Below are 112671 nucleotides of genomic sequence, written 5' to 3'. Positions count from 1 at the left end.
CTGCGGGGATAGCCGGTGCCGTCCATGTGCTCATGGTGGCCGCCGGCATATTCGGGCACGTGGGTGAGCGCGCCCGGCAGCGGCAGCGCCTCCAGCATGAGGATGGTGCGGGTGATGTGGCGGTTGATCTCGTAGCGCTCCTCGGCGGTCAGCGTGCCGCGCCCGATGGAGAGGTTGTAGATCTCGCCGAGATTGAGCCGGTTCGCCGGCCGCTCCAGCGTGAAGCCCGCACCCGCTTCCATCGTGTCGAGGTCGTTGCGGAAATGCGGGATGATGTGATGCGGCGCGTCCGCGAGCACCGGCTCCTGCGCCGGCAGCGGCGTTGCGGGTTCGACGGCGCGGCGCTGGCGCTCGGCCGCCGAGATGCCCAGCCGGTCGTCCAGCGTACGGGTCCAGGTCTGGCGGGCGATGCGCGCGAGGCGGGCGAGCCGGCCCGGCTCCATCGCCTCGCCGCCGAGATTGCATTCGGCCACGAAGGCGAAGTCGTCGTCGATCCGTTCCCACGCGGCATCGCGGGCGGCGCGCAGCGCGGCCTCGTCGCCCCCCTCCGCGATGCCCTTCCAGTAGGCCGTCTCCGCATTGGCCTTCATCACCTCGAAGCGCATGCGCACCTCGTGGATGCGGTCGGTGATGGTCTCCAGCTTGGTCGACTTGTCGATGACGTATTCGGCCGTGGTCAGCTTGCCGCAATCGTGCAGCCAGCTCGCCACGTCGACCGCCTCCCACTCCTCCGGCGAGAGGTCGAAGGAGGCGAACGGCCCCTCGCGGGCCGCGCAGGCGGCGCGGGCGAGCGCCTGGGTGAGCACCGGCACGCGCTGGCAATGGCCATTGGTGTAGGGCGACTTGGCGTCGATCGCCTGCGCGATCATGCGGATGACCGCATCCAGCAGCGCCTTGCGGGCCTGCAGCGCCAGCGTGGTCTCGATCGCCACCGCCGCATTGCCGGACAGCGCGCGGGCCAGGTCGAGATGGTCTTCGGAGATCGTGTCCTCGTGCCGGGCGCGGCTGATCAGCACCAGCGCCCCGATCACCGTCTCGCCACGGTCGAGCAGCGGGATGACGGCGTGGCGCAGCACCTGGTCGGGCGCCAGCGTCAGATCGCCGAGAAGTTTTTTCCCCACCTCGTCCCCGCTAAGATCGACAATGTCGAAATGGGTGATCACCTTGCGTGCCAGCGCATGATTGATGCGCTCGGCGATGCCGCCGCCACGGGCGTCGATCCGCATCGGCGGCGAGGCTTCCCCCGCGCCCGCCCGGCGCAGGACCACCGTGAAGCTGTCGCTGGCCGCCTCCCGCAGCAGGATGAGGCCCGCCTCCGCGCCGGTGATGTTGATGGTCTCGCTCAGCAGCCGGTCGACCAGCCGGTCGGGATCGCGCTCGGCCGCGAGGGTCTCGCCGATCTCGATGAAGCGCTGGATGGTGAGGCGCGCATTTCGGATGGCGCGAGAGAGCGTGTCGATCTCCTCCACCGAGGAGTGGATGCCTTCCGGTTCCTGCCGGAAGTTGAAGGACTGGATGGTCGCCGCCTCGCGGGCGATCGACATCAGCGGCCGGCTCACCGCCCGCGCAGCGAGGCGGATGGCGGCGACGACGAACACGATCAGCGCCAGGCTGATCCAGCCCAGCGTCGCCACCAGGCTGCGCACGCCCGCCATGATCTCGTCATGCGGCATGGCGACCGCCATGGCGAAGGACCATGGCCCGGACTTCAGCGGCTCGACATGCATCAGCCAGCTGCGACCGCTTTCGGTGACGACATCCGATTCGCTGGCCGCCGGCGTGGCGCGGATCGCCCGCAGCAGCATCGGCACGATCGCGGGCACGGTCCGCCGGGCGGCCTCGCCATGATCGGGCCGGTTGCGGGCGGAACCGGGCAGCGCCGCCAGCGGGTCGCTGGCGGCGATGACGGTGCCGTCGCTGCTGGCGATCAGGATCTCGGTGGACGGCGTGCTGCGCATCCGCCACAACTCGTTCGACAGGTCGGCGAGGCTGAGGTCGATGCCGATGACGCCGCGCCCGCTGTCCAGCCGGTGCGCGATGGTCACGCCGATCTCGGAGGTCACGAAGAAGCGGTAGGGCGCGGTGAGCACCGTGCCCGGATCGTTCATGGCGTCGTTGTACCATCCACGCTGGCGCGGATCGTAGGTGAAGTCCGGCCGGTCCAGCGTGCCGACAAGGCGCAGCGCGCCATCGAGGAAGTTCAGCGAGACTTCCGGGCCGTTCGGCCCCTGGCGGATCATCTGCGCGAAATAGGCGGCGTCCTCGCCCGCCTCCAGCGTGCGCCGCGCCTCCGCCGAGGTGAGGTGGCGCAACAGGAGGAAGTCACCATTGTCGTAGCCGACATAGATGGCCGAGGTGTAGGGCATCGTGTCCATCACGATGCTCAGCCGGCGCAGCAGGGCCTTCCCGTCGACGATCTCGGGCGTGGCGAGTTCCGGCTCGGCGGCGAAGACCCGCGTCAGCATGTCGAGCGTGTTGAAGCTCTTGTCGATATGCGAGCGGCTTTCGCCCGCCATGCGGGAGAACAGGATCCCCGTGGCGTTCTGGAGGATCAGCGCGGCGCGATTGTTGACGAAGAGGATGATTCCGACGAGCGCAATGGTGACGGTGATGCCGAACACCAGTGCCAGATGGGTGTCGAGACGCCTCTTGACCATACGCACCAGACTCCCGGAGACGTTGACCGACGGCCGCCCGCCTGCGCTGCGTTTCGAATTAAGAAGGGATTTCGTACCGACACAAGCGGATTTGCCAGAGACGGGCCGATGGCGCGAATGCACGGCCGGAGTCGTGACGCGAACCCGTCGCTGCACGGCCCGCGCATCCGCCCTCGACGACCCGTTCCAATTGTCGCATGCCCGGCATAGGCTTGGCGTAGACATTCGCGTTGAATGCAACGGACGCCGGCAGGGACGCACCCGTCCCCGCACCGCCGGCGCGGGTTCGGGAGAGAACTGATGCAGCTCGGAATCATCGGCCTTGGCCGCATGGGGGGAAACATCGCGCGCCGGCTCACCAAGGCCGGCCATGAGTGCGTGGTGTGGGACCGCAACGAGGCCGCGGTGAAGGAACTCGGCGCCGAGGGCAATCTGCCCGCCAGCGATCTCGCCGACCTGATCGGCAAGCTCGACGCGCCGCGCGCGGTCTGGGTGATGCTGCCCGCCGGCGGCCCGACCGAGACGACCATCGCCACGCTCGCCGGGATGATGTCGCCGGGCGACATCATCATCGATGGCGGCAACACCTTCTACAAGGACGACATCCGCCGCGCCGCCGAGCTGGAGCCGACCGGCATCCACTATGTCGACGTCGGCACCTCCGGCGGCGTCTGGGGGCTGGAGCGCGGCTACTGCATGATGGTCGGCGGCACCAAGGGAGCGGTGGACCACATCGACCCGATCCTCGCCGCGCTGGCGCCCGGGATCGGCGAGATTCCCCGCACCCCCGGCCGCGAGGGCCGCGACACGCGCGTCGAGCAGGGCTACATGCATTGCGGGCCGGCCGGCTCCGGCCATTTCGTCAAGATGGTCCATAACGGCATCGAGTACGGCCTGATGCAGGCCTATGCCGAGGGCTTCGAGATCCTGAAGAAGAAGAACTCCGAGGCCCTGCCCGAGAATGAGCGCTTCACGCTCGACATGGCGGACGTCGCCGAGGTCTGGCGGCGCGGCAGCGTGGTCTCCTCCTGGCTGCTCGACCTCTCCGCCATCGCGCTCACCAAGGATGAGAGCCTCAGCGACTTCCCCGGCGAAGTCGCCGATTCGGGCGAGGGCCGCTGGACGGTGATGGCGGCGATCGAGGAGGCGGTCTCGGCCGAGGTGCTCTCGGCCGCGCTCTACACCCGCTTCCGCTCGCGCCAGGACCACACCTTCGGCGAGAAGCTGCTGTCGGCCATGCGCTTCCAGTTCGGCGGCCATACCGAATTCAAGAATAAGTGACGGGCGGGCAAGCGTTCCATGGGAAGCGAGACTGTCGTCCTCGGCCAGAAGGTTCTGGCGCCCGACACGGCGCCGGCACCGGCCTCCACCTTCTTCATCTTCGGCGCGTCGGGAGACCTGACCAAGCGCCTGCTGCTGCCCTCGCTCTACAACCTCGCCCATGAGGGCGTGCTGGACGACGCCTTCTCCATCATCGGCGTCGATCATATCGAGCAGAGCGAGGAGGACTACCGCGCCTATCTGACCGACGAGGTGGCCAAGCTCCCCGGCTCGCTCGACACCTCGGGCGACACCTGGCGCTGGCTGATGGAGCGCATCGGCTACGTCTCCGGCGATTTCGAGGACCCTGCCACCTATGGGCGCATCCGCGAGCGGCTGGACCAGCGCAAGGCGCAGACCGCCAACGCGGTGTTCTACCTCGCCGTGGCGCCGCGCTTCTTCGCCACCATCTCCGAGCAGCTCGGCGCCGCCGGCCTGCTGAAGGAGGAGGCGCCGGCCTTCCGCCATGTGGTGGTGGAGAAGCCCTTCGGTGCGGACATGCCCTCCGCCAAGGCGCTCAACCGCCGCCTGCTGGCGGTGGCCGACGAGCGCCAGATCTACCGGATCGACCATTTCCTCGGCAAGGAAACGGTGCAGAACATGATGGCGCTGCGCTTCGGCAACGGCATCTTCGAGCCGATCTGGAGCAAGGAATATATCGACCATGTGCAGATCACCGCCGCCGAAACGGTGGGGGTGGAGCAGCGCGGGCGTTTCTACGACGCCACCGGGGCGCTGCGCGACATGGTGCCGAACCACATGTTCCAGCTCCTCGCCATGACGGCGATGGAGCCGCCGAACTCCTTCGATGCCGACGCGGTGCGTACCGAGAAGACCAAGGTGATCGAGGCCATCCGCCACATGAAGCCTTCCGACGCCATCGGCGCGGCGGTGCGCGGGCAGTACCGCGCCGGCTTCGTCAATGGCGAGGCGGTGAAGAACTACCGCGACGAAAAGGACGTCGCCCCCGACAGCCGGACCGAGACCTATGTGGCGCTGAAGTGCTTCGTCGATTCCTGGCGCTGGAACGGCGTGCCCTTCTATGTCCGCACCGGCAAGGCGCTGGCCGTGCGCCGCACCGAGATCGCCATCCAGTTCAAGCGGGCGCCGGGGGTGCTGTTCCGCCACCTGCCGACCGCGCTGAAGCCGAACCTGATGGTGATCCACGTGCAGCCGGACGAAGGCGTCTCGCTGCGTTTCGCCGCCAAGGTGCCGGGCCGCAAGGTGCGGCTGTCGGATGTCGAGATGGACTTCAAATATGCCGACTACTTCAAGGCGGCCCCGAGCACCGGCTACGAGACGCTGATCTATGACTGCCTGTGCGGCGACCCCACCCTGTTCCAGCGGGCCGACACGATCGAGGCCGGATGGGAGGCGGTGGAGCCGATCATCGAGGCGGTCTCCGGCGGCGAGGACGAGGTGCAGTTCTACTCGGCCGGCTCCAGCGGACCGGCCATGGCCGACGTGATGCTGGCGCAGGACGGCTTCCAGTGGCTTCCGCTTGAAAGGGACCGCCCGCGATGAGCGAGACCGCTCCCCAACCCACATCCCCGACGAAAACGGCACCCTCCTCGCGCATCCGCCTGATGGTGTCGGATGTCGACGGCACGCTGGTGAACCGCGAGAAGGCGGTCGCCCCCGCGACGGTGGAGGCGGTGCGCCGCCTGCGCGCCGCCGGCGTCGCCTTCGCCGCCGTCTCGGCCCGCCCGCCGCGCGGCATGAAGCTGCTCGTCGACGCGTTGAACCTCGACCTGTTCGGCGGCTTCAACGGCGGCTCGATCCTGCGCGGCGACTTCAGCGTGCTGGAAGAGCACCTCATCGCCGCCGGGGCGGTGCGCGAGGGCATCGCCATGATGGCCCCGCGCGGCGCCTATGTCTGGGTGTTCGCCGACAATGAGTGGTACATCGCCGACCCTGAAAATCCCTATGTCGCCGGGGAGACCCGCACCGTCGCCTTCCCGCCGACCGTGGTGAGCGACTTCGGCGACCACGTGACCCGCGCCGGCAAGATCGTGTTCTCCTCCACCGACTTCGACATGCTGGCGGCGAGCGAGCCGGAGCTGCAGGCCCTGGTCGGGGAGGGCGCCACGGCGCGGCGCTCGCAGGCCAAATATCTCGACCTCACCCCGCCCGGCACCGACAAGGGCTATGCGGTGCGCGCCTTCGCCCGGCTCTATGGCGTGGCGCTGGACGAGGTGGCGGTGATCGGCGACATGGCCAACGACCTGCCCATGTTCGAGGTCGGCGGGCTTTCCATCGCCATGGGCAATGCCGCTGACGAGGTGAAGGCGCGCGCCCATTTCGAGACGCTGAGCAATGCCGAGGACGGCGTGGCGGCGGCAATCGAACGGTTCGTGCTGCCGCGCGCCGCCGGCGCCTGACGACGACGGGCGCCGCTCAGGACGAGAATTCGGTCTCGTGCTTGAGCGCGTCCTCCGCCTCCGGGTTGAGCGGGCGCGCCATGCGCCCGGGCACGATGAGCGGCTCCGGCTCGAGGGGCAGCGGACCGCGATCCTCGCCCTCGGCCATCTGGCGCATCAGGCGCTCCAGGTCGCGCTGGCGCACATCCTCGATGGTGGCCTGCGCCGTGGCGGCGTCGAAACCGTTGGCGCGCAGGGTCGCCTCTCCGAAGGCGAGGGCCGATTCGAAGGTCTCGCGGATCTCGTAGTCGACATTGCGCGTGCGCAGCGCCACCGCGTGGTTGCGGTCAAAGGCCCGCACATGCAGGCGCACGTCGGGCATGTTGGCGCGGATGATGTCGACGATGCGGTCGGCCGTCTCGCGCCGGTCGACGCAGACCGCGACCACCCGCGCCCGCTCGGCCCCGGCCGCGCGCAGCACGTCGAGCCGGGTGCCGTCGCCGTAATAGATGCGGAATCCGAAGCGGCCGGCGCTCTGGATCATCTCCACGTCATTGTCGATGATGGTGACGTCGAGCCCCTGCGCCAGCATGCATTGCGAGGCGATCTGGCCGAAGCGGCCGAAGCCGACCACCAGGACGGAACCCTTGGCATCGCCGAAATCGTCCATCGGCAGGCTGGCCGGCCGGCGGTCCAGCCGGCGGGCGAGGCGCTCGCCGACCAGCGCGATCGGCGGACCGAGCAGCATGGTCATCGCTGCGCAGGCGGCCAGCATGTCCGACTGGCGGTCGTCGATGAAGCCGAGGCTGAGCGCCAGCGGAAACAGCACGAAGGAGAATTCACCCGCCGGGGTCAGCACCGAGGCGGAACGGACCGCGTCCGCCCGGGTACTGTCGGAGAAGCGGAACACCGCCCAGACCGACACCGCCTTCACCAGCGTGACGAGCAGCGTGCCGGCGATGAGCAATGGCGCGTTGGCGAGGACGACGTCGAGATTCATCGACATGCCGACGCCCATGAAGAACAGCGCGATCAGCAGGCCGCGAAAGGCGTCGATATTGGCTTCCAGCTCGTGGCGGAAATTCGATTCGGACAGCAGCACGCCGGCCAGGAAGGCGCCGAGCGCCATCGACATGCCCGCCGCCGCCATCAGTGCGCCGGCGCCCAGCACCACCAGCAGTGCGGCCGCCGTCATCACCTCGCGCGCGCCGGAATGGGCGAGAATGCGGAAGAACGGGGTGAGCAGGTAGCGGCCAATGGCGATGATGAGGACGAGCGCGCCGATCACCAGCGCGACATGGCTCACCGATTCGGAAAAGCTGCTGGCCTCGTGCCCGCTCGGCGCGAGCAGCGGCAGCAGGGCCAGCAGCGGCACGATCGCCATGTCCTGGAACAGCAGCACGCCGAAGGCGCGCTGGCCGTAGGGCTGGGTGAGGCCGCTCTTTTCCTCCAGCAATTGCAGCGCGATGGAGGTCGCCGACAGAGCGAGGGCAAGGCCCGCCACCAGCGAGGCGCGCCAGTCGAATCCGCTGCCGGCATAATGGGTCAGCACCGCGATGGCGGCGCCGCTGAAGGCGAGCTGCGCCGTGCCGAGCCCAAAGATGGCCCGCCGCAGGGCCAGCAGGCGGGAGAACTGCAGCTCCAGGCCGATGATGAACAGCAGCAGCACGACGCCGATCTCGGCGACGGTGATGATCCGCTCGGGATCCTTGAACACGCCGACGCCCGAAGGGCCGATGGCGACGCCGGCGAGGATGTAGCCGACAATGGGCGACAGGCCGAGCCGGCGCGCGATGGGAACCGCGACAACGGCAGTGGCGAGAAACACCAGGGCCCCGAGCAGCAATCCGTGTCCGTCGTCGTGCATCGACCGGCCGTCTCCCGCCCCCGCGATCAAGTCCCGCGCTTCGGGACCATGCTACAGGATCGGATGCCGCCGCCGCATGGCGGAAGCGTGGTCGGGATGGAAAGTTTTGCGCTTCGGTCGGGCGTTTCGGCGATTTTTTCGGCCGGAAAACCCACGACGCCTCATGCCGCTAGGGAAGCGTGCCTTCCAAACGGCGGCGGGGACGGCACGCCGCGCGCACCGTCCCCGCCAATCAGGCCAGCCGGTCCCGGCTGCTCAGTGGTGATGCGTCGCCGTCGGGCCGGGCGGGTCGAGCGTGGGGCGCGGGGCGGGAATGGTGTCGCGCTTGACCGGCGGGAGCGTCTTCAGCGCCTCGAGCACGATGGGCAGCAGGCCGGCGCCGCCGCCGAGGATGTGATCCTCCATCCGCGCGCGCATGCGCGGATCCCAGAAATCCTTGATGTGCTTGGCGATGCCGGGAACGGCCTTGTCGTGCTTCTGCGACGAGAAGAAGGTGCCGATCTGGTTCGCCATGTAGACGAGCCGGTCCATCGTATTAGCCGACATGGGCGACTAGCTCCTGTTCTGCCCCGCCAAGCTCGATGCGATGGGGGTGGGTAAACACTTCGAATCCGTCGTCGCGGGCGATCGCCGCGAGGGTCAGGCCCGCCTTGTCGGCGGTGCGCACAGCAAGCGCGGTGGGCGCGGACACCGCCACCAGCACGCCGGCGCCGAGCATGGCGGTCTTCTGCACCATCTCGATGGACACCCGGCTTGTCAGCAGCACGATGCCCTGGCTGGCGTCGCGCCCGCTGCGCACGAGATGGCCGACCAGCTTGTCGAGCGCGTTGTGACGCCCGACATCCTCGCGCAGCGCGACCAGTTCGCCGTCGGGCCCGGCCGCCGGGTCCCAGAAGGCAGCGGCGTGCACCGCGCGCGTCTCATGGTTGAGACGCTGGGCCGGGGGCAGCGAGGCCACCGCACGGGAAATCTCCGCCGCCGTGAATCGCCGGCCCGCAGGGACCGACTTCGCCGGCTTGACGGCCAGTTCCAGGCTTTCGACGCCGCACAAGCCGCAGCCGGTGGGACCGGCGATCTGCCGGCGGCGGGCGACCTGCGCGCCGGCGCGCTCGTCCGTCAGCCAGAGCCTGATCTCGACGCCGACGGCGCCCGACTCCTCGTCGAATTCCAGCGTCTCGATCTGCTCGACGTCGGAAAGGGCGCCGATGACGCCCTCGGTCAGGCTGAAGCCGTAGCCGAAATCCTCGAGATCGGCCGGCGTCGCCATCATCACGGCATAGGTCGAGCCGTTATGAACGATGGCGACCGGCGTCTCCTCGGGGATGGCCCGTTCGCCCGCCGTCGCCCCGGAAGGGGTGACGGCAAGGCGTTCGACACGGACGACCGGCGGGATCATCTCGCCCCCCGATCACTCCGCCGCGACGGCGATGCGGCGGCTCTGGCGGGTGAACTCGTCATAGTCCTCCTGCCACTCGGACGGGCCGTTCGAACGCGCGATCTGCACGGCCGTGACCTTGAACTCGGGGCAGTTGGTCGCCCAGTCCGAGAAGTCCGTGGTCACGACGTTGGCCTGCGTCGTCGGGTGGTGGAAGGTGGTGTAGACGACGCCCGGCGCCACGCGGTCGGTGATCTCCGCGCGCAGCGTGGTCGAGCCGGCGCGGCTGTCGATGCGCACCCAGTCGCCGTCGCGCACGCCGCGCTGTTCGGCATCGTGCGGGTGGATCTCCAGCACGTCCTCCGGGTGCCACGCCACGTTCTCCGTGCGGCGGGTCTGCGCGCCGACATTGTAGTGGCTGAGGATGCGGCCGGTGGTGAGCAGCAGCGGGAAGCGGGCGCCGGTGCGCTCGTCGGTCGGCACATATTCGGTGACGACGAACTTGCCCTTGCCGCGCGCGAACCCGTTGATGTGCATGATCGGCATGCCCTCGGGATTGGCGTCGTTGCAGGGCCACTGCACCGAACCAAGCTCGTCGAGCCGCTGGAACGAGACGCCGGCGAAGGTCGGGGTCAGCGCCGCGATCTCGTCCATGATCTGCGAGGGGTGGGTGTAGTTCCAGTCGAGGCCGATGGCGCGGGCGAGGAGCTGGGTGACCTCCCAGTCGCCATAGCCGTTCTTCGGCGCCATCACCTTGCGCACGAGCTGGATGCGGCGCTCGGCATTGGTGAAGGTGCCGTCCTTCTCGAGGAAGGTGCAGCCCGGCAGGAAGACGTGGGCGTAGGCGGCCGTCTCGTTCAGGAACAGGTCCTGCACGATGACGAGTTCCATCGCCGCGAGGCCCGAGGCGACGTGGTGGGTGTCCGGGTCGGACTGGAGGATGTCCTCGCCCTGGATGTAGATCGCCTTGAAGGTGCCGTCGACGGCGGCGTCCAGCATGTTCGGGATGCGCAGGCCGGGCTCGGCATCGAGCGGGCGGCCCCACATCGCCTCGAAGGTGGCGCGGGTGGCGTCGTCGGAGATGTGGCGGTAGCCCGGCAGCTCATGCGGGAACGAGCCCATGTCGCACGAGCCCTGCACGTTGTTCTGGCCGCGCAGCGGGTTCACGCCGACGCCGCGGCGGCCGATATTGCCGGTCGCCATGGCGAGGTTGGCGATGGCCATGACGGTCGTCGAGCCCTGCGAGTGCTCGGTGACGCCGAGGCCGTAATAGATCGCCGCATTGCCGCCGGTGGCATAGAGGCGGGCGGCGCCGCGGATCATCTCGGCCGGCACGCCGGAGAGCTTCTCGACTTCCTCGGGCGAATGACGCGGATCGGCGACGAACTCGGCCCAGTCCTGGAACTCGTCCCAGTCGCAGAACTGGCGCACATAGGCTTCGTTCACCAGACCCTCGGTGACGACGACATGGGCCAGCGCGGTGACGATGGCGACGTTGGTGCCCGGCTGCAGCGGCAGGTGGAAATCGGCCTTGATGTGCGGCGAGCGCACGAGGTCGATGCGGCGCGGATCGACGACGATCAGCTTGGCGCCCTGGCGCAGCCGCTTCTTCATGCGCGAGCCGAACACCGGGTGGCCGTCGGTCGGGTTGGCGCCGATGACGAGGATGACGTCGGAATCCTCGACCGAATCGAAGTCCTGCGTGCCCGCCGAGGTGCCGAAGGCCTGATTCAGGCCATAGCCGGTCGGCGAGTGGCAGACGCGCGCGCAGGTGTCGACATTGTTGGTGCCGAAGCCGGCGCGGATGATCTTCTGGACGAGATAGGCTTCCTCATTGGTGCAGCGCGAGGAGGTGATGCCGCCCACGGACTTGCGGCCATAGGTGTCCTGGATGCGCTTGAGCTCGGTGGCCGTGTAGGAGATCGCCTCCTCCCACGACACTTCCCGCCACGGGTCGGTGACCTTGGCGCGGATCATCGGCTTGAGGATGCGGTCCTGATGGGTGGCGTAGCCCCAGGCGAAGCGGCCCTTGACGCAGCTATGGCCGCGATTGGCCTTGCCGTCCTTCCACGGCACCATGCGCACCACTTCCTGGCCGCGCATTTCCGCCTTGAAGGTACAGCCGACGCCGCAATAGGCGCAGGTCGTCACCACCGAATGCTCGGGCGTGCCGATGTCGATGAGGCGCTTCTCGGAGAGGGTGGCGGTCGGGCAGGCCTGCACGCAGGCGCCGCAGGACACGCACTCGGAGGTCAGGAAGGGCTCGGACTGGCCGGGCGAGACGCGCGAATCGAAGCCGCGGCCGGAAATGGTCAGCGCGAAGGTGCCCTGAACTTCCTCGCAGGCGCGCACGCAGCGATTGCAGACGATGCACTTGGCCGGGTCATAGGTGAAGTACGGGTTGGACTCGTCCTTCGGCATGAGCAACTCGGAGGAGGGAGCGAAATGGTTCGCGCCTTCCATGCCGTAGCGCACTTCGCGCAGGCCGACCGCGCCGGCCATGTCCTGAAGCTCGCAGTCGCCATTGGCGGCGCAGGTCAGGCAGTCCAGCGGGTGATCGGAGATGTAGAGCTCCATCACGCCCTTGCGCAGCTGCGCCAGGCGCGGGGTCTGGGTATGCACCTTGATGCCCGGCGCCACCGGCGTCGTGCACGAGGCCGGGGTGCCGTTGCGGCCCTCGATCTCGATCAGGCAGAGGCGGCAGGAGCCGAAGGCCTCCAGCGTATCGGTGGCGCAGAGCTTGGGGATCTGGGTCCCCATCTCCATCGCCGCGCGCATGATGGAGGTACCTTCCGGCACGGTGACCTCCATGCCGTCGATGGTCAGCGTGACCATCTTGTCGGTCCTGGGGGCCGGCGTTCCGTAGTCGATCTCGTGGACGAGGGACATGGGTGGCGTCCTCCTCATTCGGCGGCTTCGAGCCGGCGCGGCGGCGCACCGAACTCTTCGGGGAAATGGTTCATCGCGCTCAGCACCGGATAGGGTGTGAACCCGCCAAGGGCGCAGAGCGATCCAAGCTTCATCGTCTGGCAGAGATCGGTGAGCGTCGCCAGATTGGCCTCGACGCGCTCGCCGGCAATGATGCGGTCCATCAGCTCGACGCCGCGCGTCGAACCGATGCGGCACGGCGTGCACTTGCCGCAGCTCTCGACCGAGCAGAACTCCATCGCGAAACGGGCCATCTTCGCCAGATTGGCGTCTTCGTCGAACACGACGATACCGCCATGGCCGATCAGCGCGTCCTTGGCCGCGAAGGCCTCGTAGTCGAAGGGCAGGTCGAACTGCCAGGTCGGCACATAGGCGCCGAGCGGGCCGCCGACCTGGGCCGCCTTGACCGGCTTGCCGGTGAAGGTGCCGCCGCCGATGTCGTTCACCAGTTCGCCGAGCGTGATGCCGAAGGCGGTCTCGAACAGGCCGCCGAAGCGGATATTGCCGGCGATCTGGATCGGCATCGTGCCGCGCGAGCGGCCCATGCCGAAATTGGCGTAGAACTCGCCGCCATCGGCCAGGATATGCGGCACGGCGGTGAGCGAGAGCACGTTGTTGATGACGGTCGGCTTCTGGAACAGGCCCTTATGCGCCGGCAACGGCGGCTTGGCGCGCACCGTGCCGCGCTTGCCCTCGAGGCTGTCGAGCAGCGCCGTCTCCTCGCCGCACACATAGGCGCCGGCGCCCATGCGCACTTCGAGATCGAAGCTGTAGGGCGAGCCGGAGATGTTCATGCCCAGCATGCCGTGCGCGCGGGCCACCTCGATCGCCTTCTCCATCGCCCAGATGGCGTGCGGATATTCCGAGCGGGTGTAGACATAGCCCTTGGTGGCGCCCACTGCGATGCCGGCGATGGTCATGCCCTCGATCAGCTCGAAGGGGTCGCCTTCCATGATCATGCGGTCGGCGAAGGTGCCCGAATCGCCCTCGTCGGCGTTGCAAACGATGTATTTGCGGTCGCCCTTGGCGTCGGCCACGGTCTTCCACTTGATGGCGGTCGGGAAGCCGGCGCCGCCGCGCCCGCGCAGGCCCGACTTCTTCACTTCCTCGATGATCGCCTCGGGGCCGAGCTGCAGCGCCCGCTCGAGGCCGCGATAGCCGCCATGGGCGCGGTAATCGGCAAGGGAGGCCGGATCGACGATGCCGCAGCGCGCGAAGGTGAGGCGCGTCTGCTTCGCCATGAAGGGATGCTCTTCCGGCTTGCCGATGCGCAGCGCATGGGCGGCGCCGGTGAGGAAGCCGGCCTCGAACAGGCCCTCGACGTCCTCTTCCGACACCGGGCCGTAGCCGATGCGGCCTTCCGCCGTCACCACCTCGACGAGGGGCTCCAGCCAGAGCATGCCGCGCGAGCCGTTGCGCACGATCTCGACCGGCTGGCGGCGGCTGAGCGCGGCGGCCTCGATGGCGGCGACCACCTCGTCGGCGCCGCAGGCAATGGCACAGGCGTCCTTGGGAACGTAGATGCGAATGGTGCTCACGACTGGGCCTCCGCGATCAGCGCGTCGAGGCGACGCTCGGTGAGGCGGGCGACGATGCGCCCGTCCAGCATGGCGGAAGGCGCGGTGGCGCACAGGCCGAGGCAATAGATCGGCTCGACGGTGACGCGCCCGTCCGCCGTGGTCTCGCCGAGCTTGCAGCCCAGCTTGTGCTCGGCATGGTCGGCAAGCGCGTCGCCGCCCGCCGCCTGGCAGGCCTCGGCGCGGCAGAGCTTCAGCACGTGGCGGCCGGCGGGCTCGTGGCGGAAATCGTGATAGAACGTCACCACGCCGTGGACTTCCGCCCGCGACACGTTCAGCAGATCGGCGAGCATCGGCACGACCGCATCCGGCACATGGCCGAAGGTCTCCTGCACCGCGTGGAGCATCGGCATCAGCGGGCCTTCGAGGTGAGAGAACTCCTCGATCACCGCGCGGGCGCGCTCCTCGCTCCAGGGCTCGTAATGCGGCATTTCTCCCGAACCTTCTTTTAGACTTTTCCAAAGAGAAGGATCGTATGCGCCGCAAACGAAATCAATTCCGGTGTTCCGTGCCTTGATAGAATTTTTCTATCATCAGATTCGGGCGGGCGCCCACCCTCCCCTTACGGCAGGAACGGGACATATGTTCCCTAAATGTTCTTGACGGCGCGTGCCAACGCCGTAATCTGATGCCGTCGCGCCGGCTGACGCGACGCGCAGCGTTATCGGCGGAACGGATCGTCGGGGGGCGGCATGGTCCAGCGCGTGGCAACGGTCGCGTTCGAAGGCGTGGAAGCGCGCCCGGTGGACGTTCAAGTTCAGGTGAGCCCGGGCCTGCCGGCCTTCAATCTGGTCGGCCTCGCCGACAAGGCGGTCACCGAGGCCAAGGAGCGCGTGCGCGCCGCGCTGATCGCCTCCGGGCTCGCGCTGCCGGCGCGCCGGATCACCGTCAACCTCGCCCCCGCCGACCTGCCCAAGGAGGGCAGTCATTACGATTTGCCGATCGCGCTCGGGCTGATGGCGGCGATCGGGGCGCTGCCCGCCGACGCGCTTGAGGGCTTCACCGTGGTAGGCGAGCTGGCGCTCGATGGGCGCATCGCGCCGGTGGCCGGGGTGCTGCCGGCGGCCATCGGCGCCAATGCGCGCGGCCATGGGCTGATCTGCCCGGCCGCCTGCGGGCCGGAAGCCGCCTGGGCAAGCCCGGACATGGCGGTGCTGGCGCCGCTCTCGCTGATCCAGCTGGTCAATCATTTCGCCGGCCGGCAGGCGCTCGGGCGTCCCGAGCCGAAGCTGGAGAGCGGCGGCGGCGCCCTACCGGACCTTGCCGACGTGAAGGGCCAGGAGACCGCCAAGCGGGCGCTGGAGATCGCCGCCGCCGGCCGGCACAACCTGCTGCTGAGCGGGCCGCCCGGCGCCGGCAAATCGATGCTGGCCCAGCGCCTGCCCTCCATCCTGCCCGCGCTGACCCCGGCCGAACTGCTGGAGGTCTCGATGATCGCCTCGGTGGCCGGCACGCTGCAAGGCGGCGCCCTCACCAGCCGCCGGCCGTTCCGCGCGCCGCACCACTCCGCCAGCATGGCGGCGATGGTGGGCGGAGGAATGCGGGCGCGCCCGGGCGAGGTCTCGCTCGCCCATAATGGCGTGCTGTTCCTCGACGAGCTTCCCGAATTCGCCCCCGCCGTGCTGGATTCGCTGCGCCAGCCGCTGGAGACCGGGGAAGCGGTGATCGCCCGTGCCAATCACCGCATCTCCTATCCCGCCCGCTTCCAGCTGGTGGCGGCGATGAACCCGTGCCGCTGCGGGCGGGCGGGCGAGCCCGGCCACAGCTGCCGGCGCGGGCCGCGCTGCGCCGCCGAATACCAGGCCCGGCTCTCCGGCCCGTTCCTCGACCGGGTCGACCTCCATCTCGACGTGCCGGCGGTGGCGGCGGTCGATCTGGTGCGGCCCGGCCCTTCCGAGCCGAGCGCCATGGTGGCCGCGCGTGTGGCGCAGGCCCGCCAGCTCCAGCGCGAGCGCTTCCTCGCGCTCGGCCGGCCGGACCTCTACACCAATGCCGAGGCGGGCGGGCCGATCCTCGAGGACATCGCCGCGCCCGACGCCGCCGGGGCGGCGCTGCTGGCGGATGCGGCGCGGCTGATGCGGCTCTCGGCGCGCGGCTATCACCGCGTGCTCCGGGTGGCGCGCACGCTGGCCGATCTCGCCGGAGCCGAATCGGTCGGGCGCGCGCATCTGGCCGAAGCCCTCGCCTACCGCGCCGCCGCCGACCGCGCGGCGGCTGCCGCCTGAGCCGGGTCGTTCGGCCGTGCCCCTTTGACGCCCCGTGCCGTGCGGGCGTCGCGAATCCCCCGGCGGCAGGCAGCTGAGCGGCGTGCAGCTGAGAGACGGGCGCCTGGGAGGCAGGCGCCCTCGCGGCGGGTCGGATGCCGCTCGGGAAACGTCGCCCGCCGCGCCATGGCCTATCCGAGGTCGATCCCACGGCGACCCACGGCCAACCCTTGGCCGATGCTTGGTCCAAGCTTGGTCGATGCTCGACCGGACCCGCGCCGGGCCCTGTGGCCGAGCCCGCCGCGAGGCCGCCGCGTCGCCCCAGGTTTCACGCTGTCACATGGGCGTCCGAGAAATGTGATTCTTGTCACAAAAGCCTGTAATGTGACGAGGTGAGGGGCCGATCATGACGCAGATGCTCGCCGACGGAACTGTCGAAGCGCCTCCAGCCGCCAGCGTTTCCGTGCTGCGCGACTTCTTCCGCCCCCTGCTTTCTATGCCCTTCGTCCCGCGCCCCGCTCCGGCGGCGCCGCTCCGGCTGGTGCCAGCCGCCTTCGCCCCCTCCCGCTTCATGCCGGCGCTGCGCTCCTATTCGGGACTGCGCCATCGCGAGAGTCGGGGCGAGCCCGGTCCGGTCACCCTCGGGCGCATCGGCGCGCTGGAAGTGCGGCTCGCCGTCACCGCCGCCGACGTGCGCCGCGCCCAGCGCCTGCGCTACGAGGTGTTCTACGAGGAGATGTCGGCCGCCCCCGCCGCCGCCATGCGCCTCGCCCGCCGCGACTTCGACGCCTTTGACGGCTTCTGCGACCACCTGCTGGTGCTCGACCATGACTGCGTGACCACCGTGCGCGGGCGCCGGGTGCCCCGCGTGGTCGGCACCTACCGCCTGCTGCGGCAGGAGATCGCCGCCCGGCATGGGGGCTTCTACACGGCGGGCGAGTTCGACATCGCCCCGCTGCTGGCGCGCCACCCGCACCGGCGCTTCCTCGAACTGGGCCGTTCCTGCGTGCTCGCCTCCTACCGCAACAAGCGCACGGTGGAGCTGCTCTGGCACGGCATCTGGGCCTATGTGCGCCGCCACGGCATCGACGTGATGTTCGGCTGCGCCAGCATCGAGGGCACCGATCCGGCCCGCCTCGCCCGCCCGCTCGCCTTTCTCCACCATTTCGCGCCGACCGATCCTGAATGGTCGGCGAGCGCGCTGCCGCGCCACGCCGCCGCGATGGATCTGATGGCGGCCGACGCGGTCGACGCCAAGGCGGCGCTGGTCGAGCTGCCGCCGCTCATCAAGGGCTATCTGCGGCTCGGCGCCCAGATCGGCCGCGGCGCCGTGGTGGACCACCAGTTCGGCACCACCGACGTGCTGATCGTGCTGCCGATCGAAAAGATCAGCCCGCGCTATCTCGACCATTTCGGCGTCAACGGCGAGCGCCACGCCGCCTGAACGGGGCCGCCGGCGCGCGCCGGCATGCCTTCATCGACCCCGCCCGGCCCGCTGAGCAACGGCCCCGCCTTCGGCGCGGGGCCCGTCTTGCGCTGCCCCGCGCGCTTGCCCATATGCTCCCTCAACGGGATGCCTTGACCGGGTCCCAATCACGCAAAGTCGCTTCTGGACGAGGACTTTGGGAGCATGTCGCGTATTCCCTCGCTGTCGAGCCCCTTCCTGCTCGGCTTTGACGAGGTCGAGCGGGCGCTCGACCGCGTCATGAAAGGCTCGGACGGCTATCCGCCCTACAATGTGGAGCGGGTGACGCCGGCGGGCCAGCCGGAGCGCCTGCGCATCACCCTGGCGGTTGCGGGTTTCACCCGCGAGCAGCTGGAGGTGACGGTGGAGGAGAAGGAGCTCGTCATCCGGGGCCGCCAGGCCGAGGAGCCCGAGCGGGTCTATCTTCACCGTGGCATCGCCGCACGCCAGTTCCAGCGCACCTTCGTGCTGGCCGACGGCATGCGGGTTCTGGGCGCGGATCTGAAGAACGGCCTTCTGTCGGTCGATCTGGTCCGGCCGGAACCGGAACGCATCGTTCGGCGTATCGCCATAGCGACCGAGGAATGAGGGAACCCGAAGCCGGTCTCGACGGCTGCAACGAGGAGTCGAGCACCATGACCAACGAATTCCACATCGACACCGGCCCTGTCGGTTCCGCTCTGGCGGATAGCCTGACGCCGGAAGCCTTCGCCAGCCTCGGCGGCGGCCACATCGCCTATGTGCGGGCGATCCGCTCCGAGGAGGCGGCCGAGCTGTTTCCGCAGGCGCGCCTCGCTCCGGGGCTGAAGCTGTTCACCCTGCATGCCGCCGACGGCACGCCGATGATGCTGACCGACAGCCGCGAGGCGGCCATCGCCAGCGCGCAGCAGAACGAACTCGTCACGCTCAGCGTGCACTGAGCCGGGCCGCACATACCTGTCGTGCGGTTCCCGATCCGATCTCGTCATCCCGGACATCGCCTCGGGCGATGATCCGGGATCGCTTTTTCGTGGCGACGAGATGTTTGCGCGATCCCGGATCGGCCTCCGGCCGTCCGCGATGACGCGGGTGGGGCTCTCCGCGCCGCCTGTTCAGCCCCGCCGCTTGGCCTCGATCACGTCCCACACCGTCGCCGCGATGTCCGGGCCGCCGAGCCGGCGGATCGCCCGGATGCCGGTCGGCGCCGTCACGTTGATCTCGGTGAGGTTGCCGTCGATCACGTCGATGCCGGTCAGCAGCAGGCCGCGTTCGCGCAGCGCCGGGCCGAGCCGCTCGCAGATTTCGCGCTCGCGCGGCGTCAGGTCGGTCTCCTTGGCCGCCCCGCCACGCACCATGTTGGAGCGCAGGTCGCCCTCGCTCGGCACGCGGTTGACCGCGCCGGCGAACTGGCCGTCGACCAGGATGATGCGCTTGTCGCCGTGCCTCACCTCGGGGATGAAGCGCTGCACCACCCAGGGCTCGCGCAGCGTGGTGGCGAACAGGTCGTAGAGCGAGCCGAAATTCAGATCGTCGCGGGTGAGGCGGAACACCGAGGCGCCGCCATGGCCGTAGAGCGGCTTCACCACGATGTCGCCGAACTCCTCGCGGAAAGCCTTGATCTCCTCGAGGTCGCGGGTGATCACAGTCGGCGGCATCAGGTCGGGGAAGTGGGTGACGAAGATCTTTTCCGGCGCGTTGCGCACATGGGCGGGGTCGTTCACCACCAGCGTCTTCGGGTGGATGCGCTCCAGCAGGTGCGTGGCGGTGATGTAGTTGAGGTCGAAGGGCGGATCCTGCCGCATCAGGATCACGTCGAAGCTGTCGAGCCGCACGCGGCGGGGCTCTCCCAGCGTGTAGTGATCGCCCTTCACGTCGCGCACTTCCAGCGGCTGGACGGTGGCGAACACCTCGCCGTCGCGCATGGCGAGGCGGTCGGTGGTGTAGTAGGAGATCGCGTGACCGCGCGCCTGCGCTTCGAGCAGCAGGGCGAAGCCGGAATCGCCCGCAATGTTGATGCGGTCGATCGGGTCCATCTGGACGGCGATGTTGAGGCTCATGGATTCCGTCTCAGGCAAGAGGGTGCCGTTTGGGGTGCCGCGTGGCGGCGTTCGGTCTTCTCTTTAATCCCTCGCGCCGATGCGCGCCATGTCACGCTGCGTCCGCCGCTACCGCCGAGGCACGGCTCACTCGGCCTCGAACGCGCCCGGCAGGTGCACGGGCGGCCCGTCCGGCGCCACCAGCACCACGTCGAGCCGCATGTCGAGGCTGGCGCATTCGGGATGGTCGGCGAGGAAAATTTCCGCCGCCCCGGCAATGCGCTTTCGCTGGCGCGGAAGGATCGATTCGGCTGCGGAACGAAATGAGGTGCGCGCCTTCACCTCGATGAAGACCAGCAATTCGCCGCGCCGGGCCACGAGGTCGATCTCGCCGCGCGGGGTGCGCACGCGCCGGGCCAGGATGACGAAACCCTGCGCCTCGAACAGAGCGGCGGCGGCGTTCTCGGCGTCGAGGCCGCGCGCGAAGGCGGCCCGCCGGGCGCGCTGCCCCTCGGCCGGCGGCGCCCTATCCATCGCCCGCCTGCAGCGCGAGCGCCCGCGCATAGACGGCGCGACGCGGCAGGCCGGTCGCGGTGGCCACCGCCGCCGCCGCGTCCTTGACCGACAGGCTGGCGAGCGCCGTGCGCAGCGCCGCGTCGAGATCGGCCGCGCTCGCCTCCTCAGGGACAGGCGGGCCGATCACCAGCACGATCTCGCCCCTCGGCGGACCGTTTTCCGCGTAATGGGCCGCCAGCACGTCGAGCGGGGCCCGGCGCACCTCCTCGAAGGTCTTAGTCAGTTCGCGGCATACCGCCGCCGGACGCGGGCCGAGGCCGCTGGCAAGGTCGGCGAGGCTCTCCGGCAGGCGCGGCCCGCTTTCATAAACGACCAGCGTCGAGGGCAGCGTCTTGAGTTCGGCGATGCGGGTGCGCCGCGCGCCGCTCTTGGGCGGAAGAAAACCCTCGAAAAAGAAGCGGTCGGTCGGCAGGCCCGCCGCCACCAGCGCCGCGAGGCTCGCCGAGGCACCGGGCAGCGGCACCACGCGATGGCCGGCGGATATCGCCGCTTCCACCAGCTTGAAGCCGGGATCGGAGACCAGCGGCGTGCCGGCATCCGATACCTGCGCCACCACCGCGCCCTCGGCCAGCCGGGCGAGGAGGCGCGGCCTTGTGTGCTCGGCATTGTGGTCGTGATAGACGACGAGCGGCGTTTCGATTCCGTAACGATCCAGCAGGCGCCGCGTGATGCGGGTGTCCTCGCAGGCGATCACGTCCGCTGCGGCAAGGGTTTCCAGCGCGCGGAGGGTGACGTCGCCGAGATGGCCGATGGGCGTGGCGACGATGTAGAGCCCCCCCTCCGGCCGGGCGGCGGGCAGCGCATGGGCGCCGATGCGGAAGCTGCGCGGACGGGCGGGATCGGGGGAAGACTTGGCAGGAGCGTTCATGCGTCCAGTGTAGAGCCCGCGGGCGGCGCCGTCATGCGCCGCATGAAGGGGGATCCGTGGCGCGGCGCCTCTCCCCTGCGGGCTAACGCGTGGATATGTGAGGCTTTCGCCGCTTCCGCCGGCAGCGTGAGGTGACAGCGCGAGGCCGCCCGTCCTAAAAAGGGAACGACGGCGGCCGGGGTGGCCGGCGCAGCCTTCGGGCCGAAGCCAGAGCGCGATGAGCGACAAGGACAATCCTTCGCCGACCGACACGCGCCGGCCGTTCCGCGCCACGCGGCGCGGCTTTCTCGCGCTGGCCGGCTCGGCGACGCTGGCGGCCTGCTCGGGCGGGCCGGATCTGGGGCAGCCGCAGGCGGGCCTGCCGGCACCGCAGATGCCGCCGGAGGGCGCCCCTGTCGCCGGCACGGGCACGCCCGTCGCGCTGATCCTGCCGCTCGGCGCCAGCGGCAACGCCGCCGCCGTGGCGCTGGCGCTGCGCAACTCCGCCGAGATGGCGCTCACCGAGTTCTCCGGCGCCCGCATCCGCCTGATCGTGAAGGATGACGGCGGCACCGGGCCGGGCGCGCAGGCGGCGGCGAGCCAGGCGCTGGACGAGGGCGCGCGCGCCATCATCGGCCCGCTCTTCGCCCATTCGGTCGCCGCCGCCGGGCAGGTCGCCCGCCAGCGCAGCGTGCCGCTGGTCGGCTTTTCCACCGACACCAATGTCGCGACGCAGGGCGTCTACCTGCTCAGCTTCCTGCCGCAGACCGATGTCGAGCGCGCCGTGCGCTACGCGATCTCGACCGGGCGCCGCTCCTTTGTCGGGCTGGTGCCGGACAATGCCTATGGCTCGGTGGTGGAAGCCTCCTTCCGCGAGACGGTGCCGGCCGCCGGCGGGCGCGTCGTCGGGCTGGAACGCTACGCGGCCGGCCAGTATGCCGAGGCCGCGCGCCGTCTCGCCGGCTCGCTGGTGCAGGCGGACGCCGTGTTCCTGCCGGACGCGGCCGACGCCGTGCCGCAGGTGCTGCAGGCGTTCACCGCCGCTGGAGTGAACCTCAACGGCAAGCAGCTCATCGGCACCGGCCTGTGGGATTCGCCGGCGCTGTTCGCCAATCCGGCGGTGAATGGCGGCATCTTCGCCGCGCCCGACCCGGCCGGCTTCCGCGCCTTCGCCGCCCGCTACCGCGCCCGCTTCGGCCGCGAGCCGGTGCGCACGGCCACGCTCTCGCACGACGCGGTGTCGCTGATGGCGGCGCTGGTGAACTCCTATGGCGAGAACGGCATCACCGACGCGGCGATCCAGAACCCCTCGGGCTTTTCCGGCGTCGACGGCATTTTCCGCTTCCGTGCCGACGGCACCAACCAGCGCGGCCTCGCCGTGATGCAGATCTCCGGTGGCGCGGCCAGCATCATCAGCCCCGCCCCCCGCAGCTTCGCGCAGGGGTGAGGGACGGAAGATAGGCGGCTCCGAACCGTTGGAGCGCCTACGCCGCCAGATCGGCAACGATGGCGTCGAGTACGGGCAGGCCGGCGGAGGTCGCCCGCAGCCGGTCGCCCGGCAGCGTCTCCACCATTCCCTCGTCCAGCAGCGAGGCGAGGCGCGCGGCGTCGAAGTCGCGCCCGGCGAGACGGGTGAATCGCGCGCGGTCGATGCCTTCGATGAGGCGCAGCCCCATCAGCAGATACTCATCCGCCTGCTCGGCGCGCGAGAGCGGCTCGTCGACGATGACCCCGTGCCCGTCCGCCTCGACGCGCGCCACCCATTCCTCCGGGCCGCGCTCGGTGGAGGTGGCCAGGCGCCCCTCCGGTGTGTCGAGCCGGCCATGGGCGCCGGGGCCAATGCCGGCATATTCGCCGTAGCGCCAGTAGAGCAGGTTGTGGCGGCTCTCCGCGCCGGGCCGGGCGTGGTTGGAAATCTCGTAGGCCGGCAGGCCGGCCGCGTGCGTGGTCTCCTGCGTCACGTCCCACAGCGCGCGGGCGACCTCGCTATCCGGCACGATCAGCCGGCCGGCGCGGTGCAGGGCGGCGAAGGGCGTGCCCTCCTCGATGGTGAGCTGGTAGAGCGAGAGGTGCTCGCAGCCCTCGGCGATGGCGCGGCGCAGCTCGGCGGCCCAGTCCTCCGGCCTCTGGTCGGGGCGGGCATAGATGAGATCGAAGGAGACGCGCTCGAAGGCGGCGCGGGCGACCGCCACCGCGCCGAGTGCTTCATCCGCCGTGTGCATCCGCCCCAGCGCCTTCAGCGCGGAATCGTCCAACGCCTGAACACCCAGCGAGACGCGGTTGACGCCCGCCATCCGGTAGCCGCGAAAACGCCCGGCCTCGACGCTGGTCGGGTTGGCCTCCAGCGTCACCTCGGCCGTCGCGTCGAGCGGCCAGGCGGCGTCGATGGCCTCCAGAATGGCGCCAACTGTGCCGGGCTCCATCAGCGAGGGCGTGCCGCCGCCGAAGAACACGCTATGGGTCCGCCGCTGGCCGATGCGCTCGCGCGTATGGGCGATCTCGGCCCGGAAGGCAGCAAGGAAACGCGCCTGATCGGGCGGGGAATGGCGGACATGCGAGTTGAAGTCGCAATAGGGGCACTTGGCCTTGCAGAACGGCCAGTGGACATAGACGCCGAAACCGGGATCGGCCGGCGGGGGAGCCGCGAGGGCGGTCCGCCCGGCCGGGCTATGGGCGCCGTCAGTCAAACGTCGCCCCGAGGCAGGCCTGCGCCAGCGCCATGAAGGCGCGGGCGCGGTGCGAGAGGCCGTCGCCGAGCGGCGGCAGGCCGTGCTTCTCGGCGCCGGTCATCTCGCCGAAGGTGCGCGGATTGTCCTCCGGCTGACCGTCCGGCTGGAACATCGGGTCGTAGCCGAAGCCGGCCGGCCCGCGCGGCGGCCACACCAGCGTGCCGTTCACCACGCCCTCGAAATCCTCGACATGGCCGTCCGGCCAGGCGAGGCAGAGCGCGGAAATGAAGAAGGCGCGGCGCAAATCCGGCAGCTCGGCGCCGGCCTCGCGCAGCTCTTCCTCGACGCGGGTCATCGCCGCCATGAAGTCCTTTTCCGGCCCCGCCCAGCGGGCGGTGTAAAGCCCCGGCGCGCCGCCGAGCGCCTCGACGCACAGGCCGGAATCGTCGGCGAAAGCGGGAAGGCCGGATGCCGTCGCCGCCGACAGCGCCTTGATGCGGGCGTTCTCGCCGAAGGTCAGGCCGGTCTCGTCGGGCTCGGGCAGGCCGAGATCGCCGGCCGAAACCGCGTCCACGCCATAGGGCGCCAGCAGGCCGCGCATCTCCTCCAGCTTGCCGGGATTGTGCGTGGCGATGACGATGCGGCCTTCCAGCCGGCGGGGCGCGGGCGCACTCATGACACGGCGAGCTTCTGCAGGTCGACCAGCTTGCCGATGCCCTTGCGGGCTAGGCCGAGCATGGCGTTGAACTCGTCCTCGGAGAAAGGCGTCTTCTCGGCGGTGCCCTGCACCTCGACGAAGCCGCCGGAGCCGGTCATCACGAAGTTCACATCCGTATGCGCCTCCGAGTCCTCGGCATAGTCGAGGTCGAGGCGCGGCTCGCCGTCGATGATGCCGCAGGAGACGGCGGCCAGATGGTCGCGCAGCGGCACGGTGGGGATCATGCCACGCGACTTCATCCAGCTCAGGCAGTCGTGCAGCGCGATCCAGGCGCCGGTGACGGAGGCGGTGCGGGTGCCGCCATCGGCCTGGATCACGTCGCAATCGACGGTGATCTGGCGCTCGCCGAGCTTTTCGAGGTCGACCACCGCGCGCAGCGAGCGCCCGATCAGGCGCTGGATTTCCTGCGTGCGGCCGGACGGCTTGCCGGAGGTGACCTCGCGGCGGGTGCGCTCATGGGTGGCGCGCGGCAGCATGCCGTACTCGGCCGTGACCCAGCCGCGCCCCTGCCCCTTGAGCCAGGGCGGCAGACGCTCTTCCAGCGTCGCGGCGACCAGCACATGGGTCTCGCCGAACTTGACCAGGCACGAGCCTTCCGCATGGCGCAGCACGCCGCGCTCGAAACTGACGGCACGCATCTCGTCGGGCTGGCGGCGGGAAGGGCGCATGCGGCATCTCCTGAAATTCTTGGCCGGAACGAGCCCGGCGGCGCCGTCTTGTAAGGGCCGGACGGCCCGGGTGCAATCGCAGGGACCGCAGCTCGCTTGAACATGCCGCCCGATTACCGAGATAATGGGGCTGCCGCCACCGGCTCAGACGACGACAAGCGACAGGCACCCGATGCCCCTTGATCCACTGCTCGCTTCCAGCGCTCCCTCGCTCGCCCGGCTCGACGAACGCTCGCGCGAAATCTTCCGCCAGATCGTCGAGACCTATCTGGCGACCGGCGAGCCGGCGGGGTCGCGCAACATCTCCCGCCTCATTCCGATGACGCTGTCGCCGGCCTCGGTGCGCAACGTGATGGCGGACCTCGAGGCGGCAGGGCTGATCTTCGCGCCCCATACCAGCGCCGGCCGCCTGCCGACCGAGCGGGGCCTGCGCTTCTTCGTCGACGCGCTGCTGGAAATCGGCGACGTCTCCGAGGACGAGCGCAATTCGATCGAGACCCAGGTGCGCGCCGCCGCCCGCGCCCAGACGGTCGACGGTGTACTGGCGGAAGCCTCGAACCTGCTCTCCGGCCTGTCGCGCGGCGCCGGCGTCGTCACAGCCGGCAAGACCGATGTGCGGCTCAAGCACATCGAGTTCGTGCCGCTCGACGCCAGCCGCGCCCTGCTCATCCTCGTCTCCGAGGATGGCGAGGTGGAGAACCGGCTGGTGCCGCTGCCCAAGGGCCTGCCGGCCTCGGTGCTGGTGGAGGCGACCAATTTCCTCAGCTCGCTGACGCGCGGGCGCACCATCGCCGAGCTGCGCAGCGAGGTGGAGCGCACGCTCAGCGCACGCCGCGCCGAGCTCGACGAAGTGACGGCCCGCGTGGTCGAGACCGGGCTGGCGAGCTGGTCCGGCGGCGAGAAGGCCGACCGGCGGCTCATCGTGCGCGGCCAGACGCGGCTGCTGCACGATCTGCGCGCCATCGAGGACCTGGAGCGGGTGCGGCTGCTGTTCGACGACCTCGAAGCCAAGCAGGAGGTGGTCGACCTGCTCGGACGCGCCGAGGAGGCGCAGGGCCTGCGCATCTTCATCGGCTCGGAGAACAAGCTGTTCTCGCTGTCGGGCTCCTCCACAATCGTCGCCCCCTATCGCGACGGTCAGGGCCGGGTGGTCGGCGTGCTGGGTGTGATCGGCCCGACCCGGCTGAACTATGCCCGCATCGTGCCCATGGTCGACTTCACCGCCCGCGTGGTGAGCCGCGTGCTGGCCGGGTCGGGGACTGACGCGGCTTGATTTTTCCGGTGTTCGACCCGATATGGCGGGCGTCCGTGTGTCAGGCACGCACGGGCAAATCCCATTTCCCGACGAGGTATCCATGAGCGACGAGAACCGCACCCCGGCTGATCCGACCGATGTGGCGGCGGAGACGACCGCCGCAGCCGGCGAAGCGCCCGCGGCGACGGAAGACCTCGCCGCCCAGTTCGCTGCCGAAAAGGAGCAGCTGGAGGCCGAGATCGCCACCCTGAAGGACAAGTTCCTGCGCGCCTTCGCCGAGGCCGACAATGTGCGCCGCCGCGCCGAGCGCGAGGTCGCCGATGCCAAGGTCTACGGCATCACCGGCTTCGCCCGCGACATACTCAACGTCGCCGACGATTTCGAGCGGGCGCTCGGTGCCATCGACGACGAGGCGCGCGCCAAGGCCGAGGGCGTGCTGAAGACGGTGCTGGACGGCATCGACATCACCTCCCGCGCGCTGACGCAGACGCTCTCCAAGCACGGCGTGGCGCGCATCGAGGCGGAAGGCTCGAAGTTCGACCCGAACCTGCATCAGGCGATGTTCGAGGTGCCGAATGCCGAGCTTCCCTCCGGCACGGTCGTGCAGGTGATCCAGCCCGGCTACAAGATCGGCGAGCGCGTTCTGCGCCCGGCGCTGGTCGGCGTGTCGAAGGGCGGCCCCAAGGCGGCCCCGGCCGAGACCCCCGCCGCCGAGGGCTGAGGGCCGCGACGGCCACCTTTCGACGTCATGCCTTGAACAGGCATCGGCGGAAGACGTGGATCCCCGGGTCACGCCCGGGGATGACGAGGATTCCGGGCCGGAAGCGTCCCGGGCCCGGGGCGTCAGCGCAGCTCGATGCCGTCGCGCAGGCCGCGCATCGAGCCGAACTCGGCCTCGAAGCTGTCCGTCGGCGCGACGCCGACCATGCGCAGATAGCCCGTGCGCCCGAAGCGCAGCCACTGCACGACCTTCACCGGCTTGTCGGATTTGGCGTCCAGCGCGTTGCCGATCAGCTCGAACCCGGCCTGGCCGCCGATGCGCAGCGGGCCACCGCGCTCGACGCGCAGTTCCTTGATGCCCGGCACGGAGGCGATGGCCCGCTTGGCGACGCTCTCGCGGTCGTCCTCGCGGATTTCGCCCTGACCGACCGCGACGATGAAGAACGGGTCGTCGCCGAGTTCCGGCTTACCGGCATCGGCACGCGTCAGCAGCACGGCGCTGTTGCCGAGCACCTTGAGCACGCGATAGCCCTCCATCTGGTCGATGGTGAAGGGCAGGCGGGCCAGCAGTTCCTGCGGCGAAGGCGGCGCGCGGAAGACGACGGTGCGCAGGGCGTTCTCGATGGTCGCATCCGGGTAGCGCGCGGAGACCGCCTCCGGGAACTGCACCGTCACCATGCCGGTCTGCTCCTTGCCGCCGGCGAGCAGGATCCACTTCTTGAGCGCCGCGCTGCCGACGGTCTGGTAGCCCTTGAGCAGCACCGCCTTGATGCCGTCGGCAAGCTCAATGTCGCGGCGCTCCTCGACGGTCACGCCCTGGCTCTGCAACTCCTGCGGCGCGAAGCTGGCGGTGATCTCCTGGAAGGCGGGCTTGGGCATCTCCAGCACGAGGATCGACGCCTTGGTGGCACGGTCCTGGAAGCCGGGTACGCCCGGAATCTCGACCATGCCTTCCGGCGGGACGAGCCCGATCGTGCCCTGATTGGGGAAAACCGCCTGAGCGGCGGCGGGAAAGCTCAACGCCACCAGCGAAAAGGCGGCAAGGGCGGCACGGACGAAACGACGCATTCGCAATCCTTCGGGTTTCACAACCGCAACTTCGCCTTTTCTGCGGGTCCATCAAGGCAGAATTTCGCTGGAGGCGCCCGGCCGCACCCGCCGTAACGTCAGATTGATGCGGCCGGGCTGGCGCAGCAGGGTCGAACTGTCGGGCAGAATGCGGTCAATGCCATGGAAGGCAAGCCGCGCCGGGCCGGACAGCACCAGCACATCGCCCGAGGCGAGGCGGACCGAGCGGGTGGGCGCGCGGCGTGTGGTGCCGCCGATGCGGAACACCGCGCTGTCTCCCAGCGAGAGCGAGAGCACGGGCGCCGAGAACTCCTCCTCGTCGCGGTCCTGGTGCAGCCCCATGCGCGCGCCGGGCGCGTACCAGTTGATCAGGCATGCCTCCGGCCGCAGCGCCGTGCCGGCCAGCGCGTCCCAGGCCACCAGCAGCCGCGCCGGCATGGCGGGCCAGGGCTCGCCGGTCTCGGGATGGGTCGGCTGGTAGCGGTAGCCGGTCGTGTCCGAGACCCAGCCGAGCGGGCCGCAATTCGACATCCGCACCGAGAAGGGCTGGCCGGTCTTCGGCATGCGCGGCGTGAACAGCGGCGCGCGCGCCAGCACCTCGCGCAACTCCTCCGCCAGCGCCTCCTGCCCCGCCCGGTCCAGCCAGCCGGGCCAGTAGAGGCAGCCGGGCACGATCTCCACCGGTGCGCTCATCTCAATTTCCGTCATCCCGGCCGAAGGGTAGCGCAGAGCCGGGATCGTTGGACATTCCGGATCGTCACGCGGTCCCGGATGCGGCCTGCGGCCGCTCCGGGACGACGACGACCACTCTCACAGTTTCCTCAGCGCCACCGCCTCGACCTCGTGATCGCCGCCCTTGCGCAGGATGAGGTCGGCGCGCTGGCGGGTGGGCAGGATGTTCTCGGTGAGGTTCACGAGATTGATCGAGCGCCAGATGGCCCGCGCGGTGGCATCCGCCTCGGAATCGGAGAAGCTGGAATAGCGATGGAAATAGGCCTTCGGGTCGCGGAAGGCGGTCTCGCGCAGGCGCATGAAGCGCTCGACATACCAGCGTTCCAGGATCGCCTCGTCGGCGTCGATGTAGATCTTGAAGTCGAAGAAGTCGGAAACGAAGGGAATGCCCTTGCCGTCCTTGGGCGGTCGGCTGGTCTGCAGTACGTTCAGCCCCTCGACGATAAGGATGTCCGGCTGGTCGACCTCGACCTGGGCGTTCGGCATCACGTCGTAGTTGAAATGGCTGTAGACCGGCGCGCGCACCGGCCGGCGGCCGGCCTTGATGTCGGTGAGGAAGTGCAGCAGCGCCGGCAGGTCGTAGCTTTCGGGGAAGCCCTTGCGCCCCATCAGCCCTTCCTGCTCCAGCACCGCGTTGGGCAGCAGGAAGCCGTCCGTGGTGACGAGCGCGACCTTCGGGGTGTTGGGCCAGCGCCCGAGCAGGGCCTGCAGCACGCGCGAGGTGGTGGACTTGCCGACCGCGACCGAGCCGGCGACGCCGATGATGTAGGGCATCTTGCCGTCCTGCTCGGGGCCGAGGAATTTCTCCATCGACCGGAACAGCTTCTGCGTCGCGCCGACATAGATCGACAGAAGGCGCGACAGAGGCAGGTAGATTTCCTCGATCTCGGGCAGCGACAGGCGGTCGTTGAGACCCTGCAGGCGCTGGATCTCCTCCGGCTGAAGCGGCTGGGGCGTGTCGGCGCGCAGCGCGGCCCATTCGGCACGGCTGAAATTACGGAAGGGCGACAGCCCAACCTGGTCGAGCTTCAATTCCATGGCTGCGTTTCCCGGCTCGCCTGGACATTCTCGGCGCCAGGCGTTGGTCGACCGTATACCACTTTTCGGCGGTCGATGATACCGCCCGGCCGGGCCGGCATCCGCTCCGGAATCCGATGGCCGGCGACCGCCTCAGCCCTTGGGGCGGGACGCCTTTTCCTCGAGGCCGGAACGGCTCGTCCGGCGACCCAGTTCCGCATAGACGTCTTCCAACGACACGCCACGCGCCTGAAGCAGCACGAGGAGATGGTAGAGAAGATCGGCGCTCTCCGATACGACCGCTTTGGTATCGGGTCCGACCGCCGCCAGCGCCGTCTCGACCGCCTCCTCGCCCAGCTTCTGGGCGCATTTGGCGACGCCCTTGGCGATCAGCGCGCGTGTGTAGGACGCCTCGCTGTCGCTGGCGGCGCGGCGGGCGACGATGGCGGCCAGATCGTCGAGATCGATGCGGGTTGCGTCCTTCGCCATCGCGGCCTCCCTAGAAATCGCCGCCATTGAGGCGGACCGGCAGACCGGCGTCGGCCAGGCGCTGCTTCGCCTCGCCGATGGTGAAGGTGCCGAAATGGAAGATCGAGGCCGCCAGAACGGCCGAGGCGCCGCCCTTGGCTATGCCGTCGACCAGATGGTCGAGTGTGCCGACACCGCCCGAGGCGATCACCGGCACCACGACCGCATCCGAGATGGCGCGGGTGAGCGCGAGGTCGAAGCCCTCGCCGGTGCCGTCGCGGTCCATCGAGGTCAGCAGGATCTCGCCGGCCCCCAGCGCCACCACCTCGCGGGCGTATTCCACCGCGTCGAGGCCGGTGCGGTTGCGCCCGCCATGGGTGAAGATCTCCCAGCGGTCCGGCTCGCTCATCCCCGACACTTTCTTGGCGTCGATGGCGACGACGATGCACTGCTCGCCGAATTTCGCGGCCGCCTCGCGCACGAACTCCCGCCGGTTCACGGCGGCGGTGTTGATCGACACCTTGTCGGCGCCGGCGTTGAGCAGGGCGCGAATGTCCTCCACCGTGCGCACGCCCCCGCCGACGGTGAGCGGCATGAAGCACTGCTCGGCGGTGCGGCTCACCACGTCGATCAGCGTCGAGCGGGCCTCGACGCTGGCGGTGATGTCGAGGAAGCACAATTCGTCCGCGCCGGCGGCATCATAGGCCTTGGCCGCCTCGACGGGATCGCCGGCGTCGCGCAGGTCGACGAATTTGACGCCTTTGACGACGCGCCCGTCCTTCACGTCGAGGCAGGGGATGACGCGGACCTTGAGCATGGAATCCCCGCTTGATGTCGCGCCCGCCGCGCTCATGCCGGCAGCCCCGCCACCAGCGCCAGCGCGGCACGGGGGTCGAGGCGGCCATCATAGAGCGCGCGGCCGGTGATGGCGCCTTCGAGCTTGGCGGCGCGGGGCTCCAGCAGCGCCTTCACGTCGTCGAGCGAGGCGAGCCCGCCCGAGGCGATGACCGGAATCGACACGGCGTCCGCCAGCGCGATGGTGGCGTCGAGGTTGAGGCCCTTGAGCAGACCGTCGCGGGCGATGTCGGTGTAGATGATGGCGGCGACGCCGGCATCCTCGAAGCGGCGGGCGAGCTCGGTCGCCTCCAGATCCGAGGTCTCTGCCCAGCCTTCCACCGCCACGCGGCCGTCGCGCGCGTCGATGCCCACCGCGACGCGGCCGGGGAATCGGCGCGCCGCCTCCTTCACAAAGGCCGGGTCGCGCACCGCGGCGGTGCCGAGGATGACGCGGGTGATGCCCTTCTCCAGCCATGCCGCGACGCCGGCGAGGTCGCGAATGCCGCCGCCGAGCTGCACCGGCATGCCGACGGCCTCGAGGATCCGCTCCACCGCATGGGCGTTCACCGGCTTGCCGGCGAAGGCGCCGTCGAGATCGACGATGTGCAGATAGCGGAAGCCCTGGCTCTCGAACTGTGCCGCCTGCTGGGCGGGATCGTGGTTGAAGACGGTGGCGCGCGCCATGTCGCCCTGCTGCAGGCGCACGCACTTGCCGTCCTTGAGGTCGATGGCGGGAAAGAGGATCACGGCGTCCATTTCAGGAAATTGGCGAGCAGAGCGAGGCCGAGGCGCTGGCTCTTCTCGGGATGGAACTGGGTGCCGGCGATGTTGTCGCGGCCGACCATCGCGGTGATCTTGCCGCCATAGTCGCTGGTCGCAATCACCTCGCCCGGATGCGCGGCCTTGAGATGGTAGGAGTGGACGAAATAGGCGTCGAGGCCCGAGGGCCCCGTCGGTATGCCGTCGAGGATCGGGTGGGGGCGCGCCACGTCGAGCGAGTTCCAGCCCATATGCGGGATCTTGAGCGCCGGGTCGGAGGGCTCGATCTTGACCACGTCGCCCGCGATCCAGCCGAGGCCGGCGGTCTCGCCATGCTCCAGGCCGCGCGTGGCCATGAGCTGGAGCCCGACGCAGATGCCCAGGAACGGCCGGCCGCGCGCGATCACCGCCTCGGTCAGCGCCTCCACCATGCCGGGAACGGCATCGAGGCCGCGCCGGCAGTCGGCATAGGCGCCCACCCCCGGCAGCACGATGCGGTCGGCGCGGCGCACCACCTCGGGATCGGCCGTCACCAGCACGGACTTGCCGGTAGCGCTCTCGCGGGCCGCGCGCTCCAGTGCCTTGCCCGCCGAGTGCAGGTTGCCGGAACCGTAGTCGATGAGGGCGACGGGCACGGGCGCGGTCATCGGCTGGCCTCCGGGAACAGGCCGAGCACGGCGGGCTCGGACCGGCGGACCGGCGAGGGCACGGGTGACCGCGACCACAGGGCGACCGGAAGGAACGAGGCGCCGCCGCCGGTTCCGGCGAGACGGGCGTCGAAATAGCGCTGCTCGGCCGCCTCCAGCCGGGCCGCGACGACGCTGCCGGCCTCCTCATAGCCGCGCGCGGCGAGCGAGGCGTGGCGCAGGCCCGAAAGCTGCACCGCCACCGCCACATTGGCGACGAGGAGAAGCGCCAGCGCTTCGAAATCGAGGTCGAGCGCGAGCACGCCCGCCACCACCGCGCCCTGCACGAACAGATACAGGACCAGCGCCAGCCACAGGCCATGGCGCAGCAACACCAGCGGCGCGAGCAGAAGCGCGCTCCACGCCGTGCGCTCGGGCACGAAGACGAAGCCCTCGGCCCAGCGAAGGGTGGTGTCCGCCTCGTCCGCCCCGTGGGGCTCGAAGACTGTCCAGACCGCCATGATGTTCCCGTCCGCTCTCAGCCGCCGAAATCAGCCACCAAGGCTGCCCTTGGTGGAAGGGATTTCGCCCGCCGCCGCCGGATCGATCGCCACCGCCGCGCGCAGCGCCCGGGCGAGGCCCTTGAAGCAGCTCTCCGCAATATGGTGCGCGTTGACGCCGTACAGCGTCTCGACATGCAGCGTCAGCCCTGCATTGACGGCGAAGGCCTGGAAGAACTCGCGCACCAGCTCGGTGTCGAACTCGCCGATCTTGGGCGCGGGGAACTCGGTGCGGAAGACGAGGAAGGGCCGGCCGGAAATGTCGAGCGCGACGCGGGTCAGCGTCTCGTCCATCGGCAAATGCAGGCTGGCATAGCGGGTGATGCCGCGCATGTCGCCGAGCGCCGTCCTCAGCGCCTGGCCGAGCGCGATGCCGACATCCTCCACCGTGTGGTGGAAGTCGATGTGCAGGTCGCCCGTCGCCTCGATGTCCATGTCGATGCGCGAATGGCGGGCGAGCAGGTCCAGCATGTGGTCGAAGAAGCCGACCCCGGTCGCGATCGTCGCCTTTCCCGTGCCGTCGAGATCGATGGCGAGGCGGATCTGCGTTTCCTTGGTGGCGCGGGTGATGCTGGCCGTGCGCATGGCGAGGGGCTCCCGGAAGAGCGCGCGTCTTAGCAGCTAACGTCTTGCGATGCCACAGCGCTCTGTGACACAGTCCGATTCGTCGGGGGGCACGGCAATACTGAGTAGCTTGCCGGGAGCCGATGGTATTATGGGACTACGAACCAATTTTGATCTTCTGGTGCGAAAGCGCCGCGTAAATCTTCTGACCCACCACAAATGCGCAAGCACTTGGCTACTTGGCGTGGTCAACCGCATCGCGCGCGAGAACGGACTTAAATACCTTCACTCGCAGTATGGAACGGCCGTTCCCTCGCGCAAACACCATGTTTCGCTGCTGATCAACGCGATCTATCCGACGGTCGCGCCGCAGCTGGACGTGCCGTCCTTCCACATCATCCGCAATCCGCTGAGCATTATCGCCTCGGCCTATTATTCCCACCGCACCACGCATTCGACCGAGGGCTGGGACGTTCTGGAGAAGCAGCGCGCGCTGCTGCAGTCGACCGACAAGACGACCGGCATGATGCTCACCCTCGCCTTTCTGGAGGCGGCCGAGTTCTATCCCGGCACGCCGGGGCCGCTGCACGGCCTGCGGACCTGGAATTTCGACGACGGGCGCATCGCCACGATCCGCATGGAGGACATGGTGAAGGATGTTCCCGGCTTCCTGCGGCGCCTGGGCGCCAGCCTGGGGGACGGCCTCGTCCTGCCCGCCGCCGACGAGTTCAGCTTCGAGGCGATCGCCGGGCGCCGCGTGGGCCAGGTGAACGATTCCTCCCATTATCGCTCCGGCGATGCCGAGGGATGGCGCGCCGAGCTGCCGCCCGCCGTCGTCGACTATGTCTGGGCGCAGTTCACCCCGCTGATGGAGCGCTACTACCCCGAAGCCCGGCCCGCCTGAGGGCGAAGGCCGCTCGCCGTCCCGGCGCGGCGAGTTGCGCTGGGGCGGGGAGGGCTTAAGTAAGGGCTCTCGACGGCCTCGACCCACGCCCTTCGCCCCGACAGCAGAGCCCTGCATGAGCCATTCCCCCGACACGATCTACGGCACCACAATCGTTTCCGTCCGCAATGGCGGGCGCGTCGCCATCGGCGGCGACGGGCAGGTGACGCTCGGCAACACGGTGATGAAGTCGAACGCCCGCAAGGTGCGCCGGCTCGGCAAGGGCGACGTCATCGGCGGCTTCGCCGGCGCCACGGCGGACGCCTTCACCCTTTTCGAGCGGCTGGAGGCGAAGCTGGAGCAGTATCCCGGCCAGCTTCAGCGCGCCTGTGTCGAACTGGCCAAGGACTGGCGCACCGACCGTTACCTGCGCCGGCTGGAAGCGATGATGATCGTCGCCGACGCCTCGGTGACGCTGGTGCTGACCGGCACCGGCGACGTGCTGGAGCCGGAGGGCGGCATCGCCGCCATCGGCTCGGGCGGCGGCTATGCGCTGGCGGCCGCGCGGGCGCTGGCCGACAGCGGGCAGGACGCCGAGGCGATCGTGCGCCGGAGCCTTTCCATCGCCGCCGACATCTGCATCTACACCAACCAGAACGTCGTGGTGGAGACGATCGGGTAATCCGCGCCCCCTCGTCCCGGACGCCGAAGGCGATCCGGGACCGCTTTCAGGCTCTGCCCGCCTCGGCTTACGATCCCGGCTCTCCGCCCTTCGGGCTCCGGCCGGGATGACGGCTCCAATCAGAAGACCGGATTCATGACCAGCTTCTCGCCCCGCGAAATCGTCTCCGAGCTCGACCGCTACATTGTCGGCCAGCACAAGGCCAAGCGCGCGGTCGCCATCGCCCTGCGCAACCGCTGGCGGCGCCAGCAGCTTGAAGGCCAGCTGCGCGAGGAGGTGCTGCCGAAAAACATTCTGATGATCGGCCCCACCGGCGTCGGCAAGACGGAAATCTCCCGTCGTCTCGCCAAGCTGGCCGGGGCGCCCTTCCTCAAGGTCGAGGCGACCAAGTTCACCGAGGTCGGCTATGTCGGGCGCGATGTCGAGCAGATCATCCGCGATCTCGTCGAGATCGGCATCGGGCTGGTGCGCGACGTGCGCCGCAAGGGCGTCGAGGCGAAGGCGCATCTGGCCGCCGAGGAGCGGGTGCTCGACGCCCTCGTCGGTGCCACCGCCTCGCCCGGCACGCGCGAGAGCTTCCGCAAGAAGCTGCGCGACGGGCTGATGGACGACAAGGAAATCGAGATCGAGGTCTCCTCCGGCGGCGGCCCCGGCATGCCGATGTTCGAGATTCCCGGCATGCCGGGCGCGCAGATGGGCGCCGTCTCGCTGGGCGACATGCTCGGCAAGGCCTTTGGCGGGCGCTCCAAACCGCGCCGCGTCACGGTGAAGGACGCCCACCCGCTGCTGCTCTCGGAAGAGGCCGACAAGCTGATCGACCAGGACGCCATCGTGCAGGAGGCGATCCGCTCGGTGGAGGAGAACGGCATCGTCTTCCTCGACGAGATCGACAAGATCGCCGGCTCCGAGCGGCGCGGCGGCGCCGACGTCTCCCGCGAGGGCGTGCAGCGCGACCTGCTGCCGCTGATCGAGGGCACCACCGTCTCGACCAAGCACGGCCCGGTGAAGACCGACCACATATTGTTCATCGCCTCGGGCGCCTTCCACGTGTCGAAGCCTTCCGACCTGCTGCCCGAGCTGCAGGGCCGCCTGCCGATCCGCGTCGAGCTGGAGGCGCTGACCCGCGAGGATTTCCGCCGCATCCTCACCGAGACCGAGGCCAGCCTCGTCAAGCAGTCGGTGGCGCTGATGGGCACGGAAGGCGTCACGCTGAGCTTCACCGACGACGCCATCGAGGCGCTGGCCGACATCGCCGTTCAGGTGAATGCCAGCGTCGAGAACATCGGCGCGCGGCGGCTGCAGACGGTGATCGAGCGGGTGCTGGACGAATTGTCCTTCACCGCGCCGGACCGTTCGGGCGAGAGCGTGACGGTCGATGGTGCCTATGTGCGCGAGCGCGTCGCCGACCTCGCCGGCAACACCGATCTGAGCCGCTACATACTCTGAATCGGCTCCGTAACGACGACCGTGAGCCGACTCACGGTTTCACGTGAAACGGGAACGGGGCGTCATCCCGGTCGCCCCAGTATCTTCAGCCGGCCAAGCAGCTCGGCCACCGCCTCGGGCGGCAGGGTGGCGATCTCGCGGGCGAGCAGATTGGCCAGTTCGGTCGCTTCCGGGGAGAGGCCCGACGTGTCGACCACGACGCGCGGATCGGAGATTTCCGCCAGCAGGCGCAGCGCCTCGGCCTCGTCCCAGATCACGTTGAAATAGGCCATGATGCGCTGGAGCAGCATGAAGGTCGGCTGGCCGCGCTTGCCGTGCTCCAGCGCCGAGAGATAGGCGGCCGAGACGCCGATCTGGCCGGCCATCTGCGAGAGCGTCACTCCACGCTCGGCGCGCATCTCGCGCATGCGGCGGCCGAACGGGGTCATGACCGGCCCTCCCGCGTGCGGCGTACCCGGACATAAAGCGCGCCCTCGCCGCCATGGCCGCGCCCGGCGGTCTCGAAGCCGACCACCACGGCGCGCAGCTCGGGCGCCGCCAGCCATTGCGGCACCAGCCGGCGCAGCACGCCGCGCCCGCCCTCGCCGGCCAGCACATGCGGCCCCTCGCCGCCCTTGCCGGTGATCACCAGCACAAGCCCATGGCCGGCCCCCTGGGCGCCGCGCAGGAAGGCGATGAGCCGGCCATGGGCGGCGGCCTGGGTCAGCCCGTGCAGGTCGAGCCGCGCATCCACCTCGGCGCCGCGCGAGAGCCGGCGGCGCAGCTTCGGCTCGAGCGGGGCGAGCGCCGGCGGGCCGGGGCGCGGCTTGGGCGCGGGCGAGGCAGCGACGGGCTTCGGGGGTTTCGGCTTTTCCGCTTCGGGCGGGATCGCCTCCGGCGGCGGCTCGGCCGCCTCGGCAAGGCGCGGCAGCGGCTTGAGCGGCTGGATCGAGCGGGTGACATGGTCCCACAGCGCCCGCTCCTCCGCCTGGAGGGGGCGGCGGCGGCGCGGACGCCCGGACCCGCTTTCGCCCGCGCTCATGGCGTCGCCACAGCGGCGGGCACCGCCGGCCGCACGGGCGGCAGCGGCACGTGGCGGCGCGCAGGATCGAGTGCGCGTGGCAGCAGCACGAAGAAATCGCCCGGATGCTGGATGCGGCCCGCAATGGCGCCCGCTTCGGGTCCGGCGCCGAAGAAGATGTCGGCCCGCGCCGGCCCGATGATGGCGGAGCCGGTGTCCTGCGCGATCATCAGCCGCTCGAAGGGCTCGACCGCCCCGTCCGCGCCGGTGGGCAGCGCCGCGTCGATATAGAAGGGCGTGCCGTAGACATGGATCGTCTTGTCGACGGCGATGGAACGGCCGGCCGTCACCGGCAGCCCCTGCGCGCCGATGGCGCCGTCATCGCCCTTCAGCTCATGGGCGACGCGGAAGAAGATGTAGGAGCGGTTCTGCCGCATCAGCTCGCGCCCTTCCTCGGGATGGGCGGCGATATAGGCGCGGATGGCGTCCATCGACATCTTCTCGCGCGGCACCAGCCCGCGCTCGATCAGGAGACGCCCGACCGGCGTGTAGGGCTGGCCGTTATGGCCGTCATAATTGAGGCGCAGCACCTCGCCGTCCGGCAGGCGCACGCGCACCGAGCCCTGTATGTGGGCGAAGAAGGCATCGGCCGGGTCACGGATCCAGGCGACCTCAAGCCCCTTGCCCGCGAGCGCGCCGTCCTCGATGGCGGGGCGGTCGAAATAGGGCACGAGCCCGCCATCGACCTTGCGGAACGCCTGGCCCTTATTGGCCGGCGGCCCGTCCTTAGGCGGTGCCTCGACCACAAGATCGGGCGGGCGACGATAAAGCGGGGTGGCGAATTCGGCGGAGGGCGTGCGTGCGCCTTCCACCTCCGGCTCGTAATAGCCGGTGAGGAAGCCTTCCGTCCGCTCCAGCCCGGCGATGCGGAAGGGGCGGAATTCTTTCTCGAAGAAGGCCCGGGCCCAGGCGTCGCCCGGCTGTGCCGGCAGATGCGCGGCGCGGGCGCAGACCGAACGCAGGGCGGTGAAGACCGGGCGCGGCGGCTGCACGAGATCCGGCCTGGCGGCGATGCGCGCGCAGCTGCGGCGGAAGGCGGCGAAGGCGGCCGCGTGGTCGTCGGCCGGCCAGCCGGGCAGCGCCTCGAAGCTCGACGGTTCGAGGGCGGCCTGCGGAAACAGGACGGGAGGGGGCGCGGCAGCGGCCAAAGCGAGACCCGAGCCGGCGAACGGACCCGGCCCGGCAGGCGGCAGCGTGCCGGTCAGGAGACCGGCGGCAGCAAGGATGACGAGATGGGCGCGCACCCCGTCATCTTCTCACGAAGCCGCTTCGGTAGCGACCAGCTTCCAGTTCGGGTCGCGGGCGCCGAGTTCGCGGGAGAAGGTCCACACATCGGTGACATCGGCCACCTGCTCGGCGTCGCCGTCGATGACGGCACCCGAACGGTCGCGCGTCGCCGAGATGAGCTGGGAGTGGAAGCGCACGGTGATCTGCGCGGAGCGGCCCTTGGCGCCGGCCTCGATGATTTCGGCCTTCTCGACGCCGACGAACTGCGTCTCCATCGTCTCGCCGCGCTGCTCGCGCTCGGCGATGGCGGCGGAGAAGCCGTCGAAGACGTCGCGGGCCAGCAGGTCGCGCAAACTGGCGCGGTCGCCATTGGCGAAGGCGACGACGATCATCTCATAGGCGGCACGGGCGCCGGTGAGGAAGTGCTGGGCGTCGAAGCCCTTCTCCTGCGCGGCGATGGCGTCGAGGCCGTTGGCCACCGCCGAGCCGACCTCGGCGACGCCGGCCCAGCGCGCGGGCGCCGGCTCGTCGCTGTCGGCGGCGGGCTCGACCGGCTCCACCGGCTCGGGAAGCACGGGCTTCTCGGCCGTGCCGGGGAAATTCACCACCTTGTCGGAGGCCCCGGCCGGAGCCTTGGCGGCGTCGCGGCGCGAATAGGGATCGTAGGGCGGCCGCTCGCGCCCCGTCCGTTGTCCCAGCACGCTGCGCAGCCGTATGAAGATGAATACGGCGAGGGCCAGGAAGATGATCGTATAAATATCGAACACGTCGCAGTTCGCCGTTCTGTACCGCCGCCGGAGCCGTCTTCCGGTGCTTCGTTGACTGACATGTGGTGCGTGCGCGGCCCGTTCCAAGGCGGTACGGTCCCGGCACCTTCCATGACCTATTTACGACGTCCGGCCGATTTCGCCACCCCGTTCCATGACGCTGGGTCATCACGTCCGGCGGCGCACGGCCGATCATCGTGCGTGGACAGTAGAGCAAGCGAAGCCGCAGCGCCAACCCGGCCGCGCCGGGGCGGTCGGCTTGTGACCGGCGGTCAACCGTGTTAGCGACACCCGCCCGAATGCCCAAGACCGTCTGCGGCGGATGCACCGACCCAGCGGCACCATGCGCCGGCGCCCCAACGGGCCCGACCGGCGACCCCACGGAGATTTCAATGGCCGAGACCGAAAACGCCGCGACGCTTCCGACGCTGCAGGTGCTGACCCAGTACACCAAGGACCTGTCCTTCGAGAATCCGGGCGCGCCGGAATCGCTGGTGGTCAAGGGCCAGCCGCAGATCGGCATCCAGATCAACGTCAATGCCCGCCCGGTGCGCGAGGGCAGCGAATACGAGGTCGAGCTGAAGATCGAGGCGAAGGCCGAGTTCGGCGGCAAGACCCTGTTCGCGCTCGAACTGGTCTATGCCGGCATCTTCCGCGCCCAGAACGTGGCGCAGGAGACGATCCACCCCTTCATCCTGATCGAATGCCCGCGCATGCTGTTCCCCTTCGCGCGCCAGATCGTGTCCGACACCGTGCGCAATGGCGGCTTCCCGCCGCTGCTGATCGACCCGGTGGACTTCGTGACGCTCTACCGTCAGCGCATGGCGAAGACCGCGCCGAGCGGCGTGCTCGCCTCCTGAGCGGGCGCTTTCCCGACGACGAAAAACGCGGCCGGCAGCCTCAGCTCTCGGCCGCGTAGTCCTTCCAGATGGCGCTGTCGCCCAGCGTGGCGACGAAGGCCTCATGCGCGGCGGCTTCCGCCGCACTGACGCGCGGCGCCAGCGGGCGCGGGCGCTGCTGGGGCACCGCGACGCTGCCGACCGCGACGCTCGCCCCCGTCTCCGCGACGGAGAGGCTCAGCGCCGTCTGCTTGCCCCCGCACAGCTCCGCATAGACTTCCGCCAGCAGTTCGGAATCGAGCAGCGCCCCGTGCTTGGTGCGGCGCGAGCTGTCGATTCCGTAGCGCGCCATGAGGTCGTCGAGACGATTCGACGCACCCGGATGACGGCGCCGCGCGAGGGACAGCGTGTCCACCACCCGGTCGAAGGTGAGCGCGGGGCGGGCCACCTTCGCCAGCTCGGCATTGATGAAGCCGATGTCGAACGCCGCATTGTGGATCACCAGCGGGTCGTTGCCGATGAAGGCGAGGAAGTCCTCCACCACATGGGCGAAGAGCGGCTTGTCGGCGAGGAACTCGGCCGACAGACCGTGCACGTTGAACGCCTCGACCGGCATGTCGCGCTGGGGGTTGAGATAGACATGATAGACCTGCCCCGTCGGGATGCGGTTGAGGATCTCGACGCAGCCGATCTCGACCAGGCGGTCGCCGGTCAGCGGGTTCAGACCCGTCGTCTCGGTATCGAGAACGATCTCACGCATCGCCAACTTCCTTCCTGCCGATTTTCTCGCGCAGCCTGTCCAGCAAGGCCGCCACCTCGGCGCGGGCGTGGTCGAGCCCATGCCCGGTGTCGATCACATAGTCGGCGCGGCGGCATTTTTCCGAATCGGGCACCTGCCGCGACAGGATCGCCGCGAATTTCGCCTCGGTCATTCCCGGCCGCGACAGAACCCGCGCACGCTGCACCGTTTCCGGCGCCGTGACCACCACCACCGCGTCGACCCGGCCCTGCGTGCCGTTCTCAAACAGCAGCGGGATGTCGAGCACGGCGATATCCTCGCCGGATGCTGCGGCGCGGGCGAGGAAATCCTGCTCGCGGGCCCGCACCAGCGGATGCACGATGGCTTCCAGCCGCTTCATCGCCGCCTCGTCGCCGAGCACGCGGGCGCCGAGCAGGGTGCGGTCGATCCGCCCGCCGACGGTGACGCCGGGAAAGGCCGCCTCGACCGGGGCCACCCCTTCCGCGCCATAGAGCGCGTGCACGGCAGCGTCCGCATCGTGCACCGGCACGCCGAAGTCGCGGAAAATGCCCGCCGTGGTCGACTTTCCCATGCCGATGGAGCCGGTGAGGCCGAGCCGGAAGGGAAGCCTCGCCGTCACGTCAACTGACCCTTGGCGGCGAGATCGGCGAGGACGAGGGCGCGCAATTCGGGCGTGACCTGCGGGCGCACGCCGAACCAGCGCTCGAAGCCCGGCACCGCCTGGTGCAGCAGCATGCCGAGCCCGTCCACCGTGGCCAGCCCACGCGCCTTTGCGGCCTTGAGCAGCGGCGTCTCCAGCGGGACATAGACGATATCGGTCACCAGTGCGTCCGGCGACAGCGCCGCCAGATCGATGTCGAGCGGCGGCTGGCCCTTCATGCCGAGCGAGGTGGTGTTGACCAGCAGCCGACAGCCATTGAGCCGGCCGGCGAGGTCGCGCCAGTCGACCGGCAGCACGGCGGGACCGAACTGCTCGCGCAGCGCCTCGGCGCGGGCGCGGGTGCGGTTGGCCACCACCACGCGGTCGAGCCCACGGCTGACGAGCCCGTAGACGACCGCCCGCGCGGCGCCGCCCGCGCCCAGCACCACCGCCTCGCCGAGCGCGCGTGCCCAGTCCGGCTCGGCGGCGTCGAGATTGGCGAGGAAGCCGTGGACGTCGGTATTGGCGCCGTGCAGGCGGTCCTCCTCGAGCCACAGCGTGTTGACGGCGCCCAGCGCCTGCGCCACCGGATCGCGATAGGTCGCGGCGCGGAAGGCGGCCTCCTTGTGCGGCACGGTGACGTTGGCGCCGACGAGGCCGGAGGTGGCGAAATCGGCCAGAAACCCCTCTATGGCCTCCGGTGCCACGTCGCGCAGGCCGTAATCGCCGTCGATGCCGTGCTGCCGCAGCCAATAGCCATGGATCAGCGGCGAGCGCGAATGGGCAACGGGATGGCCGATGACGGCGGCGCGGCGGGTTCCGATGGGGCGTGTCACAGCAGAACTCCGAGGCGGCGCAGAAAGGCAAGCAGCGGCAGAAGCGGCAGGCCGAGGATCACCGAATGGTCGCCCTCGACCCGCTCGAACAGATGGATGCCCAGCCCTTCGAGCTGGTAGCCGCCGACGCTGGACAGTACCGCCGCGCCGGCAGTGTCCAGATAGGCGTCGAGGGCGGCGGCGTCCAGCGGGCGCATGGTCAGCGCCGCGCTCTCCACCGTCTCGAACAGGACCGCGCCGTCGTGGGCGAGCGCCAGGGCGGAATGCAGATGGTGGGCCCGGCCGGAGAGGCGGGCGATCTGGACGCGGGCGCTGGCACGATCCGCCGGCTTGTGGAAGACCTCGCCGCCCAGTGCCAGCGTCTGGTCGGCGCCGATCACCAGCCGGCCCGGATGCAGCGCGCTGCCGGCGAGCGCCTTGGCCCGTGCCAGCACGCGGGCGACCTCGCGCGGACCTGCTCCGCCGGCGACCGCCCCGGCTTCCAGCGCGCGCTCGTCGACATCGACGCTCGTTGCCTCGAAGGGCAGTCCGGCGCCGGCGAGAAGCGCCCGGCGGGCGGTGCTCTTCGAGGCCAGCACAAGCGCGTCATTCCCGCGCCAGAGCGGATTTTCCGGCATCGTTTCAGGCATTCGTCTGCTCGGCGAGCTTGCGGCGGTGCTCCTGCAGCAGGCCGATGATGGCTGCCGCCGTCTCCTCGATGGAGCGGCGGGTAACGTCGATCATCGGCCAGCCATGGCGCGCGCACAGCCGGCGCGAGAAGGCGATTTCCTCGGCGACGCGCTCGCGGTCGATATAGGCGTCGGCGGGCTGGGCGGCATTGAGCCCGAGCAGGCGGTTGCGGCGGATTTCCACCACGCGGTCGGCGCTGGCGACGAGGCCGACCACCAGCGGACGGCGCAGTTCCGACAGGCCCGGCGGCACCGGAAGGCCGGGCACCAGCGGGATGTTGGCGGTCTTGATGCCGCGATTGGCGAGATAGATGCTGGTCGGCGTCTTGGACGACCGCGAAATGCCAAGCAGCACGACGTCGGCCGCTTCCAGCCCGTCCACATGCTGGCCGTCATCGTGCATGACGGTGAAGTTCATCGCGTCGATGCGGCGGAAATAGTCGCCGTCGAGCTGGTGCTGGCCGCCCACACGCGGCTCCGGCGCGCCGCCGAGATAGGCCTGGAAGAGCTGCACTACCGGCGCCAGCACCGACAGGACCGGGATTCCGTTGTCGCGGCAATAGGTCTTCAGCCGGTCGCGCAGTTCCCGGTCGGTCAGCGTGTAGAGCACGATGCCGGGATATTCCTCGATGGCCTGGATCACCTTGTCGAGCTGCTTGTGCGCCCGCACCAGCGGGTAAATGTGCTCGATGGGCTTGAGATTGTACTGCGCCGCCGCCGCGCGGCCGACGCTCATCAGCGTCTCGCCGGTTGAATCCGACACGAGATGAAGGTGGTAATAGCTCTCCGACGGGCGGGAAGCGTCAGTCACGCCGGTCATCCACAGGGCTGTGCATAGAGGTGGAACAAGACATGCCCGGACGGCGTTCGCAAGGGGAGGCTGGGGACGGCGGGCGATATCCTCCACAGGGCTCAGCCTGTGATCAGGATCAAGGCATCGATTCCGAACTGCGTGGATAACCGCTGAGGTTCTGGCCAACCGCCTGACGCTCAACGATTTTCCTATCGCTTGCGGGCGGTGTCCGGCGCGCCTGTCTGGGGGCAGGTTGTGATGGGCGAGGAACCCGTCTAATGCCCTTACCTAAACAACGACGACTCTGATTCAAAAGAGATTAAAGAAGTATGAATGCGCCGGGGGATAACGCGACGGCCCTGCCCATCGTGCTGCAGGCGCTGGACGGACAGGTGCCGAAACGCACGCCGATCTGGATGATGCGCCAGGCTGGGCGCTATCTCCCGGAATACCGGGCGGTGCGCGAGAAGGCCGGCGATTTCCTCACCCTCTGCTACACGCCCGACCATGCGGTCGAAGTGACGCTTCAGCCGATCCGCCGCTTCGGCTTCGATGCGGCGATCCTGTTCTCAGACATTCTCGTCGTGCCGCATGCGCTCGGCGTGCCGCTCAGCTTCGAGGCCGGCGAAGGCCCCCGCCTGAAGCCGGTGGTGAACGGGACCGAACTCGCCGCACTGCGCGAGGAACTCGATCCGTCGAAGATCGACCGCGTGCTTGAGGCGGTGACGCGCATTCGCGCCGAACTGCCGCGCGAGACTGCGCTGCTCGGCTTCTGCGGCGCGCCGTGGACGGTGGCGACCTACATGGTGGCCGGGCGCGGCACGCCGGACCAGGCGCCGGCGCGGCTCGCCTCGCTGACCGATCCCGCCTTCTTCGGCGCGCTGATCGACCGTCTGGTCGAGACCTCGACGCACTACCTGGTCGCGCAATTGCGGGCCGGGGCCGATGCGGTACAGATCTTCGACAGCTGGGCCGGGGTGCTCGATCCGGAAGCCTTCCGGCGCTGGAGCATCGAGCCGATCGCCCGCATCGTCGCCGGGGTGCGGGCGCAGGTGCCGGGCGCGCGCATCATCGCCTTCCCCAAGGGGGCGACGCTCTCGGGGCTCACCGAGCTGGTGCGGGCGACCGGGGTCAGCGGCGTCGGGCTCGACTGGACGGCGGACCGCCCGGCGACGCGCTACGCGCTGGGGGCGAAATGCGCCTTGCAGGGCAATCTCGATCCGCTCACCCTGATCGCTGGCGGTGCGGCGCTGGATGTGGCGGTGGATGCCATTGTCGAGGATTTCCGCGGCGCGGCGCATATCTTCAATCTCGGCCACGGTATCCGGCCGGAGACGCCCATCGCCCATGTCGAGCGGATGATCGCCCGGGTGCGGGGCGCCTGAAAGGCGGGGCGGAACGTCGATGCTCTACGACTGGATCAAGGCGCTGCACGTGATTGCCGTCATCTCGTGGATGGCGGGAATGCTCTATCTGCCGCGGCTCATGGTCTATCATTGCGGCGCTGAAGCCGGCTCGGTTCAGTCCGAGACCTTCAAGGTGATGGAACGGCGCCTGCTGAAGGCGATCATGAACCCGGCCATGATCGTCACCTGGCTGGCCGGCCTGTGGATGGCGTGGGAGGGCGGCTGGTACGCCGCGCCCTGGTTCCACGCCAAGTTCGCGCTGGTGCTGCTCATGAGCGGCTTCCACGGTGCGCTGTCCGGCTGGGTGAAGGATTTCGCCGCCGACCGCAACACGCGGCCGGCGCGCTTCTACCGCATGATGAACGAGGTGCCGACGCTGCTGATGATCGGCATCGTCGTCTTGGTCATCGTTAAGCCTTTTTGATCCGTTTTAAGCGTCTCCAGGCAGGCTTGCGCCGAATCGTGGCTTTGCCTATGGTGCGCCTACTTCCAAGAAGCTGGCTGACGCTCCGCTTCGGCAGGCATCTCCCCGATGCTGCCCGGTGTGTCGGACAAGCGGCCGATCTTCCTCGGCCGGGTCCGCAGACCAGCGCTTCCCACCTTTTCCAGTCCCGGCGGGTTCATTGGCTTGTCCGGGTCTTCCCACTACCTATTCGAGGCCCTTTCCCATGGGGGAAATGAAGCTCCAGGACCTCAAGTCCAAGAATCCCGCCGAACTTCTCGTGTTCGCCGAGGAAGTTGAGGTCGAGAACGCCAGCACGCTGCGCAAGCAGGAGCTGATGTTCGCCATTCTCAAGCAGCTCGCCGCCAAGGACACCGATATCATCGGCGAGGGCGTGGTCGAGATCCTCTCCGACGGTTTCGGCTTCCTGCGCTCGCCGGATGCCAACTACCTGCCCGGTCCCGACGACATCTATGTGTCGCCGAGCCAGATCCGCCGCTTCGGCCTGCGGACGGGCGATACGGTGGAAGGCCAGATTCGCGGCCCGAAGGACGGCGAACGCTACTTCGCGCTGCTCAAGGTCAACACGATTAATTTCGAGGACCCGGACAAGATCCGGCACAAGATCAACTTCGACAACCTGACCCCGCTCTATCCCGACGAGCGGCTGAAGCTGGAAATCGAGGACCCGACGCGCAAGGACTTCTCTGCCCGCGTCATCGACATCGTGGCGCCGATCGGCAAGGGCCAGCGCGGCCTGATCGTGGCGCCGCCGCGCACCGGCAAGACGGTGCTGCTGCAGAATATCGCCCAGTCCATCACCACCAACCATCCCGAGTGCTACCTCATCGTGCTGCTCATCGACGAGCGGCCGGAGGAAGTCACCGACATGCAGCGTTCGGTGAAGGGCGAGGTGGTCTCCTCCACCTTCGACGAGCCGGCCCAGCGCCACGTGCAGGTCGCCGAGATGGTGATCGAGAAGGCCAAGCGCCTCGTCGAGCACAAGCGCGACGTCGTGATCCTGCTCGATTCGATCACCCGCCTCGGCCGCGCCTACAACACCGTGGTGCCGTCCTCCGGCAAGGTGCTGACCGGCGGCGTGGACGCCAACGCGCTGCAGCGCCCCAAGCGCTTCTTCGGCGCGGCGCGCAACATCGAGGAAGGCGGTTCGCTGACCATCATCGCGACCGCGCTCATCGAGACCGGCTCGCGCATGGACGAGGTGATCTTCGAGGAGTTCAAGGGCACCGGCAATTCCGAGGTCATCCTCGACCGCAAGGTGTCCGACAAGCGCGTCTTCCCGTCGATCGACATCACCCGCTCGGGCACCCGCAAGGAAGAGCTGCTTGTGCCGGCCGACGTTTTGAAGAAGATGTACGTCCTGCGGCGCATCCTGAATCCGATGGGCACCGTCGACGCCATCGAGTTCCTGGTCGACAAACTGCGCCAGACCAAGACCAATGGCGACTTCTTCGACTCGATGAACACCTGAACCAGCACCGCGGGAGGCGGGCATGAAGGCAGGACGCGATTTCCGGCTCTTCCTATCCGCCACCGCCTTTGCCGCACTGGTTGCCCTGCCGGCGCATGCCGGCATGGCCGAGCGCGAGCCGCCCTCGGCGGTGCTGTGGCTCTTCGTGATCGGCATCGCCGCGCTGAGCTGGGTGATGGCGTGCCGGCGCTGGTGGCTGCCCCTGGCGGTCTGGCTGCCGGCGGCGCTGTTCATCGCCAGCCTTGTCGCCGATTTCGCCGACCCGGTGATCGGCCCGGCCGTGCGCGACGAACTCGGCCTCTCCTACATCTTCCAGGCGGACCTTGCCGGCGCGCTGATCCTCGTCGTCCCGCTGATGTTCGCGAACATACAATTCAGCCGCAGGGATTGAAGGGGCCGGGCGCGTTGCGCCGGGCGTTCGCGCCGTCATTGCAGAAATGACGACGCGAGGATCGCGGCTCCATCCATTCAGGGTGATTTTGCTGGAATTGCCATCGTTTCGTCTACGAAATGATGCCCTTCAGAAATGACTCAGGACGGCAATCTTCCCTGTGGTCCGATCCATCGGTCGTAAAAGTGTCGGCGCCCGTCAGCGGCCGTTTCTGTTGATTTGCGGGCCTGTGGTCGGTTTTGTCCCCGACTTATCCACAGGGCTGTCCACCAACCTTTCCCAAGGCATCGAACCACCCGTCCGAGGGGTCCGCCTACGCAGGGGCGACGCCTGAGCGGACCATCTCGGCCAGTCGATTCGTATCCGTAACGGGAAGCGAGCATACGGCTCCGGCGCAGACGAAGGCGGCGGCCCCATCGACCGCCTCCGCCTTGGCGCGGGCGGGGTGTCCGGCGGGCAAGGCGGCGGGATCGGCGACACGCTGGAGAACGACATCGACGCGCGGCAGCCGCTGGGCCGCCTCGAACAGGGCGTCCGCGGCCTCGCCTTTGCCGGCGACGACGATTTCGGGTGCGCGCAGCCGGCTGTCGAGCGCGTTGAGCAGGCCGGCATGGCTGTAGAGGCTGGGTGCGGCGCGCGGCAGCAGTCCGTCGAACAGGCGGTCGGCGCGGGCGCGCCAGCTTTCCTCGCCGGTCAGCGTGGCGAGCCGCACGAGGTTTCGGGCGATCAGCGCGTTGGGGTTGGTCACGGCGTCGTCGGCCGTGGCGTCCGGGCGCAGGATCAGCCCCTCGGCATCGTCGGCGGTGAGGTAATAGCCGCCATCCTCCGCCGCGTGGTGCGCCTCGAGCTTCTCCTGCCAGGCGACGGCGCGGTCGAGATAAGACGCCTCGCCGGTCGCCTGATGCAGCGCCAGCGCCGCCCCGATCATCGCCGCATAGTCGGAGGAAAGCCCCGGGAAGACCAGCCGCCCGCCGCGCCAGCTATGGCCGAGACGGCCGTCGCGGGTCATCGATTCGGCGATGAAACGGAAGGCGTTCGCCGCCAGATCGATCCATTCCGGCCGGCCGAAGCGGGGGGCGGTGTTGGCCAGCGCCGCGATCATCAGCCCGTTCCAGTCGGCCAGTACCTTGTCGTCGCGGCCGGGGGGCACGCGGGTGGCGCGAACAGCGAGCAGCTTGTCGCGCAGCAAAGCGAGGCGGATCTCGTCGGCGCCCGAACGCTCGACTTCTTTCAGTCGATTCGGGATCGAAACGCCTTCCCAATTGCCGAAGGGGACGATGTCGTAGTGGCGGGCGAAGAACTCGGCGTCCTGCGCGCCCAGCACATCGAGCACCTGCTTCAGCGTCCAGACGTAATAGCGGCCCTCATGGCCTTCCGAATCCGCGTCGAGGCTGGCGGCGAAGGCGCCGCCCTCGGTGAGCATCTCGCGGGTCAGCCAGCCGACGGTTTCCTCGGCGCGGGCGCGGAACAGGTCGGCCAGGGTCTCGGAATAGGCGAGGCCGAGCAGCTCCAGGATCTGCGCATTGTCGTAGAGCATCTTCTCGAAATGCGGCACCAGCCAGCGGTCGTCGACCGAATAGCGGGAATAACCGCCGCCGATATGGTCGTAGATGCCGCCCTCGCTCATGCCGTCGAGGGCATGCAGCGCGGCGTCGCGCAGGCGCTGGCGGCCGGTGCGCTCCCAGCCACGCCACAGCAGTTCGAGGAAGGGCGTGTTGGGGAATTTCGGCGAGCCCTGCAAGCCGCCATGCTCGGTGTCCATGATGCCGAGAATGCGGCCGGCGACGTCGTCGAGCTCGTTGGTGCCGATGGTCACACGGCCTTCCGGACGAGCTTTCTTTCGCAGCCGGTCGAGCAGGGCGACGCGGTTCTGCGCGATGCGCGGGTCGCCGGAGGCATAGGCATTGGCCATCGTCCGCAGCACGTCGGTAAAGGCGGGCTGGCCATAGCGGGCCTCGCGGGGGAAATAGGTGCCGCCCCAGAAGGGGGCGCCCTCGGCGTCGAGGAACATCGTCATCGGCCAGCCGCCCTGCACGCCGAGCTGCTGGAGCGCCGACATGTAGATCTGGTCGACCTCGGGCCGCTCCTCGCGATCGACCTTGATGTTCACGAACAGCTCGTTCATCACGGCGGCCGTCGCCTCGTCCTCGAAGCTCTCATGCGCCATCACATGGCACCAGTGGCAGGCGGCATAGCCGATGGAAAGCAGCACCGGCCGGCCGCTGCGCCGCGCCTCCTCGAAGGCTTCGGGCCCCCATTGCCACCAGTGGACGGGGTTGTCCTTGTGCTGGAGAAGATAGGGGCTGGCGGCGTCGGCGAGGCGGTTGGTCAAGGCGTCTCTCCGGTGAAACGTAGGGTCGGGCGAAGCGGGTTCGACAGGCAGATAGGGCGTAGCGGGTGAGTTCGCAGCAGGAAAGCACAAACTCTGCCGGGCTGGGCGGGACGACCATCGCGGCGGTCTCCTCCGGCAGCGGCGGGGCGGTGGCGGTGATCCGCGTCTCCGGTCCGCAGGCGGGGCAGGCGCTGCGCGCGCTTGCCGGCCGCCTGCCGGCGCCGCGCCGCGCCAGCCTCGTGCGCCTCGCCCATCCCGCGAGCGGCGAGCGGCTCGACGAAGGGCTGGCGCTGTGGTTCCCCGGCCCGGCGAGCGCTACCGGCGAGGACATGGCCGAACTCCAGATCCATGGCGGGCGGGCCGTTGTGGCGGCGGTGCTGGCGGCGCTGTTCGCCGTGCCGGGTCTGAGGCCGGCCGAGCGCGGCGAGTTCACCCGGCGGGCGTTTCTCAACGGGCGGATGGATCTGACCGAAGCCGAGGGCCTCGCCGATCTCATCGCGGCGGAGACGGAGGGACAGCGCCGTCTCGCCCTGGCTCATGCCTTCGGTCATCTCGGCCGGCAGGTCGAGGTGTGGCGGGCCCGGCTGATCCGCGCCATGGCGCTTGTCGAGGCGGGCATCGACTTTTCCGACGAGGACGACGTGCCGGCGCAGGCCCGGGCACTCGCCCGGCCGGAGGCGGAGAGCCTGCTCGCCGAGCTAGATGCGGCCCTGGCCGACCGGCGGGGCGCTCTGCTGCGCGAGGGCGCGCTGGTCGCCATCGCCGGCCTGCCTAATGCCGGCAAGTCCTCGCTGCTCAACGCGCTCGCCGCGCGCGACGTCGCCATCGTCTCGGACGAGCCGGGCACCACCCGCGACCTGCTGGAAGTGGCACTCGATCTCGGCGGGCAGAAGGTGACGCTGGTCGACACCGCCGGTCTGCGGGAGGCGGAAGGCAAGGTCGAGGCGGAAGGCATCCGCCGGGCGCGGGCGCGGATCGCGCAGGCCGATCTCGTGCTCTGGGTTCACGATGCGGCCGCCGGTTCGCCGCCCACGGACCGTCCCGATATCGAGGCCGGGGAGGGCGCCGAGCTTTGGCTGCTGGCCAACAAGGTCGATGCGCCGGGGGCGGACCTGCCGGCGGGCGGCGGCTGGGCGGTGCGCCGCTTCGCGGTCTCGGCGCGCTATGGCGCGGGCCTTGCGGAACTGACCGATGCCCTCTCCGCCTTCGTCGCCGAGCGGGCGCGAGGAGCCGAGCATCCCGCCCTTGTCCGTGAACGTCACCGTGCCAGCGCGGCCGAGGCGGCGCATCATCTGCGCATCGCGCTCGCCGGATGGGAGCGGCTGGACGATGAATTGCTGGCCGAGGAGCTGCGCCTCGCCGGCCGGGCGCTGGGGCGGATGACCGGCACCATCGGTGTCGAGGATCTGCTCGACGTGGTGTTCCGTGAGTTCTGCATCGGCAAATGAGCTGATCCACGGAGCCTGCCCGCCCGGGCCGTGCGGGAGGATTCACGTGAAACATCGGCGCCAGCAGGGCCGATTCGTAAACGAAATGTTTCACGTGAATCAGCCCGTTCAGGCTTCGTAAGGAAATGGGGCGGCCCGCGCCGCGCCCGGCGACTTGACGGGGCGGGAATTGAGTGGCTTGAAACGGACGATCCCGCGCGCCGCCTCCGGCGGATCAGGGCGCTCCAGACAACCGGCCGGCCGTCGCGAATGAACACGCCCGCTCTTTCCTTCGATGTCGTCGTGGTCGGCGGCGGCCATGCCGGCACCGAGGCGGCGGCCGCGGCGGCGCGCCTCGGCGCCCGCACGGCGCTGGTCACTCACGCCCACGCGACGCTCGGCACAATGTCGTGCAACCCGGCGATAGGCGGGCTCGGCAAGGGACATCTGGTCCGCGAAATCGATGCGCTCGACGGGTTGATGGGCCGCGTCGCCGATCAGGGCGGCATTCAGTTCCGCGTGCTGAACCGGCGCAAGGGCCCAGCGGTGCGCGGGCCTCGGGCACAGGCTGACCGCAAGCTCTACGCGCAGGCGATGCAGCGGGCGATCGATTCGCAGCCGAACCTATTCGTCGTCGAGGGCGAGGCCGACCGTCTCAGCATGGCCGATGGCCGCGTCACCGGGCTGGTGCTGGCGGGCGGGCGGTCCATTGCGGCCGGCGCCGTGGTCATCACCACGGGCACGTTTCTCAACGGGCTGATCCATATCGGCGACCGTCAGATGCCGGCGGGACGCATGGGCGAGGCGCCGGCGCGCGGCCTTTCGGTCTCGCTGGCGGCGCTCGGCCTCTCGCTCGGCCGGCTGAAGACGGGAACGCCGCCGCGCCTCGACGGGCGCACCATCGACTGGGCCGGGCTGGAGATGCAGGATGGCGATTCACCTCCGGAACCATTCTCGACGCTGACCGACGCCATCACCAACCGCCAGGTGAAATGCGGCATCACCCGCACCACCGATGCCACCCATGCGGTGATCCGCGCCAATATCGCGCGCTCGGCCATGTACTCGGGCAACATACACAGCGTCGGCCCGCGCTATTGCCCGTCCATCGAGGACAAGATCGTCCGCTTCGGCGAGCGCGAGGGGCACCAGATCTTTCTGGAGCCGGAGGGTCTCGACGATCCCACCGTCTATCCGAACGGCATTTCCACCTCGCTGCCGGAGGAGGTGCAGGCCGCGCTGCTGGCGACCATTCCGGGACTTGAACGGGTGGCGATGCTTCGGCCGGGCTACGCCATCGAGTACGACCATGTCGACCCACGCGAGCTGGAGCCGACGCTGGAGACCCGCAAGGCGAGGGGGCTTTTCCTCGCCGGCCAGATCAACGGCACGACCGGCTATGAGGAGGCGGCGGCGCAGGGCCTCGTCGCCGGGCTCAACGCCGCGCGCCGGGCCGGCGGCCAGGACGGCGCGACCTTCGACCGGGCCGAGGCCTATATCGGAGTGATGATCGACGATCTGGTGACGCGGGGGGTGAGCGAGCCCTATCGCATGTTCACCTCGCGCGCCGAATACCGGCTGTCGCTGCGGGCCGACAATGCCGACCAGCGGCTTACAGGCCGGGGCGAGGCGCTTGGTCTCGTCGGAGCGGAGCGATCCGGGCGTTTCGCGGTGAAGCGGGAGGCGCTGGAGCGGGTGCGGGCGTGGAGCCGTTCGGTCTCGCTCACGCCGGGCGAGGGCGACGCGCACGGGCTGACCCTGAACCGCGACGGTCAGCGCCGCTCGGCCTTCGATCTGCTGTCCTATCCGCATGTGGGCTGGGCCGACATCTGCCGGATCTGGCCGGAGGTGTCGGGCGAGGATCCGCGCATCGGCGAGCAGGTGGAGATCGACGCGAAATATGCCGTCTACCTGCACCGGCAGGATGCCGACATCGCTTCCTTCCGCCGCGACGAGGCGGCGCCGCTGCCGGAGGTGGACTATCGCGGGCTCGCCGGCATTTCCAACGAGATCAAGGCGAAGCTGGAATCGATTCGGCCCCGTACCATTGGCCAGGCCAGCCGCATCGACGGCATGACCCCGGCGGCGCTGGCGCTGCTGGCGGCACATGCGCGACGGGCGCCGTGAGCCGTAGCGCGCTATAATCCAGCATGACCCACGCCGATTCGTCCGACCGCGCCCGCGCGCTGGAGCTCGCCCCTGTTTCACGTGAAACGGCGGAGCGGCTCGACGCCATCGTGGCGCTGCTGCAGAAATGGCAGCGCACCATCAATCTGGTGGCGCCGGCGACGCTGCCCGCCGTCTGGACCCGCCATGTCGCGGATTCCCTTCAACTCGTGCCGCTGGCCGGGGCGGCGACACGCTGGGTCGACCTCGGCTCGGGCGGGGGCTTTCCGGGCCTCGTCGTGGCTGCGGCGCTGGCAGAGCGGCCGGGCGCCGACGTGACGCTGGTGGAGAGCGACAGCCGCAAGGCGGCCTTTCTGCGCGAGGCGGTCCGCATCGCCGAACTACCCGCCACGGTGCTGCCGGTGCGGATCGAGCAGGTCGCCGGAAAGATCGCGCCGGGAGTGGAGATTGTTTCGGCGCGTGCCCTTGCACCGTTGCCGAGACTGCTCGACCTTGCCGCCCCCTTCCTTGCGCAGGGGGCGACGGGACTGTTCCTCAAGGGACAAGATGTTGATAACGAATTGACCGAAGCCTCTAAATCTTGGAAAATCAACGTCGAGATTGAGGGCAGCCGGACCGACAAGAGCGGCCATGTCCTCATCGTCCGGGCGGCAGTGCCGCTGAGACCGACATCATCGGGCACGATGCCCAACCCAGCAGGGTCGAACCATGACGGATGAGGCTTCGCTCGTACCGAACGCGCCGCGGCCGGTGCCCCGCGTCCTGGCGCTCGCCAACCAGAAGGGCGGCGTCGGCAAGACCACGACGGCGATCAATCTCGGCACCGCGCTGGCCGCCATCGGCGAGACGGTGCTGATCATCGACCTCGACCCGCAGGGCAATGCGTCGACCGGCCTCGGCATCGACCGCCGCAGCCGCCGCGTCTCGACCTATGACGTCCTCACCGGCGAGGCCAGCTTGCGCGAGGGCATCCTGGAGACCGCCGTTCCCCGGCTGCACATCGCCCCCTCGACGATGGACCTGTCCGGGCTGGAACTTGAGCTTGCCGGCGAGCGCGACCGCGCCTATCGGCTGCGCGACGCCATCCGGGCGCTGAACGCTGTTCCCGCGCATTCGGATCGGCAGCGTAACGAGATTGATTACACCTACGTTCTGATCGACTGCCCGCCCTCGCTGAACCTGATCACGGTGAACGCGATGGCGGCCTCGAACGCAATCCTGGTGCCGCTGCAGTGCGAGTTCTTCGCGCTGGAGGGTCTGTCGCAGCTGCTCAAGACGGTGGAGCAGGTCCGCACGACGCTCAACCCGCAGCTCACCATCCATGGCATCGTGCTCACCATGTTCGACGCGCGCAACAATTTGTCGAGCCAGGTGGTCGACGATGTGCGCCAGTTCATGGGCGAAAAGGTCTACGAGACCATCATTCCGCGAAATGTCCGCGTCTCGGAGGCGCCGTCCTACGGCAAGCCGGTGCTGCTCTACGATCTCAAATGCGTCGGGTCGCAGGCCTATCTTCGTCTCGCATCCGAAATAATCCAGCGTGAGCGCGCTCTGCGCGCCGCGGCGTGAGGGGGCGGTAATGGCGATGGCGGAAGACGGCGGACGTTCGCGGCTCGGGCGCGGCCTTGCGGCGCTGATGGGCGACATGGGCGAAGACGGCGCGGCGGCCAATGATCGCGGCCGTGCCGTGGGCGGCGCCCGCAAGGTGCCGCTGGCCTTCCTGCGCGCCAACCCGCACAACCCGCGCCGCAGCTTCGGCGAGCAGGATCTCGAGGATCTCGCCGCCTCCATCCATGAGCGCGGCATCATCCAGCCCATCGTGGTGCGGCAGGTGGCGGGCGAGCGCGACTCCTACGAGATCGTCGCCGGTGAGCGCCGCTGGCGCGCCGCCCAGCGCGCCGGCATCCACGAGGTGCCGATCGTCGTCGTCGATGTCAACGACCGCGAGGCGCTCGAGATCGCCATCATCGAGAACGTCCAGCGCGCCGATCTCAACCCGCTGGAAGAGGCCGCCGGCTATCAGGCGCTGTCCGACCAGTTCGGCTATTCGCAGAACGACCTGGCCCGGGTGATCGGCAAAAGCCGCAGCCATGTGGCCAACACGCTGCGCCTGCTGCGCCTGCCGGAGACGGTGAAGCAGTATCTCGCCGATGGGCGCCTCTCGGCCGGCCATGCCCGCGCGCTGCTGACCCAGGACGACCCCGAGGCGCTGGCCCGCGCCATCGTCGACCAGGGCATGAATGTGCGCGCCATCGAGGCGCTGGCGCAGGAGCTCAACGTCGCCAAGGCCGAGGCCGCAGGCAAGCCGGCGCGCAAGCCGAAGGTGCCGGCCGCGCTCGACGCCGACACCGTGGCGCTCCAGCGCAAGCTCTCCGACGCGCTCGGCCTCGATGTCGTGCTCAAGCATGATGGCGAGGCGGGCGAACTGCGCATCCGCTACTCGTCGCTCGACCAGCTCGACGAGGTCTGCCGGCGCCTGGCCGGCGGCTGAGCGGGACGGGCCGTGCCCGGCTAGCCGCGCCGGGCCTGTCCGGCGATCTGCAGCAGGGCGCGTTCGGCGATCGCCGGGCCCAGCGTCGCATTGCGGCGGGCGGCCAGAAGCGCGTCGTCCAAAGCGAGCAGGGCGGTTTCCAGCCGGCTCGCGGTCCAGCCGCGAAGTGCTTTTTCGATCAATGGCTTGCGCCGGAAATGGATGGCCGGCCGGGTGCCCTCTATGGCGCGCTCGACACTGCCTCCGGCCTCGATGCCCAGGCGCATCTGGTGCAGCGTCTGCGCCGCCCGGCAGACCGATCCGAGAATGATGTCGGCCCGCATGCCCTCGCCGGTGGCCTTGCCGAAGGCGGTGGCCATCTCGTCCGGCTGGCCGGCGAAGGCGCCGTCCGCGATCTCGTCGAGGGCGAGGCTGGAGGCGTCGCCGACGATGGCGCGCACATGGTCCAGCGTCACCCGTGGCTCGCCGGCGGCGTAGAGCAGCAGCTTTCCGATCTCGCTGCGCGAGGCCATGCGGTCGCCGCCCAGAAGGCCCATCAGCTCGGCGCGGGCGTCGCGGTCGATGGCGGTTCCCGCCTCGGCGACCATGGTGTCGACGAGCCGGGTCAGGTCGCGGTCGCTGTCGGCGTAGCAGGCGATGGCCAGCGCATGCGGCGAGTTCTCGCACAGCGCGCGGAGCCCGGTGCCGCGCTTGATGTCGCCGGCCTCGATCACCACCACGGCGCCGGAGGGCGGGGCGGCCAGCAGCGCCTCGACGGCCGGGACGACGTTGCGCGAGCCCACCCGCAGCGACACGACGCGGCGTCCGCCGAACAGGGCGAGCGTACCGGCCTCGTCGACCAGCCGGCCGGGGTCGCCGGCGATCTCGTCGCCGTCGAGGCGCACGATGCCGAACGGGTCGTCGGAACCCTGGGCGGCGCGGGCGAGATAGGCCCGGGCGCGCTCGCGCGCCAGCCCGCTGTCCGGGCCGAACAGCAGCACCACCGGGCGCAGCGGGTCTATGCGGGTGAGCGTCGCCTCGACGTCGCCGGGCCGGACCGCCACCATGGCGCGGCTCAGCTCTTCGGCGCGCGGGTCAGGAAATAGGAGGCGAGCTGGGTGCGGATCTGCTCGGCGACGACGCCGGCGGAGCGGTTCTCGGCGTCGCGAATGGCCCGGTTGCGGGCGAATCGCTGATAGCCGCTGTCCAGCGAGGCCTTGCCGACACCCTTGCCGGTGGCCAGCGGGGTCTTGAGATTGCCGACGTCGTAGAGCTTCCAGCCGACATCAACGGTAACGAGCTCGACTTCTGGCAGGCCGGTCAGCGGGCTGACGACGGCGGCCTCGCTGGTCGAACTCTTGACGTCGAGCACCAGCCGGTAGGGAACCCCGGTCGGGTTTCCGGCGCCGCCGGTGAGGGCGAAGATGAGGTCGTTGCGCACCTCGTTGCCGACGCGGCCACCGGCGAAGGCGATCTCGACCTCGCTGAACTGCTGGTTCAGCACCGGTCCTTCGCCGGGCGTGGATTCGGCGTACATCGGCTGGAAGCAGCCGGCGGTCGACGCGGCGAGCAGCCCCGCGCAGGCGAGACCCAGGAGGCGGCGGCGTGAGGGCATCGGGTTCATCCGGTCAGGCGACGACATTCACAATCCTCTGCGGCACGACGATGATACGCTTCGGAGCGCGTCCGTCGAGTGCCTGCGCGATGAGGTCGAGGGCGAGTACCGCCTTCTCCACCTCGGCGGGGCTGGCTTCCTTCGACACGGTGATCTCGCCGCGCCGCTTGCCGTTGATCTGAATCGGCAGCGTAACGCTATCCTCGACCAGCAGATCGGGCTCGACCGTCGGCCAGCGGGCCTCGGCCACGAGGCCGGAGCCGCCAAGCACGCCCCAGCACTCCTCGGCCAGATGCGGCACCATGGGCGCCACCACGCCGACGAGGAATTCCGCCGCCTCGCGCAGCGCGAAGGCGAGATCGGGCGTCAGTTCCGCCTTGCGGGCGGCCACGAGCGCGTCATTGAGAACATTGGCGAAGGCGTGCACGCGGGCGACGGCGACGTTGAAGCGCAGCCGCTCGACATCTTCTTCCACCTGCGCCGCCAGCTTGTGGGCTGCGCGCCGCAGGGTGATCGATTCGGAACCGAAATCAGCCGGCCGGGCGACCGCTTCCGGCGCCAGCGCGAGCGTTTCGCCGACGAGGCGCCAGATGCGCTGGACGAAGCGCCAGGCACCCTCGATGCCGGCGCTGGTCCATTCGCTGTCGCGCTCGGGAGGGGTGTCGGCCAGCATGAACCAGCGGGCGCAGTCGACGCCGTAGGTGTCGGCGACGATCTCCGGCGGCACCACGTTCTTCTTGGACTTCGACATCTTCTCCGGCGCGCCGATCGTCACCGGCTCGCCGGTGCCGACCTTGACCGGGCGCCCCTCGGCGTCGCGCTCGACCTCCTCGGGGAACAGCCAGCGGCCTTCCGCGTCCTTGTAGGTCTCGTGGACGATCATTCCCTGCGTGAACAGGCCGGCGAAGGGCTCGGCGATGGAGACGCGGCCGAGCTTCTTCAGCGTGCGGATGAAAAAGCGCGAATAGAGCAGGTGCAGGATCGCGTGCTCGATGCCGCCAATATACTGGTCCACGGCCAGCCACTGGTCGGCGGCGGCCTTCTGCAGCGGCGCGGTGCCGGGCTCGGAGGCGAAGCGGGCGAAGTACCAGGACGAATCCACGAAGGTGTCCATGGTGTCGGTCTCGCGCCGGGCCGGCGCGCCGCAGCGCGGGCAGTCCACGTGCTTCCACGTCGGGTGACGGTCGAGCGGGTTGCCCGGCTGGTCGAAGCTCACATCCTCCGGCAGCCGCACGGGAAGCTGGTCGGCCGGCACCGGCACCGGGCCGCAGGCGTCGCAATGGACGATCGGGATCGGGCAGCCCCAGTAGCGCTGGCGCGAGATGCCCCAGTCGCGCAGGCGGTAGTTCACCGCCCGCTCGCCGACCGGCGCATTGCCCAGGATCTGGTTCTCCAGCTTCAGCGCCACCTTCTCCTTGGCGGCGGGCACGGTCAGTCCGTCGAGGAAGTGGGAGTTGAACAGCACGCCGTCGCCCTCATAGGGGCCGTCGGCGACCGAGAAGGCGGCCGGGTCGACGTCGGGCGGCAGCACCACCGGGGTGATCGGCAGGCTGTACTTGGTGGCGAAGTCGAAATCGCGCTGGTCGTGCGCCGGGCAGCCGAAAATGGCGCCGGTGCCGTATTCCATCAGCACGAAATTGGCGACGTAGACCGGCAGGTCCGGCCCGCCGAGCGGATGGCGCACCTTCAGCCCGGTGTCGAAGCCCATCTTCTCCTGCGTCTCGATTTCGGCGGTCGAGGTGCCGCCGCGCCGGCATTCCTCGACGAAGCCGGCCAGCGCCGGATCGGCGGCGGCGAGTTGCTCGGTCAGCGGATGGCCGGGCGAAAGCGCGAGGAAGGAGGCACCGAACAGCGTGTCGGGGCGCGTGGTGTAGACCTTGATCTCGGACGGCAGGCCTTCCGGCCGGCCGGCCGGCGCATCGGCCAGCACGAAGCGCACATGCAGCCCCTCGGAGCGGCCGATCCAGTTGCGCTGCATCAGGCGCACCTTGTCGGGCCAGCGCTCCAGCGTGTCGAGGCCGGCGAGCAGTTCCTCGGAGGCGTCGGAGATGCGGAAGAACCACTGCGCCAGCTTGCGCCGCTCGACCAGCGCGCCCGAGCGCCAGCCGCGCCCGTCGATCACCTGCTCGTTGGCGAGCACGGTGTTGTCGACCGGGTCCCAGTTCACCTCGCTCTCGCGGCGGTAGACGAAGCCACCCGCGAGGAAGTCGAGGAAGATGCGCTGCTGCTCGCCATAATAGGAGGGATCGCAGGTGGCGATCTCGCGCGACCAGTCCAGCGACAGGCCGAGCAGCTTGAGCTGCTCGCGCATGGTGGCGATGTTCTCGTAGGTCCACTTGCCGGGATGCGTCTTGCGCTCGATGGCGGCGTTCTCGGCCGGCAGGCCGAAGGCGTCCCATCCCATCGGGTGGAGGACGTTGAAGCCCTTCATGCGCTTGAAGCGCGCGACCACGTCGCCCATCACATAGTTGCGGCCATGGCCGATGTGGATGCGCCCCGACGGATAGGGAAACATCTCGAGCACATAGTATTTGGGACGCGGATCGTCGTTGCGGGTGCGGTAGATGCCGCGTTCGTCCCAGATCTTCTGCCAGCGGGGCTCGGCCTCGCGGGCATTGTAACGCTCGGTGCTCATGGACAGGCTTCTTGGACAGGCGGAGGTCGAAACACAGGCCGCGAAAGGATCAATGGCGCGGGACTAGGCACCAAGTCGCGCGCCCGGTCAACCTTCTGCTGCACTGCGCTCGCCGCCGTCGGGAGCGATGCCGGCGGCCGCGCCGGCGGGGTGGGCGTCCAGTTCCGGGCCGTCGGCGGCGCACACCGTATTGCGGCCGGCGCGCTTGGCGGCATAGAGCGCCCCGTCGGCCGCCATGACGAGATCGGCGATCATCAGCGAGGGGGCCGGTTCGCAGGCGGCGGCGCCGATGCTGATGGTGACGACGCCCCCGACGCCGTCCCTGTGCCCGATCGCCAGCGCCTCGACCGCCTGTCGCACGCGTTCGGCGACATCCGCTGCCGCCCGCAGGCTGGCGCCCGGCATCAGCACGGCGAACTCCTCGCCGCCGATGCGGGCCACAAGGTCCGAGCCGCGAATGGCCGAGGTCATGGTCTGGGCGACGAGGCGCAGGCAGCGGTCGCCTTCCTGATGGCCGTGGACGTCGTTGAAGGACTTGAACCGATCGATGTCGATCATCAGCATCGCCAGCCGGTCGGTCGAGTTCCACTGCAGGGACAGGGCGGCGTCGAAGCTGCGCCGGTTGGCGATGCCGGTGAGCGGATCGAGGCTGGCGAGCGAATTGAGGCGCCGGTTGGCATAGCGCAGCGCCGCCTCGCGGCGGGTGAGCTCGATGGTCATGTTCTCGAAGGCGGAAACCAGCGGCTGCAGCTCGGTGATCAGCGGCCGGCGCGAGGCCGGCTCCTGGCTGTCGCCGCGACCGAAGCGCACGAGCCGGTCGGCGAGCGACTGGACCGGGGCGACGATCAGCCTTTCGCCGATCAGGCTGAGGCCGATCAGGATGATCAGGCTGGCGGACAGCATGGTCAGGCCCGCGCTCCACGTCGCCCATTCCACCGGACCCAGCACCCGGGTCTGATCGAGCCCGATCAGCAGATGCATGTTGGTGCCGGGCAGCCGCGCAAAGGCATAGACCCGCTGCACGCCGTCCGGCCCCCCGGCGATCACCGTGCCCCGGCTGCGCGAGAGCGCGCGGGCGACCGGCACGGCGTCGCTAATGTCGAGGCCGAGCCCGTAGAGATCGTCCGGGTAGGACTGGACCACCACGCCTTCCGGGCTCACCACGATGGCTTGAGTGCCCGCCCCCAGTTCGGCGAAGACGCTCGGGGGAAACAGTTCGTCCGAGCTCAGCCGGGCGATGAGGACGCCGGTGACGCCCTTGTATCCGGGCGCCGTGATCGGACGGGCGGCGTAGAGGGTGGGTCGATGGGTGACATAGCTGCGATGGACCGCCTCGACGGTTTCCAGGCCGCGCAGGGCAATGCGTACATAGTCGCGACCGGACAGGTCGATACCTGCGCTGCCGGGCGCGGTACCGCAGAGCACGACGCCGTTGGTTGCGACGATGGTGAGCGACTCAATGGTCGAAAAGCTCTCCAGCACGCGCGGAAAGGCGTGGCAATCTCCCGGCAGCTCGGGGGTGAGGGCGGGATCGGGATCGCTCGGCGGCGGGCTCTGCGCGTCGGCCGGCAGGCCCAACGGCGGTGGCGGGCGGATCGCGCCGCTGACGATCAGCGTCTGCATGACAGCCTGCGCGCTGTCGATCGCCGCCTCGTAGTGGGTGATGCTGCCGTCCAGCATCTGCATCACCCGGCTCTTCGCCGCCTCGATGTTGTCGTAGTGCAGCTGGACGAGGCTGACGGACCTTTCGCAAATGATCAGGGCCATCGCCAGCGTGGCAATAGCCAGCAGCCGGACGCGAAGACTGACGGTCTTTCTTTCGGGAGGACTCGGGAGGGGCGCCGCGAAGGTATCCGCAGAACCTCCCTCGCCTGTGTCGATGTCGTTCACGATCAGGCTCTAATGTCGTATGCGCTGACCAGCTAGACACAAGGGCGAGGTTGCCGCAAGGAAATGTACCTGCCCGGGGCGTGAAAACGGAACCGCTTGCAGGCGTCGCGCAAGCCTTGGTAGGCGCGCGCCGCGCCTGCCACCAGAACGGATCGGAGCCAGACAGAACATGACGGTGTCGAACCTTGACGCTCCCTTTGCCGCCACGGTGGCGGCGAACCTCGCGCAGGTACGCGCCAACCTCGCCCGGGCCTGCGGCGATGCCGGGCGCGATCCCGCCTCGGTGCGCCTTGTCGCCGTATCCAAGACCTTCGGGCCGGAGAGCATATTGCCTGTCCTCGAGGCCGGGCAGCGGCTGTTCGGCGAGAACCGCGTGCAGGAATCGAAGGCCAAATGGCCGGCGCTGCGCGAACGCTTCCCCGATGTCGAGCTGCACCTGATCGGCCCGCTGCAGACCAACAAGCTGCGCGAGGCGCTCGACCTGTTCGACGTGATCCACACGCTGGACCGCCCCTCGCTCGCCGCCGCGCTGGCGAAGGAGCTGGCGCGCGATCCCGCCCGCCGCCCGCCGCGCCTTCTGGTGCAGGTGAATACCGGCGAGGAGCCGCAGAAGGCGGGCGTGGTGCCGCAGGAGGCCGACGCCTTCATCGAGTCCTGCCGCCAGACGCACGGGCTGGCGATCGAGGGGCTCATGTGCATCCCGCCGGCCGACGAGCCGGCGGCGCCGCATTTCGCGCTTCTGGCGAAGATCGCGCGGCGCAACGGGCTCGACGTGCTCTCCATGGGCATGAGCGGGGACTACGAGACCGCCATTGCGCTCGGCGCGACCTATGTGCGGGTCGGCAGCGCCATCTTCGGCACCCGCTAGACGATCTCGATCGTGGTGCGCGGGCCGATCCGCGCCAGCAAGCGCCGAAGGTCGGCGCGGCGGAAGGCGACACAGCCGGCGGTCGGCTCGAAGCCGGGGCGTGCCAGATGCAGGAACACGGCGGAGCCGCGCCGCGCCCGGCGCGGGCGGGTGTTGTGATCGAGCACGACGACGAGGTCGTAGAGCCCATCGGCGCGCCACATTTCCTCGTGAGACGGCCGGAAGGGCAGGCGCACCGGGCGATTGTAGCGCCCGTCCGCCGGATCGTCGCACCAGCCGTCCTCGCGCCGGGTCCGGCGCACGGAGAGGAGGGTCGACGGGCGCGGGCCGCGATCGGGACGGTAGCGCAGCTCGCGCGGATGCCAGACACCGCGCGGCGTGGCGCCGTCGCCCTCGCGCTTGTCGGCGCGGATTCCGCCCCGTCCCAGCGCCACCGGCATCGCCCAGGTGCCGGCGATCAGCCAGCCGCGCTGGCGCATTCCCGGCCGCGCAACCACCCGCAGACGGGTCACGGCGGTACGCGCGGCGGGGGATTTCCCTCGCCTTTCTTTGTGAAGGGACTTCTTCTTCACGCGTTTTCCATTCACGATCACGTCACGAACGGGCTCCTATCTCGTCGCCCGGGTCCGCCGACTCTTGCCGAACGCGTTCCGCCTGCCTACTCCGGGACGCACGGCAGCTCCATCCATCGCCGCGCGAGAGTGGACGCGAGGCATCTCATGGACAAGTGCCTCGGGAAGCGGACCCGCGGAAGGCGTATTTCGGGAAGGCGACATGGCGAACGCTCAGCGAGTTTTGGTGGTCGACGACGACAAGGATCTGCGCGACGCGCTGGTCGAGCAGCTCTCGCTCTATGACGAGTTCGAGGTGGTGGCCGCCGATTCCGCCCAGGCCGCCATCCAGGCGGTCGAGGGGCAGCGCGTCGATCTGGTGCTGATGGATGTCGGCCTGCCCGACAAGGACGGCCGCGAGGCCGTGCGCGTCATGCGCCAGCACGGCTTCAAGGCGCCGGTCATCATGCTGACCGGCCACGATACCGACAGCGACACCATTATGGGGCTGGAGGCGGGGGCCAACGACTATGTGGCCAAGCCGTTCCGCTTCGCGGTGCTGCTGGCGCGCATCCGCGCCCAGCTGCGCTCGCACGAGGCGAGCGAGGACGCGGTGTTCACCATCGGCCCCTACACGTTCCGGCCCGGCGCCAAGCTGCTGGTGACCGAGCGCAATTCGAAGATCCGGCTGACGGAAAAGGAAACCGCCATACTTCGGTACCTGTACCGGGCCGGCAAGAAGCCGGTGGCGCGGGAAATCCTGCTGCAGGAGGTCTGGGGCTACAATTCAGGCGTGACGACTCATACCCTTGAGACGCATATTTATCGCCTGCGTCAGAAGATCGAGAAAGACCCCTCGCACCCCAATCTCCTTGCCACCGAGGCCGGGGGCTACAAATTGCTTCCCTGAGTGGGGCGGTGATTCGTCCGGCCGTGGAGTTTCGCCTGCCGAATGTCCATCGAGGACGATATCGCCTTTCTGGAGCGCGTACCGACTCTGGCCCTGATCGGCCGCGAGGCGTTGCGCGTCATCGCGATCAGCGTGGAGCATTTCACGGTCGGGCAGGGCGAGACGCTGTTCCGCGAGGGTGAGGCGGCCGATTGCGCCTATGTGGTGCTGTACGGCGCCTTCGCCGTCAGCCGCGACGATCCCCAGCTCGCCCGCCGTCCCGGGCAGGCGGCGCGGGTGGGGCCGCCGGGGTTGCTCGGCGAGATGGCACTGCTCACCGACACGCGCCGCCCGGCCAACGCCACCGCGCTGACCGCCTCCGAAGTGCTGCGCATCCCGCGCAATGTCTTTCTGCGCACGCTCGAGAGCTATCCCGACGCGGCGCGGCGGCTGACGCACGAGCTGAGCGCGCAGATTTCGGCGACGCTGGTCGAGCTCGACCGGGTGCGTCAGCGTCTCGACGCCATCGATGGCGGGCCGCTGCTGCCATGACCGGGCCCTTCGCGATCCCCCGGCCATGATCCCGGTCACGCCGCGCCTCTGGCTCGACGAGGACGAGATCGCCGAGACCTTCGTGCGCGCTTCCGGTCCCGGCGGGCAGAACGTCAACAAGGTGTCGAGCGCGGTTCAGCTGCGCTTCGACGTGCGCGGCTCGAAGACGCTGCCCGATGCCGTCAAGGCCCGGCTGGAGCGCATCGCCGGCCGCCGGCTGACCAAGGAGGGCGTCATCGTGCTGGTGGCGCAGCGCTACCGCACGCAGGAGCAGAACCGCGCCGACGCGCTCGCCCGGCTGGTCGAGATGGTGCGCGAGGCATCGGTCGCGCCGGTCATCCGCCGGCCGACCCGCCCGACGCTCGGCTCCAAGCTGCGCCGGCTGGAAGGCAAGGCCAAGCGTTCCGGCGTCAAGGCGATGCGGCGCGACACGCCGGGCGGTGGCGGGGGCGAGGACTGACACACGTCATCCCGGCCGAGGCGAAGCCGCAGAGCCGGGATCGCGTACCGATTCCGGGACGACGATTCGGTTCCGAAACGATCCTTTCCAGCATGCGATCCCGGATCGGCCTGCGGCCGTCCGGGATGACGGTAGCCGCGAAGACGCGTTGCCTCGACGGTCCTTCAGAAATCCGTGGCGATGCCCTTCACTTCCCAGTCGCCGTAGCGCACCGGCTCGGGGCCGTCGCGGCCGTCGATCTCTGTCGGCCCGGCCACTGGCGCGGCGGCGGCGCGACGGGCGGCGGCCTCGGCCAGCGCCCGCTCGGCGGCGGGGGAAAGCGGCCGGCGCGGGGCGGGCGAATCAGCCTGCCCGGACGGGCCAGTGAGGCCAGTGAGGTGAAGTGTCGGTGCGGTGCGATCAGTCTGGCTCATGCTCCATTGGAACCACCGCGCGGCCTTGCCCGTCAAGGTCGCGCGCCGCCGGGCAGGAGGGCGACGTGCGGCGCGAGGTCTGGCGCGGCGAACTTGAAGCACCCGCACCCGCTTCCCATTTCGTAAGGTGACATCGGCCGCATCGGGCGGCCGCACGAGGGAACGATGAACTATTTCCGCACGGCCATCCTGCTGGCCGGCATGACCGCGCTGTTCATGGGCGTCGGCTTCCTGCTGGGTGGCCAGACCGGCATGATGATGGCCCTGCTCGTCGCCGCCGGCATGAACGTGTTCAGCTACTGGAATTCCGACCGTATGGTGCTGTCCATGTACGGCGCCCGCGAGGTCGACCGTGCCAGCGCGCCGGATTTCTACACCATGGTGGAGGCGCTGGCCGCGCGTGCCGAGCTTCCCATGCCGCGCGTCTACATCATCGAGAATCCCCAGCCCAACGCCTTCGCCACCGGCCGCAACCCTGAGAACGCGGCGGTGGCGGCGACCACCGGCCTGCTCAATTCGCTCTCGCGCGAGGAGGTGGCCGGCGTGATGGCGCACGAGCTGGCGCACATCAAGCATTACGACACGCTGACCATGACCATCACCGCGACGCTGGCGGGCGCCATCTCCATGCTGGCCAACTTCGCCATGTTCTTCGGCGGCGGGCGCAACAACAACAACCCGTTCGGCGTCGTCGGCACCATCGCCATGATGATCCTTGCCCCGCTGGCCGCCATGGTGGTGCAGATGGCGGTCTCGCGCTCGCGCGAATATGTCGCCGACCGCACCGGCGCGCAGATTTGCGGCCAGCCGCTCTGGCTCGCCTCCGCGCTGGCGAAGATCGCCAATGCGGCGCATGCCATCCCGAACATGCCGGCCGAGCACAACCCGGCGACGGCGCACATGTTCATCATCAATCCGCTGTCCGGCGAGCGGATGGACAGCCTGTTCTCCACCCATCCGGCGACCGAGAACCGCATCGCCGCGTTGCAGGCGCTGGCGCAGGAAATGGGCGTGACCGGCGCGGCGGCTTCCGCCGGTGCCTGGGGCGGTGCCGATCGCGGCCCGGCGGCGCGTCCTTCCAGCAATGTGTGGGGCCGCTCGGGCGCGGGTTCCGGCGCCTCGCGGCGCGGTCCCTGGGGCTGACGGGCGGCGGGCAGCGCCGCTCCCTGGATACCCCCGGCGCGGTCGCCTGCATGGCGGCGCTTGAAATGAAGGGCCTTCGCGGCTATCAGAGCCGCGCGTGCCGCTTTAGCTCAGTTGGTAGAGCATCGCATTCGTAATGCGGAGGTCGTCAGTTCGAGTCTGACAAGCGGCACCATCCGCCCTTTACGCGCCGGGAACCGGCTGCCGGGCGTTCATGCCATCGCGGGCGATACAGGCGCCTGCCGCTTCAGCTGCTCGATATTGTGGCGGGTCTGGCAGTACTGCAGGAAGAAATACTGTAGCTGCGCCCGCATTTCCGGGCGCCGGGCCGTCGTCTCGTGCAGGTAGCCGAGCAGAGCCGGCTCGTCGCGATCGCCCAGCCGCATCAATCCCCGGGCCAGCGCGTTCTCCACCGGACCGGCGAAGAATGGGCGCGGGCGTGGCTCCGGCCGCGTCGGCGAGTTCTCGACGAAGCGGCGGAGGCGGTCGAGGACGACCGCCGGGCGGTAGAGATGGAGCAGGAGCCGGCGGGCGCCGTCCTCCAGCGTCTCCCGGCTCATCTGCCGTGGCACGATGTTGGTGCGGAACATGTTGCCCGCCCCGATATAGTCGAGAGCGCCCTCCACCAGCCGGCCTTCCTTCTCCAGCCGCGCATAGAGCGGCGTCGCGTGCGGCGCGACCAGCAGGCTCGGCGTGATGAGCGGGACCGGCAGGCGCGCGGCGAAGTCGAGCTGGCGCTCGAAGATGCCCTCGTCGTCATTGTCGAAGCCCACCATCATGCCGCTCACCACCATGATGCCGGCATTGACGATCTTCGTGACCTCCTCGACGAGATCGACATGCAGGTTCTGGCGCTTCATCGTCTCCGCCAGGCTCGCCTCGTTGGGCGTCTCCACACCCACGAAGACCATGCGCAGCCCGGCGGCGGCGGCAAGGTCCAGCATGGGCCGGTCGCGGGCGATGTCGACCGAGAGCTGGCTCGAGAAGCGCACGCGCTCGCCGGGCCGGCGGTCGTTCCATTCGCGGATCGCCTCGAGCAGGGCGCGCGCCCGTCTGCGCATCACGGTGAGGTTGTCGTCGGCCAGCAGGATGTCGCGGAAGCCCGCCGCGTAGAGCATCTCCAGCTCCTCGACGACCTGCACCGGCTCCTTCCAGCGCTGCTTGCGGCCGAGATACTGGATGACGTCGCAGAACTCGCACTCGAAGGGGCAGCCGCGCGAGGTCTGCACCTGCGCCGCCAGCCCGCCGCGCAGCGGGTAGAGGTCCCAGCGCGGCGGCGGGCTGAGCGTCAGGTCGGGCCGCGTGCCGGTGTAGCTGGCGCGCCAGGTGCCGGCGGCGATGTCGTCGAACAGGCCGCCGGCGATCTCCTCGATCTCGCCCTCCACCACGATGTCGGCATGGGCGGCGAGATCGGACGGGTTGAGCGAGACATAGGGCCCGCCGGCCACAACCAGCTTGCCGCGCCGGCGGAACTCGCCCGCCAGTTCGATCATCCGGCTGCGCTGGGACACCTTGCCGGTGAGGCCGACGACGGCGGCCCTGTGGTCGAAATCGACCGGCTGGATGCGCTCGTCGCAGATCTCGACCTGCCAGCCCTCGGGCACCAGCGCCGCCACCGTCGGCGTGGTGAGATCGACGAGATTGGTGACGCCGCGCACCCCGGCCCAGGATTCGATGACGTCGAGGCCGTAATATCCGGCGGTCTGCTCGCGCGGGTTGATGAGGTAGAGCGTGCGCTGTAACTGCCGCTGCGCGGTCGTTTCCGGACCCGTCACGCATCTCACCATTGTTGTGAAGTGGACACACTTCCATAGAAAGCGTCGGGTGAGAAGACGCGCCATGCACGCATTACTTGTTCTGTGTGTCTCGTCGGCTTCTTCTACGGAAAGGGGTCGGGGGCTCGACAATGCAGGCGATGGACAAGAGCGGTGCGTCCTATGGCGTGCGCCGCGCCGAATTGCTGGCGACGGCCTCGCTGCTGGCGGTCTGCCTCCTTATGTCCGAGCCTGCGAGGGCGTCGGACCTGCCGGTGTCGGGCCCGCCGACCAAGGCGCCGCCCTTCGGCGAACCGCCGGTGGCCGCGCCGAGCTGGACCGCCAGCGCCTGGGGCGGCTACCTGTTCAACGACAGCCAGGATGTCTTCAGCGCCGACGAATCGACCAAGCTGGGCAACCTGTCCTCGCTCGAGCCGGGCGATGACGGCTATAATTTCGGCCTGTCGATCGGCCATGCCATCGACGAGAACTGGGACTGGAAGGCGAGCTTCAACGCCAGCGGCTTCGACGACGCGCAGTCCATCGGCGTCGACGGCTCGGTCGGGACGCTCGCCGAGACCAAGCTCGATTTCCAGTATGGCGACCTCGATGTCGGCTACCAGGTGCCCTTCGGCGATGGCAGCACGATGCGCCTGTTCGGCGGCGTCCGCATCCTCCACGCCAATACGAGCGTGGGCTACGGATTCGACGATGGCGGTTTCCAGGGCGCGCTGAGCAACACGGCGGATTTCTGGGCCTTCGGCCCGCGCCTCGGCCTCGAAGGAAAGCTCATGCTCGGCGCGAGCGCCTTCTCGCTGAACTATGCGGTATCCGGCTCGGTGCTGTTCTCCGACGCCGACCGCGACGTTTCCTATGCCAGCAACTGGTATGACGAGTTCGCCACCCGTGGCGATGCCGTCTCCGATCCGGTCTGGAATGCCGAGGGCTCGCTGGCCCTCGCCTATAATTTCAACTCCAGCGCCTCGCTCGCGCTCGGCTACCAGGTGCAGCAATGGTGGGGTCTGGCGCCTTCCGTGCGCTCGGCCGAGCCCGATGGCGACTTCACCCCCGGCAATTCGGACGTGCTCATCCACGGCCCGTTCCTCAAGCTGACCGTCACCTTCCCCTGAGGGCAGCGGACGCCGCTAGCCGGCGTTGAACACGGTGCTGCGGCGCTCGCCGCCGGCGCCGGCGGAATAGTCGCGCTTGAAGAAGACCTGCTGCCCGGCCTCGGCACGCCGGCAGCCACGGATCAGCCCGGTGACGACATCGCGGGTCTCGGCGCGCACCACGGTGAGCGCCACCGCGTCGTAGAGCGACTGCGGCACGGCGGTCAGCTCGGCCAGCTCACCCTTCACCCACGCGTCGCCGCTGGCGCGGTTGATGCGGATCCAGCCGGCATAGCCGACCAGCTTCTCGTCGCGAATGGCCGCGATATGGCACCCGCTCGCCAGCTGGTGCTTGATCGCGGCGGCGAGGAAGCCGGCCCGGTAGCCGTCGAACGGCGCCTCGCGGGTGAGAAAGTCGATGGCGAGGCCGAGGGCCTCGTAGCTGGATTTCAGGCGTCGGAAGGCCGTCGTCATCGCCGATCCCGGAGCGTCGCCGGAAAGGAGGCGCCGGCGGGTGCCAGCTTGGCGCCGGCGGCCGGCCGCGTCCACCACGGCAAGGAGGCGCGCCTCGCGAAAAAGGGCGCGGGCTCCACGCCCGCGCCCTCATCCATCGGGGCCGTCATCCGGCCCGGATCATCAACGCCAGACGTACCAGCAGCGGCGCACGCGGCGGCCCCAGCGGTCCCGGCGCCAGCCGCAGACGCGCCGGCGGCGCCGCCCGCGCGGGTGGCGCCAGTACTGCACGTTGTCGATCGGCGTGCCGTCGGGTGTCGTTGCGGCCGCAAGCTCGTTGCCCGTCGCGTCGGCGTCGGGTGCGGCGTCCATCTCCGGCGCCGCTTCCGGCGTCCGGGCCGGGGGCAGATCCCGGAGCTGGCCGAGCACGGTCGCCTCGGCCGGCGAGAGCATCAGGCCGGCGGCGGCACCCGCGCCGGCCAGGCCGGCGAGACCGAGCAGAAAACCACGTCTGTCCACTTCAACCTCCACTGTCGTCCCGCTCCCATGCGGAGCCGGGCCCGCCGTGGGTAATGCGCCACGGGCGGTATGGTTCGCCAACCGATGGCGATCTTCCCGCGCGAAGACGGCCAAGATGCGATGAGATTCGCACCTTACCCTGCGTCCCGACGCGTCCGCTCCGGCGTCATCATCGTGCAATTGCAAAGACTTGGCAAAATGGTAGTGCGACGGTGGCCATCGGCGCGCCGCAATTGCGCCGCCCTCGTCGCCGCTTGTCGGCATCTGCGGGCTGCGCGATAGTCGGGGCGTCGATTCACGCGAGGTCGGAAATGAGCCCCTTCGGCAGAATGAAGCCGCTCGGCAGAGCGGGTCTGGCTGGCATCCTGATGCGCGTGGCGCTCGCCCTCGCCATCGCCCTGCCGGTCCTTACGGCCGCGAGCCAGCCGGCCAGGGCCGGCAACTCCACCGGCGCCCTGATCGGCGGTCTGGTGGCGGGCGCGCTGGTCGGTTCGGCGGTCACCGCCGCGACCCAGCCCAAGACCTATTACTACGCCCCGCCGCCGCCCCCGCCGCCGGCCTATTACCCGCCGCCGCCTCCGCGCCCGGTCTATGGCCCGGGCTATTGCGGCGCGCCGCCTTATCCGCCCTGCCGCACGCCGGTCTACTGAGGGCCGCCGTGCCGTTCCCTCATCTCCGGTCAAGCGCCTGGACCGGCCTCTAGGACCCGCCCGATGCTGAAGACCACCGCCACCGCCTTCTGCCTGATGCTGGGCCTCGCGAGCGCGCAGGCGCAGGATGCCGGTCCCGCCGCCGCCAATCCTTCCGCGGCCATGCCCGAGCCGGCGCCGGCCGACGAGACGCTGCCGCCGCCGCTCGCCTGCACCTTCGACAAGGTGTTCGTCTGCGAGGCCAAGGGCTGCGCGCCCTCGGCCGAACTCGGCACCATCGACCTGCCGGCCAAGATCCTCATCCATTTCGGCGAGCAGATCATCGCCAGCACCGGCGACGACAAGCTGCCCCATATCAGCTCGATCCAGAGCGTGATCGGCGACGGCGACAGCTATGTGCTCGACGGCAACGACAACATGACCGCCTGGGCGATCCAGGTCTCGACCTCGAAGCCCGACGCCACGCTGATGACCGTGGCCGGCGGCAAGGCGCTGAGCGCCTTCGGCAGCTGCAAGCCGGCGTCCTGACAGGGGCGGGCCTGCGTGGCGGGGCCCCAGTCGCCTCGCCTCGTCTTGGCGGCGGCCGGCATTCGTTATAGACAGACTCACCGCGCGGGTGTGGCGGAACTGGTAGACGCAGCGGACTCAAAATCCGCCGTCCTCACGGATATGTCGGTTCGAGTCCGACCACCCGCACCATCTTTTCCCATCGATTCCGGCTTCCCACCGCCCGCCGGGGCGGCGAAGCGCCGTGCGCCGGCGACGCAGGCCACCACGCCGAGCGTCACGCCGAGCATGCCGGCGCTCACGCTCTCGCCCAGCAGCAGCGCGGCGATGCCGAGGCCGAGAAAGGGCTGCAGAAGCTGGAGCTGGCCGACGGCGGCAATGCCGCCCAGCGCCAGGCCCCGGTACCAGAACATGAAGCCGATCAGCATGCTGAACAGCGAGACATAGGCGAGGCCGATCCAGGCCGGCATGCCCACGGCGGCCAGCGGCGGCGTCGGCGCCAGAAGGGCGAGCGGCGCCATGACCGGCAGCGCGATCACCAGCGCCCAGCAGATGACCTGCCAGCCGCCGAGCCGGCGCGACAGTCGCCCGCCCTCGGCATAGCCCAGCCCGCAGACCACGATGGCGGCCAGCATCAGCAGGTCGCCGGCCGGGGAGGTAGCCAGTCCCTGCGTGGCGGCGTAGCCGACCACCGGCGCGCTGCCGAGCAGCGAGAACGCCCAGAACGCGGCGTGCGGGCGCTCGCTGCCGCGCAGCACGCCGAACAGGGCAGTCGAGAGCGGCAGCAGGCCGATGAACACCAGCGAATGCGCCGAGGTGACATATTGCAGGGCGAGGGCGGTCAGCAGCGGGAAGCCGACCACAACGCCGAAGCTGACCACCGCGAGCGGAACAAGGTCGGACCGCGCCGGGCGGTGCTGGCGCAGCACAGCGAGCAGCATCAGGCCGAGCAGCCCGGCGAGGGTGGCCCGCGCGCCGGTGAGAAACAGCGGCGAGAAGCCGGCGACGGCCGCGCGGGTTGCCGGCAGCGAGCCGGCGAAGATCGCCATTCCGATGAAGCCGCTGATCCAGCCGCTGGTCGATCTGTCCATCCGCCCGCTCCTGATTCCGGCCGCGTCCGCGCGGCGCGCGCCTTCCTCTCTCGCCGCAGGCGCCTCGACGCACCAGAGACAGTCCAGTACAATTCGTCCTGACTGTTATGGCCATATGAGCATTACGGATGGACGCTCCCGCACCTTCGCCGCTCACCCGCATCGAGGCCGTGATGGCGGCGATACGGGGGCGGATCGCCGCCCGCGCCCTGCTGCCCGGCGCGCGCCTGCCCTCGGTGCGGGCGCAGGCGAAGGTGATGGGCGTCTCGGTCTCCACCGTGGTCGAGGCCTATGAGCGCCTCGCGGCGGAAGGTGTCATCCGCTCCCGGCCCGGCGCGGGCTTCTATGTGGCCGGGCCGCCGGCGCCGCTGGCACTGGCGCAGATCGGCCCGCGGCTCGACCGCGAGATCGACCCGCTGTGGATCTCGCGCCAGTCGCTGGAAGCCGGCGGCGAGGTGCTGAAACCCGGCTGCGGCTGGCTGCCGGCGGACTGGATGTTCGAGGCCGGCCTGCGGCGGGGGCTGCGCGCGTTGGCGCGGGCGCCGGCCCCGGAACTCGCCGACTACGCCACCCCGCGCGGCCATGCCGGGCTGCGCGGCGTGCTCGCCCGGCGCATGGTCGGGCTCGGCGTCGAGGTCGCGCCGGAGCAGATCGTGCTCACCGATTCCGGCACGCAGGCCATCGACCTCGTCTGCCGTTTCCTGCTCGAGCCGGGCGACACGGTGCTGGTCGACGATCCCTGCTACTTCAATTTCCACGCGCTGCTGAAGGCGCACAGGGCGCGGGTCGTCGGCGTGCCCCACACGCCCACCGGCCCCGACCTCGACGCCTTCGCCGCCGCGCTGGAAGCCCACGCGCCCCGGCTCTACATCACCAATTCGGCGATCCACAACCCGACCGGGGCGACGCTGTCCCCGGCGGTGGCGCACCGCCTGCTCCAGCTTGCCGAGCGGGCGGCGCTGGTCATCGTCGAGGACGACATCTTCGCCGATTTCGAGACCGTGCCGGCGCCGCGCCTTGCCGCCTTTGACGGGCTCTCGCGCGTCATCCAGATCGGCAGCTTCTCCAAGACGCTGTCGGCCGCCGCGCGCTGCGGCTACATCGCCGCGCGGGCGGACTGGGTGGAGAGCCTCACCGACCTGAAGATTGCCACCGGCTTCGGCAGTGGGCGGCTCGACGCGGCGCTGGCGCATGCCGCGCTCACCGATGGCGGCTATCGCCGGCACATGGAGGGCGTTCGCCAGCGCCTTGCCGGCGCGAGGGAGGCGACGGCCGGGCGGCTACGCGCGCTCGGCGTCACGCCCTGGCTGGAGCCGAAGGCGGGCATGTTCCTGTGGTGCCGGCTGCCCGAGGGCATCGACGCGGCCGCGCTTGCCCGCGCGGCGCTGGTGGAGGGCGTGGTGCTGGCACCGGGCAACGCGTTCAGCCGCGCGGGAACCGCCGGCGGCTTCATGCGGTTCAACGTCGCCCAGTCGCTCGAGCCGAGGATATTCGACGTGCTCGCCCGCGCGCTCGACGGGCTGGCGGCGCGAGTGCCGCCAGCGTGATCTGGTCGTCAGGCGTCTGAGCGTGGCGCCTCGCGGAACAGCAGCCTGTTGCAGATCAGGATCACCAGCAGCGAGCCGACGCCGACCAGCGTGAAGATGGCGTTGACCGAGGGGGTGAAGCCGAAGCGCATCTGGTTCCACACCCAGATCGGCAGGGTCGGCGAGGTGCCGGACAGGAACAGCGTCACCATCACGTCGTCGGCCGAGAGGGTGAAGCCGAGCAGCGCGCCGCCGATCACCGCGCCCCGTATGGAGGGGAACATGACGTGGACGAAGCTCTGCCAGTGATTGGCGCCGGAATCCATGGAGGCTTCCAAGAGCGCCCCGTCGAGCCGGCGCAGCCGGGCGAGGATGATCATCAGGATCACCGGCATGACGAAGCTCGCCTGCCCGATCACCACCCGGCCGACGCCTGAGGGAATCTGCACGAGCTGGGTCGCCAGCACCATGACGATGCCGAGCACCACGCCGGGAATGGCGACCGGGATCGCCAGCGCGAACTCGAAGAAGCGCGCCCGCCGCACCCGGCCGTAATGCAGGGCGAAGGCGAAGCCGATCGCCGCGACGGTGGAGACGAGGACGACGCAGAAGCCGACGACGAGGCTGCGCCGCACCGCCTCCAGCATGGTCGCGTTGTCGGCGAGATCGGCATACCAGCGCAGTGTCGCGCCGCTCAGCGGAAAAGTCTGCACCGAGGAATCGTTGAACGACATCAGCACCATGATGGCGAGCGGGGCGTAAAGGAAGAGATAGGGCAGGGAGAACGCCACCGCCGCGCCGGCGCGCAGCAGCCGCTGGCCGGAGGTGAGCCTTTGCGGCGCGATCGGCGGGCGCGCGCCCTCGTCGCCCATCAGCACGCCCCGGGTCTGGCCGGCCCACATGACCAGCGCCAGCACGAGGCCGACGCTCACCATCAGGCACACCGCGATGGCCGAGCCATAGGGCCAGTTGTTGGCGATGCCGAACTGCGAGGCGATCACCATCCCGATCATGGTGCCGTCGATGCCGCCGACCATGGAGGGGGTGACGTAGTCGCCGACCGTCATCAGGAAGGCGAGCGAGAAGCCGATGGCGACGCTGGGCCGCGACAGCGGCCACACCACATGGCGGAAGGTCTGCCAGGACGAGGCGCCGCTGTCCTGCGAGGCCTCGATCAGCGCGTGCGGAATCTTCTCCAGCGCGGTGAAGATGGCGACGAAGCAGAACGGAATCGAGATGTAGGTATAGGCCAGCAACACCGAGAAGCCGGTGTAGAGAAAGGCTTCGCTCGGCTGGTCGAGCACGCCGCTGCCGACCAGCGCCGAATTGAGGATGCCGTTCTGGCCGAGGATCATGCGCCAGGCGAAGACGCGCATCAGCAGGCTGATCCAGAGCGGGATGATGACCAGCAGCACGAGGATGGAGCGGTTCTTCTGCACCACGCGGGCGGCGTAATAGGCCATCGGGTAGGCGATCAGGCAGCCGATGACGGCGGCGCCGAAGCTGGTGGCCAGCGTCTTGAAGAGCAGGAACTGGAAGCTGCCGGACTTCCACAGCCTGAGATAGCTGGCGAAGGACGGGTCGAAGACGATCAGCCCGTTCGAGGTGCGCAGGAAGCTGGTGCCGATCAGCAGCAGGTTCGGCACCAGCACCAGCGCGATGAACCAGGCATAGACCGGCCAGCCGAGGGGGCTGAAGGAGCGCAGGGAGGCGGGGCGGGCGGCGGACATCGGGATCTCGGAGGCGATGTCAGCCATGGAACACCGTCGCATTGCCGGCGTCGAACAGCACGCGCACCGGGCGGCCGGGCACATAGCCTTCGCCGCCGGCCGCCGGCACGGCGGCGATGATGTTGAGGCCGCCGCAGCGCACGTTCACCTCCAGCGCATTGCCGAGGAACAGCACGTCCTCGACGGTGCCGGGGACGCTGCAGGCGCCGTCGGCCGGATGGTCGTCGGCGGCGAGACGCACGCATTCGAAGCGGATCGCCATGCGGGCGGGTCCCGAGCGGGGGGCGACGACGCCCGGCAGCGGCTGGCCGTCGAGCAGGGCGGTGAGCGCCCCGCCCTGCGTCACGCAGTCGATCGGCAGCAGGTTGGAGCGGCCGACGAACTGGGCGACGAATTCCGAGGACGGGTCGAAATAGATCTCGCGCGGCGTGCCGAGCTGGGCGATGCGGCCATCGCTCATGACGGCGACGCGGTCGGACATGGACAGCGCCTCGCCCTGATCGTGGGTGACATAGACGAAGGCGATGCCAAGCTCGCGCTGGAGCGAGACCAGCATGTGCTGCATCTGCTGGCGCAGGCGCAGGTCGAGCGCGCCAAGCGGCTCGTCGAGCAGCAGGATGCGCGGCCGGCAGACGATGGCGCGCGCCAGCGCGATGCGCTGGCGCTGGCCGCCGGAGAGCTGGTGCGGCAGGCGGGCGGCGAAGTCGCCCATGCTCACCAGATCGAGGCACTCGCGCGCCTTGGCGAGGCGCTCGGCCTTGCGCGCCCCCGCCATGCGCAGCGGATAGGCGACGTTCTCGAGCACGCTCATATGCGGGAACAGCGCGTAGCTCTGGAACACCGTGCGCACGTCGCGGCGGAACGGCGGGACATGGGTGATGTCCTCGCCGTCCATGAGGATGCGGCCGATATCGGGCCGCTCGAATCCCGCGATCATGCGCAGCAGCGTCGTCTTGCCCGAGCCGCTCGGGCCGAGGATGGAGAAGAATTCGCCGGCTCCGACCGAGAAGGAAATCCGGTCGAGGGCCGGCCGGGCCGCTCCCGGATAGGTCTTGTCGACCCCCGCGACGGTGAGAATCGTCTGCGAAGCGTTCGCCATCACTCGTGCTCCGATATTCGCGTCAGCTGGGTCCGCCCGTCAGAGCGTGCCGGCCTTGAAGTCGTTCCAGATCTGCAGGCGGCGCTCGAAGTCCTCGGGCTTCTGCAGGATGACGAGCTTGTCCCAGAAGTCGCTGGCCTGCGAATCCGGAATGTTGGTGCGCTTGAGCGTTTTCTCGCTCACGCCGCCCGCCTTGGCCTCGGCGAGGTTGAGCACGCCGTTATTGGTCGAGGCCTCGATGAAGCGCGCCTGCCACTTGGTCGACAGGTTGTCGTTGATGAACTTGTAGACGATGTCGCGATTGCCCTTCTTGGAGACGCCGGTGCAGTCGATCCAGGTCGGGGTGCCTTCCTTCGGCAGCGAGTAGTCGAAGTTCTTGCCCTTGTCCTGCAGCGAGGTGACGACGGCGATGTTCTGGCAGTAGCCGATCACCGCGTCGCCGGCGGCGTAGATCGTCACCGCGTCGTCGAAGCCGCGCGCGATGGTGCGCACCTGCTTGCGCAACGCGCGCAGCGCGTTCTCGCACTTCTCGAAATCGGCATCGGTGAGGTTGAAGGGGTCCTTGGCGCCGACATAGAGCGCGATCATCGGGAAGACGATGGTGCAGTCGTCGAAGATGTTGACCTTGCCGCGGTACTTCTCGTCCCACAGCGCCGCCCAGCTGTCCGGCGACTTGATCAGGTCGGCATTGAACATCAGCGGCTGGGTACCCCAGTTATAGGGCACGCCGACGATCTCGCCGCCGACATTGGTGTACTTCTTCCAGTCCAGCTTGGAGGTGATGTTGGCGATGTTCGGCACCTTGGCGGTGTCGAAGGGCACGATCAGCCCGGCTTCCTTGAAGCGCGGCAGCGAGCCGGTCTCGATATACATGATGTCGGGATGCACGGCGCCGGAGAAGGGCTGCGAGAACAGCTCGTCGACCGAGCCGATGACCACCGGCTTCACCTCGACGCCATTGGCCTCGCCCCATTCCTTGCACCACGCCGGGTCGTGATAGGTCTCCCAGGTGAGCAGCACGATGGGCTCTTCGGCATAGGCGCGACGCAGGACGCCGGGGGCCGCCAGCGTGGCGGCCGCGAGGCCCATGCCTTTCATGATGCTGCGCCGCGAGGGCGCCGGAGTTCCGTTCTGGAAGGTCATTTTTATCCCCTGTGTTCGGACCTTTCTGGCCGTTCCCCGGTTCGGCAACTATCGTGCCAGACCAAGATATTCTTGTCTCCCAAGAAGATACCGGATCAGGCGGGGATGAATGATCCGGTAAATGAAATATTCCATACGATATTCGGCACTATAAAGATGTCGCACAAGGAGAAGATCGTGTCCTCATCAATGAGACATGTTCGCGTCTACGGGACGGGATGAGACGGGTTGCGCCGGGGTCGCAACGTTGCATCAATGAGCCATGGGCTGTCGCAGATGCGCGACATGCGCGGCGAGGGTGCGCCAAGCGCGCGCGTACACGCGCGCCAAAGCCGCATGCCCCAAGCCGGGCGGCCGGGCGGCGCCGGGCCCGGCCTCAGTGGACGATCTGGTAGCGCTGGAGCTTGCGGTAGAGCGTGGCGCGGCTGAGCTGGAGCGCCGCTGCGGCGGCCTTCACATTGCCGCCGCAGCGCGCCAGCGTGGCGGTGATGGCGTCGCGCTCGGCGGTGGCGATGGCCTGCCGTGCGCTCGCCGAATCAGCGGGGGCGACGGAATTCGCCTCGGAGCCTGCCCCCGCCATGGCCGGCACGGCGGCCGGCGGCATGGTGCCGGCGGGGGGAGCGGCGGCGGAACAGGCCGTGGAAGCCGCGCGCGCGCCGCTGCGCAGGGCGATGTCGCGCGCGGTCACCACAGGGCCTTCGCACACATGCAGCGCGCGGTTCAGCACGTGGCGCAGCTCGCGCACATTGCCCGGCCAGTCGTGCTGCATCAGCAGCGCCATGGCATCGGGCGCGATCTCCAGCCGGCGGCCCTCGGCGAGCCGGGCGAACACCGCCTCGATCAGCTCGCGCCGGTCGGTGCGCTCGCGCAGCGCCGGTATGTCGATGACCGCGCCGGCGAGGCGGTAGAACAGGTCCTGCCGGAACAGGCCCTGCGCGATGCGCGTCTCCAGATCCTGATTGGTGGCGGCGACGACCTGCACGTCGATGCGGCGGGGCCGGCCAGAGCCGAGCGGCGTCACCTCGCCGGATTCGAGCACATGCAGCAGGCGGGTCTGCTGGCTGATCGGCATGTCGCCGATCTCGTCGAGGAACAGCGTGCCGCCATCGGCCTCGACCAGCCGGCCCGGACTGCCCTCGCGCCGGGCGCCGGTGAAGGCGCCGCTGCCATAGCCGAACAACTCGCTGTCGATCAGCGTGTCCGGCACCGAGGCGCAGTTGAAGGCGACGAAGGGGCTGCCACGGCGCGGGCTCTCCTCGTGCACGGCGCGGGCGAAGGCGTCCTTGCCGACGCCGGTCTCGCCAAGCAGCAGGATCGGCAGCGAGCCGCCGAGCACGCGGCGCACGAAGCGGACATTGGCGACCATGCGCGGGTCGCTGCCGGCGCAGTCGTCAAGCGAGAGGCCATGCAGCGCAAGGCGCGGGGCGGCGGAGGCGGGCGTCGCCCGCGCCCGCGCCGGCGGTTCGACGCTGGCGCCGGCATGGCGGCTGGCGGTGGCCGGCCCTTCCAGCGGGGCCGAGAGGGTGACGCTGAGGGCGTCGCCGCCCTTCTGCAGATGTAGCGTCAGCTCGGCGCCGGCGAGCCGGGCGAGGTCGATCAGCCGGTGGTCACGCTCGAACACCGCCCACAGGCTGCGCACGCGGGCGAGCTGGAGCCGGTCGCGCAGCAATTCGCGGGCGGCGCGGTTGAGGCCGACGAGCTGGAAATCCTCGTCGACGGCGATCAGCCCATGATCGACCGGCCCGATGGCGAATTTGAGGATGTAGTTGCGCCGGAACGCCTGGCGGAACATGCGCTCGCCGATGCGGTCGGCAAGGCCGGTGGTCAGGCCCAGCACGACCTTGAGCGTCTCGCGCTGAAGCTCGGGATTGCGGATCGAGATGTTGATGGCGCCGACCAGCTCGGCGTCCGGGCTGAACAGCGGCGCGCTGGCGCAGGAGAGCGCGGAGAACTCGTAGAAGAAATGGTCGTTGGTGTAGACGCCGACCGGCTTGCGCTCGACGAGGCAGGTGCCGATGGCGTTGGTGCCGGCCGACTGCTCGGCCCAGGCGGTGCCGGCGCGCTCGACCTCGCTGTAGAATTCGGGATTGTAGTTGGCCCGCTCGGTGATGATGTAGCCGTCGATATTGCCGAGGCTGATCGAGAAGCCGGACAGCGAGACGGCACCGAACATGGCGTCGATCTCCGGCCGGGCGAACTGGATCAGCTCGTCATTGGCCTGGCGCTGGAGCTTGAGTTCGGCATCGCTCACCGCCTCGATGCGGAACTTGGCGGCGGGGTCGAAACGGTAGCCTTCCATGCAGCGGCGCCAGGAGGCGGCCATGGTGTCGGCGGCACGCGGCGCCCGGCTTTCGCCGGGGGCGAGGGCCAGCTGGTTCGCGCTCGAGACGATCCGCGAGACGTGACTGCGAAGATCCAGCATCGCGGGCTCCAGTTCCGTCCCCCCGCTCAAATTCTGCGCAGCACAAACTTTAATCGTCAACCCGAATTCCCTCCCGCCCGGCGCGAAGGCGCCCTGGGCGCATGATGGGTCCGCTTATGAAAACGGGCCGGCAAAGCCGGCCCGTTCCTCAGGCGAACAGCATGCGCAGATGGTCGTTGAGAAAGACCCCGTCGGGGTCCATCTCCCGCCGTAGCTTCCTGAAGGCGTCGTATTTCGGATAGATCCGCTCCAGCCGCTCCGGCGTCATGAAGTGGTGCTTGCCCCAGTGCGGGCGCGCATCGTAGCGGTCGAGGATGGCGTCGGCGTCGCGCAGCATGCCCCAGGTCCATTCCTCCAGCGGGCCGGAGATGGAGAGCGCGTAGCCGTCGCGCTCGGAATAGGCCGACAGGTAGGTGTCGTCGCCCTTCACCGCCCGGCATTCGACCGGGTAGATCGCCTCCGGGTACTTGGTCTTGAACATCTGCCGCACCTCGGCGAAGCACTCCTCGAAGCGGCCGAAGGGGACGGCGTATTCGATCTCGCGGAAGTTCGGGATGTAGTCATTGGGGTAGATGATCGAGGAATGGTCGAATTCCTCGCCCGGCCCCAGCTGCGGCGCGGGCTCGGCCACCGGCACCGCGTTGTAGGTGCGCATGTGGCAGATGTCGAAGTCGCGCGTCGCCTTCGAGGGCACCACACCGCCCGGCAGCTCGTAGAGATCAGCCGATTCCTTGCGCGGCAGCCAGAAGAACCAGAAGGTCCGGTTGGCGTCGAGCAGGGCGTGCAGATTGTCGAGGCAGTCCTCGGCGTCGGTGTTCCACGAACGCTTGTAGATATTGTAGGACGGCACCGCCTGGAGGGTCAGCGAGACCACCAGCCCGAACATGCCGATCGAGGTGCGGAACGCCTTGAACAGCTCGCCATCGGCCGGGGAGAGGTCACGCAGTTCGCCCTCCGCCGTGACGATGCGCGCGCCGATGAGCTGCGCCGAGAGGCAGGGCAGCGTCTTGCCCGCCCCGTGGGTGCCGGTCATCATCGCGCCGATCACCGCCTGCCGGTCGATGTCGCCCTGGTTGTTGAGCGACATGCCCTGCTCGCGCAGATATTTGGTCAGCGCGCTGATGCGCATGCCGGGGCGCACCGTGACCTGCAGCTTCTCCTTGTCGACCGCGACGACCTGGTTGAAGTCGTCGAAGTCGATATGGACGCCCGGCGTCGGCACGATGGCGGGGTTGGAATGGCCCGCGCCGCTGGCGCGGATCGGCAGGCCGAGCTTGCGGGCCTCGCGCACAATGGCGCAGACCTCCTCCTCGCTGGTCGGGCGCGCGGTGTAGCGCGGCACGAAATACTGTTCCCCGAACCAGTTCCACCACAGCTTGCCGGGCTGCAGCACGGCGCTCTTGTCGACGCTCGGCATCTTGCTCTTCCTTCGCCTGCTCAGACCGCGATCGCCGGCACGTTTTCGCCGAGCGCCGCATTGACGGCGGGCATGACGCGCTTGGCAAGCAGTTCCATGGACCGGCGCATCGCCGGCTTGTCCACCCATTCGTGCGACGTCATCATCAGCGTGCCGAACGGACCAACTTCCTCGCGCAACGCGAGAATCTTGCGCGCCACCGTTTCCGGGCTGCCATAGATCACGAAATTGTCGCGCACCATCTGGTGGGTGATGGTGGCCGGGTCGGTGTCGCGGAACGGGGCGAGCAGGGCGCCGGCGCCCATGCGCTCATACACCTGGTACATGTAGTCGTAGTACCAGTCATAGGCGCCGCCGGGCGCCTTCACGATGGCCTCGGCTTCCGCATCGGTGTCGGCGACATGGATGGAGCGGGCGACGCGCCACTGCGAGCCATCCGGCGTCTTGCCGAGCTTGGCCATCTCGTCGCAATACGTTTCCCAATGGGTCTTCACCACCCAGGAAGCGACGAAATTGGCCGAGATCGGCATGAACCCGTTGCGGGCGGCCACGCGCATCGAGCCGGAATTGGGGCTCGACACCGAAACGGCGAGCGGGGGATGCGGCTTGGTGAAGGTCTTCGGCATCGGGCCGACGCCCAACTCGGGCCAGTTCACCTTGCTCAGCTTCACGTCCCAGAACGTGCCGGTGATGTCGTACGGCGGATCGGAGGCCCAGATCTTCTTCATGATCTCGATGGAGTCGAGCATCATGGCGGTGCGGTCGGCGGTCTCCAGCTTGAACAGCTCGAAATCCGAGCCGAGGCCGCCGGTGCCGATGCCGAGAATGAGCCGGCCGCGCGTGAGGTGGTCGGCCAGCGCGACATGGGCGGCCGCCATCACCGGGTGGTAGAGCGGCAGCGTCATCACGCCGGTGCCGAGCTTGATGCGCTTGGTCTGCGACGCCATGTGGGCGAGGAACATCAGGGGCGAGGAGATCTGCTCGATCGAGGCCGAGTAGTGTTCGCCGACCCAGCCCTCCTCGAAGCCGAGTTCGTCGGCGAGCTTGAAGGCTTCGATGTCCTCGTCGAGCGTGGTGACATAGTCCCTGCCGACCGAATGAAGCGGCATCATGAAGAAGGAAAGCAGCACGACCGGACTCCCTTGACTGCGACCGGCCACGTGCCGGCAAACGGATTTGGGCAAAGCCCGTGCCAGACCATCAACGCGTTGTGATTCAACAATAATCGCAGACGGGTCCGTGTCCGCTCCTGACCGCCCGTCTCATTGCGGAGAAAGGGCGCGAGACGGTGCCCGCGCCCGCCCTGCCGGGCCGCCTCAGAACCGGGTCGGCGCGAAGGGCGCGAGGTCGAAGGGCGCCGGCCGGCCGGCGATGAGGTCGGCCACCGCCATGCCGGTGCGCGCGGCCGAGGCGAGGCCGACATGGCCGTGCCCGAAGGCGTAGACCACGTGCGGGGTGGCGCCGGCGCGCCCGATCACGGGAAGCGAATCCGGCATGCTGGGGCGGAAGCCCATCCAGCGCGAGACCCGCGATTCCGGATAGGCCGGCGCCAGGCCGGGGAACAGCCGCCGGCCGAGGGTGAGCAGATGGTCGGCGCGGGTCCAGTTCGGCGGCGCGTCGAGCCCGGCGAACTCGACCGTACCGGCCATGCGCAGCCCGGTCTCCATCGGGGTCGAGACGAATTTGGCGCTGGCGTCGAGGATCGGCCGGCGTGGCAGCGTCTCGGGATCGGCGACCAGCACGTGGTAGCCGCGTTCGGTGTCGAGCGGGATATCGTCGCCCAGTCCCGCAGCGAGGGTGCGCGAATGGGCGCCGGCCGCGACCACGGCGGCGTCGGCGGGAATGAGGCCGGCATCGGTCTCGACGCCTTTCAGCGTCACGCCCTCGCGGGCGAAGCCGCGCGCCTGCGCCCGCACGAGGCGTCCGCCGTCGCGCTGGAACTGCTCGGCGACGGTGCGCACCAGCCGGTTCGGGTTCACCGTGTTGCCGGCCTGCGGGAACAGCACGCCGATCGTGTAGTCGTGCGAGACGCTCGGCTCGAACTGCCAGAGCTCGTCCTCGCGCAGCACCTCGAAGGCAATGCCATTGTCGCGGCGAAGCTGGAAGCCGAGCGCGTCGCCGTCGAAATCGGCCTGGCTGCGATAGACGGCGAGGAAGCCGTCGCGGCGGATCAGGTCGTCGCCGCCGGCATTGCGCACCAGCGGCAGCCAGGCGCCGTAGGAATCGTGCAGCAGCGGGGTGAGGGCGCGGGCCTGCGCGCGCACGCCGGCCTGGGTGCCGGCCCGCACGAAGCGCACCAGCCACGGCGCCAGCGTCGGCAGGTAGCGCCAGCGGATCGACAGCGGCCCGAGCGGGTCGAGCAGATAGCCGGGCACCTTGGCCAGCGTGCCGGGCATCGACATCGGCACCACGGAGGAAGGCGCGAAGACGCCGGCATTGCCGAAGGAGGCGCCCTCGCCGATGCCGAAGCGCTCGATCAGCACCACATCGTGGCCGTCCTGCAGCAGGAAGCTCGCGGTGGCGACGCCCACCGCGCCGCCGCCGATGACGGCGACGGTGCGCCGCCCGTGTGTGGAGGAAGTCGCCATGCTCAGGCCGCCTTGATGAAATCGGCGCATCGCTCGCCGATCATGATGCAGTTCGCGTTGAGATTGCCGCTGACGATGACCGGCATGATCGAGGCGTCGGCGACGTAGAGGTTTTCGAGGCCGCGCACCTTCAGCGTCGGGTCGACCACGGCCATCGGGTCGACGCCCATCTTGCAGGTGCCGGCGGGGTGGTAGATGCCGATCGCCGTCTCGCGGACATAGGCGGCCCACTCGTCGTCGCTCTGTACCTCGCGGCCCGGCTTGAACTCGCCGAGCACGTGGCGGGCCATGGCGGGCGCCTCGAAGATGGCGCGCAGCCGCTTGGCGCCGATGACGAGGGTCTCGAGGTCGCGCGCGTCGCCGAGCAGGTTCGGCTGGATCGCCGGGGCGGCGAAGGGGTCGGCGCTGGCGAGCCGCACATGGCCGCGCGAATAGGGGCGGTGGATGTTGTTCAGCGCCGTCACCGCCGGGCGGTCGAACAGGATCGGCCCGGTCTCGGTGAGGTCGTAGCCCGCCGGCGTGAAGTGGATTTCGAGGTCGCAGCGCGGCAGGTCCGGCTGCGAGCGGATGAAGGCCATCACATGCGCGTCCGGGGTGGTGCCCGGCCCGCGCCCGGCAAGCAGCCACAGCGCGCCATAGAGCATCGCGTGCCAGGGCGTGTGCTGCACATTGTAGGTCGGCCGGTCGACCCAGGCGATGTGGCTGGTGCCGGGATGGTCGTGGAAGTTCTCGCCGACGCCCGGCAGGTCGTGCACGACGTCGATGCCGTGCTCCCGTAGCTGCGCCTGCGGCCCGACGCCGGACAGCATGAGGAGCTGCGGCGAGCCGAAGGCGCCGGCGCTCAGCACCACCGCCTTCGCGGCATGGGCGGTGACGGTCTCGCCCTTGCGGTCGAACATCACCCCGCTGGCGCGGGTGCCGTCGAACAGGATGCGCCGGGCCTGCGCGTGCGTCAGCACGGTGAGGTTGGGCCGCTTGCGCCAGAGATAGGCGCGCGCGCCATTGCAGCGCCAGCCGTTCTTCTGCGTCGCCTGAAGGTAGCCGATGCCGCCCTGCGGCGGGCGGTTGATGTCGGAGGTCTCCTCCAGCCCGGCCTCGACGCCGGCGCGCAGGAAGGCGTCGGAGAGCGGGTGCGAGGTGCGCAGGTTCTGCACGCTCACCGGCCCGCCGGTGCCGTGATCCGCGTCGGCGCCGTTCTCATTGTCCTCGGCGCGGCGGAAATAGGGGCGCACGCGGGCGAAGTCCCAGCTCTCGCAGCCCTGCGCCGCCCAGCCGTCGAAATCCTCCGGCTGACCGCGCACATAGAGCATGCCGTTGATCGAGGAGGAGCCCCCGAGCACCTTGCCGCGCGGCATGTAGTCGGTGCGCCCGCCGCGCGAGGGGTCCGGCTGCGAGTTCAGCCGCCAGTCGTAGCGCGGGTTGCCGATGGCGTAGAGATAGGTCGCCGCCGGCATCAGGACCGGCAGCCGGCGGTCGGAGCCGCCCGCTTCCAGCACGAGGACGCGGGAGCGCCCGTCCTCGGCGAGGCGGCCGGCGACGGCGCTGCCACCCGAGCCCGAGCCGATGACGATGTAATCGAACTGCATGGGGGGCGGAACCGGGGCTTGGCCTGACCGGAGCCTGCACGGCATTGGCGCGGTGCGTGCACGTCGTCCGGAGCGGCGGATGGGATCGAATTCGCAAGTCGAGTTCATATTGCACTCGACGTTTAAAGTATAGTTTGAAATCTATATTTGAGTATTTCTCACTTGTGAGACAATCTGTTCTCATCTTTGAGAAGTCGATTGTGAGTCTCAGCGGCCGGTGCCGGGTCTGTCGCGCCCGTCCGGGATCTCGCCCCCCGGCGGAGCGGTGCCGTGCGGGCGACGTGCCGCCCGCCACTGGCGAACGTCGCGCGGCTGTCATACGCTGGGCGCCAAGCGCGAGTCGCCGCGCGTGACGCAAGGCGACACAATACGGCTTGCCAAAAAAATGGGCGTGCCGCATCATGGGTCATATCTTGGGCGCGTTCAGCTGCGCCCCGTGAATTTCACGTTATCTGCCAAAGCGTTATGTGCTTGTGGTGCAGCATTCGGAAGTGAGCAGGCCGTGTGTGCCTGGCGCGCCGGTCACGGTCCGGCCTCACATGAAGAACGGGATCCCGCGCGATGCTGGAACATAGTCGAAAGGTAATGGCCGCCGTTCGTTCCGGGCCGGGGACGCTCGCCGTCGCGCAGGATTTTCCCTATCGCTCCTGGTCGCGCTGCATCGAGGAATATGGGCTGGAGCCCGGCCGCTGCGGCACCGTTCCCTATGTCAGCCACCGCGAGATCAACGTCGCGCGGGAGGCGCTGGAGGACAAGCTGATCTTCGCCTACGAGGAAGTCGACTTCCTCTATTCCATTGTCGGGCGGATCGGATACTGCGTGACGCTGACCAACGCCGAGGGCGTGACGGTCGCCGAGCGGGCCGACCGTTCCTCGCGCTATTATTCCGACACCGAGCGGCCGGGCTCGGTGTGGAGCGAGCGCCATGCCGGCACCAACGGGGTCGGCACCTGCCTGCGCGACGCGGCCGTGACCTCGGTGTTCCAGGACGAGCATTTCTTCGAGGACTTCATCGAGATGTCCTGCGCCGCAGTGCCGCTGTTCGCGCCGGACGGCTCGCTGTGGGCGGCGATGAACATCACGGTGCGCAATCCCGGTCTCCAGCGCGAGACCCACCAGATCGCCCTGGAAGTGGTGCGCAAATCGGCCGAGCGCCTGTCGGAAGCGGTGTTCCGGCGCACCTATGCCAACCGCACCATCCTCAAGCTCTGGCGGCCGGACGGCCAGCCCTGCCTGCTCGCCATCGATGCCGACCATGCGGTGGTGGGCGCCGACGTCGCGGCGCGCCAGTTCCTGAGCCTGCCGAAGACCGAGTTCACGCCCTTCTCGCTCTGGCGCCTGTTCACCCGCGACCCGGCCGCGATCCGCGACCGCGCCGGGCCGACGCTGCCGCTGGAGCTGATCCGCCTCGATGGCTCGCCGCTGCGCGGCTACGCCTATGGCCCCCAGCGCGAGCCCGCTCCCGCCGCGCCGCGCACCCGCGCCGCCGCATCCGCAACGCCCGCCGCGCCGGCGGCCGGCGAGGCCGCTCCGGTCACGCTCGACCAGTGGGCCGGTGCCGAGCCGCGCATGACGCGCAACGTCCACATTCTGCGCCGTCTCGCCCATACCGGCCTGCCGATCCTCGTGCTCGGCGAGACCGGCGTCGGCAAGGACACGCTGGCGCGCGCCTATCACGCGCAGTCGCCGCGCGCGGCGCAGCCCTTCGTGGCGCTCAACTGCGCCGCCATGCCCGAGACGCTGATCGAATCGGAGCTGTTCGGCTACGCTGGCGGCGCCTTCACTGGCGCTCGCAAGGAGGGCTCGGCCGGCCGCTTCGTGCAGGCGCATGGCGGCACGCTGTTTCTCGACGAGATCGGCGACATGCCGCTGCATCTGCAGACGCGGCTGCTGCGCGTGCTGGAATCGGGCGAGGTCGCCCCGCTCGGCTCGGGCAAGATCCAGCGCGTCGACGTGCAGGTCATCGCCGCCACCAACCAGCCGCTGGAGCCGCGCATCGCGCAGGGCGCCTTCCGCGCCGATCTCTACTACCGGCTGGCCGGCGTGGTGATCAACGTTCCCTGCCTGCGCGAGCGCGCCGACAAGGAAGCGGTCATCGACGAATGCATCGCCCGCACCGCCGGTCGCCTCGGCATGCGGGTGGCGCCGGAAGCGCGGGCGATCCTGCTGCGCCATAGCTGGCCGGGCAATCTGCGCGAACTCTATCTGGTGGTGAACCGCGCCGCCTCGCTGGCCGAAGGCAAGACCATCGAGCCGCACGACCTGCTGCTGCCGGCGGCGGGGAGCCCGGCCTTCGCGCCGGCGCCGGTGCCGCTGCCCGCCGAGGAGCGCCGCCCGGCCGGGGTGCGCGCCCGCGTCGACGAGGTGGAGCGGGCGGCGATCCTCGACAATATCGAGGCCTGCCGGGGCGATGTCGCCGCCGCCGCGCGCAATCTCGGCATGAGCCGGGCGACGCTGTACCGGCGGCTCAAGGCGCACGGCATCACCCGGCGCTGAGCCATCAACGGTTGAAGCGCGACAGGCTGTAGGGCTTGGGGTCGATGGCGGGCGGCGTGCCGATCACTAGGTCGCGGATGAGCCGCGCCGTCGTGCTCGCCCCCACCATGCCGGTATGGCCGTGGCCGGCGGCGACGAACAGCCCCGGCACGCCGGGCGCCGGGCCGATGGCCGCCACGCTGTCCGGCAGCGAGGGGCGGAAGCCGAGCCATTTGCGCCAGCGGGTCGCCTCCAGCCCCGGGAAGACGAGCCGGGCCCGGTCGAGCAATTGCCGCGCCCGCTTCTCGTCGGGCGGTGCGTCGAGCCCGGCGATCTCCACCGTGCCGGCGAGGCGCAGGCCGCCCTCCATCGGGGTGATCGCCATGCCGCCGTCGCGCAGCAGCAGCGGCAGCTTCGGGGCGATAGTGGCGTCCTCCAGCATCAGGTGATAGCCGCGCTCGGTCTCCAGCGGCAGCTTCACGCCGAGGGGCGAGAGCAGCCGGCCGGTCCAGGCGCCGGCGGCGAGAATGACCGCGCGGGCGCGCCGGTCGCCGAGATTGCCGAACAGCTCGAAGCCGCCCTCGGCGGGGCGTACCGAGAATATCCGCTCATGGGCGATGGTGCCGCCGGCCTCGACGAAGAGCCGCCCGACCGCCTGCGTCAGCCGTCCGGGATTCACCGTCCAGCCATTGTGCGGGAAATAGAGCCCGCGCTGGGCGATCGGCCCGATGCCGGGGAACAGGTCGACCAGCGCCTTGCGGTCGAGATCGTCGACGGCGATGGAATGGCGTTCGATCAGGTGGCGGATGAAGGGCTCGTTGCGGCCCGGCGTCGCGTTGTAGAAGACGTTGACGCTGCCTTCGGTGCGAATGAGGTCGGCGAAAAGCTCCGGCCCCAGCATGTCGCGATAGCCGTCCATGGTGTCGCGATGGAGCGCGCGCAGCGCATCCGAGGCGGCGTATACGGTGGAGGTGCGGCTGGCGAGGATCCAGCGCGTCAGCCAGGGCGCGGCGGTCGGCAGGTAGGAATAGCGCAGCGCCAGCGGGCCTTTCGGATTGGTCAGCCAGCCCGGCACGTTGCGCCAGAAGCCGGGCAGCGCCACCGGCATGTTGGTGCCGGCGCTGAGCAGGCCGGCATTGCCGGCGGAGGTCGCCGTGCCCGGCGGCAGCGCATCGATCACGGTCACGCTGCGGCCGGCGCGCTGGAGCAGCAGCCCGGCGGAGAGGCCGATGATGCCGGCGCCGATGATCACGATGTCGGCCTCGGGTCCTGTGGTCATGGCGCGCCTCAGAACTTGTTGCCGCGGATGAAGTCGGCCGCCCGCTCGCCGATCATGATGGTCGGGCCGTTCAGGTTGCCGGAGACGACATAGGGCATGATCGAGGAATCGGCGACGCGCAGCCCGTCGACGCCGCGCACGCGCAGCTGCGGGTCGACCACCGCCATGTCGTCCGTTCCCATCTTGCAGGCGCCGGACAGGTGCAGCGCGCCCTGCGTCTCGCGCCGGACGTACTCGTCATAGTCGGCGTGGGTCTTGAGCGGCTTGGACGGCTTGTGCGAGGCGGCGATGTATTTGGCGATGGAGGGCTTCGACATGATCTCCTCGCCCTTCTTCACGCCCTCGATCAGCACTTCGACATCGTGCGGGTCGGCGAGGTAGTTGGCGTCGATCCTCAGGGGCACCGAGGGGTCGGCCGAGCGCAGGCTGACGGTGCCGCGCGAGCGCGGGCGGCAGCCATAGACGTTGAGCGTGCAGCCATTGCCGCTCGGCGTGCCGTCGACGCCGACCTCGACGCCGGCGCCGGCGAGGAAATGATATTGCAGGTCGGGCAACGGGTCGGTTTGATCGCCCCACCAGAAGGCGCCGCCCTCGCAGACATTGGAGGCGACCGGGCCGGAGCGGAACAGCGCATATTCCAGCCCCGCCACCGCCTGCCAGTGCAGCTTCTTGTACTTGTCGTAGCTGTAGGGACCGTTGAGGTCGTAGATCAGGAAGCAGTCGGTGTGGTCCTGCAGGTTCTGGCCGACGCCGGGCAGGTCGTGCTTCACCTCGACGCCGACGCCCTTCAGGTCGTCCGCCGGGCCGATGCCGGAAAGCAGCAGCAGGCGCGGCGAGCCGATGGCGCCCGAGGAGACCACCACCTCGCGCTCGGCGCGCAGGATCCTGCGCTCGCGCCCGTCGCGGTACTCGACGCCGACGGCGCGGTTGTTCTCGATCAGGATACGCAGAACCGGCTTGCCGGTGAGAACGGTGAGATTCTTCCGCCCGCGCGCGGGTTTGAGATAGGCGACCGCCGCGCTGCACCGGCGCCCGTCGCGCATGGTCACCTGGTAGAGGCCGCAGCCGGCCTGCTCGCCGGAATTGAAGTCGGCATTGTAGGGCAGCCCCGCCTCCTGGCAGGCTTTCAGCCATTCCTTGGTCAGCGGGCTGGTGTAGCGCTGGTCGGAGACCGAAAGCGGGCCCTCGGTGCCGTGCGCCTCGCCGGACAGGCTCTCGTTCGCTTCCGCCTTTCTGAAATAGGGCAGCACGTCGCGATAGGACCAGCCCTGCGCCCCGGAATCCTGCCAGCGGTCATAGTCCTGCGGATTGCCGCGTATGTAGACCATGGCGTTGACCGAGGAGCCGCCGCCCAGCACCCGCGCCTGCCCGGTGTCGGGCGCCATGTCGAACTGGTGCCTGAGTGGCTCGAGCTGGATCCGTCGCAGCATGCGCTGGGTCTTGTAGTAGGTCACCGGCATGTGGATGAACGGGTTGCGGTCGGAGGGACCGGACTCGAACAGCACCACCGAGGCGCCGGAATCCTCCGAGAGCCGTGAGGCGATGGTGCACCCCGCCGAGCCGCCTCCGACGACGATGTAGTCGCATGAGCTGATGGTCATCTGGGCTCCGTCAACGCGTTCCGATGGTGAGATTGAACATTCCGGGCAGGGCGGCGACGGCACGGGCCAGCGCCGGGGCGCGGCGGTCGTCTTCTTCGGCTTCCTCGCAGGCAAGAATCGCGCTGCGGATCGCCGATCCGCCGAGATAGCGCGCCGGCTCCGGCGGCAGAGCCGGCAGGGCGCGGGTGCAGAAGGGCGAGCGGGTGAACTCGTCGCGCATATCGAGCACCAGCGAGGCGAGGCATTCGCCGATGATCCAGCTCGGATTGACGCCATGGCCGGAATAGCCGAGCGCATAGGCGACGCGCCCGCCGGGCAGCGTGCCGGCATAGGGGAAACGGTCGGAGGAGACGTCGATCGCCCCGCCCCAGCGTCCGGCGACGGGCGTCTCGGCAAGGCCGGGCAGCAGCCGCTTGAGCCCGCGCGCGGCGCGGCGGAGGGAGGCCGCGTCATCGGTCATCGCCGCCGCCTCGACGCGCCCGCCATAGGCGATGGGGCCGGAGCCAGTCCCCATCAGCACCCGCCCGTCCGGTGTGCGGCGGGCATAGTGCAGGAAGGAGCGGGCGTCGACGATGCTGGTCGGCGAGGTCCAGCCGGCGCGGGCGAGGCGCTCGGGCGCCGGCTCGGTCATCAGCGCGTAGCTGGAGAAGGCCATGAAGCGCCGGCCGATGCCACCATGGGCGATCTGGCCGACATTGGTGGCCAGCACGACGCGGTTCGCCGCGAGGCTGCCCTGCGGCGTGGCGATGCGGCAGCCGCCCTCATTGTCGTCGGCGAGCCTGAGCATCGGCGTGTGCTCGTGCAGGTTCACCCCCGCTTCGAGCGCGGCGGCGCGCAGGGCGCGGGCGAGACGGGCGGGATGCACCGTCGCCTCCTCGGGATAACGGACTCCGGCGCGGAACACCGGCGAGCGGCAGATGCCGGCGACCTCGGCGCGCGAGAGGCGCTGCGCCTTGTCGGCGGCACCCAGCGCCACCATCGCGCTGGCGGCGGCGTCGAGCGCCGCGTCCTGCGCCGGCGCGGCCGAGACCTTGAGGCCACCACCCTCGCGCCACCAGACGTCGCGCCCGCACTGCGCGACGAAGGCGGCGATGGCCTGCTGCGCCCGCGTGCCGAGGCGCGCCATCTCCCAGGCCGCGTCGGGACCGACGAGGCGGGCGAGGCGCGGCAGCGAGGTCCAGTAGCCATGCACCTTGCCGGCGCTCCTGCCGCTGGCGCCGGCGCCGCAGATGTCGCGCTCGATCAGCGTCACCGGCAGGTCCGGCCGCCGTCGGCGCAGCGACAGCGCGGTCCACAGGCCGGTGAAGCCGCCCCCCACGATGGCGACGTCCGCGCGCACGTCGCCAGCGAGGGGCTGGGCTGGGCGGGCTTCCCCCTCGCTGGCGAGCGCCTCGGACAGCCACCATGAGGCGGCGCCGGTGCCGGAAACTGCTGTCATCGTCGGGCTCCCGACGGCGCCTTGGTCGTTACGGGCGGCGCCGCCGTGCGGTTCACAGGACGGCGGTGGCCATCATCTCCACGAGGTTGCTGCCGTGGCCGGCAAGGCGGGATTCCACCGTCGCGCGGGCGGGGGCGTTCTCAGTGTCGACCCAGGCGTCCCAGACGCGGTTCATGGCGTCGAAATGACCCATGTCGTGCAGCCAGATATTGACCCGCAGGATCTTGCTCTTGTCGGAGCCGAGCCGGGCGAGATGGGCGTCGATCTGGGCCAGCACGTCGGCGGTCTGGGCGGCGACGTCGGGCGTCTTCTCCTTGGCGGTGACGCCGGAGAGATAGGCGACGCCGTTATGCACCACGACCCGCGAGAGCCGGCCATTGGAATCGAAGCGCTGGATGGAACTGTCGGAAGGCATGCTGGTCCTGCGTTTTCTGGATGTTCACGTTGAAGGCGGCCATCGCGGAAGGCGTCCCCGCGCGCCGTTGCGCGGGGACCGGGCCGTCTCACTCGGCGGCGACCTTGGTGCTGCAATAGGCGTTGAGCTTGGGCATCACCTCCTGCGCCAGCAGGCGCATGGAGTTCTGCTGGATGGCCGGGTCGTCCCATTCCTTGAAGGTCTGGAGCAGGGTCCCGAACGGGCCGCCGAGGTAGTCGACGAGGGCGACGAGCTTGTCGAGCACGGTCTTCGGCGAGCCGGAGATGATCATCGTATCCATGCAGTATTTCAGCGTGACATCCTCGTCGGGGAGGGAAGGGTCATGCTTGAGCACGGGCAGGATGTTGTAGGTGCGCATGTCGTCGAGCACGAAGTCGTAGTACCAGGCGTAGGAATTGCCCTCGCGCGCCAGATAATCCGCCGCCTGCGCATCCGATTCGGCGACCAGCACCGAGCGGGCGACGCGCCACCGGTTGCGGTCGGGTCGGCGGCCGGCCTTCTCCGCGCCGATGACGTACTGCTCCCAGTGCGACTTGACCCAGCATTCCTGGATGAAGTTGGCCGAGGCGAAGCCCCAGCCATGCAGTCCGGCCTGCCGGGCGCTGCCGGAATGGGGGGTCATCGCCGAGATGGCGACTTCGGGGAACGGCTTCTGGTAGGGCTTGGCCATCGGCCCGAAGCCGAGCTTCGGGATCACCGTGTCCTCGATTTTGATGTGCCAGTACTTGCCCTTGATGTTGTAGGGCGCGTCCGACGACCAGATCTTGTGAATGAGGTCGATGGAATCGACCAGCATCTCGGCGCGGTTCTTGTCCATGATGTCGAACAGCTCGAAATCGCTGGCGAGCCCACCCGGGCCGATGCCCATGATGAAGCGGCCCTTGCTGAGATGGTCGAACTGCGCCGCGTCGCCGGCGATGTTGGCCGGGTGGTGCTGCGGCAGCGCCAGCACGCCGGTCGCGAACTTGATCTTCTCGGTCTGGTGGATCAGCGTCGCGAAGAACTGGAGCGGGTTTACGATGGGTTCGATGCTGGACGAATAATGCTCGCCGACCCACACCTCGGCATAGCCGAGCTTGTCGGCGAGGATGGCGGCCTGGCGATCCTCCTCCAGCATGTCGGTGATGCTCCGCTCCGGGTTGTGAAGCGGCTGCATGAAAAGGCCGAGGTCCATCTGTCTCTCCCTGGCGCGTTCCGCCCTATCCGGGGCAAGCGCGGTATCGCTGCTGTTTCACCGGAACCGGCCCGGATCGGGGGCGGTCCCGCGCGGCCCTGCGACCGCCCCGTCAATTGCGCAATCGCCGTGCCAGAAGAAAAAATCTTGTAGAATCAACGCTATCGATGATTGGGAGGGGTGCCGGCCCGAAACGGATGAGACGATCGGCGGTTGAGACTTTTCGCGCCCGTGAGACCGGGGCCGCGCGGCTCAGCGCGTCAGCAGCACCGCGGCATCGGGGCGCCAGCTGGCCCGCACCCGCTCGCCCCGGGCGAGCATGGAGCCGTCGACGGAGCGGGTTTCCTGATACTTGATGGTCTCGGCCGGGGTGCGGATCGAGTAGAGCACCCGGCTGCCCATGAACACGACGTCCTCGACGACACCTTCCAGCGTGTTCTCCGCTTCGCCCGGCGTGGCCGCCTCCTGCCCGATCCGGCTGACCTGCAGCGCCTCCGGCCGGATGGCGAGCGAGACCGACTGGCCGAGCAGCACGGCGGTGCCGTTGGCCGGCACCTTGGCCGTGCCGGCGGCGACGCTCACATAGGTCGTGTCGGAATCGGTGGCACTCACCGCGCCGGAGAGGATGTTGGTCTCGCCGAGGAAGCGGGCGCAGAACAGCGAGCGCGGATGCGCGTACATCTCCTCCGGCGTGCCGATCTGCTCGATGCGACCCTTGTTCATCAGCACGATGCGGTCGGACAGGATGGTCGCCTCGTCCTGGTCGTGGGTGACGTAGATGAAGGTGGTGCCGGTCTCCTGGTGGATGCGCTTGAGCTCGGCCAGCATGTGATGGCGGATCTTCAGGTCGAGCGCGGCCAGCGGCTCGTCGAGCAGCAGCACCGAGGGCGAGTTGACCAGCGCGCGCGCCAGCGCCACGCGCTGGGCCTGCCCGCCGGAAAGCTCGTGGATCCAGCGGCTGCCATATTCGTCGAGCTGCACGAGGTGCAGCATGTGCTGCACCGCCTCGCGGATGCGCTCCTTCGACCACTTCTTGAGGCGCAGGCCGAAGGCGACGTTGTCGAACACGTCGAGATGGGGGAACAGCGCGTAGCGCTGGAACACCATGTTCACCGGCCGTCTGTCGGGCGGCAGGTAGGACACGTCGGCGCCCTTGATGGTGACGCGGCCATGCGTCGTCGCCTCGAAGCCGGCGATGATCCTCATCAGCGTGGTCTTGCCGCAGCCCGAGGGGCCGAGCAGGGTCAGGATCTCGCCCTCGCGGATGCCGAGGTCGATGTCATGCAGGACGGTGAGCGCGCCGAAGGCCTTGGTCACTCCATACAGTTCGACGATGTTCGACGTGCTCATGTTTCGATGTCCTTCGCGCGTGCGCCGAGGGCAAGCCGGCGCTGGTACCAGACCAGCAGGCCGCCGATCAGGATCATCCCGATCGACAGGCCGAGGGAGATGACGGAGGCGGCGTTGATGTCCGGGCTGACGGCGCGGCGCATCATCGACCAGATGGTGAGCGGCAGGGTGGTGTCGTTGCCGCTGACGAAGACGGTGATGATGAACTCGTCGAAGGACAGGGCGAAGGACAGGATCGCCGCGCCGCCGATGGTCGGGCCGATGATCGGCAGCGTCACCAGCCGGAAGCTCTGGAGCGGCGTGGCGCCGAGATCGCGCGCGGCCTCCTCGAGCGAGAGGTCGAAATATTCGATCCGCGAGCGCACCGCCTCGATGAAGAAGGGCAGGGTGAACAGCACATGCGCGATGGTGACTGTCACCAGCGAGCGCTGCAGCCCGATCTGCGAGAACAGCATCACCAGCGCGATGCCGAGGAACAGGCCCGGCAGCGCCACCGGCCCGAAGGCGAGCAGGCCGAACACGGTCTGGATGCGCCCTTTCAGCCGGGCGAGGCCGAGCGCGGTCAGCGAGCCGAGCACGGTGGTGATGGCGGCGGTGCTGGCGCCGACGATCAGGCTGTTCCACAGCGAGTTGAGGAAGGTCGTGTCGGAGAAGATCTTCGCGTACCAGCGCAGGCTCACCCCCTCGAACGGAAAGGTGAGGCTCGGCGAGGAGTGGAAGCTGAACAGCGTGATGATGGCGATGGGCGCGTAGAGGAACGCCACATAGAGCCAGACATAGAATCTCAGCATGAGACCTCCGTGCGCGGCGAGACGGCGCGTCTCAATCGTGGAACCGGCGGCCCGGGGCGAGCCGCAGGAGATCGAGCAGCCGCACGAAGGCGACGTAGACAATCAGGAACGCCACCAGCAGCAGGAAGGCCATGGCGGCGCCGAACGGCCAGTTGCCGGCGGTCCTGAACTGGTTGGCGATGAGGATGCCGGTGGTCATGCCGTCGCGCCCGCCGAGCAGCTGCGGGGTGACGAAGTCGCCGGCCGAGATGACGAAGGTGAACATGAAGGCGCCGACCACGCCCTTGTAGCACATGGGCAGGATCACCCGGGTCAGCACCTCGGCGTTGCTGGCGCCGAGGTCACGCGCCGCCTCGACATATTCCTTCTTCACGTCGCGGAGCGCCGAGACCAGCAGCAGCAGGCCGAAGGGCAGCATGATGTGGGTCAGGGTGAGGATGGTGGCGAAGGGGCTGAACAGCAGCACCTCGATCGGCTCGCTGATGAGCCCGAGCTGCATCAGCGTCGTGTTGATCAGCCCGTTGGAGCCGAGGATCACGCGCCAGGCATAGATGCGCACGAGGTAGCTGGAGAACCACGAGACCAGGATCAGGTAGAACAGCAGGTTGCCGCGCGTGCGGTAGACGATGAAATAGGCCGCCGGGAAGCTGAGCGCGACGGTGAGTATCGCCGTGCACAGGCCGTTCTTCAGCGCGTTCCAGGTCAGGAAATAGAAGCCGGTGCTGGAGAGCGCACGGGCGTAATTGTCGAGGGTGAAGGCCGGAATCAGCCGGAACGCCTGCGCCATCCAGAAGCTGCAGACGAAGAGAAGGATGGCGGGAACGATGAAGAAGACGAGGAGGAAGAGGAAGGACGGGGCCACCAGGGCCAGTCCCATCCGCTCGTGACGGCTGATCTTCATCATTCCCAACACATTCTCCGAAAGGCGCCGGCGCGGATCAGAACGAGGACTTGAAGTCGGTCCAGGCCTGAGTCCACTCATCATAGGTGGCATAGGTGTCTGAGACGCGCGGCGGCTGGCCCTGGAGCGGCGACTTGGCGAACACCTGCGGCAGGTTGCTGTAGTCGAACAGCGCCTTGGTGTCGGCATCCATCAGCGCCGGGGCGTGCTTGTTGACCGCGCCGCCATTGACCGCCTTCGCCACCTCGGCCTGGGCCTTGGCGGTGATGGCCTCGTTCATGAAGCCGTAGGCGGCGTCGACATTCTGCACGCTGATCGGCATGAACCAGGCGTCGCACCACATGACCGCGCCCTCGGCGGGGACGGTGTAGACCGTCTTCACACCGCGCTTGGCGGTTTCCACCGGCGTGCCGCTCCACACCGAGAAGCAGGCGGCGATCTCGCCCGAGGCGAAGAGCGAGATGACGTCGCCATTGGACGCGCCGAAGACGCGGCACTGGTCGCGATAGGGGCCGAGCCCCTCGAACGCGGTCTTCAGCTCTTCCTTGGTGATGTTGGGGAATTTCGGTCCGAGGCCGGCGAGGCGGGCGATCATCGGCCAGGTGGCGATGGTGTCGTCGCAGAAGGTCAGCTTGCCCTTCAGCTCCGGCGCCAGCAGGTCCTTGTAGGAGGTGATCGGCTTGGTCATCGCCGGGTTGTAGACGAGGGCGTTGAGGCCCCAGATCCACGGAATGGCGAAATGGGTCTTGTCCCAGTACCAGGTCGGCGCCTGGTAGAACTCGGGATAGATGTTCTCGGGCGTGAAGTTCGGCACCCGGGCGATGTCGAGCGGCTTCACGATCTTCAGCTCGTCGACATAGAAGCGCTCGAAGCCCTGCGAATATTCGGCGAGATCGAGGCGCACCGGATTGGAGCCGATCAGCTTGGCGTGGACGTCGTCCTGCGTGCTGATGATGGCGGCGTCCACCTGCACCTTGTTGGCCTCGCGCCAGGCCTTCAGCTCGGCGTCCATGGTGAAGCCTTCCCAGGCCATGATCTTGAGGTCGCCGCCGGCCGCCGAAGCCGGTCCGGGCCAGGCGCCGAGCGTGGCACCGGCCGCCGCGCCGGCGCCGAGGGCGAGCGAGGTTCCCAGGAAGCCGCGACGGGACAGGACGTCGTTGCGAAGAATATTGGCGCTCCCGAACGGGCGCCCGATAGGCTTGTCGACCATGCTGTTCCCCTTGTTGTGAGCCTGCGTGATTTTGAGCCGCGACTTCCACAACGGGGGCAGCAAGAGGCATGCCAGCGCCCGTTTCTGACATATTGTATATCTATTTCAAATACTTAACATGTTACCCGTCGCCGGTTCTGAGAATGCTGTCGCAGGAGTCTCACCGCGCGACGGACACGGGTGAAACGGCCGGGCTCAGGGGATGCGCGCCCCGCCGCGGATCGTCGCGGCCGCCTTCTCCGCCACCATGATGGTCGCGGCGTTGGTGTTGCCCGAGGGTGTGGAGGGCATAACCGAGGCGTCCGCTACCCTGAGCCCCTCGATGCCGCGCACCCGCAGGGCGGGGTCGACCACCGCCATCGCGTCGACGCCGATCCGGCAGGTGCCGACCGGGTGCAGCGCGCCCTGCGCGCGCCCGAGCACATAGGCGCGGCGCTCCTCGAGCGTGCGCAGCGGCGCGCCGGGAAGCTGCTCGCGGGCGACGTGGCGGGCGATGGAGGGCTGCGCCATGATTTCCTGGCCGAGCCTTATGCCCTCCGCCATGCAGTCAAGGTCGTAGGGGTCGCCGAAATAGTTCGGCGCCACCCGCAGCGGCGCGAAGGGGTCGGCCGAGGTCAGTTCGACCACGCCGCGCGAGCGCGGGCGGGTGAGGCAGATGTTCAGCGTCGAGCCGCAGCCGCTGGCGGCGGGCTGCACGCCCTCCTCGATGCCGGTGCCGGGCAGGAAGTGGAACTGGAGGTTGGGGTCGGGCAGCTCCCTGTCGCCCCACCAGAAGGCGCCGCCTTCGATCAGGTTCGAGCACAGCGGCCCGCGCCGGAACAGCAGCCAGTGCAGGCCGGCGCCGATCTTGCGGTGGAAACGGCGGTAGACGTCGTAGCTCTCCGTGCCGGCGAGTTCGTGCACGAGATAGACGTCCATATGGTCCTGAAGGCCGCGCCCGACGCCGGGCAGGTCGTGCGCCACCTCGACGCCGACGCGGCGCAGATGGGCGGCCGGGCCGATGCCGGATTGGAGCAGCAGGCGCGGCGACTGGATGGCGCCGGCGGAAAGGATCACCTCGCGCGCCCGCACCGTCTCGCGGCTTGTGCCGCGCGCATATTCGACGCCGGTGGCGCGGCCCTTCTCGATCAGCACGCGCGTCGCCCGGCAGCCGGTGCGCACGGTGAGGTTGGCCCGTTTGCGCGCGGGCTTGAGATAGGTGACGGCGGTGGAGGCGCGCCGGCCGTTGCGGGCGGTGATCTGGTAGACGCCGCAGCCGGTTTGCACCCCGCTATTGAAGTCGGCCACCGGCGGGATGCCGAATTCCTGGCAGGCCTTCAGCCACGCTCTGGTCAGCGGGTGCGGCGACGGCTGGCTCGACACCCAGAGCGGGCCGTCGGTGCCGTGGGCGTCGCCGCCGAAGCTGTCATTGCTTTCGGCGCGTTTGAAATAAGGCAACACGCCGGCATAGTCCCAGCCTTCCGCTCCCTGCGCCGCCCAGCCGTCGAAATCGCTCGGTATGCCGCGCACATAGACCATGCCGTTGACCGACGAGCCGCCGCCAAGCACGCGGGCCTGCACCATGTGGGGTGCGGCGACCCCGCCCGAGGCGCCGTTGGCCGGCTCCCACGGCACCCGCTGGAGCAGGGCGCCGGTGGCGGTCTTGTAGACCATGGCGGGGATGTGGATGTAGGGCGAGCGGTCGCGCGGGCCCTCCTCCAGCAGCAGCACCGAGACGGCGGGATCCTCCGACAGCCGCGCGGCGAGGACGCAGCCGGCCGAGCCGCCACCGACAATCACATAGTCATGCATCGCGTTCCCCCGAAACAGATGGCTGGCGCAGGCGCGGCGCCGCGTAGCAAGTTCCGGTCCGGCGCCGCAAACCCGCCGCCGGCGGGCGGTTGCCGGCGCCATCTCACGTCGCGGGTTGAGATTCTGCGACGGCGCGAATTCCCGGCGAGACGCAGGCCGCGCCGGGCGGGGAGGGCCGGCTTCCCTGCGGCCCGCAATGGTGTAGGCAGGCCCTTCCGCCCGTGCCGAATCGGCGCGGCGAGTGGCATGGCTGGTGGTATGCCGGATGGCACATATTGTGCCGTGCGGGGGCGGAAGACGGGCGGCACCGCCGTCCGCGAGTTCGGTTGGGACGTAGCATGAGTGAGTCGATCGCCGCGCGGGAGCATCGTGCGCTCGCCGCGTCGCGTATTGCCGTGAGCGTGATTTTCTTCGTCGGCGGCGCCGGGCTGACGGTCTGGGCGACCTATCTTCCGATCCTCAAGGCGCGGGCAGGGCTCGACGATGCGCAGGTCGGCCTCGTGCTGCTGTGCGTGTCGATCGGCTGCCTGTGCGGCATGCCGCTGGCGGGGGTGCTGCGCCCGCGCCTCGGGCCGCTGCGCGCCGGCGCACTGTCGGGCATCGCCTTCGCGGCGGCCGCCTTCGGCCCGGCGCTCGGCACCACCATGCCGGTGCTGGCGCTCTCGGCCTATCTCATCGGCCTGTGCTTCGGCTTCCTCGACGTGTGCATGAACTCGCATGCCTCGGCGCTGGAGCGCGAGCTGGGCCGGCCGATCATGTCCTCGGCGCACGCCTTCTTCAGCCTGGGCAACGTGGTCGGCGCGCTGTCCGGCGGCGTGCTGATCGGGCTGGGGCTGAGCGTGCCGGCCGGCCTCGGCCTCGCCAGCGTCATTCTGGTGGCGCTCGCCTTCGCCGCCGTGCCGTGGCTCTGGCTGCCGGAAGCCCATGTACGCGAGGTCACCGGCGGCTCGATCTTCCAGCTTCCCAATCTGACCATGCTGGGGATCGGCATCCTCACCGTGCTGGCCTTCGTCATCGAGCTGGCGCTGATCGACTGGGGCGCGCTCTACCTCGTGCAGGCGACCGCCACGGCGCCGGCGATGGCGGCCTATGGCGTGGCGTCCTTCTCGCTCGCCATGACCGGCGGACGGCTGTTCGGCGACCGCATCGTGCGCCGCCTCGGCGCGGTGACGACGATCCAGATCTCCGGCGCCATCGCCTTTGTCGGCGTCGCCATCATCGTCTGGGCACCGACCATGCTGGCGGCGCTGCCGGGCTTCGCCATCGCCGGCCTCGGCATCGCCAATCTGGTGCCGATCTTCTTCTCTTTGAGCGGGCGCATGCCCGGCATCCCGCCCAATGCCGGCATCGCCATGACGGTGACCATCGCCTATGGCGGCGGCCTGTTCGGGCCGCCGCTGATCGGCTTCGTGGCGCATGCGCAGGGCATGCGCGCCGCCTTCCTGATGCTCACCGTGGGCGCGCTGCTGATCGCCGCCGCGGTGCGCTTCGTCATTCCGCGCGGCGTGCGGCACTGAAAAGGAAAGGCCCGGCGGGGCGCTGAGCCTTGCCGGGCCTTCCGTCTCGCATCGGTGCGCCGGGACTCAGCCCAGCTTGAGGACCACCGACTTGGTTTCCAGATAGGCGTCGAGATGCTCGGTGCCGGATTCGCGGCCATAGCCGCTGGTCTTGTAACCGCCGAACGGCACCACCGGGTCGAGCCCGCCATAAGTGTTGATCCATACCGTGCCGGCGCGGATCGCCTTGGCGATGCGGTGGGCGGTGGTGACGTTGGAGGTCCACACGCCGCCGCCGAGGCCGAACACGGTGTCGTTGGCGATGGCGGCCGCTTCCTCCAGCGTGTCGAAGGGGATGGCGGCGGCCACCGGGCCGAAGATCTCCTCCTGGGCGATGCGCATGTCGTTGGTCACGCCGGAGAGCACGGTCGGCTCGAAGAAATAGCCGTCCTTCAGCGCGCCCTCGGTGATGCGCTTGCCGCCGGCAGCGGCGGTGACACCCTCGCCGAGACCGATCTCCATGTAGCCGGTCACGCGGTCGAGCTGCTTGGCGTTGACCACCGGGCCGATCTGCGTCGCCGGGTCGAGGCCGTTGCCGACCTTGAGCGACTTCGCATAGTCGGAGACGCGGGCGACGAACTCCTCGTAGATCGGCCGCTGGATCAGCAGGCGCGTGCCGGCGCAGCAGATCTGCCCGGTATTGGCGAACACGCCCATGCCGGCGCCGGCGACGGCGGTGTCCATGTCGCAATCGGCGAAGATGATGTCCGGCGACTTGCCGCCGAGTTCCAGCGTCACCCGCTTGATGTTGCTCTTCGACGCCTCGATGACCTTGCGGCCGGTGACGTCCGAGCCGGTGAAGGCCACCTTGTCGACGTCCATGTGGCGGGCCAGCGCGTCGCCGGCGATGTGGCCGAAGCCCGGCACGATGTTGACGACGCCTTCCGGCACGCCCGCCTCCAGCAGCAGCTCGCCGAGACGCAGCGCGGTGAGGGGCGCGTCCTCGGCGGGCTTCAGCACCATGGTGCAGCCGGTGGCGAGCACCGGGGCGATCTTCCAGATGGTGGAGGTGAGCGGGGCGTTCCACGGCGTGATGGCGCCGACCACGCCGACCGGCTCCTTCAGCGTGTAGGTGAACACCTCGCCGGGCATGGAGTTGGGCAGCGTGCCGCCGGCGATCACCGTGCACATGCCGGCATAGAAGCGCGGCAGGCCGAGCGCGCGCTGGCGGCGGGCGTACATCGAGGTGATCGGCGCGCCCATGTCGAGCACGTCGATATGGGCCAGCGTCTCGAAATGCTTCTCAACCAGGTCGGCGAAGCGCAGCAGCAGCGCCTGGCGCTGGAACGGGGTGAAGCGGCTCCACGGGCCGTTGAAGGCGCGCCGGGCCGCCGCGACGGCGAGGTCGATGTCGGCGGCGCCGCCCTCGGAGACCTCGGCCAGCACCTGGCCGGTCGCCGGGTTGAAGGTCTTGAAGGTCTTGCCCGAGAGCGAGGGGACGAATTTGCCGTCGATCAGGAGCTGCTTGGGAAGCGGCGTGATGATGTCGGCGACGGGATTCACGTTGATGGTCATGACCGTGCTTTCGCAAACGAAAGGGATGGGAACAGACCGCAAGAGGCGTGCCACCGGCATCCGGGTGCCCACATGCGCGTGGGCGCCACGTCGCGCGTCGGCAGGCGGGCCGTGCGAGCCCGTGCGGCGGCTGGATTTGCGTGCGGCGGCCGGGTGAGGGCGCCCCGACCCGCTGGCGGGCGGGAGGCGGCGCCGGCGTCTCAGATCAGCGACATCTGTCGCAGCCGGCGGCGAGACGCCGGGCCGGAAACCGCTGCGTTTCCCGCATTCCCGGCACTGGCACGCGACTTGCGCAAGCGGCTCCAACGCGGCCGGAGGGTCGCGACGTGGAGTTCGTCATGATCGATCCAGCCGATTTCAAACAGGGCATGCGGCGCCTCGCCGCCGGCGTGTCCGTGATCACTACCCTCGACGAGGGCCAGCCGCACGGTTTCGTCGCCACCTCGGTCACCTCGGTGGCCGCCGATCCGACGCCGACCCTGCTCGTCTGCGTGAACCGCAACGTCTCCTGCCACGACGTCATCGACCGCTCGGGCAGCTTCTGCGTCAATCTGCTGGGCGAGCCGGAGCTGGAGCTTGCCAAGGCGTTCTCGTCCTCGGCGCACCGCCATATGCGCTTCAGCACCCATGAGTGGCGCGCGCTGGCGACCGGCGCGCCGGCCCTCGTCGGGGCGCTGGCGAGCTTCGACTGCGAGCTGGCCGAGAAGGTGAGCGTACACAGCCACACCATCTTTCTCGGCCGGGTGGTCGCCATCCACCTGCCGGAAGGGCCGCTGCACCCGCTGATCTATGCCGGCGGGCAGTTCGACACGCTGGGCTCGCGGGTACGGGCGCTGTGAGCGCCCGTACCGTTGCAAACCCGGCCGTTCGGGCAACCGTTCAGGCGGCCTTGCGGTAGCGCGGCGCCGGGGTGGCGACGCCGAGATGGCCGGACATGGTGCGGCGGGCGGCCTCATAGGCGTTCCATTCCTCGCCGTCCTGCAACGGCGGGATGGTGACGACCTCGCCGGCGTCGAAGCCGGTGAGCGCCGCGTCCACCAGATCGGCCGCACTCATCACCCAACCCTCCGGCAGGTTGCCGTGGCCGCCAATGCCGGCGACGTCCCAGAACTCGGTGGCGGTGGCGCCGGGGAGCACGACCTGCACGCGCACGCCCTTGCCGGCCAGTTCATGCTGAAGCGACTGGGTGAAGGCGAGCACATAAGCCTTGCTGGCGCCGTAGACGCCGTTGAGCAGCTCCGGCGCGATCGCCGAGATGGAGGCGATGTTGATGATGGCGCCGTTTCCACGCGCCACGAAGCCGGGCGCGGCGGCATAGGTCAGCCGCGTCAGCGCGGTGACGTTCACGTCGATCATCTCCTGCATGCGCGCGACGTCGGAATCGAGCAGCAGCGCGGCGGAGCCGAAGCCGGCATTGTTGACCAGAAGCGTGATGCCGGCATGCTCGCGCAGCAGCGTCTCCACCTGCGCCAGCCCGTCCGTCCCGCCGAGATCGGCGGCGACCACATTGACCGCGCGGCCGGTGGCGTCGGTGATGCGGCGGGCCACCGCCTGCAGCCGCTCGACATTGCGCGCGACCAGGATGAGGTCGTAGCCGCGCCGGGCCAGACGTTCGGCATAAAGAGCGCCGATGCCGCCCGACGCGCCGGTGATGAGGGCCGTGCCCTTGTGAGTCGTGCTCATGATCGTTCTCCATGTCGCCCGTCATCGGGCGTTGGGAGGACCATAGGCTTGTCGCCGTCTGTCTGAAATGTCATAGATGCGGCGTTTTAGGACATTCGGGAGTACGCCATGCGCCGGATCGGCTTTGTGCTCAGCGAGGGCTACTCGCCGATGGGCTTCGCCGTCAGCACCGCCTTCGAGATGGCCAACATGTCGGCCGTCGCGCGCGGCGAGCCGGCGGCCTATGCGCTCGACTTTCTGTCCGAGCAGGGCGGGCCGGTGCGCACCTCGCAGGGATTCGAGGTGATGACGACCGCGCCAAGCGATGCCCGCTACGATCTCCTGGTGTTTGGCGCCAGCATGGACGAGGCGAGCCCCGCCACCGTCGACTTCGTGCGCCGCGTGGCCGGGCAGGCGCGCCGCCTCGCCGCGCCGTGCCTCGGTGCTTTCGTGCTCGCCGCCGCCGGGCTGCTCGACGGGCGGCGCGTCACCACCCACTGGGTGCGCGCGCGCGAATTGCAGCAGCGCTACCCCGCGGTGAAGGTGGAGGAAGACCGCATCTTCATCGCCGACGGCCATGTCTGGACCTCGGCCGGCATGAGCGCCGGCATCGACCTTGCGCTTGCCCTGATCGAGGAGGATCTCGGCATGGAGGCGGCGCGCGCGGTGGCGCGCAAGCTGGTGCTGTACCATCGCCGGGCGGGCGGGCAGTCGCAGTTCTCCTCGCTGCTGGAACTGGAGCCGACCTCCGACCGCATCCAGAAGGTGCTCACCTTCGCGCGGCGGAACCTTGCGGGCCGGCTCGGCGTCGAGGACCTCGCAGGGGTGGCGAACCTGTCGCCGCGCCAGTTCAGCCGTGCCTTCCACGCCGAGACCGGCCAGTCGCCGGCCAAGGCGGTGGAGAACCTGCGGCTGGAGGTGGCCCGGGCGCTGATGGAGGACACCGGCCATTCCATCGACGCGGTGGCGCGCGAGACCGGCTTCGCCGACCGCGACCGCATGCGCCGCGCCTTCCTGCGCGCCTTCGGCCAGCCGCCGCAGGTGATCCGCCGGCAGGCGCGGGGACGAGCCTTTCTTCCCGAAAGCGAGATGGAGGACGCCTGAGCGTGGCTTCAGCCGGCGCCGGGCGTGCGGTAGGCCTTCAGCGCGGCGGCGAGGCGCACGGCGAAGCGGGCCGAGGCGACGGGGAGCGAGCGCCCGCGCATCTGGCCGAGAAACAGGTTGCCGACCGGCAGGTCGCGCGCCGCGATGGGGCGGAACACCAGCGAGCCGTCGCCGGGATCGCGCAGGCCGATGGGAATCTGGAAGCCCACCGCGCGCTCGTGCAGCACGTAGTGGCGGATCAGCTCGAAGCTCTCGGTCTCGACGATCGGGGCGACCCGGCGCGAGCCCTTGCGGGCGGCAAAGTCGAGCAGATGGCGCACGCCGAACTTGGCCGCCGGCGCTACATGCGGGCCGTCGAGGCAGTCGCGCAGCCGCAATTCGGCCTGCGCGGCCAGCGGATGGTCGGCGGCCATCACCGCATGCACCGGCTGCGGCACCATCTCGATCACCTCGAAGTCGACGAGATAGATGGGCTCGAACACCAGGGCGATGTCGCTGGCATAGGAGGCAAGCTCGGCCTCGGCTTCGGCACGGTCGCGCACCTTCACGCTGAAGGTCACGCCGGGATGGTCGGCGCGGTAGGCGGCGATCTGCTCGGGCAGGAAATAGGGCAGCAGGGCCTGCGAGCAGGCCATCGAGATATGGCCGCGCCGCTCGCCCGAGAGGTCCGCCACCTGTCCCTGCACGCGGGCAAGGTCGGACAGGGTGGCGCGATAGTGCTGGAGCAGCAGTTCGCCCGCTGGGTTGAGCCGGACGCCGCCGGGCAGGCGCTCGAACAGCTCGACGCCGAACTCGGCCTCGAAGCGCCTGATGCGGCGGTTGAGCGCCGAGGCGGTGATGTTGGCGTCCTCGGCCGCGCGGCGCATGGAGCCGGCGCGGGCCACCGCTTCGATCAGGCGCAGCGAATAGAGGTGGCGCATCGCGGCATTCCCAGGAGCGGTGCATTTTGTGCAACGCATCGGTGAATTCATAGCAGTTTTCGCGAACGGGGTCAGACGGGCAGGATGGACGGCGTTCAGCAGAACACGGGCCCGCCTTTCCTCGCCCGTCTCCCCTCGATCACTCGCGCCCCAGGCTTCGCCATGCTCGCCGACCTCGCCTTCACGCTGGAGTCCCTGCGCGCCGCCTATGCGCGCGGCGTCACCCCCGAGGCGGTGGTCGAGGAGGCGTTCCGCCGGCTCGACGCGCTGGCCGATCCCGGCATCTTTCTCTACGAGGCCCGCCATGCCGCGCTCGGCGAGGCGCGCGCCCTCGGCACACCTGACGGGCGCCCGCTCTGGGGCATTCCCTATGCGGTGAAAGACAATATCGACGTGGCGCGCATGCCGACCACGGCGGCCTGCCCGGACTTTATCCATGTCGCGGAATCGGATGCCGGCGTCGTCGCCCGGTTGCGCGCGGCCGGCGCGATCTGCCTGGGAAAGACCAATCTCGACCAGTTCGCCACCGGCCTGGTGGGCGTGCGCACGCCCTATCCGGTGCCGCGCAACGCGGTCGATCCGGCGCTGGTGCCCGGCGGCTCCTCCTCCGGCTCGGCGGTGGCGGTGGCGCAGGGGCTGGTCGCCTTTTCGCTCGGCACCGACACGGCGGGCTCGGGCCGCGTGCCGGCCGCCTTCAACGACATTGTCGGGCTGAAGCCGACACTGGGCGCGCTGTCCTCGACCGGCATGGTGCCGGCCTGCCGCACGCTCGATACCGTCTCGCTCTTCGCCGCCAGCGTCACGGAGGCGTGGGAACTGTTCGAACTGGCCGCCGGCTATGACGCCGCCGACCCGTGGTCGCGCCCGCTGCCACGCCAGCGCCTCTCGCCGCTGCCGCCCCCGGTCGAGGTCGCCGCGCCGGACGCGGCGAGCCTGCGCACCTTCGGCGACACCGCGCAGGCGGGTCATTTCGAGGCCACGCTGGAAAAACTGGCGGCGCGGGGGGCCCGGGTCCGCCGCATCGACTTCTCGCCCTTCTACGCGGTGGCCGCGATGCTCTATGCCGGGCCGTGGGTCGCCGAGCGCCTCGCCGCCGTCGGCGACCGGCTCGCCCGCGCGCCGGAGACGCTGCATCCGACGACCCGCGCCATTCTCGCCGGCGGCGCCGGCCTCAGTGCGGTCGACGCGTTTCGCGGCCTCTACCGGCTGCGGGAACTGAAGCGCCGGTGCGAGGAGGCGCTGGGCGCGGTGTCGCTCGTCTGCGTGCCGACCATGCCGTGCTTCGTCACGCTGGACGAGATCGCCGCCGATCCGTTCGGTCCGAATGCCCGGCTTGGCACCTATACCAACTTCGTCAATCTGCTGGACATGTGCGGCATCGCCGTGCCGACCGGCCCGCGCGCGGATGGCCGCCCGGGCAGCCTGACCGTGCTGGCGCGCGCGGGCGAGGATGCCCGCGCCGCCGCGCTGGCCCTCCTCGTCGAGCGCGGCGGCAGCGCGGCACCCGTGATGGCCACCGAGGCGGGCCCGGACGAAATCGCGCTCGCCGTGTGCGGGGCGCATATGTCGGGACTGCCGCTGAACCATGAGCTTGTCATGCGCGGTGGGCGCTTTCTGCGCGGTGTGCGCACCGCGCCGGCCTACCGGCTCTACGCGCTGCCCGGCGGCCCGCCGGCCCGGCCGGGGCTGGTGCGCGCCGCGGAGGGAGGCGCCGCCATCGAGGTCGAGATCTGGTCGCTGCCGCGCGCGGCGTTCGGCGACTTCATCGCCGGCGTTCCGGCCCCGCTCACCATCGGAACGGTGGTGCTGGAGGACGCCAGCGCGGTGAAGGGCTTTCTGTGCGAAGCGCATGTAATGGCAGGGGCGCGCGACATCACCGGCGGGGGCGGCTGGCGCGCCGCGCTCGCGGCTGCGCCCTGACCGGCGTTCAGCGCAGCGGCTCCATCAGCTCGGCGATGCGCGCGCCGACGGCGGCGAAGGAGTGGTTGCGCCGGAGAAGCCGGTAGCCGGCCTGCGCCCGGCGCGCGGCGGCGGCGGGGTCGTCGTGGATGTCGCGCAGCATCTGGGCGGCGTGGGCGATGTTGGGCTCGGCCCAGTGGCTGCCGTCCGCACCCGGATAGGCGCCGGGGGGCACCGGCACGGTGCGGTATTCGACGGGATAGCCGGTCTCTGGCGTGATGAAATCGCGGGTTCCGCCGAAATCGGTGGTGACGACCGCCTTGCCGCGGGCGAGCGCCTCGGCATTGCCGAGCCCGAAGCCCTCCGAGCGATGCAGCGACAGGAACACGTCGCAGGCCTGCGTCAGCGCCGCCATCTCGTCGCGGGAGACGGTGTCGTCGACGACGGTGATGCGGGGGTCCTGTGCCGCGAGCCGGGCCAGATCGGCGCGGGCCTGCGGGCCCGACCTGCCGCGCGTCTTGACCAGCAGCCGCGCCTCCTCGCGCCCGGTCGGAAAGGCCAGCCGGAACGCCGCGATGGCCGCCTGCGGGTTCTTCCGCACCATGGCCGATTCATAGTCGAAGAAGGTCAGGATGCGGAGCGGACCGCGAAAATCCGGCGGCGCGGGCGCCTCTTCCGGCAACGCCACGGGCTGCGGCACGAGATGGACCGGGCGCGTCTGCGAGGCGACCAGCACGTCGCGCACGAAGGTGGTCGGCGCCCAGCAGGCGTCGAAACGGTCGAAGGCCGGCCCCAACTCCTCGGGCGTCTTCGGCAGTTCCCAGAACGTGTAGTGGATGTTGGTGCGGCCCCGGCAGAGCCGCTCGGCCATCTCGGGCAGGTCGAGCGCGCCGGAAACCGTGAGCGTCGCCGCGTGGCGCGCCGGCTGCCCGATGCGCGCGTCGAGCGAGCGGTCGGCGTCGCGGCCGGGGAGCCAGATGTCGATCGGGCTGGTCGGCAGCCCGGCCGCGTCGACGGCACGGACGATCAGGCGGGCGGCCTCGCCCAGCCCGATCTCGGCGCGCAGATAGCCGACGACGTCGAGTCCGAACGGCAGCCGCCCTCCGTGCAGCCAGCAGGGCGTCACCGCATCGGGCGGACAATTGGCCCGCACGCGCAGCACTCTGCGCATCCGGCCGATGAGACCTAGTTTCGCCATCGGGACTCGCCTGGCGGGATCGTCGAGACTGCGTTCGGCCCCCCCACAGCCGGCGCGGCAGGAGTGCGGGGCATCAGCCCTTCGCACCCTGCCCGCGCGCATAGACGTCTTCGTAGCGCACGATGTCGTCCTCGCCGAGATAGGTGCCGGTCTGCACCTCGATGAGCACCATCGGCACCTTGCCGGGATTTTCCATCCGGTGCACCGCGCCCAGCGGCACGTAGACGGACTGGTTCTCGGCCACCAGTTGCACCTCGTCGTTCACCGTCACCCGCGCCGTGCCGGAGACCACGATCCAGTGCTCGGCGCGGTGGAAATGGCTTTGCAGCGACAGTGCGGCGCCGGGATGGACGACGATGCGCTTCACCTGGAAGCGCTCGCCGAGCGCCAGCGTCTCGAACCAGCCCCAGGGCCGGTGGTCGCGGGCGAAGTGCTCGGCCTGCCGCGCGCCCTTGGCCTTCAGCGCGGACACCGCCTGCTTGACCTCCTGCGCCCGGCTGCGGTCGGCCACCAGCACCGCGTCGGGCATGGCGACGACCAGCAGGTCCTTCAGGCCGATGCCGACCAGTTCGAGCCCCTCGGCCTCCGAGCGCAGCAGCGTGTCGGCGCAGTCGATCGCCGTCACCGGACCGAAGGCGGCGACGCCGTCGGCATCGGGATGGCCCTCGCGCAGCACGGAGGCCCAGTCGCCCAGATCCGACCATGCGCCGTCGAAGGGCACGACATCCAGATTGGAGGCCCGCTCCATGATGGCGTAGTCGACCGAAATCTCCTCCGCCCGCTGCCAGGGATCGGGCGCCAGCCGCAGGAAGCCGAGATCGGCGCCCGCCTCCTCGACCGCCTGCTTCACCGGCGCCAGCATCGCCGGCGCGTGCGCCTGGAAGGCGGACAGGGCGGTGCGCACGGTCATCAGGAAGATGCCGGCATTCCACAGGTAGCGTCCGTCGGCGAGCATGGCGGCGGCGCGGTCGGCGGGCGGCTTCTCGACGAAGCGCCTGAGCGCGACGGCGGAGGGGGCGCCGCCTTCCGGCAGATGCTCAAGCTCCAGCCAGCCATAGCCGGTTTCGGGCCGGGTCGGGCGGATGCCGAAGGTGACGATCCGGTCCCGCGCAGCGGCGGCCAGCCCGGCTTCGACCACGGCGCCGAAGGTATCGCGGTCGGGCATCACCTGGTCGGACGGGATCACCAGCAGCGCCGCCTCCGGGTCGCGCGCCGCCAGAT

At 69.4% G+C, this 112671-nt stretch carries 101 protein-coding genes, 2 tRNA genes and 1 pseudogene (2 of these 104 running past the window's edge); 39 read left to right on the top strand and 65 right to left on the bottom strand.

Annotated features, from left to right (window positions below; genetic code table 11):
• A protein-coding gene (locus tag GBB76_RS13060; protein ID WP_162375591.1) for an HD domain-containing phosphohydrolase crosses the window boundary here: on the bottom strand, positions 1–2657 show its 5' portion. It extends 328 nt beyond the left edge of the window; 2657 of the gene's 2985 nt are visible here — the first part of the coding sequence; it begins with the start codon at positions 2655–2657; its stop codon lies off the left edge, out of view.
• Between the two features lie 300 nt (positions 2658–2957).
• Between GBB76_RS13060 and gnd the strand changes: the two genes are divergently transcribed.
• Genes gnd through GBB76_RS13045 form a run of 3 tightly spaced genes read left to right on the top strand, consistent with a single transcriptional unit; the run spans position 2958 to position 6358 of the window.
• Positions 2958–3938 carry a phosphogluconate dehydrogenase (NAD(+)-dependent, decarboxylating) gene (gene gnd, locus GBB76_RS13055; RefSeq protein WP_246668913.1) on the top strand — a complete coding sequence of 327 codons (981 nt, stop codon included), beginning with the start codon at positions 2958–2960 and terminating at the stop codon, positions 3936–3938.
• An 18-nt stretch (positions 3939–3956) separates the two neighbouring features.
• Positions 3957–5501, top strand: a complete 1545-nt coding sequence (gene zwf / locus GBB76_RS13050; RefSeq protein ID WP_152303704.1) for a glucose-6-phosphate dehydrogenase — start codon at positions 3957–3959, stop codon at positions 5499–5501.
• Positions 5498–6358, top strand: a complete 861-nt coding sequence (locus GBB76_RS13045; protein WP_152303703.1) for a Cof-type HAD-IIB family hydrolase — start codon at positions 5498–5500, stop codon at positions 6356–6358. The genes zwf and GBB76_RS13045 overlap by 4 nt, the downstream gene beginning before the upstream one ends.
• A gap of 16 nt (positions 6359–6374) precedes the next feature.
• Here the strand turns inward: GBB76_RS13045 and GBB76_RS13040 are convergent, their stop codons facing one another.
• The 6 genes from GBB76_RS13040 to GBB76_RS13015 all read right to left on the bottom strand — a co-directional run bounded on the left by GBB76_RS13040 (position 6375) and on the right by GBB76_RS13015 (position 14515).
• A complete protein-coding gene (locus GBB76_RS13040) occupies positions 6375–8204 on the bottom strand; it encodes a monovalent cation:proton antiporter-2 (CPA2) family protein (RefSeq protein ID WP_152303702.1) in 1830 nt (609 codons plus the stop codon).
• 255 nt (positions 8205–8459) lie between these two features.
• A complete protein-coding gene (locus tag GBB76_RS13035; RefSeq protein ID WP_246668912.1) occupies positions 8460–8750 on the bottom strand; it encodes a formate dehydrogenase subunit delta in 291 nt (96 codons plus the stop codon).
• A complete protein-coding gene (gene fdhD, locus GBB76_RS13030; RefSeq protein ID WP_152303701.1) occupies positions 8740–9600 on the bottom strand; it encodes a formate dehydrogenase accessory sulfurtransferase FdhD in 861 nt (286 codons plus the stop codon). The genes GBB76_RS13035 and fdhD overlap by 11 nt, the downstream gene beginning before the upstream one ends.
• Before the next feature lie 12 nt (positions 9601–9612).
• Complete coding sequence (gene fdhF, locus GBB76_RS13025) at positions 9613–12468, bottom strand: formate dehydrogenase subunit alpha (protein WP_152303700.1); 2856 nt, start codon at positions 12466–12468, stop codon at positions 9613–9615.
• Positions 12469–12482: 14 nt separating this feature from the next.
• Positions 12483–14045, bottom strand: a complete 1563-nt coding sequence (locus tag GBB76_RS13020; protein WP_152303699.1) for an NADH-quinone oxidoreductase subunit NuoF — start codon at positions 14043–14045, stop codon at positions 12483–12485.
• Entirely contained in the window at positions 14042–14515 is a 474-nt protein-coding gene (locus tag GBB76_RS13015) for a formate dehydrogenase subunit gamma (RefSeq protein WP_152303698.1), read from the bottom strand. Before GBB76_RS13015 ends, GBB76_RS13020 begins: the two co-directional genes overlap by 4 nt.
• Before the next feature lie 261 nt (positions 14516–14776).
• On the opposite strand from GBB76_RS13015, the gene GBB76_RS13010 reads away from it, so the two are divergent.
• From GBB76_RS13010 to GBB76_RS12995, 4 genes are all read left to right on the top strand, one after another.
• Positions 14777–16309 carry a YifB family Mg chelatase-like AAA ATPase gene (locus GBB76_RS13010; protein WP_152303697.1) on the top strand — a complete coding sequence of 511 codons (1533 nt, stop codon included), beginning with the start codon at positions 14777–14779 and terminating at the stop codon, positions 16307–16309.
• Positions 16310–16694: 385 nt separating this feature from the next.
• Positions 16695–17732, top strand: coding sequence for a GNAT family N-acetyltransferase (locus GBB76_RS13005; RefSeq protein WP_152303696.1), 1038 nt, complete (start codon positions 16695–16697; stop codon positions 17730–17732).
• A 186-nt stretch (positions 17733–17918) separates the two neighbouring features.
• Positions 17919–18341, top strand: coding sequence for an Hsp20 family protein (locus GBB76_RS13000; RefSeq protein WP_152303695.1), 423 nt, complete (start codon positions 17919–17921; stop codon positions 18339–18341).
• 47 nt (positions 18342–18388) lie between these two features.
• Positions 18389–18673, top strand: a complete 285-nt coding sequence (locus GBB76_RS12995) for a DUF1150 domain-containing protein (RefSeq protein WP_152303694.1) — start codon at positions 18389–18391, stop codon at positions 18671–18673.
• Positions 18674–18844: 171 nt separating this feature from the next.
• Here GBB76_RS12995 and gshB read toward each other — a convergent pair whose 3' ends face one another.
• From gshB to rsmI, 3 genes are all read right to left on the bottom strand, one after another.
• On the bottom strand, positions 18845–19789 hold the full coding sequence (gshB, locus tag GBB76_RS12990) for a glutathione synthase (protein ID WP_152303693.1): 945 nt from the start codon (positions 19787–19789) through the stop codon (positions 18845–18847).
• A 126-nt stretch (positions 19790–19915) separates the two neighbouring features.
• Positions 19916–20302: a YraN family protein gene (locus GBB76_RS12985; RefSeq protein ID WP_152303692.1), complete on the bottom strand. Its 387-nt coding sequence runs from the start codon at positions 20300–20302 to the stop codon at positions 19916–19918.
• Complete coding sequence (gene rsmI / locus GBB76_RS12980) at positions 20295–21212, bottom strand: 16S rRNA (cytidine(1402)-2'-O)-methyltransferase (protein WP_152303691.1); 918 nt, start codon at positions 21210–21212, stop codon at positions 20295–20297. The genes GBB76_RS12985 and rsmI overlap by 8 nt, the downstream gene beginning before the upstream one ends.
• 217 nt (positions 21213–21429) lie before the next feature.
• Between rsmI and GBB76_RS12975 the strand changes: the two genes are divergently transcribed.
• Positions 21430–22638, top strand: coding sequence for a penicillin-binding protein activator (locus GBB76_RS12975; RefSeq protein WP_152303690.1), 1209 nt, complete (start codon positions 21430–21432; stop codon positions 22636–22638).
• Positions 22639–22675: 37 nt separating this feature from the next.
• Here GBB76_RS12975 and hemW read toward each other — a convergent pair whose 3' ends face one another.
• From hemW to rph, 3 genes are read right to left on the bottom strand one after another with little or no spacing between them, the layout of a single operon-like run.
• The gene (hemW, locus tag GBB76_RS12970; protein ID WP_152303689.1) at positions 22676–23878 is read right to left on the bottom strand and encodes a radical SAM family heme chaperone HemW; all 1203 of its coding nucleotides are present in this window, start codon (positions 23876–23878) and stop codon (positions 22676–22678) included.
• Complete coding sequence (locus GBB76_RS12965; RefSeq protein ID WP_152303688.1) at positions 23871–24536, bottom strand: non-canonical purine NTP pyrophosphatase; 666 nt, start codon at positions 24534–24536, stop codon at positions 23871–23873. The genes hemW and GBB76_RS12965 overlap by 8 nt, the downstream gene beginning before the upstream one ends.
• Positions 24533–25246 (bottom strand): ribonuclease PH, encoded by a 714-nt coding sequence (rph, locus tag GBB76_RS12960; RefSeq protein WP_152303687.1) that lies wholly within the window; start codon positions 25244–25246, stop codon positions 24533–24535. Before rph ends, GBB76_RS12965 begins: the two co-directional genes overlap by 4 nt.
• Positions 25247–25418: 172 nt before the next feature.
• Here rph and hrcA point away from each other — a divergent pair, with 172 nt between their 5' ends.
• Together hrcA and grpE are read left to right on the top strand one after the other, a co-directional pair.
• A complete protein-coding gene (hrcA, locus tag GBB76_RS12955) occupies positions 25419–26519 on the top strand; it encodes a heat-inducible transcriptional repressor HrcA (protein WP_152303686.1) in 1101 nt (366 codons plus the stop codon).
• Between the two features lie 82 nt (positions 26520–26601).
• On the top strand, positions 26602–27222 hold the full coding sequence (gene grpE, locus GBB76_RS12950; RefSeq protein ID WP_152303685.1) for a nucleotide exchange factor GrpE: 621 nt from the start codon (positions 26602–26604) through the stop codon (positions 27220–27222).
• A gap of 122 nt (positions 27223–27344) precedes the next feature.
• Here grpE and GBB76_RS12945 read toward each other — a convergent pair whose 3' ends face one another.
• The 9 genes from GBB76_RS12945 to hisB all read right to left on the bottom strand — a co-directional run bounded on the left by GBB76_RS12945 (position 27345) and on the right by hisB (position 33873).
• On the bottom strand, positions 27345–28289 hold the full coding sequence (locus tag GBB76_RS12945; protein WP_152303684.1) for a hypothetical protein: 945 nt from the start codon (positions 28287–28289) through the stop codon (positions 27345–27347).
• A 51-nt stretch (positions 28290–28340) separates the two neighbouring features.
• Entirely contained in the window at positions 28341–28982 is a 642-nt protein-coding gene (locus GBB76_RS12940) for an alpha-ketoglutarate-dependent dioxygenase AlkB (protein ID WP_152303683.1), read from the bottom strand.
• A gap of 117 nt (positions 28983–29099) precedes the next feature.
• The gene (gene coaA / locus GBB76_RS12935) at positions 29100–30059 is read right to left on the bottom strand and encodes a type I pantothenate kinase (RefSeq protein ID WP_152303682.1); all 960 of its coding nucleotides are present in this window, start codon (positions 30057–30059) and stop codon (positions 29100–29102) included.
• A gap of 132 nt (positions 30060–30191) precedes the next feature.
• Positions 30192–30527 carry a phosphoribosyl-ATP diphosphatase gene (locus tag GBB76_RS12930; RefSeq protein ID WP_202911100.1) on the bottom strand — a complete coding sequence of 112 codons (336 nt, stop codon included), beginning with the start codon at positions 30525–30527 and terminating at the stop codon, positions 30192–30194.
• Positions 30528–30537: 10 nt separating this feature from the next.
• Positions 30538–31323: an imidazole glycerol phosphate synthase subunit HisF gene (gene hisF, locus GBB76_RS12925; protein WP_152303680.1), complete on the bottom strand. Its 786-nt coding sequence runs from the start codon at positions 31321–31323 to the stop codon at positions 30538–30540.
• Between the two features lie 32 nt (positions 31324–31355).
• Complete coding sequence (gene hisA / locus GBB76_RS12920) at positions 31356–32099, bottom strand: 1-(5-phosphoribosyl)-5-[(5-phosphoribosylamino)methylideneamino]imidazole-4-carboxamide isomerase (protein ID WP_152303679.1); 744 nt, start codon at positions 32097–32099, stop codon at positions 31356–31358.
• Entirely contained in the window at positions 32087–32749 is a 663-nt protein-coding gene (gene hisH / locus GBB76_RS12915) for an imidazole glycerol phosphate synthase subunit HisH (protein ID WP_152303678.1), read from the bottom strand. The genes hisA and hisH overlap by 13 nt, the downstream gene beginning before the upstream one ends.
• Positions 32746–33249: a DUF2628 domain-containing protein gene (locus GBB76_RS12910; protein WP_152303677.1), complete on the bottom strand. Its 504-nt coding sequence runs from the start codon at positions 33247–33249 to the stop codon at positions 32746–32748. Before GBB76_RS12910 ends, hisH begins: the two co-directional genes overlap by 4 nt.
• Before the next feature lie 30 nt (positions 33250–33279).
• The gene (gene hisB / locus GBB76_RS12905; RefSeq protein WP_152303676.1) at positions 33280–33873 is read right to left on the bottom strand and encodes an imidazoleglycerol-phosphate dehydratase HisB; all 594 of its coding nucleotides are present in this window, start codon (positions 33871–33873) and stop codon (positions 33280–33282) included.
• A gap of 223 nt (positions 33874–34096) precedes the next feature.
• On the opposite strand from hisB, the gene GBB76_RS12900 reads away from it, so the two are divergent.
• The 3 genes from GBB76_RS12900 (at position 34097) to hslU (ending at position 36863) form a co-directional block, all read left to right on the top strand.
• On the top strand, positions 34097–34756 hold the full coding sequence (locus tag GBB76_RS12900) for a sulfotransferase domain-containing protein (protein WP_162375588.1): 660 nt from the start codon (positions 34097–34099) through the stop codon (positions 34754–34756).
• Positions 34757–34871: 115 nt separating this feature from the next.
• Positions 34872–35417, top strand: a complete 546-nt coding sequence (gene hslV / locus GBB76_RS12895; RefSeq protein ID WP_152303674.1) for an ATP-dependent protease subunit HslV — start codon at positions 34872–34874, stop codon at positions 35415–35417.
• Between the two features lie 135 nt (positions 35418–35552).
• Positions 35553–36863 carry an ATP-dependent protease ATPase subunit HslU gene (gene hslU / locus GBB76_RS12890; RefSeq protein WP_152303673.1) on the top strand — a complete coding sequence of 437 codons (1311 nt, stop codon included), beginning with the start codon at positions 35553–35555 and terminating at the stop codon, positions 36861–36863.
• 62 nt (positions 36864–36925) lie between these two features.
• Here hslU and GBB76_RS12885 read toward each other — a convergent pair whose 3' ends face one another.
• From GBB76_RS12885 to GBB76_RS12870, 4 genes are read right to left on the bottom strand one after another with little or no spacing between them, the layout of a single operon-like run.
• A complete protein-coding gene (locus tag GBB76_RS12885) occupies positions 36926–37291 on the bottom strand; it encodes a helix-turn-helix domain-containing protein (RefSeq protein WP_152303672.1) in 366 nt (121 codons plus the stop codon).
• Complete coding sequence (locus GBB76_RS12880) at positions 37288–37884, bottom strand: Smr/MutS family protein (protein ID WP_152303671.1); 597 nt, start codon at positions 37882–37884, stop codon at positions 37288–37290. Before GBB76_RS12880 ends, GBB76_RS12885 begins: the two co-directional genes overlap by 4 nt.
• Positions 37881–39167, bottom strand: coding sequence for a murein transglycosylase A (locus tag GBB76_RS12875; RefSeq protein ID WP_152303670.1), 1287 nt, complete (start codon positions 39165–39167; stop codon positions 37881–37883). The genes GBB76_RS12880 and GBB76_RS12875 overlap by 4 nt, the downstream gene beginning before the upstream one ends.
• Before the next feature lie 12 nt (positions 39168–39179).
• Positions 39180–39917 carry a Tim44/TimA family putative adaptor protein gene (locus GBB76_RS12870; RefSeq protein ID WP_152303669.1) on the bottom strand — a complete coding sequence of 246 codons (738 nt, stop codon included), beginning with the start codon at positions 39915–39917 and terminating at the stop codon, positions 39180–39182.
• Between the two features lie 392 nt (positions 39918–40309).
• Between GBB76_RS12870 and secB the strand changes: the two genes are divergently transcribed.
• Positions 40310–40777: a protein-export chaperone SecB gene (secB, locus tag GBB76_RS12865; RefSeq protein WP_152303668.1), complete on the top strand. Its 468-nt coding sequence runs from the start codon at positions 40310–40312 to the stop codon at positions 40775–40777.
• A gap of 40 nt (positions 40778–40817) precedes the next feature.
• Here secB and dnaQ read toward each other — a convergent pair whose 3' ends face one another.
• The 5 genes from dnaQ to GBB76_RS12840 are packed head-to-tail and all read right to left on the bottom strand — an operon-like array spanning position 40818 to position 44480.
• A complete protein-coding gene (gene dnaQ / locus GBB76_RS12860; protein ID WP_152303667.1) occupies positions 40818–41516 on the bottom strand; it encodes a DNA polymerase III subunit epsilon in 699 nt (232 codons plus the stop codon).
• Complete coding sequence (coaE, locus tag GBB76_RS12855) at positions 41509–42135, bottom strand: dephospho-CoA kinase (protein ID WP_152303666.1); 627 nt, start codon at positions 42133–42135, stop codon at positions 41509–41511. The genes dnaQ and coaE overlap by 8 nt, the downstream gene beginning before the upstream one ends.
• A complete protein-coding gene (locus GBB76_RS12850) occupies positions 42132–42992 on the bottom strand; it encodes a shikimate dehydrogenase (RefSeq protein WP_246668911.1) in 861 nt (286 codons plus the stop codon). Before GBB76_RS12850 ends, coaE begins: the two co-directional genes overlap by 4 nt.
• Positions 42989–43609, bottom strand: a complete 621-nt coding sequence (locus tag GBB76_RS12845; protein WP_202911232.1) for a Maf family protein — start codon at positions 43607–43609, stop codon at positions 42989–42991. The genes GBB76_RS12850 and GBB76_RS12845 overlap by 4 nt, the downstream gene beginning before the upstream one ends.
• A 4-nt stretch (positions 43610–43613) precedes the next feature.
• Complete coding sequence (locus GBB76_RS12840) at positions 43614–44480, bottom strand: pyruvate, water dikinase regulatory protein (protein ID WP_152303664.1); 867 nt, start codon at positions 44478–44480, stop codon at positions 43614–43616.
• 302 nt (positions 44481–44782) lie between these two features.
• On the opposite strand from GBB76_RS12840, the gene hemE reads away from it, so the two are divergent.
• The 4 genes from hemE (at position 44783) to GBB76_RS12820 (ending at position 48184) form a co-directional block, all read left to right on the top strand.
• The gene (gene hemE / locus GBB76_RS12835) at positions 44783–45838 is read left to right on the top strand and encodes a uroporphyrinogen decarboxylase (RefSeq protein WP_152303663.1); all 1056 of its coding nucleotides are present in this window, start codon (positions 44783–44785) and stop codon (positions 45836–45838) included.
• A 19-nt stretch (positions 45839–45857) separates the two neighbouring features.
• The gene (hemJ, locus tag GBB76_RS12830; RefSeq protein ID WP_152303662.1) at positions 45858–46283 is read left to right on the top strand and encodes a protoporphyrinogen oxidase HemJ; all 426 of its coding nucleotides are present in this window, start codon (positions 45858–45860) and stop codon (positions 46281–46283) included.
• 244 nt (positions 46284–46527) lie between these two features.
• Entirely contained in the window at positions 46528–47793 is a 1266-nt protein-coding gene (gene rho / locus GBB76_RS12825; RefSeq protein ID WP_152303661.1) for a transcription termination factor Rho, read from the top strand.
• Between the two features lie 22 nt (positions 47794–47815).
• On the top strand, positions 47816–48184 hold the full coding sequence (locus GBB76_RS12820; RefSeq protein WP_152303660.1) for a hypothetical protein: 369 nt from the start codon (positions 47816–47818) through the stop codon (positions 48182–48184).
• A 313-nt stretch (positions 48185–48497) separates the two neighbouring features.
• Here the strand turns inward: GBB76_RS12820 and GBB76_RS12815 are convergent, their stop codons facing one another.
• A complete protein-coding gene (locus GBB76_RS12815; protein ID WP_152303659.1) occupies positions 48498–50516 on the bottom strand; it encodes a thioredoxin domain-containing protein in 2019 nt (672 codons plus the stop codon).
• Positions 50517–50581: 65 nt separating this feature from the next.
• Between GBB76_RS12815 and mnmE the strand changes: the two genes are divergently transcribed.
• From mnmE to GBB76_RS12790, 5 genes are all read left to right on the top strand, one after another.
• Positions 50582–51964 carry a tRNA uridine-5-carboxymethylaminomethyl(34) synthesis GTPase MnmE gene (gene mnmE, locus GBB76_RS12810; protein WP_152303658.1) on the top strand — a complete coding sequence of 461 codons (1383 nt, stop codon included), beginning with the start codon at positions 50582–50584 and terminating at the stop codon, positions 51962–51964.
• A gap of 249 nt (positions 51965–52213) precedes the next feature.
• A complete protein-coding gene (mnmG, locus tag GBB76_RS12805) occupies positions 52214–54070 on the top strand; it encodes a tRNA uridine-5-carboxymethylaminomethyl(34) synthesis enzyme MnmG (protein WP_152303657.1) in 1857 nt (618 codons plus the stop codon).
• Positions 54071–54093: 23 nt separating this feature from the next.
• Complete coding sequence (gene rsmG / locus GBB76_RS12800; protein WP_152303656.1) at positions 54094–54789, top strand: 16S rRNA (guanine(527)-N(7))-methyltransferase RsmG; 696 nt, start codon at positions 54094–54096, stop codon at positions 54787–54789.
• A complete protein-coding gene (locus GBB76_RS12795; protein WP_152303655.1) occupies positions 54779–55639 on the top strand; it encodes a ParA family protein in 861 nt (286 codons plus the stop codon). The genes rsmG and GBB76_RS12795 overlap by 11 nt, the downstream gene beginning before the upstream one ends.
• A 10-nt stretch (positions 55640–55649) precedes the next feature.
• Positions 55650–56561, top strand: coding sequence for a ParB/RepB/Spo0J family partition protein (locus GBB76_RS12790; RefSeq protein WP_152303654.1), 912 nt, complete (start codon positions 55650–55652; stop codon positions 56559–56561).
• Positions 56562–56581: 20 nt separating this feature from the next.
• On the opposite strand, the gene holA is transcribed toward GBB76_RS12790, so the two are convergent.
• The 4 genes from holA to GBB76_RS12770 all read right to left on the bottom strand — a co-directional run bounded on the left by holA (position 56582) and on the right by GBB76_RS12770 (position 62557).
• The gene (gene holA, locus GBB76_RS12785; RefSeq protein ID WP_152303653.1) at positions 56582–57607 is read right to left on the bottom strand and encodes a DNA polymerase III subunit delta; all 1026 of its coding nucleotides are present in this window, start codon (positions 57605–57607) and stop codon (positions 56582–56584) included.
• 8 nt (positions 57608–57615) lie between these two features.
• Positions 57616–58155, bottom strand: a complete 540-nt coding sequence (locus tag GBB76_RS12780) for a hypothetical protein (protein ID WP_152303652.1) — start codon at positions 58153–58155, stop codon at positions 57616–57618.
• 13 nt (positions 58156–58168) lie between these two features.
• Positions 58169–60790 (bottom strand): leucine--tRNA ligase, encoded by a 2622-nt coding sequence (gene leuS / locus GBB76_RS12775; RefSeq protein WP_152303651.1) that lies wholly within the window; start codon positions 60788–60790, stop codon positions 58169–58171.
• 87 nt (positions 60791–60877) lie between these two features.
• Positions 60878–62557 (bottom strand): GGDEF domain-containing protein, encoded by a 1680-nt coding sequence (locus GBB76_RS12770; protein WP_152303650.1) that lies wholly within the window; start codon positions 62555–62557, stop codon positions 60878–60880.
• 292 nt (positions 62558–62849) lie between these two features.
• Between GBB76_RS12770 and GBB76_RS12765 the strand changes: the two genes are divergently transcribed.
• Positions 62850–63548: a YggS family pyridoxal phosphate-dependent enzyme gene (locus GBB76_RS12765; RefSeq protein WP_152303649.1), complete on the top strand. Its 699-nt coding sequence runs from the start codon at positions 62850–62852 to the stop codon at positions 63546–63548.
• Here GBB76_RS12765 and GBB76_RS12760 read toward each other — a convergent pair.
• On the bottom strand, positions 63545–64141 hold the full coding sequence (locus GBB76_RS12760; protein ID WP_202911099.1) for a L,D-transpeptidase: 597 nt from the start codon (positions 64139–64141) through the stop codon (positions 63545–63547). The genes GBB76_RS12765 and GBB76_RS12760 overlap by 4 nt on opposite strands.
• 181 nt (positions 64142–64322) lie before the next feature.
• Between GBB76_RS12760 and GBB76_RS12755 the strand changes: the two genes are divergently transcribed.
• From GBB76_RS12755 to arfB, 3 genes are read left to right on the top strand one after another with little or no spacing between them, the layout of a single operon-like run.
• On the top strand, positions 64323–65009 hold the full coding sequence (locus GBB76_RS12755; protein ID WP_152303648.1) for a response regulator transcription factor: 687 nt from the start codon (positions 64323–64325) through the stop codon (positions 65007–65009).
• Positions 65010–65051: 42 nt separating this feature from the next.
• Positions 65052–65540: a cyclic nucleotide-binding domain-containing protein gene (locus GBB76_RS12750; protein ID WP_152303647.1), complete on the top strand. Its 489-nt coding sequence runs from the start codon at positions 65052–65054 to the stop codon at positions 65538–65540.
• 25 nt (positions 65541–65565) lie between these two features.
• Positions 65566–66000 (top strand): alternative ribosome rescue aminoacyl-tRNA hydrolase ArfB, encoded by a 435-nt coding sequence (gene arfB / locus GBB76_RS12745; RefSeq protein WP_152303646.1) that lies wholly within the window; start codon positions 65566–65568, stop codon positions 65998–66000.
• Between the two features lie 164 nt (positions 66001–66164).
• Here arfB and GBB76_RS12740 read toward each other — a convergent pair whose 3' ends face one another.
• Positions 66165–66413, bottom strand: a complete 249-nt coding sequence (locus tag GBB76_RS12740) for a DUF1674 domain-containing protein (RefSeq protein ID WP_152303645.1) — start codon at positions 66411–66413, stop codon at positions 66165–66167.
• A 165-nt stretch (positions 66414–66578) separates the two neighbouring features.
• Between GBB76_RS12740 and htpX the strand changes: the two genes are divergently transcribed.
• A complete protein-coding gene (htpX, locus tag GBB76_RS12735; RefSeq protein ID WP_152303644.1) occupies positions 66579–67556 on the top strand; it encodes a zinc metalloprotease HtpX in 978 nt (325 codons plus the stop codon).
• Between the two features lie 99 nt (positions 67557–67655).
• Positions 67656–67731: transfer RNA gene (locus GBB76_RS12730), tRNA-Thr, on the top strand.
• 37 nt (positions 67732–67768) lie between these two features.
• On the opposite strand, the gene GBB76_RS12725 is transcribed toward GBB76_RS12730, so the two are convergent.
• Positions 67769–69331 carry a radical SAM protein gene (locus tag GBB76_RS12725; protein ID WP_162375586.1) on the bottom strand — a complete coding sequence of 521 codons (1563 nt, stop codon included), beginning with the start codon at positions 69329–69331 and terminating at the stop codon, positions 67769–67771.
• A 140-nt stretch (positions 69332–69471) separates the two neighbouring features.
• On the opposite strand from GBB76_RS12725, the gene GBB76_RS12720 reads away from it, so the two are divergent.
• Positions 69472–70440: an Lpg1974 family pore-forming outer membrane protein gene (locus GBB76_RS12720; RefSeq protein WP_152303642.1), complete on the top strand. Its 969-nt coding sequence runs from the start codon at positions 69472–69474 to the stop codon at positions 70438–70440.
• 15 nt (positions 70441–70455) lie between these two features.
• Here GBB76_RS12720 and GBB76_RS12715 read toward each other — a convergent pair whose 3' ends face one another.
• Both GBB76_RS12715 and GBB76_RS12710 read right to left on the bottom strand, forming a co-directional pair.
• Complete coding sequence (locus GBB76_RS12715; protein ID WP_152303641.1) at positions 70456–70893, bottom strand: hypothetical protein; 438 nt, start codon at positions 70891–70893, stop codon at positions 70456–70458.
• 162 nt (positions 70894–71055) lie between these two features.
• A complete protein-coding gene (locus tag GBB76_RS12710; RefSeq protein ID WP_152303640.1) occupies positions 71056–71391 on the bottom strand; it encodes a hypothetical protein in 336 nt (111 codons plus the stop codon).
• Positions 71392–71702: 311 nt separating this feature from the next.
• Here GBB76_RS12710 and GBB76_RS12705 point away from each other — a divergent pair, with 311 nt between their 5' ends.
• From GBB76_RS12705 to GBB76_RS12695, 3 genes are all read left to right on the top strand, one after another.
• Positions 71703–72041, top strand: a complete 339-nt coding sequence (locus tag GBB76_RS12705; protein ID WP_246668910.1) for a hypothetical protein — start codon at positions 71703–71705, stop codon at positions 72039–72041.
• Positions 72042–72104: 63 nt separating this feature from the next.
• On the top strand, positions 72105–72569 hold the full coding sequence (locus GBB76_RS12700; protein ID WP_152303639.1) for a hypothetical protein: 465 nt from the start codon (positions 72105–72107) through the stop codon (positions 72567–72569).
• A gap of 84 nt (positions 72570–72653) precedes the next feature.
• Positions 72654–72740, top strand: a tRNA-Leu gene (locus GBB76_RS12695).
• Positions 72741–72781: 41 nt separating this feature from the next.
• Here GBB76_RS12695 and GBB76_RS12690 read toward each other — a convergent pair.
• Positions 72782–73639, bottom strand: a pseudogene (locus GBB76_RS12690) (DMT family transporter); the annotation flags it as partial.
• Positions 73640–73767: 128 nt separating this feature from the next.
• Here GBB76_RS12690 and GBB76_RS12685 point away from each other — a divergent pair.
• Complete coding sequence (locus GBB76_RS12685; RefSeq protein WP_202911098.1) at positions 73768–75186, top strand: PLP-dependent aminotransferase family protein; 1419 nt, start codon at positions 73768–73770, stop codon at positions 75184–75186.
• Positions 75187–75194: 8 nt separating this feature from the next.
• Here GBB76_RS12685 and GBB76_RS12680 read toward each other — a convergent pair whose 3' ends face one another.
• The 8 genes from GBB76_RS12680 to GBB76_RS12645 all read right to left on the bottom strand — a co-directional run bounded on the left by GBB76_RS12680 (position 75195) and on the right by GBB76_RS12645 (position 87150).
• Positions 75195–76922, bottom strand: a complete 1728-nt coding sequence (locus GBB76_RS12680; protein WP_152303638.1) for an ABC transporter permease subunit — start codon at positions 76920–76922, stop codon at positions 75195–75197.
• On the bottom strand, positions 76915–77994 hold the full coding sequence (locus GBB76_RS12675) for an ABC transporter ATP-binding protein (RefSeq protein ID WP_152303637.1): 1080 nt from the start codon (positions 77992–77994) through the stop codon (positions 76915–76917). The genes GBB76_RS12680 and GBB76_RS12675 overlap by 8 nt, the downstream gene beginning before the upstream one ends.
• Before the next feature lie 39 nt (positions 77995–78033).
• Complete coding sequence (locus GBB76_RS12670; protein WP_152303636.1) at positions 78034–79137, bottom strand: ABC transporter substrate-binding protein; 1104 nt, start codon at positions 79135–79137, stop codon at positions 78034–78036.
• Between the two features lie 376 nt (positions 79138–79513).
• Entirely contained in the window at positions 79514–81559 is a 2046-nt protein-coding gene (locus GBB76_RS12665; RefSeq protein ID WP_152303635.1) for a sigma-54-dependent Fis family transcriptional regulator, read from the bottom strand.
• Positions 81560–81707: 148 nt separating this feature from the next.
• Positions 81708–82976 carry a D-arabinono-1,4-lactone oxidase gene (locus GBB76_RS12660; RefSeq protein ID WP_152303634.1) on the bottom strand — a complete coding sequence of 423 codons (1269 nt, stop codon included), beginning with the start codon at positions 82974–82976 and terminating at the stop codon, positions 81708–81710.
• A gap of 20 nt (positions 82977–82996) precedes the next feature.
• The gene (locus tag GBB76_RS12655; RefSeq protein WP_152303633.1) at positions 82997–84106 is read right to left on the bottom strand and encodes an LLM class flavin-dependent oxidoreductase; all 1110 of its coding nucleotides are present in this window, start codon (positions 84104–84106) and stop codon (positions 82997–82999) included.
• 186 nt (positions 84107–84292) lie between these two features.
• Positions 84293–85564 (bottom strand): FAD-binding oxidoreductase, encoded by a 1272-nt coding sequence (locus tag GBB76_RS12650; protein WP_152303632.1) that lies wholly within the window; start codon positions 85562–85564, stop codon positions 84293–84295.
• A gap of 2 nt (positions 85565–85566) precedes the next feature.
• On the bottom strand, positions 85567–87150 hold the full coding sequence (locus GBB76_RS12645; RefSeq protein WP_152303631.1) for a GMC family oxidoreductase: 1584 nt from the start codon (positions 87148–87150) through the stop codon (positions 85567–85569).
• A 585-nt stretch (positions 87151–87735) separates the two neighbouring features.
• Here GBB76_RS12645 and GBB76_RS12640 point away from each other — a divergent pair.
• The gene (locus GBB76_RS12640) at positions 87736–89646 is read left to right on the top strand and encodes a sigma-54-dependent Fis family transcriptional regulator (protein ID WP_162375584.1); all 1911 of its coding nucleotides are present in this window, start codon (positions 87736–87738) and stop codon (positions 89644–89646) included.
• Positions 89647–89650: 4 nt separating this feature from the next.
• Here the strand turns inward: GBB76_RS12640 and GBB76_RS12635 are convergent, their stop codons facing one another.
• The 10 genes from GBB76_RS12635 to GBB76_RS12590 form a co-directional block, all read right to left on the bottom strand.
• Positions 89651–90904, bottom strand: coding sequence for an FAD-binding oxidoreductase (locus tag GBB76_RS12635; RefSeq protein WP_152303629.1), 1254 nt, complete (start codon positions 90902–90904; stop codon positions 89651–89653).
• A gap of 8 nt (positions 90905–90912) precedes the next feature.
• Positions 90913–92505 (bottom strand): GMC family oxidoreductase, encoded by a 1593-nt coding sequence (locus GBB76_RS12630; protein ID WP_152303628.1) that lies wholly within the window; start codon positions 92503–92505, stop codon positions 90913–90915.
• A gap of 10 nt (positions 92506–92515) precedes the next feature.
• On the bottom strand, positions 92516–93943 hold the full coding sequence (locus GBB76_RS12625; protein ID WP_152303627.1) for an FAD-binding oxidoreductase: 1428 nt from the start codon (positions 93941–93943) through the stop codon (positions 92516–92518).
• A gap of 52 nt (positions 93944–93995) precedes the next feature.
• On the bottom strand, positions 93996–94358 hold the full coding sequence (locus GBB76_RS12620) for a RidA family protein (protein ID WP_152303626.1): 363 nt from the start codon (positions 94356–94358) through the stop codon (positions 93996–93998).
• Between the two features lie 88 nt (positions 94359–94446).
• On the bottom strand, positions 94447–95553 hold the full coding sequence (locus tag GBB76_RS12615) for an LLM class flavin-dependent oxidoreductase (RefSeq protein ID WP_152303625.1): 1107 nt from the start codon (positions 95551–95553) through the stop codon (positions 94447–94449).
• Positions 95554–95805: 252 nt separating this feature from the next.
• On the bottom strand, positions 95806–96903 hold the full coding sequence (locus tag GBB76_RS12610) for an ABC transporter ATP-binding protein (RefSeq protein ID WP_152303624.1): 1098 nt from the start codon (positions 96901–96903) through the stop codon (positions 95806–95808).
• The gene (locus GBB76_RS12605; RefSeq protein WP_152303623.1) at positions 96900–97694 is read right to left on the bottom strand and encodes an ABC transporter permease; all 795 of its coding nucleotides are present in this window, start codon (positions 97692–97694) and stop codon (positions 96900–96902) included. The genes GBB76_RS12610 and GBB76_RS12605 overlap by 4 nt, the downstream gene beginning before the upstream one ends.
• Before the next feature lie 31 nt (positions 97695–97725).
• A complete protein-coding gene (locus GBB76_RS12600; protein ID WP_246668909.1) occupies positions 97726–98598 on the bottom strand; it encodes an ABC transporter permease in 873 nt (290 codons plus the stop codon).
• Positions 98599–98632: 34 nt separating this feature from the next.
• A complete protein-coding gene (locus GBB76_RS12595) occupies positions 98633–99805 on the bottom strand; it encodes a PotD/PotF family extracellular solute-binding protein (protein WP_152303622.1) in 1173 nt (390 codons plus the stop codon).
• Between the two features lie 195 nt (positions 99806–100000).
• Complete coding sequence (locus GBB76_RS12590) at positions 100001–101596, bottom strand: GMC family oxidoreductase (protein WP_152303621.1); 1596 nt, start codon at positions 101594–101596, stop codon at positions 100001–100003.
• A gap of 338 nt (positions 101597–101934) precedes the next feature.
• Between GBB76_RS12590 and GBB76_RS12585 the strand changes: the two genes are divergently transcribed.
• Positions 101935–103113 (top strand): MFS transporter, encoded by a 1179-nt coding sequence (locus GBB76_RS12585; protein WP_152303620.1) that lies wholly within the window; start codon positions 101935–101937, stop codon positions 103111–103113.
• Between the two features lie 66 nt (positions 103114–103179).
• Here GBB76_RS12585 and GBB76_RS12580 read toward each other — a convergent pair whose 3' ends face one another.
• Positions 103180–104667, bottom strand: coding sequence for an aldehyde dehydrogenase family protein (locus GBB76_RS12580; RefSeq protein ID WP_152303619.1), 1488 nt, complete (start codon positions 104665–104667; stop codon positions 103180–103182).
• A 338-nt stretch (positions 104668–105005) separates the two neighbouring features.
• Here GBB76_RS12580 and GBB76_RS12575 point away from each other — a divergent pair, with 338 nt between their 5' ends.
• Positions 105006–105506 (top strand): flavin reductase family protein, encoded by a 501-nt coding sequence (locus tag GBB76_RS12575; RefSeq protein ID WP_152303618.1) that lies wholly within the window; start codon positions 105006–105008, stop codon positions 105504–105506.
• Positions 105507–105546: 40 nt separating this feature from the next.
• On the opposite strand, the gene GBB76_RS12570 is transcribed toward GBB76_RS12575, so the two are convergent.
• Positions 105547–106350: an SDR family oxidoreductase gene (locus GBB76_RS12570; RefSeq protein WP_152303617.1), complete on the bottom strand. Its 804-nt coding sequence runs from the start codon at positions 106348–106350 to the stop codon at positions 105547–105549.
• Positions 106351–106458: 108 nt separating this feature from the next.
• On the opposite strand from GBB76_RS12570, the gene GBB76_RS12565 reads away from it, so the two are divergent.
• Positions 106459–107433: a GlxA family transcriptional regulator gene (locus tag GBB76_RS12565; protein ID WP_152303616.1), complete on the top strand. Its 975-nt coding sequence runs from the start codon at positions 106459–106461 to the stop codon at positions 107431–107433.
• 8 nt (positions 107434–107441) lie between these two features.
• On the opposite strand, the gene GBB76_RS12560 is transcribed toward GBB76_RS12565, so the two are convergent.
• Positions 107442–108353 (bottom strand): LysR family transcriptional regulator, encoded by a 912-nt coding sequence (locus GBB76_RS12560; RefSeq protein WP_152303615.1) that lies wholly within the window; start codon positions 108351–108353, stop codon positions 107442–107444.
• Positions 108354–108515: 162 nt separating this feature from the next.
• Between GBB76_RS12560 and atzF the strand changes: the two genes are divergently transcribed.
• A complete protein-coding gene (gene atzF / locus GBB76_RS12555) occupies positions 108516–110273 on the top strand; it encodes an allophanate hydrolase (protein ID WP_152303614.1) in 1758 nt (585 codons plus the stop codon).
• Positions 110274–110280: 7 nt separating this feature from the next.
• On the opposite strand, the gene GBB76_RS12550 is transcribed toward atzF, so the two are convergent.
• The gene (locus tag GBB76_RS12550; RefSeq protein WP_152303613.1) at positions 110281–111450 is read right to left on the bottom strand and encodes a glycosyltransferase; all 1170 of its coding nucleotides are present in this window, start codon (positions 111448–111450) and stop codon (positions 110281–110283) included.
• A 73-nt stretch (positions 111451–111523) separates the two neighbouring features.
• A protein-coding gene (locus tag GBB76_RS12545) for a mannose-1-phosphate guanylyltransferase/mannose-6-phosphate isomerase (protein ID WP_152303612.1) crosses the window boundary here: on the bottom strand, positions 111524–112671 show its 3' portion. 301 nt of this gene lie beyond the right edge of the window; only the last 1148 of its 1449 coding nucleotides appear in the window; its start codon lies beyond the right edge, outside the window — the gene reads right to left on this strand; the stop codon is at positions 111524–111526.

The sequence above is a fragment of the Ancylobacter sp. TS-1 genome, assembly GCF_009223885.1.
Lineage (GTDB): Bacteria > Pseudomonadota > Alphaproteobacteria > Rhizobiales > Xanthobacteraceae > Ancylobacter.
The sequence above is the reverse complement of the archived record's forward strand: the minus strand, read 5'-3'. Positions and strand labels throughout refer to the sequence as shown.

Bases quoted from the DNA above. Each gene is read 5' to 3' on its own strand.
- holA (WP_152303653.1), bottom strand. From the start codon at position 57,607: ATGGTGGCGGTCCGGCCCGGCGACGTCGAGGCGACGCTCACCCGCATA.
- GBB76_RS12885 (WP_152303672.1), bottom strand. From the start codon at position 37,291: ATGACCCCGTTCGGCCGCCGCATGCGCGAGATGCGCGCCGAGCGTGGA.
- GBB76_RS12645 (WP_152303631.1), bottom strand. From the start codon at position 87,150: ATGCAGTTCGATTACATCGTCATCGGCTCGGGCTCGGGTGGCAGCGCC.
- GBB76_RS13010 (WP_152303697.1), top strand. From the start codon at position 14,777: ATGGTCCAGCGCGTGGCAACGGTCGCGTTCGAAGGCGTGGAAGCGCGC.
- GBB76_RS12550 (WP_152303613.1), bottom strand. From the start codon at position 111,450: ATGGCGAAACTAGGTCTCATCGGCCGGATGCGCAGAGTGCTGCGCGTG.
- GBB76_RS12715 (WP_152303641.1), bottom strand. From the start codon at position 70,893: ATGACGACGGCCTTCCGACGCCTGAAATCCAGCTACGAGGCCCTCGGC.
- GBB76_RS13015 (WP_152303698.1), bottom strand. From the start codon at position 14,515: ATGCCGCATTACGAGCCCTGGAGCGAGGAGCGCGCCCGCGCGGTGATC.
- zwf (WP_152303704.1), top strand. From the start codon at position 3,957: ATGGGAAGCGAGACTGTCGTCCTCGGCCAGAAGGTTCTGGCGCCCGAC.
- hemJ (WP_152303662.1), top strand. From the start codon at position 45,858: ATGCTCTACGACTGGATCAAGGCGCTGCACGTGATTGCCGTCATCTCG.
- GBB76_RS12985 (WP_152303692.1), bottom strand. From the start codon at position 20,302: ATGGATAGGGCGCCGCCGGCCGAGGGGCAGCGCGCCCGGCGGGCCGCC.
- hslV (WP_152303674.1), top strand. From the start codon at position 34,872: ATGAGCCATTCCCCCGACACGATCTACGGCACCACAATCGTTTCCGTC.
- GBB76_RS12780 (WP_152303652.1), bottom strand. From the start codon at position 58,155: ATGCCCTCACGCCGCCGCCTCCTGGGTCTCGCCTGCGCGGGGCTGCTC.
- GBB76_RS12590 (WP_152303621.1), bottom strand. From the start codon at position 101,596: ATGCATGACTATGTGATTGTCGGTGGCGGCTCGGCCGGCTGCGTCCTC.
- GBB76_RS12930 (WP_202911100.1), bottom strand. From the start codon at position 30,527: ATGGCGAAGGACGCAACCCGCATCGATCTCGACGATCTGGCCGCCATC.
- rsmG (WP_152303656.1), top strand. From the start codon at position 54,094: ATGACCCACGCCGATTCGTCCGACCGCGCCCGCGCGCTGGAGCTCGCC.
- GBB76_RS12975 (WP_152303690.1), top strand. From the start codon at position 21,430: ATGAGCGACAAGGACAATCCTTCGCCGACCGACACGCGCCGGCCGTTC.
- GBB76_RS12660 (WP_152303634.1), bottom strand. From the start codon at position 82,976: ATGCCGAGCGTCGACAAGAGCGCCGTGCTGCAGCCCGGCAAGCTGTGG.
- htpX (WP_152303644.1), top strand. From the start codon at position 66,579: ATGAACTATTTCCGCACGGCCATCCTGCTGGCCGGCATGACCGCGCTG.
- GBB76_RS12880 (WP_152303671.1), bottom strand. From the start codon at position 37,884: ATGAGCGCGGGCGAAAGCGGGTCCGGGCGTCCGCGCCGCCGCCGCCCC.
- GBB76_RS12560 (WP_152303615.1), bottom strand. From the start codon at position 108,353: ATGCGCCACCTCTATTCGCTGCGCCTGATCGAAGCGGTGGCCCGCGCC.
- hisA (WP_152303679.1), bottom strand. From the start codon at position 32,099: ATGGACGCCGTGATCCTCTTTCCCGCCATCGACCTCAAGGACGGCAAG.
- GBB76_RS12570 (WP_152303617.1), bottom strand. From the start codon at position 106,350: ATGAGCACGACTCACAAGGGCACGGCCCTCATCACCGGCGCGTCGGGC.
- hemE (WP_152303663.1), top strand. From the start codon at position 44,783: ATGAATGCGCCGGGGGATAACGCGACGGCCCTGCCCATCGTGCTGCAG.
- hisB (WP_152303676.1), bottom strand. From the start codon at position 33,873: ATGCGCACGGCCAGCATCACCCGCGCCACCAAGGAAACGCAGATCCGC.
- GBB76_RS12840 (WP_152303664.1), bottom strand. From the start codon at position 44,480: ATGACCGGCGTGACTGACGCTTCCCGCCCGTCGGAGAGCTATTACCAC.
- mnmG (WP_152303657.1), top strand. From the start codon at position 52,214: ATGAACACGCCCGCTCTTTCCTTCGATGTCGTCGTGGTCGGCGGCGGC.
- arfB (WP_152303646.1), top strand. From the start codon at position 65,566: ATGATCCCGGTCACGCCGCGCCTCTGGCTCGACGAGGACGAGATCGCC.
- hisF (WP_152303680.1), bottom strand. From the start codon at position 31,323: ATGCTCAAGGTCCGCGTCATCCCCTGCCTCGACGTGAAGGACGGGCGC.
- GBB76_RS12700 (WP_152303639.1), top strand. From the start codon at position 72,105: ATGCTGAAGACCACCGCCACCGCCTTCTGCCTGATGCTGGGCCTCGCG.
- rph (WP_152303687.1), bottom strand. From the start codon at position 25,246: ATGCGCCCTTCCCGCCGCCAGCCCGACGAGATGCGTGCCGTCAGTTTC.
- GBB76_RS12565 (WP_152303616.1), top strand. From the start codon at position 106,459: ATGCGCCGGATCGGCTTTGTGCTCAGCGAGGGCTACTCGCCGATGGGC.
- GBB76_RS12995 (WP_152303694.1), top strand. From the start codon at position 18,389: ATGACCAACGAATTCCACATCGACACCGGCCCTGTCGGTTCCGCTCTG.
- GBB76_RS12605 (WP_152303623.1), bottom strand. From the start codon at position 97,694: ATGCTGAGATTCTATGTCTGGCTCTATGTGGCGTTCCTCTACGCGCCC.
- GBB76_RS12620 (WP_152303626.1), bottom strand. From the start codon at position 94,358: ATGCCTTCCGACAGTTCCATCCAGCGCTTCGATTCCAATGGCCGGCTC.
- GBB76_RS13005 (WP_152303696.1), top strand. From the start codon at position 16,695: ATGACGCAGATGCTCGCCGACGGAACTGTCGAAGCGCCTCCAGCCGCC.
- GBB76_RS13000 (WP_152303695.1), top strand. From the start codon at position 17,919: ATGTCGCGTATTCCCTCGCTGTCGAGCCCCTTCCTGCTCGGCTTTGAC.
- GBB76_RS12740 (WP_152303645.1), bottom strand. From the start codon at position 66,413: ATGAGCCAGACTGATCGCACCGCACCGACACTTCACCTCACTGGCCTC.
- grpE (WP_152303685.1), top strand. From the start codon at position 26,602: ATGAGCGACGAGAACCGCACCCCGGCTGATCCGACCGATGTGGCGGCG.
- GBB76_RS13040 (WP_152303702.1), bottom strand. From the start codon at position 8,204: ATGCACGACGACGGACACGGATTGCTGCTCGGGGCCCTGGTGTTTCTC.
- GBB76_RS12790 (WP_152303654.1), top strand. From the start codon at position 55,650: ATGGCGATGGCGGAAGACGGCGGACGTTCGCGGCTCGGGCGCGGCCTT.
- GBB76_RS12575 (WP_152303618.1), top strand. From the start codon at position 105,006: ATGATCGATCCAGCCGATTTCAAACAGGGCATGCGGCGCCTCGCCGCC.
- GBB76_RS12665 (WP_152303635.1), bottom strand. From the start codon at position 81,559: ATGCTGGATCTTCGCAGTCACGTCTCGCGGATCGTCTCGAGCGCGAAC.
- GBB76_RS12680 (WP_152303638.1), bottom strand. From the start codon at position 76,922: ATGGCTGACATCGCCTCCGAGATCCCGATGTCCGCCGCCCGCCCCGCC.
- GBB76_RS12755 (WP_152303648.1), top strand. From the start codon at position 64,323: ATGGCGAACGCTCAGCGAGTTTTGGTGGTCGACGACGACAAGGATCTG.
- GBB76_RS12625 (WP_152303627.1), bottom strand. From the start codon at position 93,943: ATGACAGCAGTTTCCGGCACCGGCGCCGCCTCATGGTGGCTGTCCGAG.
- GBB76_RS13035 (WP_246668912.1), bottom strand. From the start codon at position 8,750: ATGTCGGCTAATACGATGGACCGGCTCGTCTACATGGCGAACCAGATC.
- GBB76_RS12675 (WP_152303637.1), bottom strand. From the start codon at position 77,994: ATGGCGAACGCTTCGCAGACGATTCTCACCGTCGCGGGGGTCGACAAG.
- GBB76_RS12600 (WP_246668909.1), bottom strand. From the start codon at position 98,598: ATGATGAAGATCAGCCGTCACGAGCGGATGGGACTGGCCCTGGTGGCC.
- GBB76_RS12750 (WP_152303647.1), top strand. From the start codon at position 65,052: ATGTCCATCGAGGACGATATCGCCTTTCTGGAGCGCGTACCGACTCTG.
- fdhF (WP_152303700.1), bottom strand. From the start codon at position 12,468: ATGTCCCTCGTCCACGAGATCGACTACGGAACGCCGGCCCCCAGGACC.
- GBB76_RS12615 (WP_152303625.1), bottom strand. From the start codon at position 95,553: ATGGACCTCGGCCTTTTCATGCAGCCGCTTCACAACCCGGAGCGGAGC.
- GBB76_RS12670 (WP_152303636.1), bottom strand. From the start codon at position 79,137: ATGACCTTCCAGAACGGAACTCCGGCGCCCTCGCGGCGCAGCATCATG.
- atzF (WP_152303614.1), top strand. From the start codon at position 108,516: ATGCTCGCCGACCTCGCCTTCACGCTGGAGTCCCTGCGCGCCGCCTAT.
- GBB76_RS12705 (WP_246668910.1), top strand. From the start codon at position 71,703: ATGAGCCCCTTCGGCAGAATGAAGCCGCTCGGCAGAGCGGGTCTGGCT.
- GBB76_RS12845 (WP_202911232.1), bottom strand. From the start codon at position 43,609: ATGCCGGAAAATCCGCTCTGGCGCGGGAATGACGCGCTTGTGCTGGCC.
- rho (WP_152303661.1), top strand. From the start codon at position 46,528: ATGGGGGAAATGAAGCTCCAGGACCTCAAGTCCAAGAATCCCGCCGAA.
- GBB76_RS12630 (WP_152303628.1), bottom strand. From the start codon at position 92,505: ATGACCATCAGCTCATGCGACTACATCGTCGTCGGAGGCGGCTCGGCG.
- hslU (WP_152303673.1), top strand. From the start codon at position 35,553: ATGACCAGCTTCTCGCCCCGCGAAATCGTCTCCGAGCTCGACCGCTAC.
- GBB76_RS12965 (WP_152303688.1), bottom strand. From the start codon at position 24,536: ATGAGTGCGCCCGCGCCCCGCCGGCTGGAAGGCCGCATCGTCATCGCC.
- GBB76_RS12635 (WP_152303629.1), bottom strand. From the start codon at position 90,904: ATGACCACAGGACCCGAGGCCGACATCGTGATCATCGGCGCCGGCATC.
- GBB76_RS12650 (WP_152303632.1), bottom strand. From the start codon at position 85,564: ATGGCGACTTCCTCCACACACGGGCGGCGCACCGTCGCCGTCATCGGC.
- GBB76_RS12770 (WP_152303650.1), bottom strand. From the start codon at position 62,557: ATGGCCCTGATCATTTGCGAAAGGTCCGTCAGCCTCGTCCAGCTGCAC.
- GBB76_RS12720 (WP_152303642.1), top strand. From the start codon at position 69,472: ATGGACAAGAGCGGTGCGTCCTATGGCGTGCGCCGCGCCGAATTGCTG.
- GBB76_RS12910 (WP_152303677.1), bottom strand. From the start codon at position 33,249: ATGGCGGTCTGGACAGTCTTCGAGCCCCACGGGGCGGACGAGGCGGAC.
- GBB76_RS12585 (WP_152303620.1), top strand. From the start codon at position 101,935: ATGAGTGAGTCGATCGCCGCGCGGGAGCATCGTGCGCTCGCCGCGTCG.
- GBB76_RS12580 (WP_152303619.1), bottom strand. From the start codon at position 104,667: ATGACCATCAACGTGAATCCCGTCGCCGACATCATCACGCCGCTTCCC.
- GBB76_RS12610 (WP_152303624.1), bottom strand. From the start codon at position 96,903: ATGAGCACGTCGAACATCGTCGAACTGTATGGAGTGACCAAGGCCTTC.
- coaA (WP_152303682.1), bottom strand. From the start codon at position 30,059: ATGGAATTGAAGCTCGACCAGGTTGGGCTGTCGCCCTTCCGTAATTTC.
- GBB76_RS12940 (WP_152303683.1), bottom strand. From the start codon at position 28,982: ATGAGCGCACCGGTGGAGATCGTGCCCGGCTGCCTCTACTGGCCCGGC.
- GBB76_RS12685 (WP_202911098.1), top strand. From the start codon at position 73,768: ATGGACGCTCCCGCACCTTCGCCGCTCACCCGCATCGAGGCCGTGATG.
- secB (WP_152303668.1), top strand. From the start codon at position 40,310: ATGGCCGAGACCGAAAACGCCGCGACGCTTCCGACGCTGCAGGTGCTG.
- hrcA (WP_152303686.1), top strand. From the start codon at position 25,419: ATGCCCCTTGATCCACTGCTCGCTTCCAGCGCTCCCTCGCTCGCCCGG.
- GBB76_RS13045 (WP_152303703.1), top strand. From the start codon at position 5,498: ATGAGCGAGACCGCTCCCCAACCCACATCCCCGACGAAAACGGCACCC.
- GBB76_RS12765 (WP_152303649.1), top strand. From the start codon at position 62,850: ATGACGGTGTCGAACCTTGACGCTCCCTTTGCCGCCACGGTGGCGGCG.
- GBB76_RS12945 (WP_152303684.1), bottom strand. From the start codon at position 28,289: ATGCGTCGTTTCGTCCGTGCCGCCCTTGCCGCCTTTTCGCTGGTGGCG.
- gshB (WP_152303693.1), bottom strand. From the start codon at position 19,789: ATGAGCCTCAACATCGCCGTCCAGATGGACCCGATCGACCGCATCAAC.
- gnd (WP_246668913.1), top strand. From the start codon at position 2,958: ATGCAGCTCGGAATCATCGGCCTTGGCCGCATGGGGGGAAACATCGCG.
- leuS (WP_152303651.1), bottom strand. From the start codon at position 60,790: ATGAGCACCGAGCGTTACAATGCCCGCGAGGCCGAGCCCCGCTGGCAG.
- GBB76_RS12820 (WP_152303660.1), top strand. From the start codon at position 47,816: ATGAAGGCAGGACGCGATTTCCGGCTCTTCCTATCCGCCACCGCCTTT.
- GBB76_RS12795 (WP_152303655.1), top strand. From the start codon at position 54,779: ATGACGGATGAGGCTTCGCTCGTACCGAACGCGCCGCGGCCGGTGCCC.
- hisH (WP_152303678.1), bottom strand. From the start codon at position 32,749: ATGACCGCGCCCGTGCCCGTCGCCCTCATCGACTACGGTTCCGGCAAC.
- rsmI (WP_152303691.1), bottom strand. From the start codon at position 21,212: ATGAACGCTCCTGCCAAGTCTTCCCCCGATCCCGCCCGTCCGCGCAGC.
- fdhD (WP_152303701.1), bottom strand. From the start codon at position 9,600: ATGATCCCGCCGGTCGTCCGTGTCGAACGCCTTGCCGTCACCCCTTCC.
- GBB76_RS12595 (WP_152303622.1), bottom strand. From the start codon at position 99,805: ATGGTCGACAAGCCTATCGGGCGCCCGTTCGGGAGCGCCAATATTCTT.
- GBB76_RS12640 (WP_162375584.1), top strand. From the start codon at position 87,736: ATGGCCGCCGTTCGTTCCGGGCCGGGGACGCTCGCCGTCGCGCAGGAT.
- dnaQ (WP_152303667.1), bottom strand. From the start codon at position 41,516: ATGCGTGAGATCGTTCTCGATACCGAGACGACGGGTCTGAACCCGCTG.